Annotated in this window: 100 protein-coding genes, 1 tRNA gene and 1 pseudogene; 43 read left to right on the top strand and 59 right to left on the bottom strand. The window is 64.0% G+C overall.

Annotated elements, in window-relative coordinates:
• Nucleotides 1-124 precede the first annotated feature (124 nt).
• Genes ABB27_RS12010 through ABB27_RS11995 form a run of 4 tightly spaced genes read right to left on the bottom strand, consistent with a single transcriptional unit; the run spans nt 125 to nt 4,485 of the window.
• Entirely contained in the window at nt 125-649 is a 525-nt protein-coding gene (locus tag ABB27_RS12010; protein WP_057628941.1) for a Slp family lipoprotein, read from the bottom strand.
• Nucleotides 646-2,598, bottom strand: a complete 1,953-nt coding sequence (locus tag ABB27_RS12005) for a transglutaminase TgpA family protein (RefSeq protein ID WP_057628949.1) — start codon at nt 2,596-2,598, stop codon at nt 646-648. Before ABB27_RS12005 ends, ABB27_RS12010 begins: the two co-directional genes overlap by 4 nt.
• 2 nt (nt 2,599-2,600) lie before the next feature.
• On the bottom strand, nt 2,601-3,557 hold the full coding sequence (locus ABB27_RS12000) for a DUF58 domain-containing protein (protein ID WP_057628940.1): 957 nt from the start codon (nt 3,555-3,557) through the stop codon (nt 2,601-2,603).
• A 1-nt stretch (nt 3,558) separates the two neighbouring features.
• Nucleotides 3,559-4,485, bottom strand: a complete 927-nt coding sequence (locus ABB27_RS11995; RefSeq protein WP_057628948.1) for an AAA family ATPase — start codon at nt 4,483-4,485, stop codon at nt 3,559-3,561.
• A 61-nt stretch (nt 4,486-4,546) separates the two neighbouring features.
• Between ABB27_RS11995 and ABB27_RS11990 the strand changes: the two genes are divergently transcribed.
• Nucleotides 4,547-6,388 carry a glycosyltransferase family 39 protein gene (locus ABB27_RS11990; protein WP_057628947.1) on the top strand — a complete coding sequence of 614 codons (1,842 nt, stop codon included), beginning with the start codon at nt 4,547-4,549 and terminating at the stop codon, nt 6,386-6,388.
• Between the two features lie 191 nt (nt 6,389-6,579).
• Here the strand turns inward: ABB27_RS11990 and ABB27_RS11985 are convergent, their stop codons facing one another.
• On the bottom strand, nt 6,580-7,152 hold the full coding sequence (locus ABB27_RS11985) for a Maf family protein (RefSeq protein ID WP_057628939.1): 573 nt from the start codon (nt 7,150-7,152) through the stop codon (nt 6,580-6,582).
• Nucleotides 7,153-7,267: 115 nt separating this feature from the next.
• Here ABB27_RS11985 and ABB27_RS11980 point away from each other — a divergent pair, with 115 nt between their 5' ends.
• From ABB27_RS11980 to ABB27_RS19380, 15 genes are all read left to right on the top strand, one after another.
• On the top strand, nt 7,268-7,774 hold the full coding sequence (locus ABB27_RS11980; protein WP_057628938.1) for a YceD family protein: 507 nt from the start codon (nt 7,268-7,270) through the stop codon (nt 7,772-7,774).
• A gap of 108 nt (nt 7,775-7,882) precedes the next feature.
• Entirely contained in the window at nt 7,883-8,080 is a 198-nt protein-coding gene (gene rpmF / locus ABB27_RS11975) for a 50S ribosomal protein L32 (RefSeq protein WP_057628937.1), read from the top strand.
• Between the two features lie 91 nt (nt 8,081-8,171).
• Nucleotides 8,172-9,137, top strand: a complete 966-nt coding sequence (locus ABB27_RS11970) for a beta-ketoacyl-ACP synthase III (protein WP_057628936.1) — start codon at nt 8,172-8,174, stop codon at nt 9,135-9,137.
• A 639-nt stretch (nt 9,138-9,776) separates the two neighbouring features.
• Entirely contained in the window at nt 9,777-10,721 is a 945-nt protein-coding gene (gene fabD, locus ABB27_RS11965) for an ACP S-malonyltransferase (protein WP_057628935.1), read from the top strand.
• Between the two features lie 85 nt (nt 10,722-10,806).
• Nucleotides 10,807-11,550, top strand: a complete 744-nt coding sequence (gene fabG / locus ABB27_RS11960) for a 3-oxoacyl-ACP reductase FabG (protein WP_057628934.1) — start codon at nt 10,807-10,809, stop codon at nt 11,548-11,550.
• Between the two features lie 150 nt (nt 11,551-11,700).
• The gene (gene acpP / locus ABB27_RS11955; protein ID WP_054659808.1) at nt 11,701-11,940 is read left to right on the top strand and encodes an acyl carrier protein; all 240 of its coding nucleotides are present in this window, start codon (nt 11,701-11,703) and stop codon (nt 11,938-11,940) included.
• Between the two features lie 123 nt (nt 11,941-12,063).
• Nucleotides 12,064-13,326, top strand: a complete 1,263-nt coding sequence (gene fabF, locus ABB27_RS11950; protein ID WP_057628933.1) for a beta-ketoacyl-ACP synthase II — start codon at nt 12,064-12,066, stop codon at nt 13,324-13,326.
• A gap of 181 nt (nt 13,327-13,507) precedes the next feature.
• A complete protein-coding gene (locus tag ABB27_RS11945) occupies nt 13,508-14,860 on the top strand; it encodes an aminodeoxychorismate synthase component I (RefSeq protein ID WP_057628932.1) in 1,353 nt (450 codons plus the stop codon).
• Nucleotides 14,861-14,932: 72 nt separating this feature from the next.
• The gene (gene mltG, locus ABB27_RS11940) at nt 14,933-15,991 is read left to right on the top strand and encodes an endolytic transglycosylase MltG (protein WP_057628931.1); all 1,059 of its coding nucleotides are present in this window, start codon (nt 14,933-14,935) and stop codon (nt 15,989-15,991) included.
• Nucleotides 15,992-16,025: 34 nt separating this feature from the next.
• Entirely contained in the window at nt 16,026-16,985 is a 960-nt protein-coding gene (locus ABB27_RS11935; protein ID WP_057628930.1) for a DNA polymerase III subunit delta', read from the top strand.
• On the top strand, nt 16,982-17,335 hold the full coding sequence (locus ABB27_RS11930; RefSeq protein ID WP_057628929.1) for a PilZ domain-containing protein: 354 nt from the start codon (nt 16,982-16,984) through the stop codon (nt 17,333-17,335). Before ABB27_RS11935 ends, ABB27_RS11930 begins: the two co-directional genes overlap by 4 nt.
• A 63-nt stretch (nt 17,336-17,398) precedes the next feature.
• Nucleotides 17,399-17,473 (top strand) — tRNA-Val (locus tag ABB27_RS11925).
• Between the two features lie 137 nt (nt 17,474-17,610).
• The gene (locus tag ABB27_RS19740) at nt 17,611-19,020 is read left to right on the top strand and encodes a hypothetical protein (protein ID WP_152984555.1); all 1,410 of its coding nucleotides are present in this window, start codon (nt 17,611-17,613) and stop codon (nt 19,018-19,020) included.
• 13 nt (nt 19,021-19,033) lie between these two features.
• The gene (locus tag ABB27_RS19735; RefSeq protein WP_152984554.1) at nt 19,034-19,930 is read left to right on the top strand and encodes a HipA domain-containing protein; all 897 of its coding nucleotides are present in this window, start codon (nt 19,034-19,036) and stop codon (nt 19,928-19,930) included.
• Nucleotides 19,927-20,649 carry an HIRAN domain-containing protein gene (locus ABB27_RS19380; RefSeq protein ID WP_152984553.1) on the top strand — a complete coding sequence of 241 codons (723 nt, stop codon included), beginning with the start codon at nt 19,927-19,929 and terminating at the stop codon, nt 20,647-20,649. Before ABB27_RS19735 ends, ABB27_RS19380 begins: the two co-directional genes overlap by 4 nt.
• 346 nt (nt 20,650-20,995) lie before the next feature.
• On the opposite strand, the gene ABB27_RS11900 is transcribed toward ABB27_RS19380, so the two are convergent.
• From ABB27_RS11900 to ABB27_RS11885, 4 genes are all read right to left on the bottom strand, one after another.
• Nucleotides 20,996-21,373, bottom strand: coding sequence for a hypothetical protein (locus ABB27_RS11900; protein ID WP_244479222.1), 378 nt, complete (start codon nt 21,371-21,373; stop codon nt 20,996-20,998).
• A gap of 229 nt (nt 21,374-21,602) precedes the next feature.
• Nucleotides 21,603-22,865, bottom strand: a complete 1,263-nt coding sequence (locus ABB27_RS11895) for a phage major capsid protein (protein ID WP_057628923.1) — start codon at nt 22,863-22,865, stop codon at nt 21,603-21,605.
• A 91-nt stretch (nt 22,866-22,956) separates the two neighbouring features.
• Nucleotides 22,957-23,259, bottom strand: coding sequence for a helix-turn-helix transcriptional regulator (locus ABB27_RS11890; RefSeq protein ID WP_152984552.1), 303 nt, complete (start codon nt 23,257-23,259; stop codon nt 22,957-22,959).
• Between the two features lie 405 nt (nt 23,260-23,664).
• Nucleotides 23,665-24,081 carry a hypothetical protein gene (locus ABB27_RS11885; protein ID WP_057628921.1) on the bottom strand — a complete coding sequence of 139 codons (417 nt, stop codon included), beginning with the start codon at nt 24,079-24,081 and terminating at the stop codon, nt 23,665-23,667.
• A gap of 480 nt (nt 24,082-24,561) precedes the next feature.
• Between ABB27_RS11885 and ABB27_RS11880 the strand changes: the two genes are divergently transcribed.
• The gene (locus tag ABB27_RS11880) at nt 24,562-24,966 is read left to right on the top strand and encodes a hypothetical protein (RefSeq protein WP_152984551.1); all 405 of its coding nucleotides are present in this window, start codon (nt 24,562-24,564) and stop codon (nt 24,964-24,966) included.
• Nucleotides 24,963-25,289, top strand: a complete 327-nt coding sequence (locus ABB27_RS20375; RefSeq protein WP_244479221.1) for a hypothetical protein — start codon at nt 24,963-24,965, stop codon at nt 25,287-25,289. Before ABB27_RS11880 ends, ABB27_RS20375 begins: the two co-directional genes overlap by 4 nt.
• Before the next feature lie 420 nt (nt 25,290-25,709).
• On the opposite strand, the gene ABB27_RS11875 is transcribed toward ABB27_RS20375, so the two are convergent.
• The gene (locus tag ABB27_RS11875) at nt 25,710-26,207 is read right to left on the bottom strand and encodes a pyridoxamine 5'-phosphate oxidase family protein (protein ID WP_057628919.1); all 498 of its coding nucleotides are present in this window, start codon (nt 26,205-26,207) and stop codon (nt 25,710-25,712) included.
• 258 nt (nt 26,208-26,465) lie between these two features.
• Between ABB27_RS11875 and ABB27_RS11870 the strand changes: the two genes are divergently transcribed.
• The 3 genes from ABB27_RS11870 (at nt 26,466) to ABB27_RS11860 (ending at nt 30,590) form a co-directional block, all read left to right on the top strand.
• Nucleotides 26,466-26,855, top strand: a complete 390-nt coding sequence (locus ABB27_RS11870; RefSeq protein ID WP_057628918.1) for a nuclear transport factor 2 family protein — start codon at nt 26,466-26,468, stop codon at nt 26,853-26,855.
• A gap of 727 nt (nt 26,856-27,582) precedes the next feature.
• On the top strand, nt 27,583-28,632 hold the full coding sequence (locus ABB27_RS11865; protein WP_425477537.1) for an Lnb N-terminal periplasmic domain-containing protein: 1,050 nt from the start codon (nt 27,583-27,585) through the stop codon (nt 28,630-28,632).
• Entirely contained in the window at nt 28,629-30,590 is a 1,962-nt protein-coding gene (locus ABB27_RS11860) for an esterase/lipase family protein (protein ID WP_057628917.1), read from the top strand. Before ABB27_RS11865 ends, ABB27_RS11860 begins: the two co-directional genes overlap by 4 nt.
• Nucleotides 30,591-30,655: 65 nt before the next feature.
• On the opposite strand, the gene ABB27_RS11855 is transcribed toward ABB27_RS11860, so the two are convergent.
• On the bottom strand, nt 30,656-32,020 hold the full coding sequence (locus tag ABB27_RS11855) for an MFS transporter (RefSeq protein ID WP_057628916.1): 1,365 nt from the start codon (nt 32,018-32,020) through the stop codon (nt 30,656-30,658).
• Between the two features lie 74 nt (nt 32,021-32,094).
• On the opposite strand from ABB27_RS11855, the gene soxR reads away from it, so the two are divergent.
• Entirely contained in the window at nt 32,095-32,529 is a 435-nt protein-coding gene (gene soxR, locus ABB27_RS11850) for a redox-sensitive transcriptional activator SoxR (protein WP_057628945.1), read from the top strand.
• A 77-nt stretch (nt 32,530-32,606) separates the two neighbouring features.
• Here the strand turns inward: soxR and ABB27_RS11845 are convergent, their stop codons facing one another.
• The 5 genes from ABB27_RS11845 to ABB27_RS11825 form a co-directional block, all read right to left on the bottom strand.
• Complete coding sequence (locus ABB27_RS11845; protein WP_057628915.1) at nt 32,607-33,014, bottom strand: hypothetical protein; 408 nt, start codon at nt 33,012-33,014, stop codon at nt 32,607-32,609.
• 83 nt (nt 33,015-33,097) lie between these two features.
• A complete protein-coding gene (locus ABB27_RS11840; RefSeq protein ID WP_083491280.1) occupies nt 33,098-34,498 on the bottom strand; it encodes a phosphatase domain-containing putative toxin in 1,401 nt (466 codons plus the stop codon).
• A gap of 265 nt (nt 34,499-34,763) precedes the next feature.
• Entirely contained in the window at nt 34,764-35,225 is a 462-nt protein-coding gene (locus ABB27_RS11835) for a DUF4426 domain-containing protein (protein ID WP_057628913.1), read from the bottom strand.
• 202 nt (nt 35,226-35,427) lie between these two features.
• Entirely contained in the window at nt 35,428-36,288 is an 861-nt protein-coding gene (proC, locus tag ABB27_RS11830) for a pyrroline-5-carboxylate reductase (protein ID WP_057628912.1), read from the bottom strand.
• 19 nt (nt 36,289-36,307) lie between these two features.
• The gene (locus tag ABB27_RS11825; protein WP_057628911.1) at nt 36,308-36,970 is read right to left on the bottom strand and encodes a YggS family pyridoxal phosphate-dependent enzyme; all 663 of its coding nucleotides are present in this window, start codon (nt 36,968-36,970) and stop codon (nt 36,308-36,310) included.
• A 95-nt stretch (nt 36,971-37,065) separates the two neighbouring features.
• Here ABB27_RS11825 and ABB27_RS11820 point away from each other — a divergent pair, with 95 nt between their 5' ends.
• A complete protein-coding gene (locus ABB27_RS11820) occupies nt 37,066-38,103 on the top strand; it encodes a type IV pilus twitching motility protein PilT (RefSeq protein WP_057628910.1) in 1,038 nt (345 codons plus the stop codon).
• Between the two features lie 119 nt (nt 38,104-38,222).
• Nucleotides 38,223-39,353: a PilT/PilU family type 4a pilus ATPase gene (locus ABB27_RS11815; RefSeq protein ID WP_057628909.1), complete on the top strand. Its 1,131-nt coding sequence runs from the start codon at nt 38,223-38,225 to the stop codon at nt 39,351-39,353.
• A gap of 483 nt (nt 39,354-39,836) precedes the next feature.
• Here the strand turns inward: ABB27_RS11815 and ABB27_RS11810 are convergent, their stop codons facing one another.
• Nucleotides 39,837-40,373, bottom strand: coding sequence for a DNA-3-methyladenine glycosylase I (locus ABB27_RS11810; RefSeq protein ID WP_057628908.1), 537 nt, complete (start codon nt 40,371-40,373; stop codon nt 39,837-39,839).
• A gap of 77 nt (nt 40,374-40,450) precedes the next feature.
• Here ABB27_RS11810 and ABB27_RS11805 point away from each other — a divergent pair, with 77 nt between their 5' ends.
• The 4 genes from ABB27_RS11805 (at nt 40,451) to ABB27_RS11790 (ending at nt 43,952) form a co-directional block, all read left to right on the top strand.
• The gene (locus ABB27_RS11805; protein WP_057628907.1) at nt 40,451-41,017 is read left to right on the top strand and encodes a YqgE/AlgH family protein; all 567 of its coding nucleotides are present in this window, start codon (nt 40,451-40,453) and stop codon (nt 41,015-41,017) included.
• Nucleotides 41,010-41,477, top strand: coding sequence for a Holliday junction resolvase RuvX (ruvX, locus tag ABB27_RS11800; RefSeq protein WP_057628906.1), 468 nt, complete (start codon nt 41,010-41,012; stop codon nt 41,475-41,477). Before ABB27_RS11805 ends, ruvX begins: the two co-directional genes overlap by 8 nt.
• A gap of 17 nt (nt 41,478-41,494) precedes the next feature.
• Nucleotides 41,495-42,445: an aspartate carbamoyltransferase catalytic subunit gene (locus ABB27_RS11795; RefSeq protein WP_057628905.1), complete on the top strand. Its 951-nt coding sequence runs from the start codon at nt 41,495-41,497 to the stop codon at nt 42,443-42,445.
• Between the two features lie 76 nt (nt 42,446-42,521).
• The gene (locus ABB27_RS11790) at nt 42,522-43,952 is read left to right on the top strand and encodes a hypothetical protein (protein WP_152984549.1); all 1,431 of its coding nucleotides are present in this window, start codon (nt 42,522-42,524) and stop codon (nt 43,950-43,952) included.
• A gap of 375 nt (nt 43,953-44,327) precedes the next feature.
• On the opposite strand, the gene ABB27_RS11785 is transcribed toward ABB27_RS11790, so the two are convergent.
• The 16 genes from ABB27_RS11785 to ABB27_RS11715 form a co-directional block, all read right to left on the bottom strand.
• The gene (locus ABB27_RS11785; RefSeq protein ID WP_057628903.1) at nt 44,328-44,591 is read right to left on the bottom strand and encodes a hypothetical protein; all 264 of its coding nucleotides are present in this window, start codon (nt 44,589-44,591) and stop codon (nt 44,328-44,330) included.
• A gap of 121 nt (nt 44,592-44,712) precedes the next feature.
• Nucleotides 44,713-46,074, bottom strand: coding sequence for a magnesium transporter (gene mgtE, locus ABB27_RS11780; RefSeq protein WP_057628902.1), 1,362 nt, complete (start codon nt 46,072-46,074; stop codon nt 44,713-44,715).
• Between the two features lie 131 nt (nt 46,075-46,205).
• Nucleotides 46,206-47,924, bottom strand: a complete 1,719-nt coding sequence (ptsP, locus tag ABB27_RS11775) for a phosphoenolpyruvate--protein phosphotransferase (protein WP_057628901.1) — start codon at nt 47,922-47,924, stop codon at nt 46,206-46,208.
• A gap of 49 nt (nt 47,925-47,973) precedes the next feature.
• Nucleotides 47,974-48,243 carry an HPr family phosphocarrier protein gene (locus ABB27_RS11770; RefSeq protein ID WP_057628900.1) on the bottom strand — a complete coding sequence of 90 codons (270 nt, stop codon included), beginning with the start codon at nt 48,241-48,243 and terminating at the stop codon, nt 47,974-47,976.
• Nucleotides 48,236-48,628: a PTS sugar transporter subunit IIA gene (locus tag ABB27_RS11765; RefSeq protein WP_057628899.1), complete on the bottom strand. Its 393-nt coding sequence runs from the start codon at nt 48,626-48,628 to the stop codon at nt 48,236-48,238. The genes ABB27_RS11770 and ABB27_RS11765 overlap by 8 nt, the downstream gene beginning before the upstream one ends.
• An 87-nt stretch (nt 48,629-48,715) precedes the next feature.
• Complete coding sequence (rapZ, locus tag ABB27_RS11760; protein ID WP_057628898.1) at nt 48,716-49,594, bottom strand: RNase adapter RapZ; 879 nt, start codon at nt 49,592-49,594, stop codon at nt 48,716-48,718.
• On the bottom strand, nt 49,591-50,541 hold the full coding sequence (gene hprK, locus ABB27_RS11755; protein ID WP_057628897.1) for an HPr(Ser) kinase/phosphatase: 951 nt from the start codon (nt 50,539-50,541) through the stop codon (nt 49,591-49,593). The genes rapZ and hprK overlap by 4 nt, the downstream gene beginning before the upstream one ends.
• Nucleotides 50,538-50,990, bottom strand: coding sequence for a PTS sugar transporter subunit IIA (locus ABB27_RS11750; RefSeq protein WP_057628896.1), 453 nt, complete (start codon nt 50,988-50,990; stop codon nt 50,538-50,540). Before ABB27_RS11750 ends, hprK begins: the two co-directional genes overlap by 4 nt.
• Nucleotides 50,991-51,015: 25 nt before the next feature.
• Nucleotides 51,016-51,330: a ribosome hibernation-promoting factor, HPF/YfiA family gene (gene hpf, locus ABB27_RS11745; protein WP_057628895.1), complete on the bottom strand. Its 315-nt coding sequence runs from the start codon at nt 51,328-51,330 to the stop codon at nt 51,016-51,018.
• Nucleotides 51,331-51,389: 59 nt separating this feature from the next.
• Nucleotides 51,390-52,823, bottom strand: coding sequence for an RNA polymerase factor sigma-54 (locus tag ABB27_RS11740; RefSeq protein WP_057628894.1), 1,434 nt, complete (start codon nt 52,821-52,823; stop codon nt 51,390-51,392).
• 41 nt (nt 52,824-52,864) lie between these two features.
• Complete coding sequence (gene lptB, locus ABB27_RS11735) at nt 52,865-53,584, bottom strand: LPS export ABC transporter ATP-binding protein (protein WP_057628893.1); 720 nt, start codon at nt 53,582-53,584, stop codon at nt 52,865-52,867.
• Between the two features lie 116 nt (nt 53,585-53,700).
• The gene (locus ABB27_RS19730) at nt 53,701-53,895 is read right to left on the bottom strand and encodes a hypothetical protein (RefSeq protein ID WP_152984548.1); all 195 of its coding nucleotides are present in this window, start codon (nt 53,893-53,895) and stop codon (nt 53,701-53,703) included.
• 101 nt (nt 53,896-53,996) lie between these two features.
• Nucleotides 53,997-54,512 carry a lipopolysaccharide transport periplasmic protein LptA gene (lptA, locus tag ABB27_RS11730; protein ID WP_083491278.1) on the bottom strand — a complete coding sequence of 172 codons (516 nt, stop codon included), beginning with the start codon at nt 54,510-54,512 and terminating at the stop codon, nt 53,997-53,999.
• Entirely contained in the window at nt 54,490-55,056 is a 567-nt protein-coding gene (gene lptC / locus ABB27_RS11725) for an LPS export ABC transporter periplasmic protein LptC (protein ID WP_057628891.1), read from the bottom strand. Before lptC ends, lptA begins: the two co-directional genes overlap by 23 nt.
• A complete protein-coding gene (locus tag ABB27_RS11720) occupies nt 55,056-55,601 on the bottom strand; it encodes a KdsC family phosphatase (protein ID WP_057628890.1) in 546 nt (181 codons plus the stop codon). Before ABB27_RS11720 ends, lptC begins: the two co-directional genes overlap by 1 nt.
• 62 nt (nt 55,602-55,663) lie before the next feature.
• The gene (locus ABB27_RS11715; RefSeq protein WP_057628889.1) at nt 55,664-56,665 is read right to left on the bottom strand and encodes a KpsF/GutQ family sugar-phosphate isomerase; all 1,002 of its coding nucleotides are present in this window, start codon (nt 56,663-56,665) and stop codon (nt 55,664-55,666) included.
• A 52-nt stretch (nt 56,666-56,717) separates the two neighbouring features.
• Between ABB27_RS11715 and ABB27_RS11710 the strand changes: the two genes are divergently transcribed.
• From ABB27_RS11710 to ABB27_RS11700, 3 genes are read left to right on the top strand one after another with little or no spacing between them, the layout of a single operon-like run.
• Complete coding sequence (locus ABB27_RS11710; protein ID WP_057628888.1) at nt 56,718-56,948, top strand: BolA family protein; 231 nt, start codon at nt 56,718-56,720, stop codon at nt 56,946-56,948.
• Nucleotides 56,949-56,987: 39 nt separating this feature from the next.
• Nucleotides 56,988-58,262, top strand: a complete 1,275-nt coding sequence (gene murA, locus ABB27_RS11705; RefSeq protein ID WP_057628887.1) for a UDP-N-acetylglucosamine 1-carboxyvinyltransferase — start codon at nt 56,988-56,990, stop codon at nt 58,260-58,262.
• The gene (locus ABB27_RS11700; RefSeq protein WP_057628886.1) at nt 58,259-58,567 is read left to right on the top strand and encodes an EF-hand domain-containing protein; all 309 of its coding nucleotides are present in this window, start codon (nt 58,259-58,261) and stop codon (nt 58,565-58,567) included. The genes murA and ABB27_RS11700 overlap by 4 nt, the downstream gene beginning before the upstream one ends.
• Nucleotides 58,568-59,122: 555 nt before the next feature.
• Here the strand turns inward: ABB27_RS11700 and ABB27_RS11695 are convergent.
• The 5 genes from ABB27_RS11695 to purM form a co-directional block, all read right to left on the bottom strand.
• On the bottom strand, nt 59,123-59,806 hold the full coding sequence (locus tag ABB27_RS11695) for a DUF3108 domain-containing protein (RefSeq protein WP_057628885.1): 684 nt from the start codon (nt 59,804-59,806) through the stop codon (nt 59,123-59,125).
• Nucleotides 59,807-59,808: 2 nt separating this feature from the next.
• Nucleotides 59,809-60,567, bottom strand: a complete 759-nt coding sequence (locus ABB27_RS11690) for a DUF3108 domain-containing protein (protein WP_425477536.1) — start codon at nt 60,565-60,567, stop codon at nt 59,809-59,811.
• 87 nt (nt 60,568-60,654) lie between these two features.
• A complete protein-coding gene (gene purN / locus ABB27_RS11685; RefSeq protein WP_057628883.1) occupies nt 60,655-61,314 on the bottom strand; it encodes a phosphoribosylglycinamide formyltransferase in 660 nt (219 codons plus the stop codon).
• On the bottom strand, nt 61,311-61,919 hold the full coding sequence (locus ABB27_RS11680; protein ID WP_057628882.1) for a DUF2238 domain-containing protein: 609 nt from the start codon (nt 61,917-61,919) through the stop codon (nt 61,311-61,313). The genes purN and ABB27_RS11680 overlap by 4 nt, the downstream gene beginning before the upstream one ends.
• A gap of 12 nt (nt 61,920-61,931) precedes the next feature.
• On the bottom strand, nt 61,932-62,990 hold the full coding sequence (purM, locus tag ABB27_RS11675) for a phosphoribosylformylglycinamidine cyclo-ligase (protein WP_057628944.1): 1,059 nt from the start codon (nt 62,988-62,990) through the stop codon (nt 61,932-61,934).
• 97 nt (nt 62,991-63,087) lie between these two features.
• Here purM and ABB27_RS11670 point away from each other — a divergent pair, with 97 nt between their 5' ends.
• From ABB27_RS11670 to hda, 3 genes are read left to right on the top strand one after another with little or no spacing between them, the layout of a single operon-like run.
• Nucleotides 63,088-64,224 (top strand): DUF2066 domain-containing protein, encoded by a 1,137-nt coding sequence (locus tag ABB27_RS11670; RefSeq protein WP_083491277.1) that lies wholly within the window; start codon nt 63,088-63,090, stop codon nt 64,222-64,224.
• Nucleotides 64,221-65,396, top strand: coding sequence for an AI-2E family transporter (locus ABB27_RS11665; protein ID WP_057628880.1), 1,176 nt, complete (start codon nt 64,221-64,223; stop codon nt 65,394-65,396). The genes ABB27_RS11670 and ABB27_RS11665 overlap by 4 nt, the downstream gene beginning before the upstream one ends.
• Nucleotides 65,393-66,094 carry a DnaA regulatory inactivator Hda gene (hda, locus tag ABB27_RS11660; RefSeq protein WP_057628879.1) on the top strand — a complete coding sequence of 234 codons (702 nt, stop codon included), beginning with the start codon at nt 65,393-65,395 and terminating at the stop codon, nt 66,092-66,094. Before ABB27_RS11665 ends, hda begins: the two co-directional genes overlap by 4 nt.
• Before the next feature lie 543 nt (nt 66,095-66,637).
• Here the strand turns inward: hda and murU are convergent.
• From murU to ABB27_RS11640, 4 genes are all read right to left on the bottom strand, one after another.
• Nucleotides 66,638-67,351, bottom strand: coding sequence for an N-acetylmuramate alpha-1-phosphate uridylyltransferase MurU (gene murU, locus ABB27_RS11655; RefSeq protein WP_057628878.1), 714 nt, complete (start codon nt 67,349-67,351; stop codon nt 66,638-66,640).
• Nucleotides 67,348-68,358 (bottom strand): aminoglycoside phosphotransferase family protein, encoded by a 1,011-nt coding sequence (locus tag ABB27_RS11650; protein WP_057628877.1) that lies wholly within the window; start codon nt 68,356-68,358, stop codon nt 67,348-67,350. Before ABB27_RS11650 ends, murU begins: the two co-directional genes overlap by 4 nt.
• Nucleotides 68,359-68,403: 45 nt before the next feature.
• On the bottom strand, nt 68,404-68,679 hold the full coding sequence (locus tag ABB27_RS11645) for a GlsB/YeaQ/YmgE family stress response membrane protein (RefSeq protein ID WP_057628876.1): 276 nt from the start codon (nt 68,677-68,679) through the stop codon (nt 68,404-68,406).
• A 79-nt stretch (nt 68,680-68,758) separates the two neighbouring features.
• On the bottom strand, nt 68,759-70,252 hold the full coding sequence (locus tag ABB27_RS11640) for a M20 family metallopeptidase (protein WP_057628875.1): 1,494 nt from the start codon (nt 70,250-70,252) through the stop codon (nt 68,759-68,761).
• 232 nt (nt 70,253-70,484) lie between these two features.
• Here ABB27_RS11640 and ABB27_RS11635 point away from each other — a divergent pair, with 232 nt between their 5' ends.
• The gene (locus ABB27_RS11635) at nt 70,485-70,817 is read left to right on the top strand and encodes a ComEA family DNA-binding protein (RefSeq protein ID WP_057628874.1); all 333 of its coding nucleotides are present in this window, start codon (nt 70,485-70,487) and stop codon (nt 70,815-70,817) included.
• 643 nt (nt 70,818-71,460) lie between these two features.
• Here ABB27_RS11635 and ABB27_RS11630 read toward each other — a convergent pair.
• Nucleotides 71,461-72,867, bottom strand: a complete 1,407-nt coding sequence (locus ABB27_RS11630; protein WP_057628873.1) for a GntP family permease — start codon at nt 72,865-72,867, stop codon at nt 71,461-71,463.
• Between the two features lie 162 nt (nt 72,868-73,029).
• Between ABB27_RS11630 and ABB27_RS11625 the strand changes: the two genes are divergently transcribed.
• The 3 genes from ABB27_RS11625 to ABB27_RS11615 all read left to right on the top strand — a co-directional run bounded on the left by ABB27_RS11625 (nt 73,030) and on the right by ABB27_RS11615 (nt 79,369).
• A complete protein-coding gene (locus ABB27_RS11625; protein ID WP_057628872.1) occupies nt 73,030-75,270 on the top strand; it encodes a TonB-dependent receptor in 2,241 nt (746 codons plus the stop codon).
• A gap of 72 nt (nt 75,271-75,342) precedes the next feature.
• Nucleotides 75,343-75,525 carry a hypothetical protein gene (locus ABB27_RS19960; protein WP_161809646.1) on the top strand — a complete coding sequence of 61 codons (183 nt, stop codon included), beginning with the start codon at nt 75,343-75,345 and terminating at the stop codon, nt 75,523-75,525.
• A 484-nt stretch (nt 75,526-76,009) separates the two neighbouring features.
• Nucleotides 76,010-79,369, top strand: a complete 3,360-nt coding sequence (locus ABB27_RS11615; protein ID WP_057628871.1) for a hybrid sensor histidine kinase/response regulator — start codon at nt 76,010-76,012, stop codon at nt 79,367-79,369.
• A 125-nt stretch (nt 79,370-79,494) separates the two neighbouring features.
• Here ABB27_RS11615 and ABB27_RS11610 read toward each other — a convergent pair whose 3' ends face one another.
• A complete protein-coding gene (locus ABB27_RS11610) occupies nt 79,495-79,800 on the bottom strand; it encodes an ArsR/SmtB family transcription factor (RefSeq protein WP_244479220.1) in 306 nt (101 codons plus the stop codon).
• Between the two features lie 97 nt (nt 79,801-79,897).
• Here ABB27_RS11610 and ABB27_RS11605 point away from each other — a divergent pair, with 97 nt between their 5' ends.
• From ABB27_RS11605 to ABB27_RS11595, 3 genes and pseudogenes are all read left to right on the top strand, one after another.
• Nucleotides 79,898-80,788: an MBL fold metallo-hydrolase gene (locus ABB27_RS11605; protein ID WP_244479219.1), complete on the top strand. Its 891-nt coding sequence runs from the start codon at nt 79,898-79,900 to the stop codon at nt 80,786-80,788.
• Nucleotides 80,779-81,198: pseudogene (locus tag ABB27_RS11600) on the top strand (YeeE/YedE family protein); the annotation flags it as partial. The gene ABB27_RS11605 and the pseudogene ABB27_RS11600, both read left to right, overlap by 10 nt.
• Complete coding sequence (locus ABB27_RS11595) at nt 81,195-81,632, top strand: DUF6691 family protein (protein WP_057628868.1); 438 nt, start codon at nt 81,195-81,197, stop codon at nt 81,630-81,632. The pseudogene ABB27_RS11600 and the gene ABB27_RS11595, both read left to right, overlap by 4 nt.
• A gap of 154 nt (nt 81,633-81,786) precedes the next feature.
• Here the strand turns inward: ABB27_RS11595 and ABB27_RS11590 are convergent, their stop codons facing one another.
• Nucleotides 81,787-82,449 (bottom strand): response regulator transcription factor, encoded by a 663-nt coding sequence (locus ABB27_RS11590; RefSeq protein ID WP_057628867.1) that lies wholly within the window; start codon nt 82,447-82,449, stop codon nt 81,787-81,789.
• 181 nt (nt 82,450-82,630) lie between these two features.
• Nucleotides 82,631-83,428, bottom strand: a complete 798-nt coding sequence (locus ABB27_RS11585; protein WP_057628866.1) for a 3-hydroxybutyrate dehydrogenase — start codon at nt 83,426-83,428, stop codon at nt 82,631-82,633.
• 210 nt (nt 83,429-83,638) lie between these two features.
• Between ABB27_RS11585 and ABB27_RS11580 the strand changes: the two genes are divergently transcribed.
• Nucleotides 83,639-85,372, top strand: a complete 1,734-nt coding sequence (locus tag ABB27_RS11580; RefSeq protein WP_057628865.1) for a 3-hydroxybutyrate oligomer hydrolase family protein — start codon at nt 83,639-83,641, stop codon at nt 85,370-85,372.
• A gap of 186 nt (nt 85,373-85,558) precedes the next feature.
• A complete protein-coding gene (locus tag ABB27_RS11575; RefSeq protein WP_057628864.1) occupies nt 85,559-86,149 on the top strand; it encodes a HutD/Ves family protein in 591 nt (196 codons plus the stop codon).
• Nucleotides 86,150-86,349: 200 nt separating this feature from the next.
• Here ABB27_RS11575 and ABB27_RS11570 read toward each other — a convergent pair whose 3' ends face one another.
• The 13 genes from ABB27_RS11570 to ABB27_RS11510 all read right to left on the bottom strand — a co-directional run bounded on the left by ABB27_RS11570 (nt 86,350) and on the right by ABB27_RS11510 (nt 100,341).
• Entirely contained in the window at nt 86,350-87,960 is a 1,611-nt protein-coding gene (locus ABB27_RS11570; RefSeq protein ID WP_057628863.1) for a sulfite reductase subunit alpha, read from the bottom strand.
• Complete coding sequence (locus tag ABB27_RS11565; RefSeq protein WP_244479223.1) at nt 87,957-88,937, bottom strand: FAD:protein FMN transferase; 981 nt, start codon at nt 88,935-88,937, stop codon at nt 87,957-87,959. The genes ABB27_RS11570 and ABB27_RS11565 overlap by 4 nt, the downstream gene beginning before the upstream one ends.
• A gap of 176 nt (nt 88,938-89,113) precedes the next feature.
• Complete coding sequence (locus ABB27_RS11560) at nt 89,114-89,920, bottom strand: DUF4198 domain-containing protein (RefSeq protein WP_057628861.1); 807 nt, start codon at nt 89,918-89,920, stop codon at nt 89,114-89,116.
• Nucleotides 89,921-89,945: 25 nt separating this feature from the next.
• On the bottom strand, nt 89,946-90,467 hold the full coding sequence (locus tag ABB27_RS11555; RefSeq protein ID WP_057628860.1) for a DUF2271 domain-containing protein: 522 nt from the start codon (nt 90,465-90,467) through the stop codon (nt 89,946-89,948).
• A 25-nt stretch (nt 90,468-90,492) separates the two neighbouring features.
• Nucleotides 90,493-91,137, bottom strand: a complete 645-nt coding sequence (locus ABB27_RS11550; RefSeq protein ID WP_244479218.1) for a PepSY-associated TM helix domain-containing protein — start codon at nt 91,135-91,137, stop codon at nt 90,493-90,495.
• A 198-nt stretch (nt 91,138-91,335) separates the two neighbouring features.
• Nucleotides 91,336-93,750 carry a TonB-dependent receptor domain-containing protein gene (locus tag ABB27_RS11545; RefSeq protein ID WP_057628858.1) on the bottom strand — a complete coding sequence of 805 codons (2,415 nt, stop codon included), beginning with the start codon at nt 93,748-93,750 and terminating at the stop codon, nt 91,336-91,338.
• Nucleotides 93,751-93,866: 116 nt separating this feature from the next.
• Complete coding sequence (locus ABB27_RS11540; protein WP_057628857.1) at nt 93,867-94,280, bottom strand: hypothetical protein; 414 nt, start codon at nt 94,278-94,280, stop codon at nt 93,867-93,869.
• A 558-nt stretch (nt 94,281-94,838) separates the two neighbouring features.
• A complete protein-coding gene (locus ABB27_RS11535; protein WP_057628856.1) occupies nt 94,839-95,516 on the bottom strand; it encodes a Fe2+-dependent dioxygenase in 678 nt (225 codons plus the stop codon).
• A gap of 21 nt (nt 95,517-95,537) precedes the next feature.
• Nucleotides 95,538-96,245, bottom strand: a complete 708-nt coding sequence (locus ABB27_RS11530; RefSeq protein WP_057628855.1) for a tetratricopeptide repeat protein — start codon at nt 96,243-96,245, stop codon at nt 95,538-95,540.
• 144 nt (nt 96,246-96,389) lie between these two features.
• The gene (locus ABB27_RS11525) at nt 96,390-98,681 is read right to left on the bottom strand and encodes a TonB-dependent receptor (protein WP_057628854.1); all 2,292 of its coding nucleotides are present in this window, start codon (nt 98,679-98,681) and stop codon (nt 96,390-96,392) included.
• A gap of 125 nt (nt 98,682-98,806) precedes the next feature.
• On the bottom strand, nt 98,807-99,247 hold the full coding sequence (locus ABB27_RS11520) for a hypothetical protein (RefSeq protein ID WP_152984546.1): 441 nt from the start codon (nt 99,245-99,247) through the stop codon (nt 98,807-98,809).
• 228 nt (nt 99,248-99,475) lie between these two features.
• Nucleotides 99,476-99,808: a non-heme iron oxygenase ferredoxin subunit gene (locus ABB27_RS11515; protein ID WP_057628852.1), complete on the bottom strand. Its 333-nt coding sequence runs from the start codon at nt 99,806-99,808 to the stop codon at nt 99,476-99,478.
• Nucleotides 99,805-100,341, bottom strand: coding sequence for a GNAT family N-acetyltransferase (locus ABB27_RS11510; protein ID WP_057628942.1), 537 nt, complete (start codon nt 100,339-100,341; stop codon nt 99,805-99,807). Before ABB27_RS11510 ends, ABB27_RS11515 begins: the two co-directional genes overlap by 4 nt.
• Nucleotides 100,342-100,440: the final 99 nt, after the last annotated feature.

Genomic DNA, 100,440 nt, shown 5'->3' with positions numbered 1-100,440 from the left:
GGAGGGGTGAGCTCTGCTGTGTTTGATGGATCTGTAGCTTCGCGGCTTACGCCGCTCCCACAACCATCGTTCCAGGTTTCAATCAAACAAAAACGCCGCCCCTTGGGGCGGCGTTTTCAGTTTGTTACCACCAGCCGCGGTAACCCCAGCCCCAGCCTGGGCCCCAACCCGGGCCCCAGGGGCCGTAAGGGTAGGCGGGTACCACTTCCACTTCGCGCTGCACCGGCCACAGGTACACCACGTCGGCGGCAAGCTTGGGCAGCGGGTAATCGTATTCGCCGATCTTGGTGCTCTGGTAGCCATCGATGCGGCCGATGAAGGTCACGTCGCGGCCGGGCTCGAACACCGCCGGATCATAGAAACCACTGCGGCAGGCCAGGAAGCGGCCGTCGCTGGCATCGCTCGAACTGGTGCTCGGGCGGCCGCTGGTATTGAGCGGGCGGGCGAGCATCTGGAAGCAGGTTTCGCCCTGGCCGGGGACGGTTTCAATGATGCGGCCACCCCAGCGTACCGGCGCGCCAGTCTGCTTCTGCGCCACCGCGTCACGCGGCGAAACGGGGGTGAACTGTCCCTGCAGCGGCTTGGGCGCCGTGGCACAGGCAGCCAGCACCAGGCTGGCAGCGGCAACGAGGAGGATGCGGGTCTTCATGTTCGTACTCCGGGTTTCGGGCGGTGCCTGTGCAGGTCCGCCAATAATGAAACGACATCCGATCGGACGCCAGCGTAACGCGCTTGAGTGAAACGCTGGCTGAGTGCCAACAGGTCGCTGCCGGGGCGGGCGCGGTCCACCCGCGCGGCCCAATCGCTGGCGGTTTCCGACGGTTCACGGCCGAGCCCGAGGCGCTGGTAACGCCGGTCCAGCCGATGCCAGGCGCGCAGCAAGGGGTCACGCTGGCGTTCACCGCGCGCCAGCAGCCAGGCCATCAGGCCCAGCGCCAGCACGGCGAAGCCGGCAAACAAGGCAACCAGCTGCGAGGGGTTCAACTGCTTGATGCCGATGGCGCTGAGCAGGTGTTGCTGACGCTCGGCGTTGAAGGACAGCACGGCGGTGTTCCAGCCGCGGCGCAGATAGTCGCCGTACTGCAGCAGGCTGCTCCAGCGCCCAGCCAGATCCATGCCATCGGCGCCGGTGTCGTTGTCGCCGACGCGATCTTCCAAGGTGTCGTAGATGCGCTCCGGGGCGACGGCGGCGGTGGGGTCCACGCGTACCCAGCCGCGCTGCGGCAGCCAGACTTCGGCCCAGGCATGTGCATCCAGACGCCGCACCACCCAGTAGTTGCCGAAGCGGTTGCGCACGCCGCCGGCGTAGCCGGTGACCACGCGGGCGGGTATGCCGGCGCCGCGCATCAGCACCACGAACGCCGCGCTGAAGTGCTCGCAATAGCCGGCCTTCTGGTCGAACAGGAATTCGTCCACCGAATGGCGGCCGGCCAGCGGCGTGGCCAGGGTGTAGGCGAAATCGCGATGGATCCATTCCAGGCTGCGCTGCACCAGTGCTGCCGGGTCGTTGCCGGCTTCGCTGAGCCATTGCCGGGACAGTGCAAGCGTGCGTGGATTGAAGCCCTCCGGCAGTTGCAGGGCCTGTTGGCGCAGGCGTTGTGGCAGCTCGGCCTGGAAGGCCTCCGCGGCACTTGATTGCATGCGCCAACGGCTCAGCGTGGTCAGCGATTGTGGTGCGCTGAGGCTGTAGTCGGCATCCAGGTAGCTGCCGCTGGGGGCTTGCAGGGGCAGATCGAGGGCGACCAGTTCGCGGCGGTCGGTGGGCTCGTATTCGATCTGGTAATCCCAGCGCTGGGCGGCCGAACGCACGGTCGGCGGTTGCCCGTATTGCTGGCTTTCCAAGCGGGTCCAGCGGCGGCCGTCGAAACGGGTCAATACCGGGCCGCGCCAGTAGCGCTGGTTCTGCGCCGGCACCGGGCCGAAGAACTCCACGCGCAGCGCCGGGCTGTCATCGGCCATCAGGTCGATCCAGCCGCCGGGCTGCATGCTGCCGGACAGCCCCGGGCGTGCGGCGGCGCGCTCCGGCGTGCCCCACAGTGGCGTAGGCAGACGCGGCACCAGCCAGAACGCCGACAACGCCAGCGGCAAGGCAAGCAGCATCAGCCGGCCGACGGTGCGCAGCTGGGCGCGTGCCGGCAGGTGGGCGATGCCGACTTCTTCATCGGCCAGCCGCTGCAGGGCCAGCAGGGCGGCGACCACGGCGGCTGCGGACATCAGCAGGGTGCTTGGGCCCTGGTCAAGCAGGAAGGCGGCGAACGGGGCAAACAGGCCGAAGCCGATCAGGCTGCGTGCGTCACGCAGATTGCGCAGTTCGCTGGATTTGATCGCCAACATTGCAGCGAGCAGGGCGCAGCCGGTATCGCGGCCGGGCCGGATGCCCATCTGCCAGTAAATGCACGCCAGCATGATGCCGACCAGCAGCAGCCGCAGTGGCAGCGGCATGGCATGGCGCCACGACCACAGCGCCACCAGCAGCGTGGTGACGGCGAACACCACCGCCAGCGTGGCGGGCAACTGCAGCAACAACGGCAGCAGGCACAGCACGGTGACCAGATTGATCCAGAGGCGGGTGCCTGCGCTCAGGGCGGGAGAAGAGATCTTCATGCGGCAGGAAGCAGCGCCAGTGCGCGCAGGCAAAGGTGGCGGTGGGCGTCACCGCTGGCCGGCCCCAGCGGCGGCATGCCGGGCAGGCGCAGTTGATAGCTGCGGCCCTCGCGCTCGGCCTCGTCGACCCAGCGGGCCAGTCGCGAGATGCGGCGCTCATGCGGTAGGGCGCGCAACTGCTGCCAGTCCAGCACCAGCTCGGCGCCGTAGGGGCGCTCGTATTCGCGCACCAGCAGTTCGTCGCGGCGCGCCGAATGCTTCCAGGCGATGCTGCGGCGCGAGTCACCGCTGCGGTACGGACGCATCTGCTGCAGTTCCTCGCCCTGCGGATGCACGCGGGTGCGGGTGGATGCGCTGCCTGCGTCCGGCAGTGGCGGCGCGTTGGTTTCGGGGCTGGGATAGACCAGCAAGGCGGTATCCGGCCAGAACCAGGCCCATGCGCGGACCAAGCCCAGTGGCTGGGTGGTGGCCACGCGGATACGCGACAGATCCAGCCAGCCGCGTTGTTGGGTAGGCAACCACAGATCGGCCTCGGCCTGACTGTCCTGCTCCAGGTTGAAGTGGGTGCGGGCCTGCGCGCAATCCAGCTGCAGGGCGCGACGCGGGCGGCGGTCGCTGCGTGCAAGTGCCAGCCGCAGGCGGATGGGATTGCCGGCGGCGACCGGGTCGGCCGACAGGGCCTGCAGGCGCAGGCCGGATAGCTGCAGATGGGCCTGCAGGGTGCTGGCCAGTGCGGTGGCTGCCAGCACCAGCGCCAGCAACAGGGCCGGGTTGTTGTTGTAGTTCAATGCGCCGAGCAGCATCACCGCAAGCAGGGCGGCCAGGAACAGGCCAAAGCCGGTAGGCAGCACGTAGATGCGGCGCCGGTCCAGTTGCACCGGCAGGTCTTCCGGCTGCCGTGGCCGTGCCAGCAACTGCAGTGCCTGCAGGCGCTGCCGCAACGCTGCACGCACCTCAATCCACCTGCACGCTGTGCAGGATGGCGCGTGCCAGGGCCGGCCCCGAAGATGCCTCCGCCTCGCCGACCAGGCGATGCCCGGCCACGGCGATGAACAAGGCCTGCACGTCTTCGGGAATGACATGGCGGCGGCCAAGCAGCAGTGCATGCGCCTTGGCGGCGCGCAGCAAGGCGATGCCGGCGCGCGGTGACAGGCCAACACGCACGCCGGGGTGTTGGCGGCTGCGGGTGATCAAGGCCTGCACGTAATCAATCAGTGCATCGCTGGCATGTACCTGGCCCACCGCTTCGCGCAGGCTGCGCAGGTCCTGCTCGGACAGGCAGGGGGTGACGCGGGCGATGAGGTTGCGACGGTCTTCGCCGGCCAGCAGGGCGCGTTCGGCTTCGGCGTTGGGATAGCCCAGGGTCAGGCGCAGCAGGAAGCGGTCCAGCTGCGAGTCCGGCAGGGGGAAGGTGCCTGACATGTCCACCGGGTTCTGGGTGGCGATCACAAAGAACGGGTCCGGCAAGCTGTGGGTAACGCCATCCAGGGTCACCTGCTGCTCGGCCATCGCTTCAAGCAATGCGCTCTGTGTGCGCGGCGGTGCGCGGTTGATCTCGTCGGCGAGCAGCAGGTTGCAGAACACCGGCCCCGGGTGGAACTGGAAGCTGCGGCTGTGCGCTTCGTAAACCGAGATGCCGAGCACATCGGCGGGCAGCAGATCCGAGGTGAACTGCACGCGCTGGAACTGCAGGCCGAGGCTGGAGGCCATTGCATGGGCCAGGGTGGTCTTGCCCAGGCCGGGCAGGTCTTCGATCAGCAGATGTCCGCTGGACAGCAGCGCGACAAAGGCCATCCGCACTTCCTGCGCCTTGCCCAGCAGTAGGGAATTGACCTGCTGTTGCGCTGCCGATAGGGACTGTAGTGTTACTTCGGTTAGCATTCCGGGCGGCGCCACGGTCATGGTCGTCTCGATATTTGGGCTGAAGGAAGTGTACGTGGCAATCAGGGGTGAACAACGCGCATACGTGACCTTCCTTGTGTTGTGGGTGCTGGTCACTACCGCCAAGGTGCTGCTGGCATCGCAACTTCCGTTGTTTGTGGACGAAGCCTTCTATTGGCAGGAAGGCCAACATCTGGCCATGGCCTATTCGGACCTGCCGGGGCTTACCGCGTGGCTTACGCGGCTGGGCGTGGAGGTTGCCGGCGACCATCGCCTGGGTGTGCGTCTGCCGTTCCTGCTGATGGGTGCCGCCTTGCCGTGGATGGTTGCCAGCATCTGCACGCGCTGGTTCGGCGCACGCATGGGTTGGCGCGCGGGTGCGTTGGCCTTGTTGATGCCGCTGTCGGCAACGCTGGGCATCCTGGCGGTGCCGGACGTGCCGATGGCGATTGCGGCCTTGCTGTGTCTGGATGCCGGCGCGCGTCTGCTGCGCGGTGTAGGGGCTGGTGGTGCGTTGTTGCTGGCCTGCGGCTTGCTGATGGGCGCGTTGAGCCACTACCGCTTCATCGGCGTGATCGCGGTGGGCTTCATCGCGCTGCTGGTGTTGCCCGAAGGCCGCAAGATGCTGCGCGATCCGCGCGTGTGGATCGCCTTGTCCGTCGGTGTCGCGGCCTGGGTACCGTTGCTGGCCTGGAACCTGGACAACCAGGATGCCGGGCTCAAGTTCCAACTGGTCGAGCGGCATCCCTGGGCCTTCCAGTGGCAGGGTGTGTTGTTCCTGGTGATCCAGCCGCTGCTGGTGACGCCGCTGTTGTTTGCGGCGATGGCGGTGGTTGCTGGCAAGGGCCTGCGGCATGCGCAGGGCGGCTTCCATCATCTGCAATGGCGTTACTTCGCGCTGGTTGGTGCCACCTCGACCTTGCTGATCTTCCTGCTCGGCTTCTTCACCGATGTGGAGCGGGTCAGCTTCCATTGGCCGCTGCCGGGCTACCTGGCCTTGCTGGTCTGCGTACCGGCGTTGCTCAGTCACTGGTCGCGTCGCTGGCGGCGCGCGCTGTGGGCGGTGACCTCGCTGGGGCTGCTGCTGGCCATGAGTTATTACCTGTTGGCGGCGTCGCCTGCACTGCGTGAGCACATGGCGGGCAGCAAGTACTACCCGCGGAATTTCGCCGGCTGGCAGCAGCTGGCCGAGGGCGTGCGCGACGAGCTCTCGCAGATGCCGGAAGACACGCAGTTGCTGGCTGGCAGTTTCAAGGTGGGCGCGGAGCTCGGCTTCCGCCTCAATGATCCGAACATCAAGGTGCTGCCGCACGCGCTCAATGACCGGCACGGGCGCACCGCGCAGCTGGCGTTGTGGAGGCTGATCAGCGATGGCAGCCGCTCCACGCCGGTGTTGTTGGTGTTGTCGCCGGGCGATCAGCGTTACCGCGATCTATTGGCGCATTACCACAAGGTCTGCGAGCTGGTGGGGCCGCTGCCGCCGCCACGGGTGGTTTCGCTCGATCATGGATTCCAGCGCTTCCTGCTGTTCCGGCTGCCGGCGGAAAAACAGCCTGGTGTCTGCGTGACGCCGGCCATGGCGTGGGTGGAAACGCCGTTGGCGGGGCAGGCAGTGGACGGTGCGCTGGAAGTCAGCGGCTGGGCCTTCAAGGACGGCGTGGGTTTGTCACGGGTTGAGCTGCTGTTGGACGGCCGCAGCGTAGGTGATGCCAGCTACGGACGCGCCTTCGACGTGCGCCCGTTCTGGAAGATTTCCAACGACCCGCAGCATCCCAATACCGGCTTTGATGCGCGCCTGGATACATCCGCCCTGAAGCCTGGCACCCATTGGCTGGGGCTGCGCCTGCATGGCAATGACGGCAGTGTAGAAACCTGGGCCGAACAGCCGTTCGAGATCAAATAACGCTGGCCCGCGCCTGTGTGTTGATGTGCGGGCATGGATTACCGGCGCAGCCGCAGTGGGCTAGGGCAGTTGATAGCACCGTAGCCCGGGTAAGCGCAGCGCACCCGGGGCTGTTGGCGGCAAACCTGAGTTGACGTTAGATCCTGGCTCCCGGGTGCGCTGCGCTTACCCGGGCTACTGGAAGCCGCAGGCTAGGGCAGCTGATAACCGGCCTGTCGCAGCAGCTGTGAGGTCTTTATCAGCGGCAGGCCGATCAAGGCGGTAGGGTCGCTGTTCTCGATGGCCTCGAACAAGGTGATGCCCAGTCCTTCGCATTTGAAGCTGCCAGCGCAGTCCAGTGGCAGCTCGGCATCGATATAGCGCTCGATCTCGGCCGTCTGCAGGGCCCTGAAGCGCACGCGGGTCAGATCGCTGGCCTGGTGGTGCGTAGTGCCGTCGCTTACGCAGACGGCGGTGTGGAACAGCACTTCGTGGCCGGACATCGCTGCCAACTGCGCGCAAGCGACCTCACGGCTGCCGGGTTTACCCAGCGGCTGCCCGTTCAGCTCGGCAACTTGATCCGAGCCGATGGCCCAGCTGCCGGGGAACTGGCGGGCGACGGTTTCGGCCTTTGCGCCCGCCAAACGCTGTGCCAGCGCGGCTGGCGCCTCGCCGGGCAGGGGCGATTCATCGACGTCCGGGGCTGCCGAACTGAACGAAAGCCTGAGCCGGTTCAGCAATTCAGCGCGATATCGTGACGTGGAGGCGAGAATCAGGGGCTTCATGTGTAAAAATACGCGGCTCGGGACGGCCAGTCTGCTGCGCCGCCGCCGGTCTGACAATGTTTCCGTCGCTTTGGGTTTGACAGCGGCGGGGCTACTCCTTAACATTCTGCAGCTTATGTCCGCGAACGTGCCCGAATTGCTGGATGCTTGGCGGATGGTCGTAGCGCGTAGGCGCTTTGACGGCCAGGTGCCTTTGTCCGAATTGACCCGCCTGCAGGGTCTGGTTGCCGATACCGAAGGCCAGTGCACCTATGCGCTGGAATTCGATCGAGACAACATCTTGCAGGTGGCTTATGTCGATCTGACCATCGATACCGAGTTGCCCCTGATCTGTCAGCGCACCATGCAGCGTTTCCTGCTGCCGGTGTCGATCAGGCAGCGCTTGGGCTTGATCAAGGACGAAGACGAGGAATCCGCGCTTCCAGAGGAATACGAAGCGCTGCTGGTGCCCGAAGACGGCAACCTGCGGCCGCTGGATCTTGTGGAAGACGAGTTGGTGTTGGCGGTGCCGGTGGTAGCGCTGGCGCCAGGAAGCGAGGCAGTCGAACAGGACTTCACCGCGACCGAAGAAGAATTGAGCAAGGCCAATCCCTTTGCGGCATTGGCGGCGCTGAAGAAATAATTGCGGCCGGTAATCGTCGGCGGCTGCGGCGAAAGCGAGTAGTGCTGGACGCTGGCGTCCTGTGCAATTAAACGACGAAGCAAACGAAACCGAGTTTGGAGCAATCCCATGGCTGTGCAGAAATCCCGTGTTACCCCGTCCCGCCGCGGCATGCGTCGTGCCCACGACGCCCTGAGCGCAAAGCAGCTGTCCACCGATCCGACCACCGGTGAAGTGCATCTGCGTCACCACATCACTGCTGACGGTTTCTACCGTGGCAAGAAGGTGATCACGACCAAGTCGACCCTGGTCGCTGAAGAAGATTGATTTGTGACGGCTGCCGCCACCTGAGTGTGGCGGTTGTTGCACCGATTCTTCCGGGGCCGCCTGCGGGCGGCTTCGCGCAATAGGAAACAGCATGAGCAAGCGGATCTACTCGAGAATCGCGGGCACTGGTAGTTATTTGCCCGAGAAAGTGTTGACCAACGATGATCTGACCAAGATTGTCGAGACGACCAACGAGTGGATCGAGTCGCGCACGGGTATCCGTGAGCGGCACATCGCTGCCGAAGGCGAAACCACCAGTGACCTGGGTTACCACGCCGCCGTGCGCGCGCTGGAAGCTGCCGGCATTGAGGCGTCGCAGCTGGACATGATCATCGTGGGTACCACCACGCCGGATCTGATTTTTCCGTCTACCGCTTGCTTGATCCAGGCCCGCCTCGGCGCAGCTGGTTCGGCGGCGTTTGACGTCAATGCGGCATGTTCGGGCTTCCTTTTCGCCCTGAGCGTGGCTGACAAATTCATTCGCAGCGGTGATGCCAAGCACGTCTTGGTGATCGGTGCGGAAACCCTGACCCGTATCGTCGACTGGACTGACCGCACCACCTGCGTGTTGTTCGGTGATGGCGCGGGCGCCGTCGTGCTCAAGGCCGACGAAGACACCGGCATTCTCAGTACCCATCTGCATGCCGACGGCAGCAAGAAGGAGCTGCTGTGGGATCCGGTTGGTGTGTCGGTCGGCTTCGACAAGCCGGGCAACATCATCATGAAGGGCAACGACGTGTTCAAGTACGCCGTCAAGGCGCTGGACTCGGTGGTTGATGAGACCCTGCAGGCCAATGGTCTGGACAAGTCCGACCTGGATTGGCTGATCCCGCACCAGGCCAACCTGCGCATCATCGAAGCCACGGCCAAGCGCCTGGACATGCCGATGGACCGCGTGGTGGTGACGGTGGACAAGCACGGCAACACCTCGTCTGGTTCCGTACCGCTGGCACTGGACGCAGCGATCCGTTCGGGTCGTGTCGAGCGCGGCCAGTTGTTGCTGCTGGAAGCCTTTGGCGGCGGTTTCACCTGGGGCTCGGCGCTGGTGCGCTACTAAGCGCCGCGCTGATTCAGATACAAAAACGGGCAGCCAATGGCTGCCCGTTTTATTTTCGCGCCCCATTAATGTAGTGCCGAGCCATGCTCGGCAGGGGCCTTTCCCAGCTATTTACCGCCTCCCAAATCCTTGTAGGAGCGGCGTAAGCCGCGAAGCCAAAACTGCATGACGCAGCGAAAAGCCAACCCCCCCCAACCCTCCGCTTCGCTACGCGAAAGGGAGGGGGTGTAGTGCCGAGCCATGCTCGGCAGGGGCTTCACCAGCCGCCCATCAGCCCCAAACTCCTAGTAGGAGTGGCGTAAGCCGCGAAGCCACAACTGCATGACGCAGCGAAAAACCAACCCCTCCCCAGCCCTCCCCTTCGCTACGCGAAAGGGGAGGGGGAATATAGTGCCGAGCCATGCTCGGCAGGGGCGTTGCCGGTAAAGCCCCCTGCCGAGCATGGCTCGGCACTACAGGCTCTTTGCGGTAAGGCCCCTTGCCGAGCATGGCTCGGCACTACGGGCTCTCTGCTGTAAAGCCCCTCGCCGAGCATGGCTCGGCACTACCGCTGCGTGCCCCTGCATACGCGCCAGTACAGACGGGCGGGCGCTTTCGCGCTTATTATTCCCCGCTTCGATTGATGCAGCAGAAGACCGCGTGACTGACTCCCGACTCGCTTTCGTATTTCCCGGCCAGGGTTCGCAATCCATTGGGATGTTGGCCGAACTGGCTGAACTGCACCCGCAGGTCCGTGACACCTTTGCCGAGGCCTCCGAAGGCGCGGGCGTCGATCTGTGGGCACTGTCGCAGGGCGGCCCGGAAGAACAGCTCAATCGCACCGAATTCACCCAGCCGGCGCTGCTGGCCGCCAGCATCGCGGTGTGGCGCCTGTGGAATGCACAGGGCGGCGCACAGCCTGCCGTACTGGCCGGGCACAGCCTGGGCGAGTACACCGCGTTGGTTGCTGCCGGCGCGTTGACGCTGCACGACGGTGCGCACCTGGTGCGCCTGCGTGGCCAGCTGATGCAGGACGCAGCCCCGACGGGCGTTGGCGCGATGGCTGCCGTGCTCGGCGCCGAAGACGCGCTGGTGCTGGAAGTCTGCGCCGAGGCTGCAGGCAGCCAGGTGGTGGTGCCGGCCAATTTCAATTCGCCCGGCCAGATCGTGATCGGCGGTGACGCTGCCGCAGTGGACCGCGCCTTGGCGCTGTTGGCTGAAAAGGGCGTGCGCAAGGCGGTGAAGCTGGCCGTCAGCGTGCCGTCGCACACGCCGCTGATGCGCGAAGCCGCCAATCGTCTGGCTGCGGTAATGGAAGGCCTGGCGTGGCAGCAGCCGTCGTTGCCGGTGATCCAGAACGTCGACGCACAGGTGCATGAGGGCGTGGATGCCATCCGTCAGGCACTGGTGCAGCAGCTGTACCAGCCGGTGCAGTGGACCGGTTGCGTGCAGGCATTGGCCGCACGCGGTGTCACCCGCGTGGCCGAATGCGGCCCGGGCAAGGTGCTGACCGGCCTGGTCAAGCGCATCGACAAGAACATCGAAGGGCGTCCGCTCGCCACCCCGGCAGACTTTGCCGGCGCGCTGGAAGAGTGGGCAAACTGAGTAACCGATTGCGGCACGGGCGCAGCCTGCGCCCGGTCATGATGGGCGCTGCGCGTGCGCGGTGCCATGCATACAAGGAACAGGAATGAGCAAGCCATTGCAAGGTGAAATCGCGCTGGTCACCGGCGCCAGCCGGGGTATCGGTGCCGCCATTGCCGATGAACTGGCCGCGCTGGGCGCGACCGTCATCGGTACCGCCACCACCGACAACGGCGCAGCCGCCATCGGTACGCGGCTGGCTGCCCAGGGCGGCCACGGCCGTGCGCTGAACGTGACCGAGCCGGGTGCGGTGGACGCGCTGATCGACGCGGTGAGCAAGGAATTCGGTGCCATCAGCATCCTGGTCAACAACGCCGGCATCACCCGCGACAACCTGCTGATGCGCATGAAGGACGAGGATTGGCAGGCCATCCTCGACACCAACCTGACCAGCGTTTACCGCACCTCGAAGGCGGTGATGCGCGGCATGATGAAGGCGCGCAAGGGCCGCATCATCAATATCGCCTCGGTCATCGGTGTCACCGGCAATGCCGGCCAGGCCAACTATGCCGCCGCCAAGGCTGGCATCATTGCGTTCTCCAAGTCGCTGGCCAAGGAAATCGGCAGCCGTGGCGTGACCGTCAACGTGGTCGCACCGGGCTTCATCGACACGGACATGACCAAGGATCTGCCCGAGGACGCCAAGGCGGCGATGCTCGGCCAGATCGCGCTGGGCCGCCTCGGCGAGCCCGCAGACATCGCCAAGGCGGTGGCGTTCCTGGCCGGTCCGTCGGCCAGTTACATCACCGGCGAAACCCTTCACGTGAACGGCGGTTTGTACATGCCGTAAGCGTGGTGTGCAGGGACTGCACCCAAGTGGTTGATCGTTGTGGCTTTTTTGTTCAGAAACACCGCCGCGACGGTTTCCACTACACTATCCCACGGCCAGCCCTGGGGGCTGGCGTCTTTTGAACCACTACTCCATCTGGAGCGATATCCAATGAGCACCATCGAAGAACGCGTCAAGAAGATTGTTGTTGAGCAGCTTGGCGTCAAGGAAGAAGAAGTCACCACCAGCGCATCGTTTGTCGATGACCTGGGTGCAGACTCGCTTGACACCGTTGAGCTGGTGATGGCGCTGGAAGAAGAGTTCGAGTGCGAAATCCCGGACGAAGAAGCCGAGAAGATCGGTACCGTCCAGGCCGCCATCGACTACGTCAAGGCACACGTCAAGGCCTGATCCAGGTCTGACAAGGCGCGGTCGGCAAGCATGTCAGCCGCGTTGCAAATCCATGGGGCCGCTGATGCGGCCCTGTGCTTTTAAGTTTCAAAACCCCCGCATGCGGGGCCAGGAGAATCCGCAATGAGTCGTCGCGTCGTCGTTACCGGCATGGGCATGGTGTCGCCCCTAGGCAATGATCTGGCCAGCAGCTGGGAAGGCATCATCAATGGCCGCTCGGGCATTGGCCCGCTGACGAATGTCATGGACAGCTACCTGGAGCGTTTCACCACCAAGATTGCAGGTGAGGTCAGGGATTTCGACATCACCGCCGACAACCCCTTGTTCGGCAAGTATCGGGTCAGCGGCAAGGATGCCAAGAAGATGGACCCGTTCATCCATTACGGCCTGGGTGCCGCCTTCATGGCGCTGCACGACTCGGGCCTGGAAATCACCGACGCCAACGCTGAGCGCATTGGCGCCATCGTCGGCGCCGGCATCGGCGGCCTGCTCGGCATCGAAGAGCAGACCATCGAGTTCCACGAAGGCAAGAAGATCTCGCCCTTCTACGTGCCCAAGACCATCATCAACATGCTGCCCGGCCAGCTGAGCATCATCGCCGGGCTGAAGGGCCCGTCGTTCTCGGCGGTGTCGGCCTGTGCCACGTCCAACCATTCCATCGGTACGGCGATGCGCATGATCCAGTACGGCGATGCCGACGTGATGGTTGCCGGTGGCGCCGAGCGTGGTTCCTCGCCGACCGCACTGGGCGGCTTCTGCGCGATGAAGGCCATGTCCACCCGCAACGACGAGCCGACCAAGGCCTCGCGTCCGTGGGACCAGGGCCGTGACGGCTTCGTGCTGGGCGACGGTGCCGGCATCCTGATCCTGGAAGAGTACGAGCACGCCAAGGCGCGCGGCGCCAAGATCTACTGCGAGCTGGCTGGTTTCGGTGCAAGCTCCGACGCGTACCACATGACCGCACCGAGCGAGAACGGCGAAGGCGCCGCCCGCTGCATGGTCGCGGCAATGAAGGACGCCGGCGTCACCCCGGAACAGGTGGGCTACCTCAACGCGCACGGCACCTCCACGCCGCTGGGCGACCTGGGCGAGACCATGGCGATGAAGACGGCCTTCGGCGAGCACGCCTACAAGATGCTGGTCAGCTCGACCAAGTCGATGACCGGCCACCTGTTGGGTGCAGCGGGCGGCGTGGAAGCGATCTTCTCGGTGATGGCGCTGAACACCGGCATCATCCCGCCGACCATCAACCTGGAAAACCCCAGCGAAGGCTGCGACCTGGACTACGTGCCGAACGTGGCCCGCAAGGCTGACGTGGACGTGGTGATGTCGAACGGCTTCGGCTTCGGCGGCACCAACGGCACGCTGGTGTTCAAGCGGATCTAAAGGCTTAAAGCCCCTCTCCCGGCGGGAGAGGGGTTGGGGTGAGGGTAGGGCGGAAGCAGCATCGGCGAACAGCCAGCTGGCCTCCAGCTCCTATCAGCCAACCGCACCCTCATCCGCCCCTACGGGGCACCTTCTCCCGGCGGGAGAAGGGCGCGCTCCCCCAGACTTCTTCGGGCCCACGATGCACATCCTCCCCCTGCACGCCGATATCGACCTGCTGGCGCTGCATCGGCTCGCACCGCATCGCTATCCGGTCCTGCTTGAATCCACTGCCGCCGGCAAGCAAGGCCAGTGGGACATGCTGTTGATCGCCGATGGTGGCCAGCTCCTGCTCAATGCCGACGGCAGCGTGCAGCGCGAAGACGGCAGCCCGGTGGAAGGGACGTTCCTCGCCGCACTCGACCGCGATTGGCAGGCCCTGCAGCAGCCACGTAACCCGATGGAAGCGGACATCCCGTTCCGCGGCGGCTGGGCCTTGCTGCTCGATTACGAGCTTGCCCAGCAGGTTGAACCGATCCTGCAGCTGCCACAGCGCACGGATGGCCTGCCAACCGCCGTCGCATTGCGCTGCCCGGCAGCGGTACTGCGCGAACGCGACAGTGGCCGCTGCATTGCCATCGCCGAAGACGACGCCGCCGACCTGCTCGGCCAGCTCCAGCACGATCAAACACAAGCCGCGCTGCTGCCGCCCTTGCCGCATTGGCATGGCCCAGGCGCCATCAGCGAAGACGCTGGCGAACGCTTCACCGATGGCGTGCACAAGATCATCGACTACCTGCATGCCGGCGACGTGTTCCAGGTGAACCTGTCGCGCCGCTGGCAGGCGCAATTCGATGCGCCGCTGGCAGCGGAAGCGCTGTACGCGCGGCTGCGTACCGCCAACCCCGCGCCGTTCGCCGGCCTGTTCACCGCCGCCGGACGCGCCGTGGTCAGCTCCTCGCCGGAACGGCTGGTTTCCGTCAACGGTGATGTGGTGCAGACCCGCCCGATCGCTGGCACCCGTCCGCGCTTCGAGGGTGACGACGATGCCGCACGCATCCAGGAACTGGTTGGTCATCCCAAGGAGCGCGCCGAGCACGTGATGCTGATCGACCTGGAGCGCAACGACCTGGGCCGCATTGCCGCGCCCGGCAGCGTCGAGGTCGATGAGCTGATGACCGTCGAGAGCTACGCCCACGTGCACCACATCGTCAGCAACGTGCGCGCGCGGCTGCGCGCCGATGTGACCCCGGGCGAAGTGATTGCGGCTACCTTCCCGGGCGGCACCATCACCGGTTGCCCCAAGGTGCGCTGCATGGAAATCATCGCCGAGCTGGAACAGACCGCGCGCGGTGCCTATACCGGCGCCTTCGGCTGGCTGAACCGTGACGGCGACATGGACCTGAACATCCTCATCCGCACCGCTGAAGTGCAGGGTAATACCGCCAGTTTCCGTACGGGAGCCGGCATCGTGGTGGATTCGGTGGCCGACAAGGAGCTGGATGAAACCCGGGCCAAGGCGCGCGGGCTGTTGCGGGCGCTGGACCCGCAATGATGAACACCGCTTTGGCCGGCGTTGCCGCCGGCGCGGTATCCTGCGCATCGGTTCTTTGAAGACGGGGTGACCATGGCGGGTGCCAAGCGCGGATGTCTGCTGGTGCTGGCGGTGTTGGTACTGCTGGTGGCATTGGCTGGCGCAGGTGCGGCCTGGTTGTGGCAGCGGCAGGGCAGTTTTGCCGATACGCCGCTGACGCCGTCTGCGGCAAGCATCACCATCGCTTCGGGTGACTCCCTCACCAGCGTGCTGCGCAAGCTGCGCGCGGCCGGTGTGGATGAAGGCGACGATCTGCAATGGCAGCTGCTGGCGCGCCAGCTTGATGCCGCCGGCAAGCTCAAGGTAGGCGAGTACGCGCTGGAGCCGGCACCCACGCCGCGCCAGCTGCTGCAGAACATGCGCCAGGGCAAGGTGTTGCAATACCGCGTCACCATCGTTGAAGGCTGGAACATCCGCCAACTGCGCGCGGCCCTGGCCCGTGCACAGCCGCTGGAACACGAAACCACCGATCTGGCTGACACCGAGCTGATGGCCAAGCTGGGCTTCCCCGACCAGCACCCGGAAGGTCGCTTCCTGCCGGAAACCTATATCTACCAGCGCGGTGATAGCGACGTGGACTTGCTCAAGCGCGCCCATGCCGCGATGGAAAAGGAACTGGCTGTTGCCTGGGCCGGGCGCAGCGACGACCTGCCGCTGAAGTCGCCCTACGAGCTGCTGATCCTGGCCTCCATCATCGAGAAGGAAACCGGCCTGGCCAGCGAGCGCCCGCAGATTGCCGGCGTGTTCGTCCGTCGCCTGAAAATGGGCATGCGCCTGCAGACCGACCCGACCGTGATCTACGGCATCGGCAGCGCCTACGACGGCAATATCCGCAAGATCCACCTGACCACCGATACGCCGTACAACACCTATACCCGCGCCGGCCTGACGCCGACGCCGATCGCCATGCCAGGCCGCGACGCCCTGCATGCCGCCGCCAATCCGGCGCCAGGCGATGCGCTGTACTTTGTCGCCGTGGGCGATGGCAGTGGCGCGCATGTGTTCTCCGCGTCCTATACCGATCACAACACCGCCGTGGCCGAATACCTGCAGCGGCTGCGTGCCAGGCGCAGCGAGGCCGCAGCGCAATGAGCGGCATGACCCGAATGATGTACAGGATGTCCCGATGAGCGAAGCACTGGCCCCTTGGCAGCAGCGCGCCTATGACCAGACGGTGGCCGCGCTAGACGCCGGCCGGCTCGGCCACGGCCTGCTGCTGTGCGGCCCAGCCGGCATGGGCAAGCGCGCGGTGGCGCTGCGGCTGGCCGCGCACGTACTCAACCACGGCGCGGATGCGGCAGCACGCCAGCGCAACGCCCAGTTGATTGCGGCCGGCACCCACCCGGACCTGCAGTTCACCAGCTTCATCCCCAACAAGACCGGCGACAAGCTGCGCACCGAGATCGTCATCGACCAGGTGCGTGAGATCTCGCAGAAGCTGGCGCTCACCCCGCAGTACGGCGTGGCCCAGGTGGTGATTGTCGATCCGGCCGACGCCATCAACCGCTCGGCCTGCAATGCCTTGCTGAAGACGCTGGAAGAACCGTCGCCCGGTCGTTACCTGTGGCTGCTCAGCGCCGACCCGGCGCGGCTGCCGCAGACCATCCGCAGCCGCTGCCAGCGCCTGGAGTTCCGTATGCCGCCGCGCGAGGAAGCCATGGCCTGGCTGCAGGCACGCGGCTATACCGAGGGCGTGGCGCGTGAAGCGCTGGACGCCGCCCGCGGCCACCCGGCAATGGCCGACCAATGGCTGCAAGGCGAGGGCATGGCCCTGCGCCGGCAGGTGGCCAGCGAGCTGGACCAGCTGCTGGCCGGCAAAGTGGGCAGCGTCGAGCTGGCCCAGCGCTGGACCGGCGACGACAACGCCGACCTGCGCCTGCGCCATGCTGCCGACCTGGCACTGAAGAAAGCAGCCGACGGCTTGACCGATCCGGCCCGATTGAACAAGCTGGCCGCCTGGTTTGATGCCGCCAATCGCACCCGCGATCTGCTGCGCACCACCATCCGTGCCGACCTGGCCGTGGTGGAGCTGCTGCTGGCATGGGGCGCGGCCAACCAAGTGCAATCCAAGGGGACAATTCGATGAGTGCGATGAACGCCCGCCAGGGCATCCTTTCGCTGGCGGTCAAGGACAAGGCGGCGCTGTATGGCGCCTACATGCCGTTCGTGAAGAACGGTGGCGTCTTCGTACCCACGCCCAAGCGTTACTTCCTCGGTGACGAGGTGTTCCTGCTGCTGACCCTGCCAGACTCCAGCGAGCGCCTGCCGGTGGCCGGCAAGGTGGTCTGGGTCACCCCGCTGGGCGCGCAGGGCAACCGCCAGGCCGGCATCGGCGTGCAGCTGGCCGAAGGCACCGACGGCGAGGCCATCCGCAACAAGATCGAGACGCTGCTGGCCGGCACATCGACCTCGGACAAGCCGACCCAGACGATGTAAATCGATGTGAAGAAAGATGTTGACGTGTTCGCTCAGCCCCCTATAATGAGCGGCTCGCAACACGGGCGGTTAGCTCAGCGGTAGAGCATTGCCTTCACACGGCAAGGGTCACAGGTTCGATCCCTGTACCGCCCACCAAAGAAGTTCTTGATTTTTCAAGGAATTTACGAAAACCGGCCTTGAGCCGGTTTTTTCGTAAGTGCTGAATAAGTGCAACGTGGCAGCCTCGCCTGCTCGGTCTCTGACGGCTGTCACCCCAACGGAAGGGTGTCCATATGCTGTCCTTTGCAACTGACTTCCCTGTTCGCACCGGCGCTACCGCTGCGGATTTCGTGTCGATTGTTCAATCTTGGATTCTTGGATCTCCTCATACTGCATTCAATGCCCAAGATGTAGCCGCCATCGAGGAGCTTGGTCGTGTGAGCCTCGACAAGGACAGCGAGAGCATTCTTAGTCTTAGGGTTCTGTATCAGGGAGGAGCTGCCTGCAGTGTTCGTTACCAAAAGGAAGAGCTCGGCCTTCATTGGACAAGTCTCTTCACTTTCTCGGATAACACCGGACTATTTCCTGTAGTAGCGATTAGAGTGTTCTGTGAGGCGACCAATCCTTCCGTAATGGTGCCATTGGCAAAAAAGCCGGTCTTCACTCGACTTATCCTCGAAGGGCTGGGCGGAGGGTGGGATGATGGCTTGGAAGTTGGGGAGGCTCCGCATCTTCTGAAACTAGCGGATCTTGCGGCCGCAACTGGTTTCATTACAGGTAAGGGTGCTAATCGCCTTCCTGTAGTTTATGTTAGTAGCAGATTTAATGGCCGGCCATCTGTCAATGTAAATCAGCTTGCCTGGAGACTTTCAGGTATGGCGCATGTTCTGGTTGAGCCTGATCGTACTTTCTCATTGCTGTTGCGGGAGAAGGTTGCGGGGCAGAATGTTTTTGGCGGATCGGTGGGTATCTACTGGCCTGGGGGAGACGGGAGAAGGACTCAGTTTCGACGAGGTGATCACTATTCCGGTGGTGATTTTGTCGACGCAATTGTGGACGAAGTCCGTATGGCGCTGGTAAATAGGCGGCCACTCGATCGATGCACTTTTGCCTCTGTCCAAGAGGCACTGTCGCGTCAAGAAATTGAGAGTTTTAAAGGTCGAGAAAACCTGGCTATCAATGAATACATTCAAGCGTTCGACGATGAAATGGAGGCTCGCGATCTAAAGTTGGCTGATGCGGAGCGTGAGATTTCCCGTCTTGCGGCTGAGGTAAGAAGGTACGAGGCTCGGTATTCAACTGAGGACGGTGTGACTCTATCCGTTGGTTCGGAATGTGATCTTTACTCGAACGAGATCTCTTCAATGGTGCTTCGGATACTGGCGGAGTACCGTGATTCAAGTAGTGGTGATTCCAGGCGCAGAGATGTTGTAAAGGCAATCATTGAGAGTAATGTCGAAGATCAGTTCGCAGCCCAAGCAAAAAGTAAAATCAAGGAAGTTTTACGAGGTTATGTAAAGATGGACCCTAAGGTAAAAAAGGCATTGGAGGAATTAGGGTTTCAAATTGATAAGCAGGGTAAACATCCTAAGCTCATTTTTCAGGGGGATGAGCGCTATACCTTTACGCTGCCCAGTACTGGGGGGGATAGTCAGCATGGCGGGCTGAATGCCGCTTCTGATTTGGCCAGGCTTCTTTTTTGACGGGGAGAGGTCGATGAAGTTCCCCGTTGTAGAAGTTCTTGAAGAGAGTGCTGATTTGTACGAGGCTTTGGGGACAAAGGCAAAATTTTGGTTTGACCAAGATGCCTTTCTCTTTAAAGAGGGGAGGCCCGGGACTGGGGAGAACTGGGCCGAAGTGGTGGTTGCCAATATCGCGAAAGAACTTGGAATTCCTCACGCTTCATACGACTTGGCTCTATGCGGTGAACGGCGAGGTGTGCGGACTTTGAACTTCGTGCCAGAGGGCGCTCGACTGGTTCATGGCAATGAGATCATCACCGGAGTCTCATCTGGTGAGCGGATGGCGGTGCAGGATCGACGCAGGCTTCATACGGTTCGTCGTATTGCGGCTGCATTTCACAGGATTCGATTGGGGCTTCCACTAGGATGGGTTCCGCCAAGTCCAACGATGACACCGTTGGGCGTTATGTGCAGCTATTTGATGTTGGATGCCTTGATAGGCAATCAAGACAGACACGAGGAGAATTGGGCCATGATTGCTATTCCTGGGAGTACTATGGAGATGCGTCTGGCTTGTACCTTTGATCACGCGTCTAGTTTGGGGCGCAATGAAACAGAGTTTACTTGCAGAAAGCGACTTGGCTCTCAAAACCTTAACGGCGACATGATGGCCTACTGTTCGAGAGCGCGAAGCCAGATCTATGGTCAATCGGGGGGGCGATTGACGACTGTAGAAGCCTTTAGTGAGATGTCTAAGGTCTGTGGGCCTGATGCCCTGATTTGGACTGAACGTCTACATCGGGTCGATAGGGCGTTCTTCGAGGGCGTGCTCGCTGGTGTTCCGGACGATTGGATATCAGAGATATCTCGAGAGTTTGCGGTTGAGATGTTGATGATTAACAAGGTTCGGACCATAGAGAGTATTCAGTGAAGACAATTTTTATTGCAGCCAAGGATGCTGAAAACCAGAAGTGGTACCCGGTAGCACGCGTTCAGTATGACGGTAATTATTTTGCACTCCGTTATACGAAAGGCGCCTTGCTAATTCCTGGGTTTGTTGGCTTTGGGTTGATGAATGAATTGACTGCAGAATATCGCTCCACGACGTTATTCCCACTGTTGAGTAATAGGGTGTTACCTCGGAGTAGACCTGAGTCGAAGACATATCTCGGCTGGATGGGTTTGCATGCTGATTCTGACGCTTTTGATGAGCTGGCAAGGAGCGGCGGACTTCGCGCGACGGATTCCATTGAACTTGTGCCGCTTCCAGTTCCTACGCTCGACGGAAATTATGAGGCCCATTTCTTTATTAGGGGCATTGGTCACCTTCCAGCATCTACGGCTTCCCTTGTGGATTCGCTTGATGAAGGGTCTCGGCTTTTCGTTCTGAGGGATGTTCAGAATGCATATGATCCGGCTGCACTGTTATTGCGCACAGGTCAGCCGGTTAGCCTAGTGGGGTATGTGCCTAGATATTATTCTTCTGATTTTTCTCGGTTGGTTGAAGGGGGGGGGGCCGTTAAGTCGGTGGTTGAGGTATTGCGTGTAAATAGGGGCTCGCCGACTAGCTACCGCGTGCTTTGTCGTTTGAGTGCGCCTTGGCCGGTTGGGTTTGTTCCTTGTCAGGAAACCGAATATGAGCCGATTTGATTCGATTGATGCTTGTAATTTTTTTAGTAGGTTCGGCCATTGCGGCTGACTTGCCTTTGTTTGCGGCTAGGTTTGGTTTGGTGAGAGCTTCGATAACCTTGCGCTGAGCTTGCGCAATAGATATACAGCGGCACGCGTGCGAACACCGGCATGAGGTACTTGGATCTTCGTGGCTGCCGTCCCGCGTTGCCAGTGTTGTTGCGGATACAGCCTGCTGGTCCCTCCTGGCTAATCAGTCGGCTAGCGTGATGATGGGGCTTCGATGGCTTCCCGCACCGCAGGAGGCCGCATGAGCCTCCGAGTCGCCGGTGAGGCTGCGGCGGCGATCTGGCTGACCTAGTGGGGCTTAGTGGAAAAACTTGTCGTCCGGATCTACATCGCCATCCGGGTGGTCAACTTTTGATTCATCCGTGGGCGTGGCTCCCAGTTTGGACAGCATCGCGCTCAGCGCATGCATCGCGGACACACCCACCTCGGGATCGGTTTCCATGCGTGCCGCCAGAATGCTCACCTGACGCAACAGCAGGCGATGGGAGGCGCTGAGCCAGGGCATGTTCTCTGCGCATTCCTTCCAGACCTTTACCTGGGCCGGTGTCATTCCCTTGTAGGGCGCACCGATGGGGCTGGGGTTCGCTGGTTCCTTGCGGCCTTTGAAGCGCGCCGGGTCTTTCAGCGTCGCGCCGGAAACTCTGGCTTTTTTGGTGGGTGTTCTTGGTTTGGCCATGGTTGCTCCAGGACTCCGACGGGGTCGTATTTCCAATTGCGGATGCGCGAAGAAAGGAGGGCGGTCGGTGTAGGGCGCGATCGACCCGAACTTTTCACCCCCCCCCCGGGTCCTGCGCAGGCTGACGAGGAAGGCCCGTTGCCGGGCCTGCTCGGGGCGATCAGCGCGAAGCGTACGAGCCTCGCCCTGCCGGTGTTGATGTGGACACCGCCGGCTGGTCCAGATTCGCTCAGGGCGCAGCAGGACGGACGCCCGTGATGACGGTGAACTGTTGCGGGTAGTTGATGACCACATCGGCGCGCACGTGGCACAGGAAGCCGATCTCGCCGGTCTTGGCGTAGGTCTCGCGTAGCAGCTGGATGGACAGCGACTCACGCATCAGGAAGTACAGGCCCGAGAAGTCGCCGGTGAAGATCTCGCTGGTGTCGCTGGAGGTTCCAATATCGACATCGACGGGCAGCTGGCTGGTAGCCACGAAGTTCATGCCGTCGATCAGTCGCGGGCGCTGCAGCGGCTGACCAGTGGTGTCGGCCAAGCCCTCGAAGTCCAGCAGCGTGCGGCCGGCCATGATGGCAGTGGTCGGCACCGGGGCGTTCTGGTCGATGGTCTTGCCATACGCCCAAAGCAGGGGACGGTAGCTGTCCAGGGCTGCACCGTTCGCACCCATATCCACCACGTTGATGCCGGTGGTGTTGCGCAGGCCGCGCGGCTCCGGCGCTGTGCCAGAGCCCAACAGGCCGACACGGTCCAGCTCCTTGGCAAAGGCCTGGGCGATCACCAAGCGCAGCGCGCGGTCCACGTCCGAACCATCAGCCAGCAGCTCACGCGACACGCGCACAATGCAGGCCAAGCTGCGGGGGACGGCCTGCACGGAACGCAGTGTGGGTTGGCTCTCGCCGATGGTACCCAGCTCATTGCGCCAGCTTGCGGTTGGCATCGTGTCGATAGCTGCGGTGGATACAGACTTGGCGCCGTAGTCCATTGGCACGATACCGGCGCCGGCCTGCAGCAGCGAGGATGCCGGCACCAGTGCGGACAGGATGCCGGGCATCACCACATCGGGAACTGCGTAGCCGCCAGCGCTGTCGGTGCCGATGGCGAGCGAAGCCATTACGGTATCAGTGCTGCTCATGCCGGCCACGCCACGCATGAAGTCGGTCAGGGTGGTGTTGTTGCTGCGCTGCGAGTCATTGTCATCACGGCGGCTTGCGTAATGGGCTTTGAAGTCGGCGGGTGTGCGCAGCACCTTGATGCCAGCTCCATCCAGGTCAGCTGCAGGCTGATCGGTGCCGATACCGTTCATCTGGAAGGCGGCCAACGCCGTGGCGTTTTCGTCGACCTGCTTCCGTACAGCGTCCACCTCTGCGGAGTGCTTTGCCTTGAACTGATCGAAGGCGGCGTTCAGCTGTCCCACGACGGCTGCCACGTCCGCCGATTCGGTCTCTGCTCGCACGGACTGGAGGCCGCGGGCGATCTTGGTTTGCTTGGTCATACTGGGCTCCTGTGTAGGTGCCCAGTTTCTGTTTCAGCGCGCGAGCCCACCATTAGGCAGAGTGGGGTTGCATGGGGTTGCGTTGTTCAACTTACCGCCGGTGTGATTCAAGCCAGCGCGCGGCATCGCTCAGACGATAGGTGATCTTGTGACGGCCACCGCCGAGCGAGAAGCTGTCAGGCGCTGTGCCTTCCCTGCGCTTGTTCGCCAGCGTGCCAGGCGAGATGCCGATCAACTTGGCGAGGTCCGCTTCTCCAATCCTTCCATCGGCGCTAAGCCACATGCCTTGCTGCTCTGCCTGCTGGCGAAGCTGCGCAGCTGTTGCGTCAGCGCGTCCATCCAGCGTTGCCCGCAAGCTGTCCAAGCTGCGGGCCAGTTGGTCACGGGGTTTCAATCGATTACTCCAGGTGAGTGCCGCTCGCTTCCAAACTGTCCCGAAAGCGGAACGGTTCCAATAACGGGTTGGTTGCCGCGTCCCGACCAAGTGCGATTTGAAATCGCAGAAGTGAAAAGGAGGCGGTGCTAGCGGCAAGATCTGGCAGTGCCAGAAAGTGCCAGTGGCAGGTTTGGGCAGTGCCAGCTTCTGCCCTCGGCATGTAAGGGCAGATACGGGGAAATCCCGCATTTGAAAACCTCCCGATGCAGATGCGGTGATGCTTGAAAGCGGCGAAGCAGAGCAACAGCCCAAGCGTCCGCTGCGCTCCCGCTTGGTAGATATATATAAGGGAGCACCCTGAGGGGGCCAAAAAAGGGCCGAAATGGCTGTTTATGGCACCCTGAGGGGGCCAAAATTCGTTTCTCATGCTGCTTTTGGCCCCCTGACGGTGCCACCGTGGCCCCCTGAGGGGACTACTGATTCTGTTTTGCTTTGGCACCCTGAGAGGGGCACAGAATGCGTTTTTCTCCAGTCGTTCCGAGGTGGCCCGGGAAGGATCTCCAAGCCCTTGCCGGTGCAGCTATCGATTCCGTACCAGGTGAGTGCGTAGAGGTTGCAGAGCTTTCTGTTGCCGTGCCGGGTCTGCACGATGAAGCCCGCCGCCTCCAGTTGCGCCAGAAGCTCACCGAGCTTGCTGGTGGTGCACACCCCTGCCTCCTTGACCATGGCCTTCGTCGCGCTCAGGTCGCCGTTGTTGCGGCCGTTGTACTGACTTGCCAGGAACAGCAGCATCTTCATTGCCGCGCCGCTAAGGGCGAAGAACGCTGGCGACTGGATCATCGGGTGACGTGTGCAACCTGATGCCCGGCTATCTCGCAGAGCCATTGCTCGTCGGTGCTGCCGGCCTGATCCGGCCTGATCCGGCCGGTCGCCGGGCAGAGCAGGGGAGATGTGCCCGCCCATGGTTTCCACGGTGAAGGTGGCGCCAGTTCGGATCAGCCGCCCCCCTTGTGGAGCGCCTGCCTTCGCTGACCAACCCATCAGGCAGATCTCTTGCTGTTGGACGTGCTCTGGCCTCCTCCCTGCAGTCGCTTAGCCGGGGCAAGTGCCGCACACCCCGGAGGGATGGATCTGATGATTCATCTGGCTGCGCGCCAACAGCCTCGGGTGCGCTGCGCTGACCCGGGCTACGGGGATTTGCGGTCGTTGGGAAACGGGAGCTGTTGTCAGGCACGAGGTGACAGATGCCTTTGTGTTGATGTCTGATTGCGACTTGTTTCAATTCGGGGTTGTGAAAACGTGAAGACTCCCGGCCAAATGATGGCGATCTCAATCAAGAAGGTTCTGCTGCCTGAGATGCGACGGCTCGGATTCGTTGGCGGCGGCGTCGCAAACTTCGCTCGATCCAGTGGCGATCATCGTGACTTCCTGTCGATCCAGTATTGGACCTATGGCGGCAGCTTCATCCTGGAGTTCAGTCGCATTGCGGCGACTTGGGTTGATCCTGACTCCGGAGAAGTGCCGAAGAGGGTATTCGAAACGGATCCGTTGCTTAGAAAGCGCCTGATCGATGCCGAGCAGCACAAGGATTTCCGTGGTTTCAGCTTCAAGACTTTCGGCGGCGAGCAAAGCAGGTACGACCAGTTGGCTGCTTCGGTTGTGGCGTTGTTGCCGCAGGTTGAGGCTTGGCTGGAGAGCGGAATCAAAGGGCCGAACATTCATTGAAGTTTGATGCCGCCTGGGTACTGCATGGGCTGTCCGTACTTCAAGAATTGTGGGCTGTTGAACGGAATCGGCTTTCCGGAAAATCTATGCTGGGCCGCCTGAATGATCAGGCCAACAAGGAAAGTGGCATGAAGAAGTGGATCAAGCGCATTGCCGCCTGTAGCTTTCTTTCTATGGCTGTCTTTGGTGGTACGGCCTCGGCGTCCTGGTGTGGGACGCCGTGTTTGAATTCATACAATGCCTGTATTGCGCGTGGTACTGCGCCTGATAGGTGTGAGGCGATCTTTGAATCTTGCCTTGAAACGCTTTGCCCTAATGGTTGAATCTTCTCGGTGAATTTGCCACCGAGACCGGGCACAGGGCTCGTTGCGCCCTCTGTGCTCATGTAAAGAAAAGCCGGCCTTGGGCCGGCTTTTTTTGCTTCCGATGCCAACCAGCGTCTGAGTCAGAGCAGCGGCGTAGCCCGGGTAAGTGGAGCGCACCCGGGAGGTTGGGGTCTGGTGATCTTCAAGGCTGTGCGCGGAAGGCCCCGGGTGCGCTGCGCTTACCCGGGCTACGGTGGGTACCCGGCGGCTTGCGGGGCTGGTTTATTTGAATGACTGGCATTGCAGCTCTGGTGGCTTTTCGATGCTTCCCTGTCTGCACGGTCCGCGCTACGCGGCCTTGGCTGCCGGCACCTGTGAACCCTTCCTGCTGCTATGCAGTGGGCGGCAACCAAATCGTGGCGGCCGCCCGCTGCTGGCTCAGAGATTTACCGAGCCAGTGTCGCTGAGTGCTTCGTGATTGCCGGTGGTGGCGACTGTGGCAAAGAACACCAGCTTGGTCAGCAGGTTTCCGGGGCCGTCCCAATAGTCGGCGTGCTGCGCGTCGATACGGATGAGGCAGACGCGCGGGTCGTCCTTGCCGCCCTTGAAGAAGGCGTTCATTGGTGCCGACCATAGGCGTGCAATCTGTGCGCGATCCTGACTCACGCTGCCGCGGCCGGTTACCGAGATGAAGTGATTGTCGCCCTCATGCATGAAGCTCACGTTCGCCTCGGGATTGGTTTGGATATCGTGCACCGCGGCATTGTCGATTTCCGTGGCAAACCAGAAGCCGCCATCGAAGTCGTCACCCAGTGGCGTCATCGGCCGCGAATGCATGCTGCCGTCGGCGCCACGTATGGTCAGCATCGCGGTTCCGAACTTATTGATGAGCTTGACCAGTTTTTCGTGCTGTTCAGCCTGATTCTTGTCGTTCATGCGCTGTCCTCCGTAGTGTGGCGCCAGCCTGTACGCAGCGATGTATCAACGGCGAGAAGGTATGTGCATGCGACGACAACATCTGGCGAGATCAGAATCACGATTCTGTGTTCAATTGATGTCGCCATGAGGGCTGATGCCTGGTCATGGAGCTGAAGCCGGCAGACGGTGATTGTTTTCGCCTGCATATAGCGCTTGGCTCACGGATGGCCAACAAATGGTGTGACAGCCTGAATCCCCCAATCTGCGGAGAGTCACATGACGACCGGTGCTGAGATCATGGAGCTTGAGGTTGCGTTCTGGCAGGCCATGCTGGACCAGCAACCTGCCAAGGCTGCCGCGCTGCTGACCGACAAGGCTACGATGGTTGCCATGTATGGCGTGCATCACTTCAGTCCGGCCGACTATATAAAGATGGCCGAGGAGGGACCTGCGCGGGTGACGGGTTTTTCGTTCTCCGACGAGCAGGTTTTTTTCCCGGTCGACAATGTGGCCATTGCTACCTACAAGGTCAGGCAGAGCTTCGAGGTTGATGGCAAGCCGCAGGAGATGACGTGTTTTGACAGCACCACCTGGGTCAGGCGGGATGGCAAGTGGCTGGCCGCGGCCCATACCGAGACGCCGGAGCAGCAGGGCAAGCCTGCTTAGTTGCAGATGCGGGTGGGGTTGATCGGGTGCCCGGGTCGACGGTTGTTGGCGGTGCCTGTGGGAGCGGCGTCAGCCGCGAAGCTGACATAGCGTGAGATGGCGCAATGGGCAACGGTTTCAGCAACGCCAGCTTCGCGGCTGATGCCGCTCCCACAAACTGCGGGTGTGCTTGGCGCCTAGGTAGACCGGGCAGTGGCGTAGCCCGGGCATTTCGCCCTCAAGCTGGAGGATTCATTGGACTCCCACTTCCCGGGTGCGCTGCGTTTACCCGGGCTACCGGTCGGCTAGTTGCTTGTGGGAGCGGCGTCAGCCGCGAAGCTGATATCGCGTCAGATGGCACAACCGCCAAGGGTTTCAGCAACTTTAGCTTCGCGGCTGACGCCGCTCCTACAAACTGCCGGTGTGCTTATCGCCAAGGTAGACCGGATAGAGGGCCGCGCACCCGGGAGGTTGGGGCAGGTGGTCTTTCAGCTCATTTGCCAACGGCCCCGGGTGCGCTGCGCTTACCCGGGCTACGGTGTTTCCCTCGTTGATCGGGTGGTTGGCCTACCTACAGGTGAACAGGGGGGCGGGTCGGGGAGGTTTTTTGTTGTTTCACTCCGCTTTCCACGTCCGGCAGGCTATCTTTGCCGCGGGTCGCTGGCGACCCATTCATTTTGGACGGCTGATGCCGGCTGGGCGCGGTGCGCGCTACCGGGGCCGTTGGGTCTTTCAGGAGAGTGAAGTGGTGAATGTAGGGAAGCGGCGTCTGTGCAGTGTGGTGCGTGGCGTCGGTCGGGTCCTGTTGGCGTTCTTGTGCCTTTGCATCGGCATCTGGGGCGGGTTTGCGCTGTGGTACCAGTTCCCCGGCAACGTGGTGGCCAAGGTGGTCGCCATCCTGGTGTGGTGCGTGCCCAGCATCTGGGCGATCCGTGCCGGCTTCGGGCCGGTGCGGCGCTGGCATTCGCTGGCGGTGTTCGGCGTGCTGTTCGCGGTGATGCTGATCTGGTGGGCGACGATCACCCCGCAGCAGGACCGGGCCTGGGCCGACGACGTGGCGCAGCCGCTGCATGCTCGCATCGAGGGCGACCGGCTGATCATAGACAACGTGCGCAACTTCCATTGGCGCGGCAAGACCGACTACGACGTGCGTTGGGAAAAGCGCGAGTACGATCTGTCGCAGGTGCAGTCGGTGGATATGATCCTGTCCTACTGGATGGGCCCGGCCATTGCCCACACGCTGGTCTCGTTCGGTTTTGCCGACGGCCGCCAGCTGGTGTTCTCGCTGGAGATCCGCAAGGAGCAGGGCGAATCGTTCTCGGCGCTGGGCGGCTTCTTCCGCAAGTTCGAGGCGGTGCTGGTGGCCTCGGACGAGCGCGACATTGTGCTGACGCGCAGCAATGTGCGTGGCGAGGACGTCTATCTGTACCGCCTGCATGGGCTGAGCCCGGACAAGATGCGCGAGCTGCTGCGCTTCTATGTGGACCGCGCCGAGCAGCTTGAACAGGCGCCGCGTTTTTACAATACGCTGACCAGCAACTGCACCACGGTGGTGTTTGAGCTGATGCGCCGCATCCAGCCCAATCTGCCGCTGGACTACCGGCTGCTGGCCTCGGGCTATCTGGCCGAGTACGCCGAAGATGTGGGTGGTTTGACTCCCGGTGTGCCGCTGGCGCGCCTGCAACAAGCCGGGCGTATTACGCTGCGTGCCCGTGAAGCGGGTGATGTGGCAAATTTCTCTTCCCGTATACGCGCAGGCGTGCCGGGCATTCCCGCCTCAGGAACGACCAGCCAATGAACCCCAACCCGCAGACATGGATACGCCGGCTGCTGCCGGTGGTCGCGGTAATGGCGCTGCTGCTGTCCAGCGGCTGCGCCATGGTGAAGATGAAAGCGGTGAGCAACACCGACTATGTGATGCTCAAGCGCGGCGACATCCTGAGCACCGGCAAGCTCAGTGCCTTGTCGCAGGAATCGCTGTCGGTGATTGGTCTGACCGAGAGCGATTGCAACAAGGACATGCCCAGCTGCCGGCAGACGGTGGCCAGCAATGATGGCCTGCAGTCCGAGCAACGGCTGTCCACGCTGGCCGAGCTGTGGATGCAGCAGGCACTGGCGCTCACCCCCAAGGCCAAGGGCAACGAGCCCATCGAGTTACCGCCCGCCGCCTTGAATGCCTGGCTGGAAACCGCGCGCTATTCCTACCTCTATCTGTTCTTCAGCGGCCGCAGCCCGGCGCAGCGCGCGCTGGAAGACCGGCTTACCCAGGTGCGGGATTACTACAACTACGCCACCGAGCAGGCCGCATCGGTGGTATTCCAACGCACCCGTGCGCGGGCATTGGAGGGCGAGGACATCAACCGGCCGGTGCAGGTGGACGATTGGACCATCCGCACGAAGTTTGACGATCTCAAGCTGCAGGGCGTGCCCAAGCAGCTGGTGGCTGCATCGTCAGTGAGTTTCGCCGGCCTGCGCAGTTCCTACCGTCGCGATGGTTTTGGTGCCGAGCTGGTGGCGATGATGGAAGCGCCAACGCTGGCGCAGGCGATTGAAGTAGAGGAGCGCAAGCAGGATCTGCCCGTCTACAGCGAAATGCCGGCCATCAACGTCACTGCGGTGCTGAACTTCAGTGGCAATACGCTGGAAGAAATCCTGGCCACCCGCGATGTGCAGCTGGAAGCCTATTCGCCGGACCAGTCCAGCATCCAGATACGTGGCCAGGAAGTACCGCTGGCAGCCAACTTCACCGCTGCCTACGGGCTGTGGCTTGCCCAATCGGGTTTCGCCACCGAGTCACTGCGCACTTTGTTTGGCCGTGGCGAAGGTATCCGTGAGCCGCATATCTACCTGATGCAGCCCTACGATCCGAACAAGCGCATCATCTTCATGCTGCACGGCCTGGCCAGCAGCCCGGAAGCCTGGGTGAACCTGGCCAACGAGATCATGGGCGATGAGGAAATGCGCGAGCACTATCAGGTGTGGTCGGTCTATTACCCGACCAACGCGCCGATCGCCTTGAACCGCTACACCATCAGCAAGGCCTTCAACGGCACACTGCGTCACTTCGACCCGAGCGGAACCGCGCCGGCCTCGCATGACATGGTCTTCATCGGCCACAGCATGGGCGGGGTGATCGCACGGCTGATGCTCAGCGACTCGGGCGACGTATTGTGGGAAAACACCCGCCAACGCTACAACCTGCAGGGCGAGCGGTTGGCGCGGGTGGAGGCCAAGCTCGGGCCGGTGTTGCATTTCACCCCGCAGCCAAACGTGGAACGGGCGATCTTCCTGGCCTCGCCGCACAAGGGCACCGATGCCGCCGGCAACCGGCTGGGCCGCTTGATCGGCCGGCTGGTGCGCCTGCCGCTGACCATCCTGGGTGCCTTTGGCGATGCCTTCATGGCCTTGCAGGATCCGGGCGAAACCGATGGCAAGAAGCCCAAGGAACCGGTCATCACCAACAGCATTGAAAACCTCAAGGCCAGTGATCCCTTCATCGAGGCGTCCTCGGCCTTGCCGATCAAGCCGGGCCTGAAGTACCACTCCATCATCGCCAAGCGCAAGGCCGATGTGCCCACTCCCGAGTCCGACGATGGGCTGGTGCCGTACTGGAGCGCGCATCTGGACGGCGCACTCTCGGAGAAGGTGATCGTCTCCGGCCACAGCGTGCAGGAAACGCCGGAAGCGGTGCTGGAAGTACGCCGCATCCTGCGCCAGGACCTGCTGGAAGTGGACGGCGTGGATAGCGCGCACTGAAGCCAATGCCGGGCTGCAATGCGCAGCCCGTGTGCGGTTTGGCGGGATCGCGCGATCCCGCTCACTCAGCCGATGCGGCGGCTGACCTGGGTTGCCAGCGCTGCCAGTAGCAGCGTCACCACGAAGCACAGCAGGTAACCGGTGGTTTCATTGCCACCCACCATCGCGGCGAACAGCGAGCCGGAGATCGCCAGCGTCGAGGCGACTGCGACGCCTTCGCTCAACTGCAGGGCGGAACTGTTGCTGCCCTGTTCGTGCGGTGCCGACAAGGACAGCGTCAACACCGACAGGCTGGGATAGATCAGGCCCATGCCCAGCCCGGTCAGCGACCAACCCGCCAGGGCCAGTGCCAGCGGCACGCTGGGGTAGAGGGTAAGCACGCTGATCAGCAGGCCGGCCAGCATCAGCCAGGTACCGGTCTGCAGCATGCGCAGGCGGCTCCAGCCGAAGTGCTGGTGGCCTTGCAGCCACGAGCCGGAGAACCAGCCCAGTGCGCCCAGGCTGAGTGCTGCGCCGGCCCATAGCGGCGACAGATCGCGCTCGCGCTGCAGCAGCAGCGGCAGGAAGGCTTCGCCGCCGAAGAATGCCGAGGCGGCAATGCCGCGCAGGGCAATGACGCTGGGCAGGCCGGGGCGCAGCTGCAAGGTGCCGCGCGGCAGCAGTTGGCGGCTGCAGAACAACAGCGCCAGCAAGGCCGCTGTCATTGTCAGCAATGCCGGCGCGCCCTGCAGTTGTCCGCCTACATACAGCAGCAACGCGGCCAAGGCGGCGCCGATTGCCCAGCGCACCACCGGCACCTGCGCGACATCACGGCGGATGCTGCTGTGCGTGCTGCGCAGCGCCGGCAACAGCAGCCAGGCAGCAGGCAGGGCCAGGATCGGCACGCTGAGAAAAACCCAGCGCCAGCTGGTGTGCTGCACGATCAGGCCGCTGACGCCGGGGCCAAGCAGCGAGGGCACCACCCAGCCAGCCGAGAATGCGGCAAATACCTTGGGCCGCAATACCTCCGGGTAAGTGCGCGCCACCAGCACATACAACGACACCGAGATGGCGCCGATGCCGACGCCCTGCAACAGGCGGCCGATGATCAGCACATCCATGCGCGGCGCCAGCCCGGCCAGCACCAGCCCGATCAGGAAGCTGCCCATGCCCAGCCACAAGGGTTTTGCCGGGCCTTGCTGGTCGCACAAACGGCCGGCGAGGGTCATGCCGATCACGCTGGTGGCCAGGGCGCCGCCAAACGCCAATGCGTACAGGCGCAGGCCGTCCAACGCCTGCGCCACGCTGGGCATGGCCGCAGCCACGGCCAGGGCTTCGAAGGCGATCAGCGAGATCAAGGCGACCATGCCGATGGTGGTGGCGCGGTACTGCGGGGCGAGGATCGAGGTGGTGGCCTGATCTGCCGATGTATTGCTGCGGGGTGAACTCATGATGCGGGTTTACTGCTTGAGTTGCTGTCGGGGGGCGTGCAGCATCACACCTCAACCATGGTTGAGGTCAAATGATGTCCACGCGGGAACTGAGTGTAGGGGAAGTGGCCCGGCGCAGCGGAATCGCGATATCGGCGCTGCACTTCTACGAGCGCAAGGGGCTGATCCAGAGCCAGCGCACGGCGGGCAACCAGCGTCGTTTCCAGAGTGATGTGCTGCGTCGCTTGGCGGTAATCCAGGCGGCGCAGCGGGTTGGCATGCCCTTGCAGGCGGTGGCGCGGCGGCTGGCCGAACTACCGGAAGGGCGTGCGCCGAGCAAGGCCGAATGGGCCAGGATGTCCGCGCGTTGGCGCAAGGAGCTGGATGCGCACATCAAGGTGCTGCAGTTCATGCGTGACCAGCTCAGCGATTGCATCGGCTGCGGCTGTCTTTCACTCAAACGCTGCGGCCTGCTGAATCCGCAGGATGTGCTGGGTGAGCAAGGCGAAGGCCCACAACGGGTGGGCTAGGCCGGCAAGCTGCTGGGCATCGGGCGGACACACCAGCAGCATTTGCGGCCCGGGCCAGTTTGCCTGGCCCGGATGAATCAGATTTCCGCTTCGATCAGCGGCATGGCCAGGCGCGAGCGGGTCAGTGCCATGCCCAGGTTGGCAGTGCGGCGGCAGACGAAGACCATCACGTAGTCCGGGTAGCGCTTGCCGCGCATGAAGATGTGGATCAGGTTTTCGCTGTTGACGATGATTTCCTGGAAGTAGTGCGCGCCTTCCTGTTCTTCCAGGCCGCGTGCACGGCGGAACATCTGCTCGATGCTGCGGATGTTCGGGCCTTGGTACAGATCGGCGGTGGCAGCGGCCACCAGGTCCAGCACTTCACGCGGGTGCGAATCGATGGTGCGCACCGACAGCAGCATGCCGGAGCTGATGTCGACGTAGCCGGCGGCCACGCATTCGGGAATGGAGGCGACGGATTGTTGCAGGGTGCTGTCCAGGGACATGGGGGAATCCTTGCGGAAGGGGGAGGAAAAAGGAAAAACGATGCCCGCAGGCCGCGTTGCGGCCCGGCATCGCCACAGGTGGGTCAATCGCAGGCGCGGATCAGCAGGTTTTCTTCCAGCGCATGCAGCAGGTCTTCCTGCTCCTGCGACTGCACGAAACCCGGGTCCAGGGTGCGCAGGCGGCGCAGCGCCTCATCGGCGGTCAGCCCTTCGCGGATCAACCAGGCGGCCAGCACCAGGCCGGTGCGGCCCAGCCCGGCCAGGCAATGCACGGCAACCACTTCGCCCTCGCGCAGCATCACTTCGATCTTGGCCAGCAGCAGCTTGGCCCATAGCAGCGGCGGTGCGCCGCGGTCGACGATGCCCAGGTGATAGCTGCGCAGGCCGTAGGGCGCCAGCCGTTCGGCCGGCATCTCGCGCTCGGTCAGGTTGACCAGCACGGTGACGCCCATGCCGCGCAGCAGGGCCAGATCATGCTCGATGGCGAATACCACGCCGGGCATGGGGCAACCGGCGAGCTTGCCCGGCACCAGCCAATGGAAGCCGTTGGGGCCGCGCCGTGACGGCGTGGCGGACAGGCTTACCGGTGCTGGCAGTGGACGCGGTGCAACTGCTTCTGCCGCAGGCACGGCGCGCGCGCCGACGCTATTGGCAATGAGCGCTGCAGGCTTGGGCGCGGGGGCGATGACGCCTTCGGCCAGTTCTTCGGCACGTGCATCCGGCGCCGGTACGTGGCAGCTGCCGGTGCGCAGGAACTGCGCCAGCACCGGGTGCTGCGCGCGGTTGGCAAAGAAGGCATCCACCGGCGCATCGGCCTGCACGCGGCCGCCTGCCAGCAGGATCACCCGCGATGCAAGGCGACGCGCCTGGCCCTGGTGGTGCAGGCTGACCAGGCAGGTGTGCTTGGCCGCCAGGCGCTCGATCAGTATCAGCACCGCCTCGGCGTCGGCCGGTTCCAGTTCACTGGTCGGCTCATCGATCAACAGTAGCGCGCTGCCACTGAAGGCCGCGCGCAGGATGGCCACTTGCCGGGCCAGCCCGCGTGGCAGGTCGATCACCCGCTGCTGCAGATGCGCGGCGATTGCCGTCGCTCCCAATGCATGCAGCCGTGCGTCGATTTCTTCGCGCAGTGCCTGTGGCTTGTTGCCGGCGTGTGGGCGCAGCGCGGCGCTGAGGTTTTCCAGCACGCTGAACCCCAGCTCGCGTGCGTGTTGTTGCACCAGCACCGGTGGCTGCGTTGCCGCATCCAGCGTTTCGCCCTGGAACAGCAACGTGCCCCAGCGCTCGCCGTGGGCGGCGACATGGCCGGACAGTGCCTGCAGCAAGGACGACTTGCCGGTACCGCCCGGGCCCATCAGCACCACGATGCCGGGACCGTTGATGCTCAGATCGATGGAGGCCAGCACCGTGCGATGGCCACGGCTCATGCCCCAGCCTTGCAGCTGCAGCAACGGAGAGGAGGAGTTGTGGACGGGCAAGGACATCACTTTGTCCGACGCAAATCACATTTCTGGGACAGGCGCGGAATTGGAAAGGCCGCCAGTATCGGTTGCATCACTTACATGTCAATTTGACTTTGCGATGTGCGTGGACACAGCACAGCAACACCGCAGGCTGCAATGTGATGTTGGCTGCAGTGTCATATCGAGTTGATTGGGAAAGGAAATGCACGCTTTCCTGCGAGTGTTTCAGGCGGCAAATGCAGCGCTGAAACAACAAACGGGACGATGCTTATTGTTTCAGCGGGATTCAGAAATTCCGCTCGAAACGCACGTTTCCCGCACCTGCGTCTGCACTGACCTGCAGATCCACGCGCAGCTGATCGCGCGGATGTGCATCGAGCACGCCGATCAGATCGGTATACGGACCGGTACGCACCGCACGCAAGTCAATCTGCTGACGCTTGCCGGAAAGATCGGTGACGACGGCTTGTACCTTGCCATCAGCGGGCAGCTCTTCGCCTTGTTCGAGTTGCCGCAATGCGACCACCAGCAGTGCGCGGTTGGCGTCGCGCTGCACCTGGTAGCTGCGCGCTACTGCGTCATTCATCGCCAACGTGGGCAGCAGGCTGTAGTGCACGCGCAGCTTGCCGAGGTCGGCATGGCTGGGCTGTGGTTGTTGGATCACCGCAGCCTGCGGGGCTTGTTGTGCGGAACAGGCGCTGAGGGTGAGTAGCAGGGTGGAGGACAGCGTTAGGGCGAGCCGGTGCATGGTGTTGGTGTCCTTGGGCTGTTTTGGTTGCGGCGTTCCAAGTGCATAAGAGCTGCAAGGCTGCGCCTTGTCCCTCTCCCCAACCCCTCTCCCTTTGCGGGAGAGGGGCTACTAGCTGCCCCTCTCACCCCGCGAGGGGGAGGGGTTATTTAAAGCAGATCTCTACGAGTGCACGCACATGCATTGGTGAAAAAAATGCAGATCAATCGTTCGCAGCGGACAGTTCCTTGCCGCGTTTGGCTGCGGCATCGATGGCGCGCGCGGTCAGCGCTTCAAAGCCACCGGCCTGGAAGGTTTCGATGGCGGCCTGGGTGGTGCCGCCAGGCGAGGTCACGCGGCGGCGCAGTTCGGCCGGCGCTTCGCCGGCTTCGGTCAGCATGCGGGCGGCGCCGAGGATGGTGTCCAGCACCAGCGTGCGTGCCGCATCTGCGGGCAGGCCTTGTTCCAGCGCTGCCGCTTCCATGGCTTCGGCCAGCAGGAATACATAGGCCGGACCGCTGCCGGAGACCGCGGTTACCGCATCCATCTGGGTTTCGCTTTCGATCCACACGGTGCGGCCGGCGCTGGCCAGTACCTGCTCGGTCTGCGCGCGCTGCGCGGCGGACACGCGTGGGTTGGCAAACAGGCCGGTGACGCCGGCACCGAGCAGGGCAGGGGTGTTGGGCATGGCGCGGACGATGGCCTGGTTTCCGCCCAGCCAGCGCTCCAACTGTGCGGCGGTGATGCCGGCAGCGATCGAGGCGACCACTGGTTGCCTGCTGGACGCAATGCTGGCCAGTGCCTCGCAGACGCTCCGCATCACCTGCGGCTTGACCGCCATCAGCCACAGCCCGGCATGGCCGGCGGCGGCTTCGGCCGTGTCATGGGTGTGGACGCCGAAGTCCTGTGCCAGCGCCTGGCGCAGGGAGGCGACCGGCTCGGCCACATGGATGCGGCTGGCGGCCATGCCGCGGCGCAGCAGGCCGGCGATCAGGCTGCGGGCCATGTTGCCGCCGCCGATGAAGGCGACATCAGTGTTGGGAAGCTGGGTGTCGGGGAGATCTGCGTGCTGGGTGCTGGTCATCAATCCAATCTCGGGACGATCAAGGGGAGGGGCGCTGGCCGAACAGCGCGGTGCCGACTCTGACCATGGTCGAGCCAGCGGCGATGGCCTCGGCGAAATCACTGCTCATGCCCATCGAAAGTGTATCGACCTGCGGGTGGTGCGCGGCCAGGCCGGTAAACAGCGCCTGCATCCGCGCGAACGCGGCCTGGCGCTTGGCCGCTTCCGGGAACGGTGCCGGGATCGCCATCAGCCCGCGCAGGCACAGCCGCGGTTCGTTGGCGACGGCCTCGGCCAGCCCGGCAATCTGCTCGGGGGCACAGCCGTGCTTGCTGTCCTCGTCATCGATGTTGACCTGGATCAGCACGTTGAGGGGGGGCAAAGCGGCCGGGCGATAGCGGGCCAAAGCGCCGACCAGCTTGGCCCGGTCCACCGTCTGCACCCAGTCGAAGACCTGTGCGGCCAATTCGGCCTTGTTGGACTGCAGGTGGCCGATCAGATGCCATTGAAGCCCCAATGCGGTCAGTTCGGCGATCTTGGCAGCAGCTTCCTGCACATAGTTTTCACCGAAGGCGCGCTGTCCTTGCCCGGCCAGGGTCGCCACCGCGATGGCCGGCTGCAGCTTGGAAACGGCCAGCAGGCGGACCGGGTGGGAGGGGCCGGAAGCCGCCTCGATCTGCTGCCGGAGGGTGGCCAAAGACACGGTTTGCAAAGCATCAACCTCTTACGTGGGAAGGCTATACTGCCCGCCAGGGGAAACACCTTACAGATACTCGCAACGCAGGGGACAGAGCGCGTATGGATATCGCTGAACTATTGGCGTTCTCGGTCAAGAACAAGGCCTCGGACTTACACCTTTCCGCCGGCCTGCCGCCGATGATCCGCGTGGACGGTGACGTCCGCCGCATCAATATCCCGGCGCTGGACCACAAACAAGTGCATGCGCTGGTGTACGACATCATGTCGGACAAGCAGCGTCGTGACTACGAAGAATTCCTCGAGGTCGATTTCTCGTTCGAGATTCCCTCGCTGGCGCGCTTCCGTGTCAACGCGTTCAACCAGAACCGTGGTGCTGGTGCGGTGTTCCGTACCATTCCCTCGGAAGTGCTGACGCTGGAAGACCTGGCGTGTCCGCCGATCTTCCGTGAGCTGATCGAGCAGCCGCAGGGTCTGATCCTGGTCACCGGCCCGACCGGTTCGGGCAAGTCGACCACGCTGGCGGCGATGATCGACCACATCAACAAGAACGAATACGGTCATATCCTCACCGTCGAGGACCCGATCGAATTCGTGCACACCTCGCAGAAGTGCCTGATCAACCAGCGCGAAGTGCACCGCGATACGCACGGCTTCAACGAAGCACTGCGCTCGGCACTGCGTGAAGACCCGGACATCATCCTGGTCGGCGAATTGCGTGACCTGGAAACCATCCGCCTGGCACTGACCGCGGCCGAAACAGGCCACTTGGTGTTCGGCACGCTGCACACCAGCTCGGCCGCCAAGACCATCGACCGTATCGTCGACGTGTTCCCGGCCGGTGAAAAGCCGATGGTGCGCTCGATGCTGTCCGAGTCGCTGCGCGCGGTCATCTCGCAGGCGCTGCTCAAGCGCGTGGGCGGCGGCCGTATTGCCTCGCACGAAATCATGGTGGCCACCCCGGCCATCCGTAACCTGATCCGCGAAGACAAGGTGGCGCAGATGTACTCGGCCATCCAGACCGGTCAGCAGGTGGGCATGCAGACCCTGGATCAGAATCTGCAGGATCTGGTCAAGCGCAGCCTGATCACGCGCAACCAGGCCAAGGAATACGCCAAGGACAAGCGTCTGTTCGAGTAATGCCGGCACTGCCGGATGGGTTATTCGAGATTGGATATTGGCCAAGGCGGGATATCGGCAGGAACGGCGCGCAAGCCCGTTCCTGAGCCCCGGATCCCGGCTCCTACAGGGAACTTCCCATGAGTACTATCGACTTCACCTCGTTCCTCAAGCTGATGGCGCACCAGAAGGCGTCGGATCTTTTCATCACCGCCGGCATGCCGCCGTCGATGAAGGTCAACGGCAAGCTGTCGCCGATCACCCAGACACCACTGACGGCACAGCAGAGCCGCGATATGGTGCTCAACGTGATGACGCCGGCGCAGCGCGAGGAATTTGAAAAAACCCACGAATGCAACTTCGCCATTGGCGTGTCCGGCGTGGGCCGCTTCCGTGTGAGCTGCTTCTACCAGCGCAACCAGGTGGGCATGGTGCTGCGTCGAATCGAGACGCGCATCCCCACCGTCGAAGAGCTGAGCCTGCCGCCGGTGATCAAGACGCTGGCCATGACCAAGCGCGGCATCATCCTGTTCGTCGGTGCCACCGGTACCGGTAAGTCGACCTCGCTGGCGGCCATGATCGGCTACCGCAACCAGAACTCGACCGGTCACATCATCACCATCGAAGACCCGATCGAATTCGTGCACAAGCACGAGGGCTGCATCGTCACCCAGCGTGAAGTGGGCATCGATACCGACAGCTGGGAAGCTGCGCTGAAGAACACCCTGCGCCAGGCGCCGGACGTGATCATGATCGGCGAAATCCGTACCCGCGAAGGTATGGACCACGCGGTCGCATTCGCTGAAACCGGCCATCTGGTGCTGGCAACGCTGCACGCCAACAACGCCAACCAGGCGATGGACCGCATCATCAACTTCTTCCCGGAAGACCGCCGCAACCAGTTGCTGATGGATCTGTCGTTGAACCTGAAGGGTGTGGTCGCGCAGCAGCTGGTGCCGACCCCGGATGGCAAGAGCCGCCGTGTGGCGATGGAAATCCTGCTGGGCACGCCGCTGGTACAGGACTACATCCGCGACGGCGAGGTGCACAAGCTCAAGGAAGTAATGAAGGACTCGGTGCAGCTGGGCATGAAGACCTTCGACCAGAGCCTGTTCGAGCTGTACCAGGCCGGCGAGATCAGCTACGACGACGCCTTGCGTTACGCCGACTCGCAGAACGAAGTGCGCCTGCGTATCAAGCTCTCGCAGGGCGGCGACGCCAAGACCCTGTCGCAGGGTCTGGACGGCGTGGAGATTGCCGAGGTTCGCTGATTCTGGCGGACGGGCCGGTTTGAAGAGCCGCTCCTTTGGGGCGGCTTTTTTTTTGGGGTTGCGGGGAAGATCAAGATCAACGGTACCCCTCCCGAACCCTCCCCTTCGCTATGCGAAAGGGAGGGGCCAGAGTAGAGCAAAGCCAAAGCCAAAGCCAAAGCCAAAGCCGGAGCCGGAGCCGGAGCCGGAGCAGAAGCAGAAGCAGAAGCGGCAGGAGCTCAAGCCGAAGCCGCTCTTCCCCCTCCCTTTAGCGCAGCGAAGGGGAGGGCCGGGGAGGGGTGCTTTGGCTCTGGCTTTCAATACCGTAGCCCGGGTAAGCGCAGCGCACCCGGGGCTGTTGGCGGCGAACCTGAAAGACCTGCAAGATCCCTGCTACCGGGTGCGCTGCGCTTACCCGGGCTACCGAACTGATGTTGCTGAAGTACCTTGCTGGTCAGGAGGGCTTCTGCTCAAGCTCCTGAGCTTCCAAAAACCCCAAAACCCCTACCGCCCCATCCAAGCCGGCCCAATCGCCGCAATCCGTACCATCACCGGGCAATCCTCCCGATGCGCGCCCGGCAGATAGCCCAGGCTCATCAGGAATTCGCCGGTGATCTCGCCACCGGTGAAACGAAAGGTCTTCTTGAACAACTTCACCCACTCCGCCTTGGTCAGCGGGTGGTGCGCATCCAGCCACTCGGCAAAGCCGCCATGGGATGCACGCAGGCCCTGGATCACCTGCGCGTTGTGGATCGCAGCCAGCACCTTGAGCCGGTTGCGGATGATGCTGGCGTCGGCCATCAGGCGGGCGATATCGGCCTCTCCGTACGCGGCCACCGCATCCACGTCGAAGCCGCTATACGCATTGCGGAAACCTTCGCGCTTGCGCAGGATGGTTTCCCAGCTCAAACCGGCCTGGTTGATCTCCAGCAGCAGGCGCTCGAAGAGCTCGTGTTCATCCCGTTGCGGGAAGCCATACTCGTTCTCATGGTAGGGCCCATGCACGGGGTGGCCCGGGGCGATATCACAGTAGTAGCTCATGGGCATCTCCGCGTTAAGGGAACCCGGATTATCACCGCTGCGAAGCGTCCGGCGGCCGCAGCCGGTAGAATGCGCACATGTCTGCGTTGTCGCCCCCTCTATCCAATCACCTGCTGGTGGCGTTGCCATCGCTGGTCGACCCGCTGTTCGCACGTAGCGTGGCGTTGATCTGCCAGCACGATGACAACGGCGCGATGGGCGTCGTCGTCAACCAGCCTTCCGATTTCACCCTGGGCGACGTGTTCGCGCAGATGGAGATCGACACCGACGATGGCGACCTGCGCGCCGTGCCGGTGCTCAATGGCGGCCCGGTCCACACCGAGCGTGGTTTCGTCATCCATGACGATGCCCGCGCTTGGGATTCCAGCCTGAAAGTGGCCGACGGCCTGTACCTGACCACCTCCCGCGACATTCTCGAAGCCATGGCCCGAGGCGAAGGTCCGCGCAACGCGCTGGTCACCCTCGGCTGTGCCGGCTGGAGCCAGGGGCAGCTGGAACAGGAACTGGCGGAAAACAGCTGGCTGACCGTGCCTGCCGATGCCGCCGTGCTGTTCGAAACCCCCTTGGACGAGCGCTGGCAGCTTGCCGGCTCGCGGATTGGTGTGGATCTGTTCCTGGTCACCGGGTATAGCGGCCGTGCTTGAGCCCAGCGTACTTTCCACCAGCAGCACAGTACTGGGCTTCGACGTTGGCTCGCGCCGCATCGGCGTTGCCATCGGCAGCTCGCTGGGCGTGGGCGCACGCGCCCTTGCGGTGATCGATGTACATGGCAATGGCCCGGACTGGAACGCGCTGGATAAGCTGCACAAGGAATGGCGGCCGCAGGGCATGATCGTCGGCGACCCGCTTACCCTGGAAGGCGAAGACCAGCCCAACCGCAAGCGCGCGCATGCCTTTGCCCGGCAGCTGCAGCAGCGCTACAAGGTGCCGGTCTTGCTGGTGGATGAGCGTTCCAGCTCGGTCGAGGCCGCGCAGCGGTTTGCCGTGGAGCGTGCCGAAGGCCGCAAGCGCCGCCGCGATGCCGCCAATCTTGATGCCGTGGCCGCTGCCGTCATCATCGAGCGCTGGTTGTCCGCGCCGCACGAAGCCACCCCTATTTCCTGACTGTCGAAGACCCCGCCATGACTGCTTCGCAACTTGATGCCCAAGGACGCCTGCGCCACCTGCTGACCCTGGATGGGTTGCCCCGCGAAACCCTGTTGCAGCTGCTCGACCGCGCCGGTCAGATCCGCGATGCCGCCGTTGGCCGCATCAACAACAAGCGCGCGGTGCTGGCGGGCACGGCGGTATGCACGCTGTTCTTCGAACCCTCGACCCGCACCCGCAGCTCGTTCCAGCTGGCGGCGCAGCGGCTGGGCGCCGATGTGCTGAATTTCGATGCCTCCACCTCCTCCGCGCGCAAGGGCGAAACCGCCTGCGACACGCTGAAGAACCTTGAGGCGATGGGCGTGCGTGGTTTCATCGTGCGTCACCCGGACGACGGCGCCGTGACCGAACTGGCCGGCGCCGCTGGCGAGGGTACCGCGCTGATCAATGCCGGCGATGGCCGCAGCGCGCATCCCACCCAGGGCCTGCTCGACATGCTGACCCTGCGTCAGGCCAAGGGCAGCGATTTTTCCAAGCTTAAAGTGGTGATCGTGGGCGACGTGAAGCACTCGCGTGTGGCCCGCACCGATCTGCAGGCGATGCGCACCCTGGGCGTGGGCGAGATCCGCGTATGCGGCCCGCAATCGCTGCTGCCGGACGACGAAACCCTGAAGGGCTGCGTGGTCGGGCAGGATTTCGACGCCATGCTGGAAGGTGTTGATGCGCTGATGATGCTGCGTCTGCAGCGCGAGCGCATGGAGGAAGGGCTGGTGCCGTCGTTGGAGCAGTACCACGCCCAGTACGGCCTCAATGGCGAGCGCCTGCAGCGTGCGGCCAAGGATGCGGCGGTGCTGCACCCGGGCCCGATCAACCGCGGCGTGGAAGTCACCGACGAAGTGGCCGACGGCCCGCAGTCCTGGGTACTGCGCCAGGTCGCCAACGGCGTTGCCGTGCGCATGGCCGTGCTGGAAACCCTGCTGGGTTGAGTTGAGGGTGGATGCCTTGCCGGCTCTTCCGTTGGAGGGCCGTGATGCCTGCGGACAGCATTTGGGAGTAATGCGTATGGATACGAATTCGGCTGCTCGTCCGGTCAGGTCAGATCTACTGGCAATCGTAGTGCTGTTGGGATTTGCCGCCGTGATCTGGGTGCCCGCGCTTTGGACCCCGTACTGGGGCGATGACTACATGTTTCTGCATGCGGCGCGGCTGTCCAATCTGGCGAATCAGCCATGGTCGGAGGTCTTTTGGCCATTGCAGCCAGAAGTGTTCTGGCGGCCGCTGTCGCAGACGGCGTGGTGGCGTGTAGTAGAAGGCACCATGGGCGGCAACGTGCTAACCGCACATGCAGTCATGCTTGTGCTGCATTTGATTGCCGCCTTGGGTGTTGGTGTATTGGGGTGGGCCATGGCGCGTGTCGCCGGCTGGCCTGCCCGTTGGGCGGTTGCCGGCTTGAGCGCAGGCTTGTATGGCGTGCTTGCGGTCAGTCTGCTGACGGTGCATTGGGTTGCTGCAGCGAACAGCCCGTTGCTTGTGCTGTTCACTGCCGTACTGCTTGCATCCTGGTTGGCAGCCTCCACCGCAACAGGTATGGCACGGCTGTTGTTGCTGGCGGTGGTTCCCTGTCTGCTTGTTCTTGCCTTGTTGAGCAAGGAGTCGGCAATTCTGATGCCGCTGCTCATGCTGATGATCAGCCTGTTTGTCGGTGTGCGCCTGCGTCGTGGTGAATGGTTGACCGTTGTAGTCTGCGTGGTCGTTTGCGCCGTGTGGCTTTGGCTGCGCGACAAGGCCACCGTTCCGCCTGTTCAGCAGTACGGGTATGCATTTGGTGGCAACCTGGTCAGGAACGGGGCTTCATTCGGGGCGTGGTTGCTCAATGTGCCGCGCGAGGCGCTGCGCATGATCGCTACCGATGGGTTGTTCAAAGGCGCGCTATGGGCGTTGCTGGCAGCGCTGCCGGTAGTGTTGAGCTGGACGTTGGCGGTATCGAAGGGTGGCTGGCGGCGATTGCAGGGCCGTCAGTGGGTGTTGGTGCTGGCGGTTGCAGTGGTGGCTTACACCCCCTATTTCCCGTTGATCTGGAACAGTTACGAGTACTACGCAGCGATCTCGGCGATCCTGCCGGCCATCGCGCTGGCGCGGCTGCTGCAGGGGCGGCGGGTTGCGGTGGTTGCGGCCGTGCTGATGGGTGTATCGGGCTGGTTGGCGGTGGCGGGGACGCGTTTACTTGACCATCCAGGCCTTATCGGTCGCGCGCGGTGGGCGGAAACCTCGTTGCAGCAGCTTGCCGGGCAACAATTGAAGGCTCCGCTGTGGGTGCGGGTGGCGGACGATCAACGCTTCGCTGCGATGGGCGTGCATGGCCTGGCATGGCGATTGGGCGTGCCGCTGGAGCAGATCCACAACGTGGATGTGTGTCCGCAGAGCGTTGAAACCGGCACCTGTCTGGAGATGGATGCGGAAGGGCAGTGGAGTCACCACCCGGTGGCTCCTTGAGCCAGGTTTGTTCGATGGTGTGCCGGAGTTGAAGGTCCGGTGTCGCGTGCTGCCTTGTGCCGGGGGCGTAGGGCAAGGCTTGGCTTTAGGCTTTCAGGAATGTTGGCTTCGCGGCTTACGCCGCTCCTACATGACGGTTGGTATTTGCTTGTAAAGCCCCTGCCGAGCATGGCTCGGCACTACGCCGTTGCCTGCCTCCCTCCCTTGCGCCGAAGGCGTAGGGGAGGGCTGGGGAGGGGTTGGCTTTTTTTGCGGCTTTCGAGCTGTGCCAGCTTCGCGGCTTACGCCGCTCCTACACGATGGTTGTATTGCAGGTAGAGCCCCTGCCGAGCATGGCTCGGCACTACAGGGCGGGTGCTGCTGTGTGACCTGCAGTTAGTCGCGCGGTGCCATTGCCAGGATGGCCAGCTGCTGCTGGGCTTCTTCGTTGCCGGCCGCGGCAGCGGCCTGCATCTGCGTCAGGTCGGGGTGCTGTACGACCAATAGCGGGTACTCGCATTCGGGGCAGGCGTACTCGGTCTGCTCGTCGTGCAGTTCCATTTCCATCTGCCGGGAGTTGCCCTTCCATTCGCAGGCGGGACAGTTGTGCACGTCCTCGCGCCAGCCGGTCTGGTAGTAGTCGTTGACGGTGATGGTCATGGGGAAGCCTGAAACAAGGGCGTTGAAGTGTAGCCCGGGTAAGCGCAGCGCACCCGGGGCTTTCCGCGAAGAACTCCCGGGTGCGCTGCGCTTACCCGGGCTACGGTTCTACCTGCGGCGATCAGTGCAACAGCACCAGCGTGGCCAGGCCGAGGAAGGTGAAAAAGCCCATCGAGTCGGTTACGGCGGTCAGGAAGATGCCGCTGGCCAGCGCCGGGTCGAAACCCAGCCGCTTCAGCGTCAATGGCACCAATACACCGGCCGATGCGGCAAACAATAGATTGAAGGTCAGCGCGACGCCGATCACCAGCGACAGCCCGGGCATGTGGAACCAGGCCAGCACGATCAGGCCCAGCACCGTGCCCAGCACCACGCCGTTGAGCAGGGCTACGCGTAGCTCTTTCCACAACAAGGTGCGGGCATTGGAGGCGCCCACCTGGCCCAGTGCCAGGCCGCGGATCATCAGTGCCAGCACCTGGGTGCCGGCGTTGCCGCCGAGGCCGGCGACGATCGGCATCAGCACCGCCAGCGCCACCAGCTTGTCGATGGTGCCTTCAAAGTGGCCGACCACGCTGGAGGCGAGGAAAGCCGTGCACAGATTGACCGACAACCACATCAGGCGCCGGCGCATGGCACGCCAGACCGGGCTGAACAGGTCCTCGTCCTCGTCCAGGCCGGCCGCGCCCAAGGCCTGGTGTTCGGCCTGGCCACGGATGATGTCGACCACGTCATCGATGGTGATGCGGCCGATCAGGATGTTGTTGTCATCCACCACCGGTGCCGAGACCCAGTCATGATCGGAGAACTGGCGGGCCACTTCGTCGGCGCTTTCGCCCACGTCGATGGCCGGCTGTTCGTCGTCGATCAGGCGGTTGATCGGGGTGGTGTCTTCGTGGGTGACCAGCGAGGCCAGCGACAGCCGGCCCAGGTACTGGTGACGCCGGCTGACCACGAACAGGTGATCGGTGTGGTCGGGCAGCTCGCCGCGCAGGCGCAGGTAGCGCAGCACCACATCGACATTGACGTCGGCGCGCACGGTGACCACGTCCGGGTTCATCAAGCGGCCGGCGGTGTCTTCCGGGTAGGACAGCACCTGCTCCAGCCGCTCGCGGTTCTCGCGGTCCATCGACTTGAGTACTTCGTCGATGACGGTGTCGGGCAGGTCCTCGACCAGATCGGCGAGATCGTCGATGTCCAGGTCTTCGACCGCGGCGATGATCTCGTCCGCGTCCATGTCCGCCAGCAGGCTTTCGCGCACGTCTTCACCGACATGCACCAGCACCTCGCCGTCGTCCTCGGCATCCACCAGCCCCCACACCACTTCACGCTTGCCCGGCGGCAACGACTCCAGCAGGTTGCCGATCTCGGCCGGCGAGAGCGTGTTGACCAGACGGCGCACCGGCCCCAGACGGCCGCTGTCCAATGCATCGGAAAGCAGGCGCAGCTGGCGTGCGGTCTTGTCGTGGCGTACGGCTTCAGCCATGCGCAGCTCCCGGTATGGTGATGGCCGCAGTCCGTGGCGGGTGAGCGCCATCGGCGGTGTTTAGCCCGCCATTATCACGTGCGGCGCGCGGGCTTGCATATAACCGGCGCTGCCGGATTTTGTTGCCGGACTCAACTACCGGCGGTGGTGGTGATCCAGCGTTCAATGCCGCGGCGGTCGCGTGCAGCCAATAACTGCGGCGCCTGCTGGCGCAGCGCGCCAAGATCCACCTCGCGGATGGCGCGACGGACTTCCAGCAAGGTGGCCGGGTGCAGGCTGAACTCGGTCAGCCCCAAGGCTAGCAGCAAGGCTGTCATGCGCGCGTCACCGGCCATTTCACCGCAGACCGCCACCGGCGTGTCGTGCCGCTGGGCGGTTTCGATCACCTGCCGCAACAGCCACAGCACCGCTGGATGCAGCGGCGAATACAGCTCGGCCACGGCATCGTTGTTGCGGTCGGCGGCCAGCAGGTACTGGACCAGGTCATTGGTGCCGATCGACAGGAAGTCGACCTGGTCGATGAAGGTTTCCAGTGCAATGGCGGCCGCCGGCACCTCGATCATCGCCCCGACCGGAATGTTCTCGGCCACTTCATGGCCATCATTGCGCAGGATCGCGGTCAGCCGTGACAGGCGCCGGCGCACGGCCATGATTTCCTCGCGGGTGGTCAGCATCGGGATCAGGATGCGCAGCGGACCATAGCCGGAGGCACGCAGGATGGCCCGCAACTGGGTATCGGATACCTTGGGCCGGGCCAGCGACAGGCGCACGCCGCGCAGGCCCAGCGCAGGGTTTTCCTCGCTGCTCAGCACCAGCCCGGTGCGGTCGGCCTTGTCCGCGCCCAGGTCCAGGGTACGTATGGTGACCGGGCGCCCGCTCATGCCCAGCACGGTGTCGCGGTAGACGTGGAACTGTTCTTCTTCGTCAGGCAGCTGGTTGCGCTGCATGAACAGGAATTCGGTGCGGTACAGGCCCAGACCGCGGGCACCCAGGGCATGCGCCTGGGCCACGTCGTCATGGGATTCGGCGTTGGCCAGCAGGGTGATCTCCGCGCCATCAAGGGTGCGGGTCGGCTTGGCCCGCAGGCGGCCGAGTTCACGCTGCTCGCGTGCCAGTTCTCGTTGCCGCAGGCGGTATTGGCGCAGGTCGTCGGGGCCGGGATCGACCACGATCTCGCCACTGCCACCGTCCAGTATCAGTACGTCGCCATCGCTGACTTTCTGCAGTACCGCGTTGGCGGCCACCACCAGCGGCATATGCAGGCTGCGCGCGAGGATGGCGCTGTGCGAAAGCACGCTGCCGGCGCTGCTGACGATGCCGACCACGCCTTGCGACTGCAGCTGCGCCAGCTCCGAGGGCGCGACGTTCTCGCAGACCAGGATCTCGCCGGCCAGGCCCTTCATGGTGGTGGTGCGTTTGTGCAGGAAGGACTGGATGCGACCGATCACATGGTCCAGATCGTCCATCCGGCTTTTCAGGTAGGCGTCTTCCATGCCTTCGAACACCTGCGCCAGCCGGTCGCGCTGGATGCGCAGGGCGTGGCTGGCGCTGTAGCGCTTGCTGCGCACCAGCTCATCCAGCGCAGTCAGCAGCTCGGGGTCGTCAAGCAGCATGGCGTGCAGCTCGAGGAATTCGCCCACTTCCGCGGGCAGCGCACCCTGCAGGCGGGTACGCAGCTCGCGCATTTCCTGGCGCGCCGCATCGGTGGCGCGGTGCAGGCGTTCGAGTTCGTGTTCCACCGCATTGGCGGCGACGCGTTTTTCGCCGATATCCTGCACATGTGGCAAGCGCACACGGGCACGGCCCAGCGCCGAGCCACGGGAAGCGGGCAGGCCAAGTAGACGGTTCACCGTTGCCGGCTCCGTATCTTGGCTGCCCCCGCGTGCGCGGCGTTGCGCATCAGTTGTCCTCGTCGAAACGACGCTCGAACAGGGCGGCTACCGCCTCCAGTGCTGCCGCTTCGTCCTCGCCGTCGACCCGCACCGTGACCGGTGTGCCCTGGGCGGCGGCCAGCAGCATCACGCCCATGATGCTTTTGGCGTTGACCTCGCGGCCCTTGGCCACCAGCGTGGCATTGGCGCGGAAGCCGGACAGTACCTGCACCAGCTTGGCGGTGGCACGGGCATGCAGGCCCAGCCGGTTGGAAACCATGAGTTCTTGTTCAAGCATCGTCGGTGATGACTCCATTGCGAGCGCCCGCCGCCGCAGTGGCGGGCAGTTGGTCCAATCCCTGTTCCGGATAGTTCATTACCCGCAGCAACATCGCCAGACTCAAACCCGATACACGCCGCGTGGGAGTACCCAGGCGGGCCAGCTGGCCGGCAAGATTGCTGGGGCTGGCGCCGTACAGATCGGTCAATATCAACACGCCACCATCGCCTTCAACCCGGCGCATCGCCGCCGAAGCGGCGGGCAGCAGGGCATCCAGGTCGGCGTCGAAAGGTACTTCGAACGCTTCGGTTTTCAGCGGCAGGTGCCGCAACAGGGTGGTCGCCACTTCCAGCAGGGAAGTGCCGATACCGGTGTGAGTTACTAGGAGAATGCCGCAGGTCATCCCTGAACGTTAACAGGTCGGAGCAAGTCCGCGATAGCGTCTAAAACTGTCTTCTGTGTGTCATTCAGGGCTGTCCTGCCGCGCCTTTCAATCCTGTTCGCGATGGAAGGTGGCCACGTCCTGCCAGCCGCGCTCGCGCGCATGCCGGGCCAAGCGTTCGGCCAGGTAGACCGAGCGGTGTTTGCCGCCGGTGCAGCCGAAGGCGACGGTGACATAGCTGCGGGTTTCGCTGCCCAGCTTGGGCAGCCAGGTATCGAGCAGATCCTGCAGCTGGGTGACGTAACGCACCACGTCGGGTTGGGCGTCCAGGTACTCGCGGACCTCGCGGTCGCGGCCGGTCAGTGAGCGTAGTTCCGGGTCCCAGTGCGGATTGGGCAATACCCGCGCGTCGAAGACGAAATCCGCCTCGGCCGGCACGCCGCGCTTGTAGGCGAAGGATTCGAACAGCAACGACAGCTTGTTTTCGTGGCTGAGCGCGAAATCGGTGATGACCCGGCGCCGCAGCTGGTGGACGTTGAGGCGGGTGGTGTCGATGACCGCATCGGCCTCGCGGCGCAGCGGCGCGGTCAACTCGCGTTCGCGGGCGATGGCTTCGGGCAGCGACAGGCCCAGGTGGCTGAGCGGGTGGCGGCGGCGGGTATCGGCATAACGCGCCAGCAAGGTGTCATCGTCGGCTTCGAAGAACAGCAGGCGCGCATCGATGCCGTAATCCAGCGCGGTCTTGCGCCAGGTGCCCAATTGGCTGAGGTCGCTGCGGCCGCGTACATCGATGCCGACAACCAGCCGTTTGGGGCTGTTTTCGTCGCGTTCGCCGAGCACCCCGCGCACGAACTCGGGCAGCAGGTTTACCGGGATGTTGTCCGAGCAGTAGTAGTCCAGGTCTTCAAAGGTCTTCAACGCCACCGATTTGCCCGAGCCGGACAAGCCGCTGACGATGATCAGTACCGATGCAGGGTGTGCACTCATGGACTACGTTGCTCCAACAGGTTGCTATGGCGGGCGATGAACATCGCCGCCGGGTCGATGCCCTTGGTGCGCAGGATGTGCAGGCGGGTGGCGGCCTCGGTGAGCACCGCCAGGTTGCGCCCGGGCATCACCGGCAGGGTGATCAGCGGCACGTCCAGGTCCAGCACATGACGCTTGCCCGAATCGCCGGTAAGGCGCTCATAGCCGTAGCTGCTGGGTTCGGTCATGGGCTTGGTCAGGTGCACGATCAGGCGAAGATACTTGTTCTTCTTTACAGAGGTGTCACCAAACATCTGCCGCACATTCAGCACGCCCAGGCCGCGTACTTCCAGCAGGTCCTGCAGCAGCTCCGGGCAGGTGCCGTCGAGCACGTCAGGGGCGATCTGGGTGAACTCGGGGGCGTCATCGGCGACCAGCCGGTGGCCACGCGAGAGCAGCTCCAGGGCCAGTTCGCTCTTGCCCGAGCCGGCTTCGCCGGTGATCAGCACGCCAATGGAGTAGATCTCCATGAATACGCCATGCAGGATGACCCGCGGCGCCAGCGTGCGGGCCAGATGGTAGCTGAGGTGGTTGAGCAGTTCGTGGCCGCGTCGCGGCGAGACCCATAACGGGGTCTGCGATTCGTCGGCGGCCGAGCGCAGGTCTTCCGGGCAGCCATGGCTCTTGGTGATGACCAGCGCCAGTGGCCGTGCCTGGATGATGCGCTCGATCACTTCCCAGCGCTGCCGCGCATCCAGCGAATCGAGCCAGGTCAGCTCCTCGGTGCCGAGGATCTGCACTTTGTTGGGGTAGATGGTGTTGAGGTAGCCGGCCAGCGAGGGCCGCCGCGAGACGGTATTGCCCGCCTCCAGTTCACGTTGCGAGCCGGCATGGCCGGCGACCCAGCGCAGATCGAGCTTTTCGCGCTGCTGGTCGAACAATTCCTGGGCGGTGATGCTGGTATTCATCCGCTGCGCGCCTGTTGCGGGTGGGTGATGATGTGTTTGAGGGCCTGGGCGTCGGGGGCAACGCGCAGCGCCTGGCGGATGTCGGCGTCGGAGAAGATCTCCGCCAGCTCCGACAGCAGCATCAGGTGTTGGTGGGTGTAATGCGCAGGCACGGCCATCGCAAAGACCAGATCCACCGGTTCATCACCGCCGAAATCAACCGGTTCCTGCAGTCGCAGCAGGGCGCCGCGGGGCGCCTGCAAGGTATCCGAGCGCCCATGTGGGATGGCGATGCCGTGGCCTATGGCCGTGCTGCCAACGTTTTCACGCTCGCGCAGGCTGAGGAAGAGGCTGTCTGCGCCGGCCTCGCGGCAGGCAAGCAGGCGGGAGGCAGCAATCAGGGTGCTGTCTCGATCAGCGACCGCGAGTACCTGGGTACTCACGGCCGCCATCAGGTCGGTCAACGGCATGTTGGCTTACGGCTGGGTATAAAGATCAGCCATTGTCGCGCAGAGCATGCGATGCGTGGGGAAGATGCTTTTCCTTGTGCTTTATGACCAGCCGGTCGAGCTTGTCGGCCAATACGTCAATGGCTGCATACATGGTGGTGGCAGCCGCATCGGCGTGCAGGGTGCGCCCGGGTAGATTCACCGTGGCGACGACGAGGTAGTCAGGCTTGCGGGTGGACAACTGGACGCGGACTTCGCAGTGCTGGTCGAAATGCCGACCCAGCCGTTCCAGCTTTGTTTCCACGTATTCCTTCAGAGCAGGCGTGACTTCAACTTGCTGGCCATACGTCTCGATACGCATCGGATTCCTCCTGTGGTTCGGGGTTGCCTAGATGAACCCTGCGCTGCCCAACGAATGCTTCAGACGATGCGGACGCGTTCGTGAGAGGCACAGATGTTCATGGCCTCACGATACTTCGCAACGGTGCGCCGCGCTACCGGTATGCCACTGGTTTTGAGCATTTCAGCCAGCTTGGCGTCAGAAAGCGGTTTGCGCGGGTTTTCCGCATCGATCAGGTTGCGGATCATCGACTGGATCGCCGTGCTGGAGGCCTCACCGCCGCCCTCGGTATCGATGCCCGAGGCGAAGAACGCACGCAGCGGCAGGGTGCCGCGCGGAGTACGCACGTATTTGCGGGCGATGGCGCGCGAAATGGTGGATTCGTGCAGTTCCAGTTCGCCAGCGATTTCACGCAGTGTTAGCGGACGCAGGGCCTGTTCGCCGAATTCCAGAAAACCGGCCTGGTGATGCAGCAGGCTGGTGACCACCCGCAACAGCGTTTCGCCACGGGCCTGCAGGCTCTTCAGTAGCCAACGCGCTTCCTGCAGCTGTGCGCGCAGGTAGCTGGCATCGGCATCGCCGCAGCGGCGGATCAGTTGTTCGTAGCCATGGTTGATGACCACGCGCGGACCGGCGTGCCCGGCCAGTGCGCAGCGCCAGATGCCGCGTTGGCGCCAGACCACGCAGTCGGGCACGACATAGGTGTCCGAGCTCATCTGGCCCAGTTGTTTGCCCGGGCGTGGATCAAGCGAGCGCAGCAGCTGCACCGCTTCTTCCACGTCGGCTACCGGTTGTTTGAGTTCCTGCGCGATACCGTTGATGCCTGCGCGCGGAAGTCGTTCCAGCGGGCCGTCGGCAATGCGCCGGGCCAGCGCCAGTGCGGGCGTGTCGGCGGGCAGTGTGTCCAGTTGCAGCGCAAGGCATTCGCCCAGGTTGCGGGCGCCTACGCCGGCCGGATCGAAGCGCTGGATCTGGCGCAGGACCGCCACGATCTCGTCTTCGTCGGCATGGATCTCGGGCAGCAGGGTCTGGGCGATGGCGGACAAGGGCTCGCGCAGATAGCCGTCTTCGTCCAATGCATCAATCAGCGCCACGCCGATGGCGCGGTCGCAGCGGCCCAGATGGGTCAGGTGCAGTTGCCACAGCAGATGGTCGGCGAGGGTGTCGCCGTCTTCGGCCTGTTCGCGCTCACTGTTGTCGCCATCGTCGTCGAACGAGCCCGAGCGCGCGCTGCTCCAGTCTTCATCGCCGCCATCCCAGTCTTCGCCGTCGGCGTTGATGTCGCCTTGCGCGGGATCGATCGGGGTTTCGTCGCTGGAACTGCTGGATGGGCTGTCGTCGCCATCACTGCCTTCGGTGTTCTCTGCCCATTCCAGCAGTGGATTGGTTTCCACCGCTTCGGTCAGTTCCAACTCCAGCTCGGTACTGGACATCTGCAGCAAGCGGATGGCCTGACGCAACTGCGGCGTCATGACCAAGCTTTGTCCCATCGATGTCTGCAGCCGAGCTTTCATGCCTGATCCGTCCGGGAAGGGGCCCGACGTGGCGCTGCGGCTCAGAGGGTGAAAGCGTCCCCGAGATAAACACGGCGTACGTCGGTATTTGCCAGCAGATCTTCTGGTGCCCCCTGCGCCAGTACGCTGCCCTCAGCGAGGATATACGCCCGGTCGCAGATTCCCAAGGTTTCGCGCACATTATGGTCGGTGATCAATACGCCGATGCCGCGTTGCTTGAGGTGGGTCACGATGCGCTGGATCTCGCCGACCGAGATTGGGTCGACGCCGGCAAACGGCTCGTCGAGCAGGATCAGGCGCGGCCGTGCCGCCAGTGCGCGGGCGATTTCGCAGCGGCGACGTTCACCACCGGACAGGCTTGCGCCGGCCTGGTCGGCAACATGGCTGATCTGCAGTTCTTCCAGCAGCGAGGACAGTTCACGCTCGCGGCTGGCGGTGTCCAGGTCTTCGCGCAGCTCCAGCACCAGCCGGATGTTGTCGGCCACACTGAGCTTGCGGAACACCGACGGCTCCTGCGGCAGGTAGCCGACGCCGAGCTTGGCGCGTTCGTACATGGGCTCATTGGTGAGGTCCTTGCCGTCGAGCATGATGCTACCGGCATCGGCGGCAACCAGGCCGACGATCATGTAGAAACAGGTGGTCTTGCCGGCACCGTTGGGGCCGAGCACGCCTACCACTTCACCGGCATCCAGGGTCAGCCCGAAGTCCTTGACGACTTCGCGGTTCTTGTAGCGCTTGCGGAGGCCTTGGGCAACGAGCATTGTCTGTGGAATTTCCAGTTTTATAGGGATTTGTAACTCAAGACGGTCAGCGAACAGTTCCGCTGACCGCCATTTCAATCGTTCAAGCTGTTTTGACTAGCTCAGTTTGGACCGAATTATTGGCGTTTGGGTAGAAAAACAACGTGAACCCTGCCGCCAGCGCTGTCTGAAACCTTGGTGCCATTGACCACGCAACTATTGTCGCAGGTGGTCGCCACTCCGCCGACAACTACAGTTTCCCTTGCATTGGCTGAAAAGGAAAAGCCGATAGCTATAACTGCAGCTATATAAGTACAGGTGAATTTTCTCACGTTTATCTTCCTTGCATTCGAGGGATTGGTGTGCAAGCGCAGGTTGCTGCTTGCACATTCCTTATTTCACTCGCGATCAATGAAGAGAAGTGCGGAAAAGATCATTTCGTAGATGGCGTCGTGGATTTTGGTTGAATCACGGTGCGTACACGGGTGCCGTCGCCACCGCTCTGCATCGCGCCACTACGGGTGTTGTAGACCATGCGCTGGCCGGCGTTGGTGCCGCGCTCTGATTCAACCTTGTAGTTGCCGATCAAGGTCAGGTTCTCAGCTTTGATGTCGTAGTCGATACGGTCAGCGACAGCGTTCATCCAGGTGCCATCATCCAGCTGCTGCTTCAGCTGGGCCTGCTTGCCAATGAAAACCGCGCGCACAATCTCGCCATCGGTCATGTACAGCTCAGCCTCGGCAGAACGCAGTTCCAGTGTTCCCTGGGTGATGATCACGCCCTGTGAAAGGGTGGTTTTGCCATTTCCATCCAGCGTGCCGGATTGTTGTCCTGCATCTATGTTCATCGGCTGATTGCGGTCCGACGCCTTGGACCACGCAAGGCCGGGAGCGAGCAGGGCGACGAGCAAGGTGATCGACGCGAGCTTAGCGGGCAGCATTGGGTTCATAGCGGGTCTTGGCCTGGGAAAGGAAGGAGTATTGCTTGGTTTTAAGATTGGTCTGGAATCCAACGCCGCTTTGGTTGAGGCCAGGGCGTGTCATGGTGACGCGGCCATCGGTGCGCGCCAGATCCTGCTCGGTCAACACGTCCAATGCGTCGGTGCGGAAGGTGGTGGGCGGGGTCTTGCCGTCCTTCGGGCTGTCGCCGGCGACATTGCCGCGCAAGCGCAGTTCTTCGCCCTTGGGGCTGACCCAGCCGGTATCGGCGCGCAGTTCCCAATGCTGTCCGGCCGCATCGGGTAACAGGAACAGGGGTTTGTCGATGGTCGAGGTCTGGTCGGCACGGCTGCGCGCCATTGACGGTGCGCGCAAGGTGACCGATTCGTGGCCTTCCTTGTCCAGGGTGACGATCTCGAAATCGGTCAGGGTGAAGTCGGTACTGCCTTCCTCCACCGCGGAGGGCGCGGTGTTGGTGCGGTTGCGCCATGCCGACCAACCGCTGAGCACGGCCGCCAGCAGCAGGCCGATACCAAGAATGGAACGCCAACTCATCAGGAGAACCTCGCCAGGACCGCGTCCAGTTTGCCCTGCGCGGCCAGCAATACGTCACATAGCTCGCGCGCTGCGCCACGGCCGCCCTGGGCGCGGGTTTGCCAATGCACGCGTTCGGCAATCCACGGATGGGCATCGCCCGGTGCCACCGCCAGGCCTACCGCACATAGCGGGGCCAGGTCGGGCAGGTCATCGCCCATGAAGGCGACCTGGTCCAGGCCGATGCCGTGCTGCTCGCACAGGGCGCGCACGCTGGCCAGCTTGTCGCCCACTGCAATCTGCGTATCGATGCCCAGATCAGCGCCTCGGCGCTGCGCCGACAAGCTGTTGCGGGCGGTGATCAGTACCGGGTGGATGCCGTGCTGCTGCAGCAGTTTCAGGCCCAGACCGTCCTGCACGTAATAGGCCTTGCTCTCGTTGCCGGCATGGTCATAGAACAGCCGGCCGTCGGTCAGGGTGCCGTCCACGTCAAAGCAGGCCAGGCGGATGGCGCTGGCGGTGGCGTGCAGATTGGCGGGGAAAAGCGCGAGCGGCGAGTAGGGCATTGGTAGGCAGTATCCGTTGCGGCAGGTCGGGCCTTGGCCCGAGACCGTTGATTGTGCGGGGTTTAAACCACTTTTGCCCGCAACAGGTCATGAATGTTCAGGGCACCGACGGGGTGGTTATCGCCATCGACCACGATCAAACCATTGATCTTGTGGGTTTCCAGCAGGCGCGCGGCTTCGGCGGCCAGCTGATCGGCGCCGATGGTACGCGGGTTGCGGGTCATCACCTGGGCAATGCTGGCGGTGCGTACGTCCAGATCGGTGTCCAGGGCGCGGCGCAGATCGCCATCGGTGAACAGGCCCACCAGCTTGCCCTGGGCATCGACCACGGCGGTCATGCCCAGCCGCTTGCGGCTCATTTCCATCAAGGCCGCGCTGAGGCTGGCATCGTCGCTGACGCTGGGCAGATCTTCGCCTGAATGCATCACATCGGTGATGTGCAGCAGCAGGCGCCGGCCAAGGCTGCCGGCCGGGTGCGAGCGGGCAAAATCATCGGCGGTGAAGCCGCGTGCATCCAGCAGGGCCACGGCCAGCGCGTCGCCCATCGCCAACGAGGCGGTGGTGCTGGAGGTCGGGGCCAGTGCCAGAGGGCAGGCTTCATGGTCCACATTCACGTCCAGATGCACGTCGGCAGCCAGTGCCAGGCTCGATTGCGGCCGGCCGGTCATGGAAATCAGCGGGTTGCCCTGGCGCTTGAACACCGGCAGCAGGGTCAGCACCTCGTCCGATTCACCGGAATAGGACAGCGCCAAGACCACGTCATCTTCGGTGATCATGCCCAGATCGCCATGCCCGGCTTCGCCCGGGTGCACATAGAACGACGGCGTGCCGGTGGAGGCCAGGGTTGCGGCGATCTTGCGCGCGATATGCCCGGATTTGCCCATGCCGGTGGTGACCACGCGGCCGCGCGAAGCCAGTACCAGGCGGCAGGCAGCGGCGAATTCGGCGCCGATGCGGCCACCCACCCGGTCCAGCTCGTCGCGCTCGATCTCGAACACACGATGACCACTGGCCACCAGGTCGGCGTCGCGCAATGTATCCAGGGAAAGCGGGGAAGCAGCCATACGGATGCCACTCGGATAGTAGAATGGGGGTTCATTTTATTAGGAAAGCGCTTTGGACGCCGAGACCATCCGAAATCTGATCGAAGCCGGCCTGCCGGGCGCCCGCGCCGACGTGCAGGGCGACGACGGGGTGCACTTCGAGGCCACGGTGGTCTGTGAGGCATTTGCCGGCAAGCTGCCGTTGGCGCGCCACCGCATGGTGTATGCGACGCTGGGCGACTTGATGGGCGGGGCGATCCACGCCTTGGCGCTGAAAACCATTACCCCGGGTGAAGCCGGCTGAGCCGGCGCACTCTCTTTTCCTTATACCGGCCTTAAATCCATGGCGAAAATCGTAGTCACCGGCGGCAATGCGCTGAACGGTGAGGTTCATATCTCCGGCGCCAAGAACGCCGTCCTGCCGATCCTGTGCGCAACCTTGCTGGCCGATGCGCCGGTGGAAATCACCAACGTGCCGCATCTGCACGATGTGATCACCACCGTGAAGCTGCTCGGCGAGCTGGGCGCCAAGGTCACCATCGACCAGGGCACGCTGTCGCGCGGCAGCGCGGTGGTGGTCGACCCGCGTACGGTTGATCAGCATGTCGCGCCGTATGAGCTGGTCAAGACCATGCGCGCCTCGATCCTGGTGCTGGGCCCGTTGCTGGCCAAGTTCGGCAAGGCCGAAGTGTCGCTGCCGGGCGGTTGCGCCATCGGTTCGCGCCCGGTTGACCAGCACATCAAGGGTCTGCAGGCGCTGGGTGCGGAAATCAGCGTCGAGAACGGCTTCATCAAGGCCCACGTCGATGGGCGCCTGAAGGGCGGCCGCTATACCTTCGACATGGTCAGCGTCACCGGCACCGAAAACGTGCTGATGGCTGCAGTGCTGGCTGACGGCACCACGGTGCTGGAAAACGCCGCGATGGAGCCGGAAGTAGCCGATCTGGCGCATTGCCTGATCGCCCTGGGGGCGAAGATCGAAGGCGTTGGCAGTGCACGGCTGGTCATCGAGGGCGTCGAGCGCCTGCACGGTGGCCGCCACGCGGTGCTGCCGGATCGCATCGAAACCGGTACGTTCCTGGTAGCCGCGGCGATGAGCGGCGGCCGCGTCACGGTGCGCAATGCGCGCCCGGACACGATGGATGCGGTGCTGCACAAGCTGACCGAAGCCGGCGCTGAAATCAGCACCACCGAGGACAGCATTACCCTGGACATGCACGGCAAGCGGCCCAAGGCGGTGAACATCACCACCGCGCCGCACCCGGCATTCCCGACCGACATGCAGGCCCAGTTCATGGCAATGAACTGTGTGGCCGATGGTGTGGGCGTGATCAAGGAAACCATCTTTGAGAACCGTTTCATGCACGTCAACGAGCTGCTGCGGCTGGGTGCGGATATCCAGATCGAAGGCCATACCGCGATCATCCGTGGCGTTGAAAAGCTCAGTGGTGCGCCGGTGATGGCGACCGACCTGCGCGCATCGGCCTGTTTGATTCTTGCCGGTTTGGTGGCGGCTGACGAGACCAGCATCGACCGCATTTACCATCTTGATCGTGGCTACGAAAACATTGAGGAAAAGCTCAGTGGGCTCGGTGCCAACGTGCGGCGGATCGCGTGATCCTCAAGGGCCGTTTCACCCCGCGTCGCAAGGCCCTGCTGGGCCTGGTGCTGTTGGCCCTGGCCTGGTTGGGCTGGGGTTGGTACAGCGGCGTGGCCATCACCCAGGGCGTGGAGAAGGAACAGATGGACTGGAATGGCGACGGCCAGGTCAGTCGTGACGAGTTCCTGCAGGCGTTCTATGCGGTGCAGGTGAAAGACAGCGAAGAGGGTGATCGCCAGTGCCGCAGTTTCATCTGGCGCAGCACGGGCGAAGAATTCCGTCGCGATTGCCGCACGGTGTTCAAGAAGCCGGCGGCAGAGTAAGCGTAGCCACTGTAGTGCCGAGCCATGCTCGGCAGAGGCGTTACCGGCAGAGCCCATTGCCGAGCATGGCTCGGCACTACCTGCTCCCTCCCTTTCGCGTAGCGAAGGGGAGGGTTGGGGAGGGGTAGCTCTTCGCGCGCTGACGCAGCTTCAGCTTCGCGGCTTACGCCGCTCCCACAATGCGCGTCTTCTGTAGTGCCGAGCCATGCTCGGCAGAGGCTTTACCGGTAGAGCCCCCTTGCCGAGCATGGCTCGGCACTACCTGCTCCCTCCCTTGCGCGCAGCGAAGGGGAGGGTTGGGGAGGGGGTAAGCTCTTCGCGCGCTGACGCAGCTTCAGCTTCGCGGCTTACGCCGCTCCTACAATGCGCGTCTTCTGTAGTGCCGAGCCATGCTCGGCAGAGGCGTTACCGGTAGAGCCCCATTGCCGAGCATGGCTCGGCACTACCTGCTCCCTCCCTTTCGCGCAGCGAAGGGGAGGGCTGGGGAGGGGGAGCTTCACCGCTTCTGGTTAAGCCCCTTGCCGAGCATGGCTCGGCACTACCTCCACCTCGGGCTTACTGGATCGACTTGATGGTCAGGTCCAGGGCGTCCTGGCCGTTTTCACGCTGCAGCAGGCGTGCCGGTACCGGCATGCCGGGGACGATCCAGGCGATCTGTTCCTTGTTGCCGTCCACGCGCGAAACCTTGGTGGCTTCCTGCTGCTTGCCGGCAATGGTCATGGTTTCCTTGCCGATCACCCGGTAAGTCATCGGCTTGATGCGGCCATCGTCGACCATGCGGTAGTTCAAGGGCTTGCCGTCGCTGACGTCGCGGGCGATCGCCAGGTTGATCAGCAAGGCGTCCATGTCGCCGTTCTGCAGGCGGATCGGGCCGGCGCGCTCGGGTTTCACATCGCCGGTCCAGGTGGCCTGGTTGCTGGTCCAGTCATAACGCGCGTCCACCTGCTTGCGCTTGATCAGCACCACCGAACGATCGTGGCTGCTGAGCGGGCGCAGTTTGCCGCCGTGCTCGTCAAATACGGTTGCCTGGCTCAGATCGGCCATCGGGTTCTTGATCTGCAGGCTGTAACGCCATTGGTTGTTACCGGCCGGAGCGACCGTCATCACGCCGTTGGCCTGCATGCCCATGTAGCTGGCCTGGTAATTGGCGGTGAACGGCTCAATCGCCAACGCCGGCAAGCTGGCCACGGTCAACGCGGCGGCGGCGAGGAAACGCAGGGGGCGACGGGAATGCTTCATGCTCAGGCTCCTTGATATTCGATCAGGCGCAGGTCGATCTCGTCCTGCCCATCTTTGCGTTGCAGGATGCGCACCGGCGTCGGTACGCCGTTGGCAATCCACAGGATGGTTTCATCATTGCCGCCATTGGTGCGGTAGACCCGCAAGGCGTCATAGCTGAGATCACCCACCTGTACGTTTTCGGTGGTGTCGGCGGCGCGATACTCGTACTGACGCACACGGCCGACATCGACATAGCGGTACTGCAGGGCCTGACCCGGGCGCGCATCGCGCATCAGGGACAGGTTCAACAGCAAGGCACTCTGGTCGCCGCGCTGCAACGGAATGGGCCGTTGCCGCTCTTCCTTCAGATCGCCCTGCCACTGCGCGGTACCTGCCTGCCAGTTATAGACGCCGGTGACTTTCTTGCCCATGAACAGGGCTTTTTTGACCGTGCTCTGGCTCAGTGGCGTGTACACGCTGCCTTCATTGTTGAAGACCGTGCTCTGCTCGATGTTCAGCCCGAGGATGCTGGCAAAGCCGCGTCTGCCGCGTACCGCCATGTCCACCCGCCACTGTGCCTCGCTGCTGTGGACCACGCGCAAGGTGGCATCGCCGGCTTCCTTGCCCTTGTACAGGGCCTGGTAGGTGGCGACGAACGGTTCCAATGCGGGCGGGGTCCACTCCAGCGCCGGCAAGGCCGGCGCAACGGCGGCCTGCGCAGGTGCGGGCGCTTCCTGGGCATGGCCCAGGGCCGATACCAGCAGTGCGGTCAAAACCATTGGTTTGAAAAGCGCTATGGCCATGCGGGTATGAGGGCAGAAGAAAGGGAAGATCATGCCAAACCACACATCAGCAGCATGTGCGGATCAGCGCTGGAGGGTTCCGGCGGAATCTAGGCGCAGCGGACTAAACAGGGACTGACCGTCGAATTGAACCACGCCGCCGCGTTCAGCCAGACGCCCGGCGGCCAGCAGCTGAACGCTGGCCAGCAGCAGCGGGTGTTCGACCGCCAGAACGCGCTTGGCCAGTGTTTCGGCACTGTCGTCGGGCAGCACTGGTACACGGGCCTGGGCGATCACCGCGCCGGCATCCAGTTCAGGCACCACGAAATGCACGCTGGCCCCGTGTTCGGCATGGCCGCCGGCAATTGCCTGGGCATGGGTATGCAGGCCTTTGTGCAGCGGCAGCAGGGACGGGTGGATATTGATCAGGCGGCCGTTGAAGCGCTGCACGAAGTGGGCACCGAGGATGCGCATATAGCCGGCGCAGAGGATCCAGTCCGGCTGGCTGGCGGCCAGGGCGTCGGCCAGTGCATCGTCAAAGGCTTCGCGGTCGGCGAAGTCCTTGGGCGAGCGGGCCCAGCGCTGCTCGGGTGCCACCTTGTCCAGGGCGGCAGCCGCGGGTTTGTCGGAGAACACCCCGACAATCCGTGCATCCAGCTGGCCTGCGGCAATCGCATCGAGCAGGCACTGCAGGTTGCTGCCGCGCCCGGAGGCAAGCACGGCGAGGCGGGGCAGCTCACTCATGCGCGGGATTTCCGCAGCAGTGGCCACAGCGCCAGGCTGCCGAGGGTGGCCAGCAGCATGTCGGCATGCGCATCCCAGATGTCGCCCTGCTGGCCGTTGTAGGCCTCGGCCGCTTCCGGCGACAGGGCCAGAGCGATACCCCATTCCAGCCATTCGTAGGCCAAGCTGGTGCACATGATGGTCATCACCGCCAAGGTGAAGGCTTGGCCAACGCGTAGCGCCGGCCAGGTGCGGCGGGCCAGCTGGGTCAAAGCCGGCGTGAAGCAGATGCCGTACAGCAGGTGGATCAGCCGGTCGAAGTGATTGCGTTCCCAGCCGAAGGCGGCGTTCGGCGACCAGCCAAACAGCGCCTGCGCCCATTGGTCATAGGGAATATTGGAGTACAGCCAACGCGCGCCGATGCAATGCAGCAGGATGAAGCCGCAGATGGCGATGAAGGCGCCATTGCCCAGTGGCCAGCGGCGGTCCACCCACCACAGCGCGAGCAGGCCGAGCACGGTCAGCGAGCTGTGCAGGGCCTGTTCCACAGGCCATAGCGGTTTGATCCAGGTAAGCGCGAATACAACAAGCACGCCGATGAAGGCTGCCTTCTTGGCGGCTGTCATGGAGGCGTTGGCTCAGCCGATGTGGACGCGTTCAGCGCCGTTTTCAGCCACCACTTCACCAATCTGCCAATGCGCCAGGCCCAGCGTATCCAACGTGCCGTTGATGGCGGCAACCTGGTCGGCCGGCACCAGCAGCACGAAACCGATGCCGCAGTTGAAGGTGCGCCACATTTCGCTGTTGGCCACATTGCCTTCGCGCTGCAGCCACTGGAACACCGGCGGCAGCGTCCAGCTGCTGGCGTCGATGTTCAGGCCCAGGCCTTCGGGCACCACGCGGATGATGTTTTCGGTCAGGCCGCCGCCGGTGACGTGGGCCATGCCGTGGACGGCCGCGCCGTGGGTCTTGAGCAGCGACAGGATCGGCTTGACGTACAGGCGGGTCGGCGCCATCAGCGCATCGACCAGCTTGACGCCGTCTTCCAGCACCAGCTCGGCCGGGCTGCCGGCGCGCTCATAGATGCGGCGGACCAGCGAATAACCGTTGGAGTGCGGGCCGGAGGAGGCAATGCCGATCAGCACGTCGCCCAGGGCAACGGCCGAGCCGTCCTTCAGTTCGCTCTTTTCAACGCCGGCGACGGTGAAGCCGGCCAGGTCGTATTCGCCCGGGGCGTACATGTCGGGCATTTCAGCGGTTTCGCCGCCGATCAGCGCGCAACCGGCCTCGGTGCAGCCATTGGCGATGCCGCCGACCACGGCCGCAGCGGTGTCGATGTCGAGCTTGCCGGTGGCGAAATAATCCAGGAAGAACAGCGGTTCAGCACCTTGCACCAGCACGTCGTTGACGCACATGGCGACCAGATCGATGCCGATCGTGTCATGCCGGCCCAGCTGTTGTGCCAGCTTCAGCTTGGTGCCGACGCCGTCGGTGCCGGACACCAGGACCGGCTCGCGGTACTTGTTGGAGAGGTCGAACAAGGCGCCGAAGCCGCCGAGTCCGCCCATCACCTCCGGGCGGAAGCTGCGCTTTACCAGCGGCTTGATGCGCTCGACCAGTTCGTTGCCTGCGTCGATGTCGACACCGGCGTCACGGTAGGTCAGGGGGGAGTTGGCAGAGGTCGAGGGGCTGGTCACGGGCGGCTGCACTGGCGGGGTGAACGGGCGATTTTAACAGGCCACGTTGGCGTGAAGGCCCCATTCGGGCAACAATTCCCTCCGGAATCGTCGAGCAATGGAAATTTCAATGCGCCGCAGCCTGGTCACAATCCTGTTTCTGGCGCTCTGTCTGCCCATTTCATTGGTGCAGGCACAGTCGTCCGGCATGCGTACCGAAGGGGACGTAGCCGGCGCCCGTAGTGCCTACGAGGCCGAGGTGCCGGTCAACAGCCAAAGCGAGGCCGATCGCAGCGGCGGGCTGGCGCGTGCGCTGGGCGCGGTGCTGGCCAAGCTGTCGGGCGACCGCAGCGCCTTGGCGCGGCCGGGTGTCGCGCAGGCCCTGCGCAGCGCCAAGGACATGGTCGAGAGCTACGACTACCGCCAGGACCAGAGCGTCAGCGCCAGCGGCGCGCCCAGCTTCCGGACCATGCTGGTGGCGCGTTTCCGCCAGGACGACGTGGATGGGCTGGTCGCCGCGCTGGGCCTGCCGGTGTGGCCGCAGCCGCGTCCAAAGCCGGTGGTGTGGCTGGCCATCGATGATGGCAGCGGCCCGCGCCTGGTCGGGGTGCCACAGTCCAATGCGGCGCGGCCTTTGCTGGATCGGGCGGTCGAGCGCGGCTTCAAGCTGGGCCTGCCGGCCGGCGGCGCCGCCGAGCAGGCCCTGGTTGGCGCGATCTGGCGCCAGGACACCGCAGCGGTGGCGCGGGCCTCGGCCCGTTATTCGCCGCCGATGCAGCTGATGGGCAAGTTGTACCGCGGCAAGGGCGGCGGCTGGGTTGCCGACTGGGTGTTTGTCGACAATGGCCGTGAGCTGTCGCGCTGGACCACCACCGACGGTGATGCGCGGCGGGCGATGGTAGGCGGTGCCGATGGCGCCGCCGATGCGCTGGTCAAGCGCTATGCCAAGGCGCCGGTGGCCGGCGCGGCCGGTGTCTACCGGATCGTGGTCAGCGGCATTCGCAGCGCTGACGACTATCTGCGGCTGGCGGCTACCCTGCAGAGCGTGGCGGTGGTCAAGTCGATCATGCCGATCCAGGCCTCGGGCGACCGGTTGGAACTGGATGTCGAATTGATGAGCGGCCTGCCTGGCTTCAACCGCATGCTCGGCCGCGACGCAGCCCTGCAGCCGGTCGGGGCGGTGGACGAGGACGATACCGATGCAAGCACGGACCAGAACAGCGGCAACCGCCGCGCGGAGTACCGCATTCGATGAGTACTGATACAGCGGAAATGGAAATCGCGCTGTTTCTACGCCGGCTCAAATGGGTCGTGCTGACCGCGTTCGGGCTGTGGGTGACCTGGCTGCTGGCGCCGGTGCTGACCCCGTTCGTGGTCGCCTTGATGCTGGCCTGGCTGGGCGATCCGCTGGTGGATCGGCTGGAAGCCAGCGGGCGTTCGCGCAACACCGCGGTGGTGCTGGTATTCGTGCTGATGATCCTGTTGCTGGCCTTGGCGCTGTTGATCCTGGTGCCCTTGATCCAGCGCCAGATCATCACCCTGGTCGCCGCCCTGCCTCAAGGGCAGGAATGGCTGATGAGTACCGCCATCCCGTGGATCGAGCAGAAAACAGGCCTGGAGATCATGGCGTGGCTGGATCCCGGTCGCCTGTTTGATTGGGTGCGCAGCCATTGGCAGCAGGCCGGCGGCGTTGCCACCACCTTCTTCGGCTACGTGTCGCGCTCGGGTTTTGCGATGGTGGCCTGGGTGATCAACCTGGCGCTTTTGCCGATCCTGGCCTATTACTTCCTGCGCGACTGGGACAAGTTGGTCGAGCGGGTTGCATCCTTGATCCCGCGCAACCATATCGAAGTGGTGTCGCGGCTGGCGCGCGAATCCAACGATGTACTGGGCGCCTTCATCCGCGGCCAGATCGTGGTGATGATCGCGCTGGGCATCGTGTATGCGGCGGGCTTGAGCTTGGTTGGCCTGAACCTGGGCTTGTTGATCGGGCTGGTTGCCGGTTTGATCAGCTTCATCCCGTATCTGGGCGCAACCACCGGTGTGGTGCTGGCGGTGCTGGCGGCCTTGGTGCAGTCGCAGGGCTTTGACCTGCAGTTGCTGATAATGGTGGGTGTTGTGTTCACCGTTGGCCAGCTGCTGGAAAGTTATGTACTGACGCCGCGCATCGTCGGTGACAAAATTGGCCTGCACCCGGTTGCGGTCATTTTTGCCGTGATGGCAGGCGGTCAGTTGTTTGGATTCCTGGGAATGCTGCTGGCGCTGCCAGCGGCGGCGGTGATCAACGTCCTGTTGCGCTATGCGCACCAGCGTTATCGCCAAAGTGAGTTGTACGCCGGCCATGGGCCGACGATCGTCCTGGATCCGCGCAGCATCGACGTGCCGGCGGACCTGAGCATCGTGTCGAAGGATGTAGAAATTAAGTGAGTGTGCCGCAGTTACCGCTGGCCTTGCGTTACCCGCCAGACCAGCGCTTTGAGACGTTCATCGGTGCACCGGAAGGCGCGCTGGCGCAGCTGCGCGCCGTCGCCAATGGCAGCAGCAAGGACTGGATCTATCTGGTCGGCGCCGGTGCCACCGGCAAGACCCATCTGGCCCTGGCCACCTGCGCCGCTGCATTGCAGGCAGGGCGGCGACCGGCCTATTTGCCATTGCAGGCGGCAGGTACGCGCCTGCAGGACGCCCTGGAAGCACTGGAAGGGCACGATGTGCTGGCGCTGGACGGACTGGAATATGTCGCCGGCCGCCGCGAGCAGGAAGTGACCCTGTTCGAGTTCCACAACCGTGCCCGTGCTGCCGATGTGACCGTGATCTATACCTCGCGGCTTCCACCCGATGGCCTGGGGCTGGTATTGCCCGATCTGCGCTCGCGGCTGTCGCAGTGCAGCCGCATCACCCTGGAGCCACTTGATGCCGAAGGCCGTGGCGCGGTGCTGCGTGAACGTTCGGTGCGCCGCGGACTGGTGATGGACGAGGCCACGCTGGACTGGTTGCTGACCCGCACCGGTCGCGACCTGAGCGGGCTGGTGACCTTGCTGGAAAGGCTGGACCGCGAATCGCTGGCAGCCAAACGACGGATCACCGTGCCGTTCCTGAAGCGGGTGCTGGAGAACGGGCCGAGCTGAGGGCCGGATCAGCGGGCGGGATTCTTGTGGTGGCTGTTGTGGGAGCGGCGTCAGCCGCGAATCTGGTGGTGCGACAACCGCCAGGCATACCTGCGATTGCACACAGCGCTGCTTCTGATCCTTCAGTGGCTTCGCGGTTTACACCGCTCCCACAAAGGAATGTGCGCGCTGTTGTAGGAGCGGCGTAAGCCGCGAAGCTGGTGCTGTAACAACAGCCAGGCATGCCTGCGATTGCAGGCAACGCTGTTTCTGATCCTTCAGTGGCTTCACGGTTTACACCGCTCCCACAAAGGAATGTGCGGGCTGTTGTGGGAGCGGCGTCAGCCGCGAAGCTGATGTTGCAACAACAGCCAGACATGCCTGCGATTGCACACAGCGCTGCTTCTGATCCTTCAGTGACTTCGCGGTTTACACCGCTCCCACAAATGGGTGTGCGGGCTGTTGTGGGAGCGGCGTCAGCCGCGAAGCTGGTGGTGCAACGGCAGCCAGGCTTGCCTGCGATTGCAAACAGCGTTGCTTTTGATCCTGCAGCAGCTTCGCGGCTTACGCCGCTCCTACAACAAGCTGCTTGTCCAGCTGCTGCAGGCGCTCTGGGGTGCCTACGTCGGTCCAGCGGCCTTGGTGATGCTGGCCGCTGACTGCAGTGTTGGCCATCGCTGCGCGCAGCAGCGGCGCCAGCTTGAAACGCGGCGGCGTTTCCGCGCTGCCATCCGCATCGCCAATCACCGCCTGCCAATCCTGCAGCAACTGCGGCCGGTACACGCCGATGCCGGCAAAGGTCAGGCGTGGCGCATCACCGTTGTCGTGCAACTGGCCATCAGCGCTCAGGATGAAATCACCGCGCGGGTGGTGGTCGGGGTTGTCGACCATCAGCAGGTGCGCATTGCCCTTCGGTTCCCGCGGCAAGTGGGCGAAATCGAAATCGCTCCAGATATCACCGTTGACCGCCAGGAAGGGCGCATCGCCAAGCAACGGCAAGGCGTTGTGCATGCCGCCGCCGGTTTCCAGCGGTACTGGGCCTTCGTACAGATAATGCAGGCGCAGGCCCCAGCGGTTGCCATCGCCCAGCGTCTGTGGGAACTGCGTGGCCAGCCAACTGGTATTGACCACCACATCGCTGATGCCCAGCGCCGCCAGACGTTGCAGATGCCATTCAATCAGCGGCACACCTGCCACCGATAGCAGCGGTTTTGGGGTGTGCTCGGTGAGTGGACGCATGCGTTCGCCCAGCCCGGCAGCGAAGATCAAGGCTTTCATGCGGCGGCCTTGGCAGCCATCGCCGGCTTGAAACGTCGTTCAAACAATTCCTGCAACGGCGCCAGCTCCGGGTAGCGCGGTAGCACTTCATCCAGGTAGCGGATGAAGCGCGGTGCGTCCTGGAAGTAATGGCCCTTGCCGTCGCGGTCACGCAGCCGCACGAAGATGCCGAGGATCTTCAGATGGCGCTGCACGCCCATCCAGTCGGCATCGCGCAGGAACAGCGGCCATGGCCGCAGCGGCAGGCCCGCGGCGGTGGCCTTGGCGTGGTAGCGGGCAAGCCAGGCGTCGACTTTTTCCAGCGGCCAACTCAGAAAGGCGTCCTTGAACAGACTGGCCGGGTCGTAGGCAATCGGGCCGCTGACCAGGTCCTGGAAATCCAGTACCGCTGGACCGCCGTCGACCGGCATCAGGTTGCGCGGCATGAAATCGCGATGGGTCAGCACCTGCGGTTGGTTCAAGGCGTTGTCCATCAAGCGCCGCTGCACGAGTTGCAGCTGCTCGCTTTCGCCGCAATCCAGCTGCAGGCCGAGGTGACGTTGCACGAACCATTCTTCAAACAGGCCGGCATCGCGCTGCAGCAGCGCTTCACCAAACGAACCCATGCCCTCGGGCACAGGAATCGATTGCAGCCGGATCAGCTGCGCGAAGCTGGCCTCGAACCACGCATCGGCCGTGTCATCGGTGATGAAGCGGGCGAGGGTGGGGCCGCCCAGGTCTTCCAGCAGCAGGAAGCCGTTGTCGACTTCGCGCGCCAATACCTGCGGCACGCGCACGCTGTGGGTTTCGAGCAGGTCGTGCATGCGCAGCCACGGGCGCACATCCTCCAGGCCCGGCGGCGAATCCATCACGATGTGGCTGCCGCGCGTGCTGGTGGTTCGCCAGTAGCTGCGGAAGCCGGCATCGACCGACGCACGTTCCAGGATGGTGGTGGGGTCGCCGAGCGCGGCGGCGGCCCACTGCCGGCGTTGTTCGGTGCGCAGTGGATCGGAAGCGGGATCGTTCATGGACACTACAAAGTTGCGGCGCCCGCAGGCGCCGTTGGATGGAAATCAGCCCTTCTTGCCGCCGCTGATCAAGCGCAGCAACGCCAGCAGCACTATCGCGCCGATGATGGCGCCGACGAAGCCGGCCGGCTGTCCTGCCGAATACCAGCCCATCTCACGGCCGAACCAACCGGCAAATACCGCCCCGGCCACGCCGAGCACGATGGTCAGCAGGCAGCCCATGCGGTTGTTGCCGGGCATGAAGAAGCGCCCCAGCAGGCCGACGAAGAAACCGATCAGGATGATGTACAGCCAGCTGTCGCTGCCAAACAATCCGCTCATGTTCTGCTCCTTGGCAAATAAAAACGCAGCCTAGCAAGGCCAGGCTGCGTTCGTCATCCAACCGTCAAACTGCAGACGATCAGCAGCAGCCGTGGCCGCCGTGACGGGTGCCGCTGTCGGCAGCGACCGGCGAGCCGCTGGTCTCACCGCGCAGGCTGGCCGCGTGGTGGTCGAACAGCACCTTGGACACGCAGGAGGTGACGCGCTTGCCCATCGGGATGTGCAGGAACTCGTTCGGACCATGGGCGTTGGAATGCGGTCCCAGCACGCCGGTGATCATGAACTGCGCACCCGGGAACTTCTCACCCAGCATGCCCATGAACGGGATCGAGCCGCCTTCGCCCATATACATGGCCGGCTTGCCGAAGAAGGCCTGGCTGGCGGCGTCGATGGACTGCTCCAGCCACGAAGCCATGGCCGGTGCGTTCCAGCCGGTGGAAGCCTTTTCCAGGTCCAGGCTGACGTGGGCGCCGTTCGGCGGATCACGCAGCAGGGCTTCCTTCAGCAGCTCGCCGCAGGCCTTGCCATTGGCGGTCGGCGGCAGGCGCAGCGACAGCTTGACCGAGGTTTCCGGGCGCAGCACGTTGCCGGCCGATTCCAGCGGCGGCATGCCGCCGATGCCGGTGACCGACAGGGCCGGGCGCCAGGTGCGGTTGAGTACCAGCTCGGTCAGATCCTCGCTCATCGGCTTGAGGCCGTCGACCAGCGGGAACTTGTCGAAGATGGCGGTATCGACCACGTCAGCGGCGCGCTGCGCCTGTTCCAGGCGCTCGGCCGGGACTTCCACATGCAGGCCGTCGAGCAGGATGCGGCCGGTCTTTTCGTCTTCGATGCGCGACAGCAGCTGGCGCAGCAGGCGGAAGCTGGACGGCACCACACCGGAAGCATCACCGGAGTGCACGCCCTCGTTGAGCACCTTGACGGTGAAGTTGCCACCGGTCAGACCGCGCAGCGAGGTGGTGCACCACAGCTGGTCGTAGTTGGCGCAGCCCGAATCCAGGCAGACCACCAGCGACGGCTGGCCGATGCGGTCGGCCAGATAGTCGACATACGCCGGCAGGTCGTAGGAGCCGGATTCTTCGCAGGCTTCGATCAGGATCACGCAGCGCGCATGCGGCAGGCCTTGTTCCTGCAGCGCCAGTACGGCGGCCAGCGAGCCGAAGATGGCGTAGCCATCGTCCGCACCGCCGCGACCGTACAGCTTGTCACCTCGCAGCACCGGCTTCCACGGGCCCAGATCCTCGTCCCAGCCGGTCATTTCCGGCTGCTTGTCCAGGTGGCCGTACAGCAGCACGGTGTCGTCGCCGGTTTCCGGGCCGGTGGCCGGGATTTCCAGGAACAGCAGCGGGGTGCGGCCTTCCAGGCGAACCACCTCGACCTGCAGGCCGGGGATGCTCTGCGCCTTGGCCCAGCTCTCCATCAGGGTTACGGCCTGTTCCATGTAGCCGTTGGCGACCCAGTTGGCGTCGAACATCGGCGACTTGTTGGGGATGCGGATGTAATCGACCAGTTGCGGGACGATGTCGTTGTCCCACTTGTCGCTGAGAAATTGGCCGATCTTGGCGCTGTCCATCTGGATCTCCGGTAGAAATGTCAGGTGTAACCATTCTACGCCGCTCCCTTGTTTAGCGGGCTTGCGGCGGTTTCATCAGTGAATTTTGTAGGGCTTTTCCTACAAGGACCCGGGTGGTTGGCTGGCTGTCCGTCCGGCGTGCTGCGGATATTCTAGGTTCATGTGGCGCGGGACACTGATTCGGCCGGCGGGATAGCCGCCAATCAGCCAACAAGCCACAAGGAGTACAGCGATGAAGCTTTTTACCGTGACGCTGCAGTCTCTGATTCTCGCATTGTTATTGACGCTTACGGCTCAGGCCAAGGACAAGCTCGATATCAATACCGCCTCTGCGGCGGAGCTGAATCAGGCCCTGGTGAACGTTGGCCCTTCCAAGGCGCAGGCGATCATCGAGCACCGACAGGCCAACGGACCGTTCAAAAGTGTCGAGGAACTGGCACTGGTGAAGGGAATCGGATTGAAGACGGTCGAAAGGAATCGTGACCTGATCGAGGCAAGGGCCGGAGCTGCCCCTGCCAAGAAAGCTACCGGGACGGTAGCTGCGCAGCCGGTTGAGAGGCGCTGAGCGGAAGGAATCGGATAGTGACCCGCCAGGAGGGCGGATCACCGGGAACCCAAGAAGGGCAGGATGCTGGGGGCTGGCAGGATGCCAACAAGGATGTGAGGTCGTCCGGTGTTGCACAGTGACGTGCAGCCGGGCGATTTTTCTGTCTGTGCTCTTTGGAAACGGCAAGGCCCGGGGAAACCCGGGCCTTGCTGGTTTTTGGGCGTTGAGCTGGAAATCAGGATTGGAAATTACGGATCGGTAAAAGCCGTGATTCGGGCTTTTCGGCTCCGCTGCCCGGCTGCTGCCGGGGCTGCGCTTGTTTGTGGGAGCGGCGTCAGCCGCGAAGCTGGTGGTGCTGAGGCGATTGGCAGTTGGGCGATCTGATTTTGTATCTGCTTCGCGGCTGACGCCGCTCCTGCAAATAGTCGCGTAGCCCGGGTAAGCGCAGCGCACCCGGGGCCTTTGCAGGCATCGGTTCGTCAGCAACTCGCGGGCGTGCTTTGTTTGGCCGGGCCGGCTGACAACACCCTCGGCATGGAAGCTCCGCCAGTGAGGTAGCCCGGGTAAGCGCAGCGCACCCGGGGCCCTTGGCAAAGCCCCCGGGTGCGCTGCGCTTACCCGGGCTACCGGGCCTATCACTTGGCCGGGGCGCGAGAACGGATCAGACCAGGCCGGTGGCGTAGTACACGCCAATGATCGCGAACACCGCCAGGGTCTTGATGATGGTGATGGCGAAGATGTCCTTGTAGGACTGGCGATGGGTCAGGCCGGTTACCGCAAGCACGGTGATCACCGCGCCGTTGTGCGGCAGGGTGTCCATGCCGCCGGAGGCCATCGCGGCGACCCGATGCAGCACTTCCATCGGAATCCCCGCCGCCTGTGCATTGGCGATGAAGCTGTCGGCCATGGCCGCCAGCGCGATGCTCATGCCACCGGAGGCCGAGCCGGTGATGCCGGCCATGGCCGTGACCGAAACCGCTTCATTGACCAGCGGGTTCGGAATAGAGCCCAGCGCATTGGCGACCACCAGGAAGCCGGGCAGGGCCGCAATCACGGCGCCGAAGCCATATTCGGACGCGGTGTTCATCGACGCGAGCATGGCGCCGCCGATGGCGGATTTGGTGCCTTCGGCGAACGAGGCCACCACCGGCTTCCAGGCGAAGGCGATGACGCTGAGAATGCCCAGCAGCAAGGCGCCCTGTACGGCCCAGATGGCCGCCATTTTGGATACTTCCTGCACCACCGGTGCCGGGTTGCCGATCACCGCCGGCACAAAGGACTGGGTTTCACCGTAGAAGCCGGGGATCCAGCGGGTCAGCAGGAAGTTGGCCACGCCCACCAGGATCAACGGTGCGATCGCCACCAGCGGGTGCGCCAGGTTCTGGCCCTGGAACGGTTCTGGCTCGTTGCGCAGCTCCTCGTTGGCACCGGCATAGCCTTCGCCATTGCGAATGGCTACGCGGCGGCGCCATTCCAGATAGCTCATGCCCAGGATCAGGATCACCACCGTGCCGATCACACCCAGCCACGGCGCAGCCCAGCTGTTGGTGCCGAAGAACGCTGACGGGATGATGTTCTGGATCTGCGGGGTGCCCGGCAGCGCGTCCATGGTGAAGGTGAAGGCGCCCAAGGCGATGGTGCCTGGAATCAGGCGCTTGGGGATGTTGCTCTGGCGGAACAGCTCGGCGGCGAACGGGTAGACCGCAAACACCACCACGAACAGCGATACGCCGCCGTAAGTGAGCAGGGCGCAGACCAGCACGATCGACAGCATCGCGCGCTTGGCGCCGACCAGTTTGATGGTGGCGCTGACGATGGACTTGGAAAAGCCCGACACCTCGATCAACTTGCCGAACACGGCGCCCAGCACGAAGACCGGGAAGTACAACTTCAGGAAGCCGACCATCTTGTCCATGAACAAGCCGGTGAACATCGGCTGCACCAGGGTGGGGTCGGTCAGCAGCACCGCGCCCAGCGCCGCCACCGGCGCGAACAGGATCACGCTGTAGCCGCGGTAGGCGACAAACATCAGGAAGCACAGGGCCGCCAATACGATCAGAAACGACATTCAGGGCTCCCGGCCAATACACAGTGCCGGCGAGTATCAGCACCGGGGGCGGTCCGGCCCACTGTACGAAGGGACTATACGCGGCAGGCTAACGCTCCTTTAACGTGCGCTCCATGGCGGCACTCGTATGCCGCTACGTCATACCCGGGAGGAGGGAGACCAATGAAGCGTAAGTATCTGAGTATCGCCATCGGTGGCATTCTGTTGGCACCGGCTGCATTCGTGCAGGCGCAGGAGCAGCAGGCCGTGCCGGCAGGCACCCAGGCCACGCAGCTGGACGAAGTAACCGTAACCGCACGCCGCCGCACCGAGTCCATCCAGGACGTGCCGGTGGCGGTCAGTGCCTTCGGCGAGGAGCAGATCAAGGATCTGCAGGCCTCGACCGTGGAAGGCCTGCAGGGCGCCGTGCCCAACATGAACATCGCCCAGGGCCGTGGTTCGGCCAACAGCGTCAACGTCTTCATCCGCGGCATCGGCCAGCCCGACGCGCTGCAGACCTTCGACCCGGGCGTGGGCATGTATGTGGACGATGTCTACTACTCGCGCATCAATGGCGCACTGTTCTCGCTGTTCGACATCCAGCAGCTGGAAGTGCTGCGCGGCCCGCAGGGCACGCTGTACGGCAAGAACTCCACCGGCGGCGCGATCAAGCTGACTACCAAGAACCCCTTCGACAATGAAGGCGGCGCGGTGGAAGTGACTGCCGGTGACTACGGGCGCCTGGAAGGCCGCTTCTATGTTTCGGGCAAGCTCAGCGACACGCTGGCCGGCAGCATTGCCGGTGCCAAGATCACCAATGACGGCTACGTCAAGGATGCGGTCACCGGCAAGCGCTACAACGACGACGACACCGAAGCCCTGCGCATGAAGCTGGCCTACAAGCCGACGGATAATTTCAGTGCGGTGCTGTCGCTGGATACCACCAAGCAGGACGCTGCGCTGACCCTGGGCCGGCCGATGGCGCCGCTGCTGCAGACCAGCCTGGCACCTGCTGGCGTGATCGTGTTGCAGCCGGGTGAAACCGGCAAGTGGAACCGCCGCGCGCAGACCTCGTTCAAGGACGGTGAAGGCCAGTACCTGAAGCATTCCGGCGCCTCGCTGGCGATGGAGTGGGAGATCAACGAGCAGTTCATGCTCAAGAGCATCAGCTCTTACCGCAAGCTCAAGACCAAGTCGTATATCGACATCGACGCTTCCCAATACGAGCTGGGCGATGTGCTGGTGGCGCTGGACCAGAACCAGAAGAGCCAGGAATTCCAGCTGCATTACGACAATGGCTCCAACCTGCACGCGACCTTTGGCGCGTACTACATGAAGGAGAACGTGCCTTCGTACCAGGAAGCCTATGCTGACGACCTGTTCTCGTTCCTGGGCGCGGGTGTGCCGTTCCTGCGCACCATCGGTGACGACCTGACCACTACGTCCGTCGCTGCGTTCGCGCACGTAAACTGGGAGTTCGTGCCGACCTGGACCGTGGCCGCCGGTGTGCGCTGGACCAAGGACAAGAAGGACTACGATCGCACCACCAGCACGTTCTGGGGCGCACCGTTCGCTGGTTTGAACGGCACGGTCGCCTTCGATGCGAAGGCATCGTGGACCGCGGTGACGCCGTCGATCAGCCTGCAGAAGGAGTTCAGCGACAACCTGATGGGCTATGTGTCGGCCAATCGTGGCTTCAAGTCCGGTGGCTTCAACGGCCGTGCCAACACGGTGTACGACACCGAGCACGCCAAGTTCGATCCGGAACACGTGTGGACCTACGAGCTGGGCCTGAAGGGCAGCACCGCCGACCACCGCATGCGCGGTACCGCAACGGCGTTCTACAGCAACTACAGCGATTTCCAAGCACGTGTTTCGCAGGACGTGGGCACCTTCCCGGTGTTGAACGCGGCCAAGCTCAACATCAAGGGCATCGAGCTGGAAGGTAGTGCACTGTTGGGCGAAGCCACCACGCTGAGCGCTCAGCTGGGCTGGATGGACGCCAAGTACGACAGCTTCGAGGACTTCCGCCTCGATCCGTCCTACGCCGGCTACGACCCGAGCGTGAACCACGACCACGTGCCGTTCTCGCCGGATTGGACCGCTCGCGTAGCTCTGCAGCATGTGTTCTCGCTGGGTGACAACGGCAGCCTGACCTTTGGCGGCGACGTGTCCTATCGCGGCGACACCTGGCTGTCGGTGGACAACCGCAAGGTGCTGAGCCAGGACGCTTACACCCTGGTGGGCGCGTACGGCGTGTGGGATTCGTCGCAGCTGACCTGGCAGGTCCGCGCAGGCGTACGCAACCTGACCGACAAGCAGTACAAGACTGAAGGCCAGGAGTTTGCCAGCGTCGGCAACATCCAGACCGCGTACTACGGTCTGCCGCGCAACTGGTATGTGTCGGTGCGTTACAACTTCTGATGAGCCGGCCGGTAACGGCCATCTGACAGCACGCAAGAGGAGCCCTTTCCCGCACAGCGGGGAAGGGCTCTTGTGTTTGCAGCTTTTGTTGCTCTTGCTTTTGCTCTTGCTTTTGCTCTTGTTGTTGTTGCTGTTGTTGCTGTTGTTGCTGTTGTTGCTGTTGTTGCTCTAGCTCTAGCTCTAGCTCCAGCCCTTGCTCTTGATCCTGCTCCTGCTCCTGCTCCTACTTCTGCTGTTGCTGTTGCTGTTTCTTGAAGCCCCTCTCCCTCCGGGAGAGGGGTTGGGGTGAGGGCAGCTCCTGCAGTTGGCTTGTGGGCGCTGGCCTTTGACCCAGGTCAACCGCGAAAGCCGCAGGTCGGGGCGTCTGTGCTGATTTATCGCTGTGCAGTGAAGTCAAACGCAAAACCCGAAGAATCAGATTGCTGGTGGATCGCACCCTCACCCCAACCCCTCTCCCGGAGGGAGAGGGGCTTCAAGCTCGCGACCCTCACCCCAACCCCTCTCCCGGAGGGAGAGGGGCTTCAAGCTCGCGACCCTCACCCCAACCCCTCTCCCGGAGGGAGAGGGGCTTCAAGCCCGCACCCTCACCCCAACCCCTCTCCCGGAGGGAGAGGGGCTTCAAGCTCGCGACCCTCACCCCAACTCCACTTCCGGATGGAGAGAGGCTAAAAGCTTGTTCCGCTTCATCCTCATCCCTTAACTCCGTATCCTGCCAAGCAGCTTCTGGGAAACGCATTCCATGTTGAGTCTGGTGACGGTGGCGCTGGCGGGTCTGGCCTGGCTGGCCCTGATGTTTGGCGTGGCCATCTACGGTGAGCGCCGGCCTACCGCATTCGCGCGGCATTGGCGGCATATCTACACCTTGTCGCTGGCGGTGCACTGCACCTCGTGGACGTTCTATGGCACCGTCACTCAGGCTGCACGCCATGGTTGGCCGCTGCCGCCAACTTTTGTCGGCGCGATTCTTTTCTATGCGCTGGCCATCGGCGTGATGATGCGGCTGGTGCGGCTGGCGCGCGAAACCAATGCCACCTCGCTCGCCGATCTGATTGCCGCGCGGCTGGGACGTGATGCCTGGCTGGCGGCGACGGTGACGCTGGTGACCGTGCTGGGCCTGATTCCGTATATCGCGCTGCAGCTCAAGGCGGTTGCGATGAGCTTCGGCATGATCACCTCGCGCGCGGTGGATGCCGGGCAGAGCGGTTCGATCTGGCATGACAGTGCCTTGTATGTGGCGCTGGCGATGGCCTTGTTCGCGATGCTGTTTGGTGCGCGCCGCGCCGATGCCTCCGAGCACAACCGTGGCCTGGTGCTGGCGATGGCTGCCGAGTCGGTATTCAAGCTGGGGGCGATGCTGGCGCTGGGGGTATTCGTCTGGTTTGGCCTGAAAGGGGTTCCTGCCGCGCCACCGGCGCCGGTCAATACACAGGAAGGCGGCTTCATCCCGCTGGTGATCCTCGGCGGTCTGGCGATGTTCCTGCTGCCGCATCAGTTCCACGTTGGCGTGGTCGAGTGCCGTGACCCGGCCGATGTGCGCACCGCGCGCTGGCTGTTTCCGTTGTACCTGCTGCTGATCGCGCTGCCGATCCTGCCCTTGGCGCGCGCTGGCACGTTGCTGCTTGGCAACAGCGTGCCGTCGGACATGTATACCTTGGCGCTGCCGTTCGCTGCGGGCCATGAAGGCGTGGCCTTGTTCGCTTTCCTCGGTGGCCTCAGCGCGGCCACCGGCATGGTGGTGGTGAGCACGCTGACCTTGAGCCTGATGATCGGCAACCACTGGTTTGCACCGGGACTGTTGCGCAGTGCATGGGCGCGCGCCGGCGGCGGTGATCACCGCCGCGAGCTGGTGTGGCTGCGGCGCGCAGGCATCTGCGTGATCATGTTGATGGCCTGGGGCTATAGCCGGCTGATTGGTGGCGGCAATGTGCTGGCCGATATCGGCGCCGTGTCGTTCTCGGCAATGGCCACGCTGGTGCCGGTGCTGGCCTTTGCCATCTGGCGGCCGCAGACGCCACCGCGCGCGGCCATCGCCGGTGTGCTGGCCGGCTTCGCGACCTGGGCCTGGGTGCTGCTGCTGCCCTCCTTGCTGGAAAGCGGCGGGCGTACACCGGCATGGCTGCTGCAGGGGCCGTTTGGTTGGCAGTGGCTTGCACCGCAGGGCTTGTTTGGCCTGACCGGATGGACGCCGCTGGGGCGTGCGGTAGGTGCCAGCCTGTTTGTCGGCACCGCGGTGACCTTGTTGGCGATGGCCTGGCGGCGCGATACGCCAGACCGTATCAGCCGCAATCTTGATGCCGATACCCTGCGCGACGCCGGCCGTCGGTTCCTGCCCTACGAGCGGGTGCAGCGCTTGCTGGCCGACGCGCCGCGCAGTGGCGCGGTGCCTGCAGCGATCGAGGCCAGTGTTGAGCGTGAGTTGTCGGCGGTGCTTGGTGCCGCTTCCGCGCGCCTGTTGCTGGATGCGGCGCGGCGCGAGGGCAGCGAGTTGGCAACGGTGGCGGCCATCGTCAGCGAAGCGTCGCAGGACCTGCGCTTCAGCCAACAGGTACTGCAGGCAGCACTGCAGAACATGAGCCAGGGCATCAGTGTGATCGACCGTGAACAGCGGCTGGTGGCATGGAACCGGCCGTATGCACGCATGTTTGGATTCCCCGATGAGCTGCTGCAGGTGGGCCGCCCGATCATCGATCTGACCCGCTGGGCATTGCAGGCGATGCCTGCGCGCGGTGGCGACGAGCGGGCGGTGGACCGGCGCCTGGCTTTCATGCGCGCCGGTACGCCGCATTTGACCGAACGCGTATTTCCCGATGGCAGCATCGTCGAGATCCGCGGCAACCCGATGCCGGGCGGTGGCTTTGTGGCCACCTTCACCGATGTCACCGAATTCCGTCGCAGCGAGCGTGAGCTCAAGCGCAGCAACGAAACCCTGGAGCAGCGCGTGGGCGATCGCACGGCCTTGCTGGAGTCGGCCAAGCGCGAGGCGGAGCGGGCCAACGATGCCAAGAGCCGCTTCCTGGCCGCAGTCGGCCACGATCTGTTGCAGCCGCTGCATGCTGCGCACCTGTTCACCGATACGCTGGCGCAGCAGGTGGAATCCAGCCAGCAGCAACAGACCGTGGTGCAGATCCGCGGCGCGCTGGATTCAACCACCGACCTGTTGACGGGGCTGTTTGATATGTCGCGGTTGGAAGCCGGTGGTCTGGTGCCACAGCCGCGCGATCTGCCCTTGGCCGAAGTGCTGGATCCGCTGGTCTCCGAGTTCCGTGCGCTGGCCACTGCGCGCGGCCTGGAGTTCCACTATGTGCCCACCCGCGCCTGGGTCAACAGCGACCCACAGTTGCTGCGCCGGGTGCTGCAGAACTTCCTCGCCAACGCGGTGCGTTATACCCATGCGGGCGGCGTATTGCTCGGCGTGCGCCGCGATGGTCAACGCCTGCGGGTGGAAGTGCATGACACCGGCCCGGGCATCGCCAAGCAGGAACAGCAGCGCATATTCGAGGAGTTCCGGCGTGGCGAGGAGAGCAGCGGGCAAGGACTCGGTCTTGGCCTGGCCATTGCCGACCGCATTGCCGGCCTGCTGCGTACGCCATTGCGCCTGCGTAGCGAGAAAGGGCGCGGCACGGTGTTCTCGGTGTCACTGCAGCTTGCGGCGTCGGCGCAACTGGCGGCGGCGCCACGGCTGCGCAGCGCGGCAACGTCCGGTGGTGTGCCGGTGTTGGTGGTCGACAACGACCCGGCAGCCTTGCAGGGGCTAGCTGGCCTATTGCGTGGCTGGGGCTACAACGTGGCCGAAGCCGCCAACGAAGCACAGGCGGTGGCGGCATTGCAGACCCAGCCGGCAAGCCTGTGGCTGTTCGACTACAACCTGGATGACGGCGATACCGGCACCGCGTTGCAGCTGCGGCTGGGCGAACACTTCGGTGCGCGTCCCACCTTGATCCTCAGTGCCGACGACAGCCTGGCGACGCGCCGTGAAGTGTTGGAGCAGGGACTGACGCTGCTGCACAAGCCAGTGCGTCCGCTGGCGCTGAAGTCGATTCTTGACCGGCTGTTGGCGGCCGATGCGTTGAGACCAGGTGCGGAGCGGCGCGAGTCTTAAGCCCCCGCATTTTCTCCACGTAGCCCGGGTAAGCGCAGCACACCCGGGAGAACTTTGCGATACCCCCCGGGTGCGCTGCGCTTACCCGGGCTACGGGCCCCACGTGCTTTGTCGAAGCCTGAAGCTTAGCGGCTGGCTTTCCCGCAATAAGCCGCATGCAAGGCCTGCATCACGCCCATTGCCGGGCTGTCGGCCAGCGCATAGAAAATGCTCTGTGCTTCACGACGGGTGCTGACCAGCTCGGCTTCGCGCATCACCGCCAGATGCTGTGACAGTGCCGACATCGACAGGCCGACCTGCGCCTGCAGTTCACCTACCGAAGCCTCGCCCTCAACCAACCGGCACAGCACGCGTAGCCGGGCGGGGTGGGCCAGCGACTTGAGCAGCTGCGCGGCCTGTTCAGCGTGCGCCTGCATTTGTTCCATATCCATGTCTGAAGCTGGCATCAGGGGCTTGCGTTCCGGGCTTGTACTTTGCGGATGACTAGTTTAATTTAGAAAAAGCTAAATTAAAAGCAAGGCCCTCTCAATGAGCCAGACGCAGATGTCATCGCCGGTGGTCGAGCCGTTCTACGACAAGGACACCGGTACCTTCAGCTATGTGGTCTATGACCAGGTTGGCGGCATGGCTGTCATCATCGATCCGGTACTGGATTACGAGCCGGCCGGCGCGCGCACCAGTACCGTGTCAGCGGATGCGCTGCTGGCGTTCGTGCGCAGCAAGTTGTTGACGGTGGCATGGATTCTGGAAACCCATGCGCATGCGGATCATCTCAGTGCGGCAGGCTATCTGGCCGATCAGCTGCAGGCGCCAGTGGCCATCGGCCGCGGCATCGTGCAGGTACAGCAGCACTTCAAGACCCTGTTTGGCCTGGGCGATGAGTTCATTGCCGATGGCAGCCAGTTCGACCGCCTGTTCGAGGATGCGGACAGCTTCAACGTGGGTGGATTGACTGCACGGGTGATTGCCACGCCCGGGCATACCGATGACAGTCTGACCTATGTGATCGGTGACGCGGCATTCGTCGGTGACACGGTGTTTGCCGCAGATACCGGCACCGCGCGCTGTGACTTCCCCGGCGGCGACGCGCATCGGCTGTATGCGTCGATCCAGCGCATCCTGGCCTTGCCGGCTGATACCCGCATCTACCTGTGCCATGACTACCCCGGCAGCCGCCGCGAAGCGCAGGCACAGAGCTCCATCGACGAGCAGAAGCAGCACAATCTGCACCTCAGGGACGGCACTGACGAGGCCGCCTTCGTGCAGATGCGCGAGCAACGTGATGCAACGCTGCCGGTACCGAAGCTGATCCTGCCGGCCCTGCAGGTGAATATCCGCGGCGGGCGCTTGCCCGAGCCCGATGGCAACGGCGTGCGCTACCTGCGCTTGCCGCTGGATCAGATCGGGAAACCGCAATGAGCGGCTGGATGCTGGCCTTGGCCGGCGGCGTGTTGATCGGCCTGGCCGCCACGTTGTTGCTGTGGCTGACCGGGCGTATTGCCGGTATCAGCGGCATTGTTGGCGGTGTGCTGATGCCGCGCAGTGGAGAAGTGGCCTGGCGCGGCGCATTCCTGATTGGCCTGATCGGCGCCGGTGCCGCGTATCTGTGGCTGGTGCCGGGCGCTTACACGCCGCGCCAGGGCTTTCCGCCCGTGCTGCTGGTTGCAGCGGGGCTGCTGGTGGGTTTTGGCACGCGCATGGGCAATGGCTGCACCAGCGGCCACGGTGTCTGTGGTTTGGGGCGCTTGTCCGTGCGTTCGTTCGCTGCCGTGTTGACCTTCATGGCGACGGCGGTTCTGACCACTTATATCGTCAGGCATGTGGCATGAGTACCTCGCGTATCACCTTGGCGGCACTGGTTTCCGGCGCGCTGTTTGGGCTTGGCCTGGCGTTGTCGGGCATGACAGATCCGCAGCGCATCCTCGGTTTCCTTGATGTGTTTGGCGATTTCGATCCGGCCCTGTTGTTCGTGCTGGGCGGCGCTGTCGGCACGACGATGCTGCTGTTCCGTTTCGTGCTGCGACGGCCGGCGCCGGTATTGGCTGAGCGTTTCCAGATTTCGGATCTGCGCCATATCGACCGGCCATTGCTGATCGGTGCGGCCTTGTTCGGCATTGGCTGGGGACTGGCCGGTTACTGCCCGGGCCCGGCGCTGGTCGGCCTGGGAGTGTTGTCACCCGAAGCATTGTGGTTTGTACCGGCAATGTTGGCAGGCATGTTGTTGCACAAGCTGGTAACTCGGCGCGGTGCAGGAGCAGTGTAGGGGAGGGGTGTTGTAGGAGCGGCGTCAGCCGCGAAGCTGACAACGGCACCGTCGTAGTGAAGTGCGATCAGGAATGCGTGTGATCGATCTGGCTGCGGCCGGCCGGTCCGTCGGCTTCGCGGCTGACGCCGCTCCTACAAAGCATCGCTTGCGATCACAGCGCCTGGCGTGCCGGATCGCTCAGTTCCAGTTCGCGCAGTACTACGCTGGCCTGGGTGCGGTTGCGCACCCCGAGGCGTTCGAAGATGGCCGATAGATGCGCCTTGACGGTGCGTTCCTGCACATCCAGACGGTCGGCGATCTGCTTGTTTAGCAGGCCTTCGGCAACCAGCGCCAATACCCGGAACTGTTGCGGTGACAGACTGGCCAGGCGTGCGGCCAGTTCGCTGTCGTGGCTGGAGGACTGCGCCCGCGATACCGCCGCGCGCAGCGAGGCCGGCAGCCATTGCTCGCAGGCCATGACGCTGCGGATTGCTTCGCGCAGCTCATTCAAACCCGAACTCTTGGGCAGGTAGCCGGCGGCGCCGTGGTCAAGCGCACGCCGCACCACGCGTGGATCGTCATTGGCCGAAACCACGATCACCGCCACCCCGGGGTGTTGTGCGCGGATAGCGGCCAGCCCTGCCAGCCCGTGATTGCCGGGCATATGCAGGTCGAGCAGGATCAGGTCGGTGTCCGGGGCCGCATCCAGCGCCGCCAGCACGCCTTCCAGCGACTCGGCCTCGCGTACCTGCAGCTCGCTGACGGCCTCGCTGGCCGCCTGCCGCAGGGCAGCGCGGAACAAGGGGTGATCGTCGGCAATCAACAAACTGGGCATGAGGCTGGGAACGACTGGCGGGAAAACAGCCGCCAGTAGAGGCGCACATGAAGCCAAAAGCAACCTCCTGGGGCCGGGAACGAGGGAGTAGCAACCAGGGCGGAGCGGGAAAGCGGCGCTAAGCATCTACTGCATCTGCTTCGACGTTCTGCTTCCTCGCTCCTGATCATTCGTTCCTGACTTACTGCGCAGTCCAGCCGCCGTCCATCGGCATCGCCGCGCCGGTGAGGTTGTGCGACTCGCGGCGGCACAGCCAGACCACCATCGCGCCGATGTCTTCCGGCAGCGACATGCGCAGGCTGGGCTGCTTTTCTTCAAGCAGGGCGCGGACGCCGTCATCGCGGCTGCCGCCGTTGCGGTGGGCCTGGATCTGCGGCTCGATCAAGGGCGTTTCAACCCAACCCGGGCAGACGCAGTTGACGGTGACGCCACCGCTTTCACGGCTGCCGGCAGCGGCGTATTCCAATGCCGCTACCTTGCTCAGGCCAACGATGCCGAACTTGCTGGCCACATACGGGGCCTTGTTCTTCGAGGCGACCAGACCATGCACCGAGGCGATATTGACCACCCGGCCGTAGCCGCGCTCGGCCATACCGGGCAGCGCATGCTGCATGGTGTGGAAGGCGGCGCTGAGGTTGATGGCGATGATGTCGTCCCACTTCTGCGGCGGCTGTTCGGCCAGCGGTGCGGCGTGCTGGATACCGGCGCAGTTGACCAGGATGTCGATGTTGCCCCAGGCCTGCACGGCTTCGAGCATGTGGGCGATCTGGTCGGGTTTGCGCAGATCGGCATCGAAGTGCCGCGCCTGGCTGCCGGTGTCGGTGACGCTGGCTAACGCCGCGTCGATCTGCTCGGGCGTGCCCAGGCCGTTGATGGCCACGCGGGCGCCGGCATTGGCCAAGGCCTGGGCGATGGCCAGGCCGATGCCGGAGGTACTGCCGGTCACCAATGCGGTGCGGCCTTGCAGGAAGCGGTCCATGGGGGACTCCGAAGCTATGGGGGATGGTGGAAACGTAGCAGCCGCCGCGCTAAAAGCGTGTGGTACTTAAGTACGATGAGCCGGCCGTGGTTGCTCTGCTAGGGTGCGTCCATGAGCCAATCCCTATTGCGCGCCGCCTGCGGCCTATTTGTCGGACTGAGCCTGGCCTCCTGTGCCAGCGGCCCAGCGTCCAAGCCCGTGGAGTCTTCCATGTTCAGCAACGAACTCCGCAGCGAACATCGCGGCAGTGATGACCTGCTTACCGCCGGGCTGGGCCTGGCCGGCCTGCGCAGCATGGCGCCACCGGCTTTTGCCGATGCCAGCGCGCCGACCGTGGATGAGCTGCGCCGTCGCGCGATGTGGGGCAGCTGGCGCGGCATTGCCGACCTCGCCCCGGGCGGTGGTTACGGCGAACTGTTCGGCAGCCTGCAGAACGTGCCCGGCCGCGAGTATGCGGCGTTCGCTCGCCTGCCCGGTGCCAGCCAGCCGCATCGTGTGCTGGCGCAGATTCCGGACAACTTTGATACCGCCAAGCGCTGTGTGCTGGTCGCACCGGCATCGGGCTCGCGTGGCATCTACGGCGCGGTGTCGGTCGCCGCTGCCTGGGGCCTGCCCAAGGGCTGTGCGGTGGTCTATACCGACAAGGGCGCCGGCAGCGACTACTACGATCTGAACGCGCAGATGGGTGTGCGTGCCAATGGCACCATCGGTGCCTTGGGTGAAGTCAGCGACCTTGCGTTCGTGCCGGATGCGCCGGTCAATGCAGCAGGTGTCGCCTTCAAGCATGCGCATTCCAAGGACAACCCGGAAGCCGACTGGGGGCGCCACGTAAAACAGGCGGCCGAGTTCGCACTGTTGGCCTTGGCACAGGCCTATCCGCAGGCGGCGCCCTTCACTTTCGAGAACACCCGCATCATTGCCGTGGGCATCTCCAATGGCGGCGGCGCGGTGCTGCGTGCGGCCGAGCTGGAAGGCGACTGGCTGGATGCGGTGGTGGCCGGTGAACCCAGCGTCTATTCCAGCGGTGCCGGTGCACGTGCGCTCTACGATTACAGCACCGAGGCGGCGTTGTTGATGCCGTGCGCGCAGCTGCACATGAGCAACCTGCCGCAGCCGCCGATGACCGCCGCGCTGCAGGCCGGTGCCGCCGTGCGCTGTGCGAGCCTGGCAGCGGAGGGTGTGATCAGTGGCGCGACACCAGCGGCGCAGGCCCGGTCGGCCTACGAGCTGATGCTGAGCAAGGGATGGACCGACCAATCGCTGCGTGCTGGTGCCTTGTCCACCGGCTTTGATCTATGGCGCGCGATCTCGGCGACGTATGCCTCGGCCTATGGCCGCTATGGCGTTGGCGAGCATCCCTGTGGATTCAACTTTGCGGCACAGAATCCGGACTTCTCGCCGCGCGCGGCAACCGCCATTGAGCGTGCTGCGTGGATCTCCGACGGCAGCGGCATTCCGCCGGGTGCCGGCGTTGGCCTGCTCGACAGCAAGGTGGCCTTGCCGGACCTGACCTACGCCGGTCTGAAGTGCCTGCGTGGTCTGTGGGACGGACAGGGTGAAGACGCCAAGCGTGTGCAGGCCGGCATCCAGGCCACCCACGCCGGTTTGCCGCGCAAGGGCCTGCCGGTGATGGTGGTACACGGTGCCGACGATGGCCTGATTCCGCCGGCTTTCAGCAGCGCACCGTATGCGGCGGCAGCCAAGGCGGCCGGGCGCGAAGTGAGCTACTGGAAGGTGCAGCATGTGCAGCACTTCGATGGTTTCCTCGGCCTGCCGGACTATGGCTCGCGTTACCTGCCGCTGCTGCCCTATGTGTATGAGGCCCTGGATCGGGTGCAGGCACGCCTGGACAAGGGCACGGCTTTGCCAGCCGATGCAGTGATCGCCACCACCCCACGTGCGGGCAAGGCGCTGACGGCTGAGAACCTGGCGATGCCGAAGTAAGGGCTTGAGCCCCTCCCTTGCGCGAAGCGCAGGGGAGGCTTGAGCCCCCTCCCTTTGCCGTAGGCAAGGGGAGGGTTGGGGAGGGGTTGGCTTTGCTCGACGCTGTTGGATTTGTGGCTTCGCGGCTTACGCCGCTCCTACACATCTGCCGCTCCTACAGCTCCGCGCTGATGGCATCATTGGCCGATGCATACATTGAACTCTCCTACCCGCGTCATCCCTGCCGCGCTCTACCAGCGCGAGCGCTGGCGCAATGGCCTGGGTTGGACGCGCGAGATCCTGCGTCTGCCGGAGCAGGGCGACTGGCAGCTGCGCCTGTCCATCGCCGAGATCGAACAGGACGCGGCGTTCTCCGCATTCCCCGGTGTCGAACGCGAGCTGGTATTGCTGCAGGGCGAAGGTCTGCGTTTGCGCTTCGCTGATGGGCGTTGCGAAACCCTGCTGCCGCCGTACCAACGCCTGCGTTTTGCCGGCGAAGAAGACATCGTCGGCGAGCTGGTCGACGGTGTGACCCAGGACTTCAATCTGATGTGGCGGCGTGATGCCTTGCAGGCCGAACTGCTGCATCGGCCGCTGGTGGGCAATATGTTGTTCTTCACCGAGCCACAGGCCGCGTGGGCCATCCATCTACTGGCCGGGCAGGCAGTGTTCGAGGGCGGTGTGCTGCCGGCGCTGTCGGCCGGTGATACCGCGTGGCTCGGCGCCGGCGAACGGCAGCGCTATACGCTCAGCGGCGGCGGTGAACTGCTGGCGATACGGCTGATGCCGGTTGTGTAGGAGCGGCGTAAGCCGCGAAGCCAAAGAACCAACAGCGCAAGGCTTCACCTGTAGTGCCGAGCCATGCTCGGCATGGGCATTACCGGGAAAGCTTCTGCCGAGCATGGCTCGGCACTACGGGTGAGGCTGCTTGTAAGGCCTCTGCCGAGCATGTCTCCGCACTACAGGGCTGCTTTGCCGAGCATGGCTCGGCACTACGCTCAGTAGACGTCGCGGCGGTAGCGGCCGGCGATGCGCAGTGCCTGATGTGCATCGGCACCAATCGCATCGATGATGACCTTGTCCACCGCCGGGGCCATGCCCTGCAGGCTGCCGCAGACCAGCAAGGTAGCGCCGTCGTCCAGCCATTGCCGCAGCACTTCGCTGTGCGCAGCCAATGCGTCCTGTACGTAGTGGAAGGCGCCATCGTCGCGGCTGAAAACCGTATCCAATCGCTCGACTCCGCCCTCGCGCTGCCATTGACGCAGCTCGTCACCGAAATGGAAGTCGTGCGCCACATTGCGCTCGCCGAACAGCAACCAGTTGCGGCGCGCGCCTGCATCGATACGGGCGCGCAGATGTGCACGCAGGCCGGCGATGCCGGTGCCGTTACCGATCAGGATCAGCGGTGCATCGTTGCCGGGTGGATGGAAGTTGCTGTTGCTGCGCAGGCGCAGATCAATGCTGTCACCGATGGCGGTGTAGTCGCAGAGCCAGCCGCTGGCCAGACCCGGTGTGCCATCCGGGCGCAGCTGCCGGCGCAGCATCAGCTGCAGGCTGCCTTCCGTTGGCATCGATGCAATCGAGTATTCGCGGTGCGGCAAAGGCTTGAGGCTGGCGGCCAGAGCGTCGGCATCACCGGTGTCACAACTGTCAGGCAGGTGCGAAACAGCCAGGGCATCGCCCAGCAAGCGGCCATCGGCCAGCACGGTGGTGGAAGCGAAGTCGTGCGCCTGCAGCCATTGCGTCACCGCGACAGCAGATTGGCGTGGGCCGATCTCGGCGATGTCGCCGGCCTGCCAGGCTGGCAGCTGGCCATCGGCCGGTTGCAGCTGCAGGTGGAATACCTTGCCGCCGATGCTGCCGGGGTTGAGAACTTCGCGCTTGCGCAGCAGCCAGGATTGATAGGCCGGTGCGCTCCAATCACTTGCCTCCGTGCTTGAGCCGCCGAGCTGGCCCAGCAGCTGCTGCCAATGGCGCAGCGCCTCGGCGTCGGCGTTGTCGACGTCCACGGTGTCAAACAATGGCTGTGCACCGTGCGCGCGCAGCCAGTCATCAAGTTGATGGCCGAACGCGCAGTATTGTTCGTAGGTTTTATCACCCAGTGCCAGCACGGCATATTGCAGTTGCGGCAGCTTCAGCGGCTGCGGCATTACCCGGCTCAGGAAGGCGAGGGCGTGATCGGGTGGATCGCCTTCGCCGGTGGTGCTGACGATGAACAAGGCCTGGCGAGTGCTGTCGAGCAGGGCTGCATCCACCTGGTCGATCGCGCGCAGCCGGGTCTTGTGGCCGGCAGCACGCAGCTGTGCCGCAGTGCGCTGCGCCAGCTGCTGGGCAAAGCCGGTCTGGCTGGCCCACACTACCAGGATGGGCGGCTCCTTGCTGTCACCGACCTCATCGTCGCGTTGGCGGGTGCACCACCACAGGGCGAAACAGGCGGCTGCGTAGATTGCCAGCGCTGCCAGCGCCATCCACCACTGTGGCGCCAGCGGCGGTGCCGGCCACCAGCGCTCGCCCAGGTGCAGGCGCAGCAGTAGCAGGGCGATCAGCAGCAGGCCCAGGCCCACGGCGAGGTTGCCGAACAGGGCACGCGTGGAGCGGTTGCGGTTCATTGCGTGCTGGCGTCCAGGTAACGCTGGAAGGCGGGCGTCATGGTTTCAATCAGGCCGTTGCTGCTGCGGGTGATGAAGCGTGCAGCCAAGTCATGGCTGTTGGCAAAGGCCAGGCCCTGATCAGCGCCCATCACGGTCAAGGCGGTGGCCCAGGCATCGGCAAGCATGGCCTCGCGGGCGATCACGCTGACCGCGGCGGCTGCGCGGCTGACCGGTGCATGGCTGCGCGGATCCAGGGTGTGGCTGTAGGACACGCCATCGCGTTCAAAATGGTGCCAACGATCGCCCGAGGTGGCGATTGCCAGCTCGTCCAATGCGAGTACGCGCGGTGGATAGTCGGCGCCGGCATCTTCTTCCGGAGCGGATTCAACCAGCACGCGCCAAGGCTGGCCGTCGGGTTTCAGACCGTAGCCATGCAGTTCGCCGCCAACTTCGACAAGCGCGGCGGTGATGCCGATACGGCGCAGCCAGCGGCTGACCAGATCCACGCCGTAGCCTTTGGCGATGGCCGACAGATCCAGCTGCAGACCGCCGGGTTGCAGGGCGCTTTGCGTTTGTGGATCCAGCTGCAGTTTGTTCCAGCCGCAGCGTGCAGCCACCTCGGCCAGCAGCGCGGGATCGGGCACGGCCTGTGTGGCGCCATCGGCGCCAAAGCCCCACAAAGCGACCAGCGGCCCGATGCTGGGGTCGAAGGCGCCTGCGCTGCGTTCGGCGATGTCGCGCGCGGCGCTGAGCACGTTCCAGAAATCATCGGGCAGCGCATGCCAAGTGCCAGCGGCGGCGCGGTTGTAGCGACTGATGTCGGAGTCGGCTTCCCAGGTGCTCATCTGCGCGACGACACGGTCGAGCTCGGCCTGGATGCCGGCATGCAGTGGATGCAGATCACGGCTGCGTGCAGCGACCAGCTTGACGCTCCAGCTGGTGCCCATGGTGTGGCCGCCGAGGGCGGCGATGTCGGAGTTGGAGGACATCGGTATAAAAAAGCCAGCTGGGGCAGGTGTTTCTTCTCCCGTTTACGGGAGAAGGTGCCCCGAAGGGGCGGATGAGGGGAAGCTTTGGTTTTTGTGGGTCTGCCGCGGCTTCAGGAGCCCGGCTTCGGCCTTGCCCTCACCCCAACCCCTCTCCCGCGGGCGGGAGAGGGGCTTTTAGAGCTTTACTGCGGCAGCACTTCCAGCGTGGCTACGTAGCTCAGGCGGCGCACGTTGGCCTGCGGGATCGAGGTCTTGTTGTCCTCGGTGCCGGTTTCCAGCCAGTACATGCCAGCCTGCGGCCAGGTCACCGAGAACTCGCCATTGGCGTCGGTGGTTACCTTGATCTCTTCCTGGGCGTTGCGGTAACGGGTGCCGCCGCGGGTGATTTCCACTTCCAGGCCAGCGTGCGGCTTGCCGTCGACCAGCAGCTTGAACTTGGCCTGCTCACCGGCGAACAGATCGTTCGGGTGGCCCACTGCGACCAGTTCCATGCCCTTGCCGGTCGGCTTGAGCGCGGTGTCGTTCGGCTTGCCGTTGGTGACGAAGGTTTCAACGCGACCGGCGGTCTCGGAGACCTTCAGTTCCTTGGCATCCTTCGGGACTTCGGTGGCGAAAGTTGCAGCGTTGCCGCGCCAGCGCTTGGGCTTGCCGTCTTCCTGCCAGTTGGCCATCAGGCCGGCGTTGACGTTGGCCAGGCGGTAGGTGCCCTGCTGGGTCAGTTCAACATCGAACACGCTGCGGTACTTGCCGGTGGCCACGTTCTGCGGCTGCACGGTGCTGCCGTCCGGTGCGGTGATCACCAGGTTGTCCAGGCGCAGCGGCACATGGTTGAAGTAGAACAGGTCGTTGGACACGGCCGCATCCACCGTGATCCACGGGTTGGTACCGGCAATCACGGTCTGCGACGGCTGCAGCCAGGCCTTGTGGGCGGCGGCGGAGAAGGGCAGCGCGGCGGCGATGGTGGCAGCAAGCAGGAGGGAACGCTTCATCGGTTGGCTCCGTTGGTAATGGGGATCAGGGCTTGACGGCGAGGGTGACGGCACCGAGTTCGGTGCTGCCTTGGGCACTGCCGTTCTGGGCGGCACGGGCCGGCCAGCTGAAGGGAATCTTGACCAGCTCGCGGCCGCCGACTTCACGTGCGGCTTCCACTACCAGCGTGTACTGGCCGGCGGGCAGGGCGCGCAGCTGCGGCTGGCGGTCGCTGAAGCTGAGCTGGTGCTTGCCGACCGGACGGGTCGGGCCGGTCACGCCATCCACCGGCACCTGCAGGGTGCGGCCGCTCTTGCGCCACCACTGGCGCAGGTCCGGCAGCCACTTGGTGCCATGGCCTTCGGCGGTGTCCTTGAGCTGGTACCAGACCGACAGATTGGCGGCGACCTGCTGGTCGGCACCTTCGATCCACACCGCGACATACGGGCGGTGGTACTCGGCCACGTTGAGCTTGGGCACTTCGACGTTGACGTCGAGGCTGGCGGCGTAGGCGGCAGGAGCGGTGGCGATCAGGCCGCTCAGGGCGATGGTCAGGGTGACGCGCATGGTGCGACTCCGGGAAGAACGACGGTCAATGGATGAGGAGCAGGGCGATCAGCAGCGGGATCAGCAAACCCAGGCCGACCAGCGGCCAGGTCATGCGCCGCTGCCGCGCATGCAGATGCAACAGGAACAGGCCGGTGATGCAGAACACCAGGCAGGCCACCGCGAACACGTCGAGGAACCAGCCCCAGCCGGGGCCGGCGTTGCGGCCCTTGTGCAGGTCATTGAAGTACGAAACCCAACCGCGACGGGTTTTTTCAAACTCCACCGCACCGGTTTCGCGGTCGATGCTCAGCCAGGCATCACTGCCGGGGCCGGGCATGGACAGATAGATTTCTTCTGGCGACCACTCGGCCTCACGGCTGCCGATGGACACTTCCAGACGATTGGACAACCAGTCGGCCACGCGCGCTGGCAGCGGCGCGTTGCCTTCTTCGCGCTCGCCCAGAGCCTTGAGTACGGGCGCCGGCAATTCCAGCTGCAGGTTCTGCACCTGCGGCTTGGCTTCGATCCTGGACGCGTGGTTCAAGGTGATGCCGGTCAGGGAGAACAGCAGCATGCCGATCAGGCATACCGCCGAGCTGATCCAGTGCCACTGATGCAAGGTGCGCAACCAGAATCCACGACTGGCTTGTTGTTGCACGGTAGTGGCGGCGCTGCGGTCTGCGGACACGGGGATCAGGGGTGTTGAAGGATGACGATTAGAGCACTAATGAGAATGATTCGCAATTTGTGCCGTGCTACGCCCCCTCCCCTTCACTGCGTGAAAGGGAGGGAGCGGTGTTGCCTGTGCTGGAAACGTTTGTGGGGCTGCGGCGTTGACAGGCGGGGTGGGCAAGCGCTCAGCGCTGCCCGTGCCCAGCTACAGCCATCAGAACTTCGCGTTGAGCGACAGCCAGTAGCTGCGGCGCTGTTCCTTCACCGCATAGTCATCGACGCAGCTGTACTCGCTGGGCGAGCTCAGGATGCAGGACTGCGAGACGAAGTCCTTGTCGAACAGGTTGTTGACGCGGGCGTTGACGGTGAGCCAGTCGTTGAGCTTCCAGCTGCCGCCCAGGTGGAAGGTGGTGTAGTCCTCGTAGTAACGGACAGTCGAGCTGCTGACGCCGCCGACATTGGACACCAGCGTGTCGCGGTAACGGTCGTAGCGGCCTTCGCCGATCAGGCTCAGGCTGATGGCGTCGTTGAGCTGCCAATTGAGGCTGGCATTGGCCATGTGCTTGGCCGGGTTGCCGGCGATCGGCTGGCCCTTGGTGGCGCCGCTGGTCTGCTCGCTCTTGGTGTAGGTGTAGTTACCGCGCAGCTGCAGGTTGTCCAACAGGTCCACGTGGCTGGCCAGCTCAACGCCGCGGGTCTCGGCCTTGTCCAGGTTCACGCTCTGGCTGAAAACGCTGTAACCCAGCGCTGCCCAACCCGGGCCCACGTCCACGCAGTAGCCGCTGTTGGCCGGTGCCACTTCGCAGTTGGCGAAGCTGCCGCCGCTGGCGATCTTGTCGTCGAAGCGGTTGAGGAAGGCGGTGGCGTTGAAGCCCCAGCGGCCGCCGTCGTAGTAGGTGGCGATTTCGTAGTTGGTGCTGGTCTCCGGCTTCAGGTTGGGCGAGCCCACCATCGGGATCACACCCTGGCCGCCGAAGCCGGTCACGCCGGGGAACAGCTGGTCCGGACGCGGGGTCTTGTAACCGGTGCTGATGCCGCCCTTGACGGTCCATGCATCGCTGGCATTCCACACCAGGTAGGCGCGCGGGCTGACATGGCTGCCGAAGATGTTGTGGTGGTCATGGCGCAGGCCGAGGGTGGCGGTGAGCGCGTCGGTCAGCGACCAGTTGTCTTCGGCAAACACCGACCAGGTGCGATGCTTCTGCTTGACGTTGTCGCGGTAGCCGTTGCCGTCCATGCCGAACACACCGTCGGTCATGTCGGTGTTGTTGTACTGGCCGCCGACGGTGACCTTGTGTGCGCCGAAACTCATGTCGAGCATGGTGTCCAGCACCATCGCGTCCAGCTCCATGGTGCGCAGAGGGCGCGGCAAGAAGGCCTGCAGGCGAGCGCGTTCGGCATCATTGAGCACCGACAGGTTGCCGCTGGCCATGTTGCAGTTGGCGGACGGGCCGCGACGCGAACAGACGTCATTCCACAGGGTCTGCAGGTCGGCGCGTTCGTCCAGGGTCAGCGGCAGCGAGCGGCCCAGGTTGTTGCTCTGGGTGCGCGACAGGCTGGTCTGCCAGGTGCCGAAGTCGTAGCGGCCCTGGTGGGTCAGCGAGAGCTGGTCCAGCTCGTAACGCTGGTAGGCGGTATAGCCAACGCGGGGCTGCACCACGCGGCGGGTGGTGGTGCCACCGCTGCCATTGGGAATGGTCGCCACGCCGCTGCGCCACAGGCTTTCGGCGCTGTCCAGGGTGCCGGTCTGGCCCTTGCTGTTGTCGTACTTCTGGCGCGAGACGTCGTAGTCCAGCCACAGGTCGTGGTTTTCGCTGGCTTTGAAGTTCAGGCGGATGCCGCTGTTCCAGTTGGTGTTGGCTACGGCCTTGCCGCCGCCGCCAAAGCCGAGCGCACGTTCCCACTGGCTGCCATCGGGCAGCGGCAGCGAATCCCATTCCGGGCGTGATTCGTCGATGTCATACCAGCTGCCGCGCACGGTCATGCCCAGACGGTCCTGGATCAGCGGGCCGCTCAGGTACAGGTCGGTGGTGCGGGCGTCGCCGAAAGCGTCTTCCTGCTGCACGGTGAAACCCTGCGTCACCGAACCGTGCCATTCGTTCTGGTTGCGCCGGGTGATGATGTTGATCACGCCACCCATGGCATCGGCGCCGTACAGGGTCGACATCGGGCCGCGCACTACTTCGATGCGCTCCACTGCATCCAACGGCGGCATGTAGGCGAACTGGCCACCGCCGAAGTTGTTCGGGTACAGATTGCCGACGTTGCTCTGGCGGCGGCCATCGATCAGCACCAAAGTGTATTCCGAGGGCATGCCACGCATGGAGATGGTGGCGCGGCCGTTCTTGTCGGTGGTTTCCATGCCGACGTCGATGCCTTCCACGTCGCGCAGCGCATCGACCAGGCTGGTGTAGGGACGCAGTGCCAGTTCTTCGCGGCTGACCACGCTGATGCTGGCCGGCGCGTCGGTGATCTTCTGCTCGAAGCCGCTGGCGGTGACGACTACCTTGTCCAGCGTGGTCGGCGCGCCGCTGCCGTTGGCATGGGCGCTGGCGCTGAGGGCGCCGAGCACGGCGAGGCTGAGCAGTTGGCGGGAAACGGACACACGGTGACGCTGGCGCAGGGCCATGGGAATACCTCGAACAAGGGAATGCGGGCTGCAGCCGTCAACACCGCAGACGCGGGCGCATGCAGGGACGAGCTGGAAAGAAAGGGGGTGAAGCGCGGGCGCCTAGGCGCGGAGCGTCAGCTCAAGGGCGGCGCTTGCCCACGCTGTTGGCGCGGGCTGGCCAAGGCATGGCCGACGACCGGCTCGGACGCCGGGATGACCACACGGACCGGGCTGGGCCCGCTGGCTGCAAGCAGCAGCTGCGTGGCATGGGGCAGGGGCGGGATGGCGCGTGCCGCACGCAGCTGGCTTGCTGTACGAAGTTTGGCCGGGCTTTCTTCTTCCAGGTGACGCTCGCCACCCTGACGCTCTTCGGCAGGCGCCGAAGCATTGCTGTTTTCCGCAACACCAAGCCGGCCCAGCTGGCTGCCGCTCTGGCAGAGCGATGCCAACAGCGACAACAGCAACAGCAGGCACAAAGCCAACGGACGCAGGCCGACAACGCCGGAAGCGGCGGTGCTGTATGCGTGCTGGCGCTGTGGTTGCTGCATGCGTATCCCCGGATTGCGGACGCGGCCAACAGGGCCGGCGTGCGCGGTGCGGCATTGTAGATACGATTCGTTAACTTTTGCAAATGAGAATTGATAGCAACATGACAATTATCAGTCTGCTGCCGTTGGCTGACCTGCGCGCTGCACCGCCAGTGGCGTTGACTGGTTGTAGCTGTCCGGTACGCGTGGCAAAGGGTGGTCGCCGTTTTTGTAGCCCGGGTAAGCGCAGCGCACCCGGGGGGCAGGGATCGGTCGGGTTCCTGGATTCTCCGTCGAACAGCCCCGGGTGCGCTGCGCTTACCCGGGCTACGGTGCTACGTGACTAATGCGTGCGCCGCGCCAGTGTTGACTCTGTGAGGATCTCAAGCGCGTGGCAAAGAGCGGTCGCCGTTTTTGTAGCCCAGGTAAGCGCAGCGCACCCGGGGGCAGGGATCGGTCGGGTTCCTGGATTCTCCGTCGAACAGCCCCGGGTGCGCTGCGCTTACCCGGGCTACGGGACTACCGGACTCGTGCTACGGGACTACGGAGCTGCTGCGTTGACGATGGGATCGGTAGCGCTCAGGTTTGCGCCCACTGCCGCAGCAGGTTGTGATAGATCCCGGTCAGGCTGACCAGTGAGGGGTGTTGCGGGCAGTCCTGGGTGAGCTGCTGGATGGAGGTGTCCATTTCCCACAGCAGGCGCCGGTGGGCTTCGTCGCGCACCATGCTCTGCACCCAGAAGAACGAGGCCAGGCGCGCGCCGCGGGTCACCGGCTGCACCTTGTGCAGGCTGCTGGAGGGGTAGACCACCAGGTCGCCGGCCGGCAGCTTCACTTCGTGCTCGCCATAGGTGTCGCTGATGATCAGTTCGCCGCCTTCGTATTCGTCCGGCTCGCACAGGAACAGCGTGCACGACACGTCCGAGCGCAGCTGCTCGCCCTGGCCCAGGTTCATCACCGCGCCATCGACGTGGAAGCCGTAGGTGCCGCCGCCGGTATAGCGGTTGAAACGCGGCGGCAGGTACTTCAGTGGCAGTGCGGCGCTGAAGAAGGAAGGGTTGCCGGCCAACGCCAGCAGCACGGTTTCGCCCAGTTCACGGCGCAGCGGCGAGTTTTCCGGCAGCTGCTCGTTGCGCTTGGCGTGGGTGCCGAGGTGGCCAACGGTCTCGCGGCCATCGGTCCAGTCAGCTGCATCCAGTTTCTGGCGGAACAGGGCGACCTGTTCGGGGCTGATTACGTTGGGGATGTGCAACAGCATGGGAGTTCCTCGGGGCCTGGTTCAGGCCACCAGTGCGCGGATCTGCGGATGGGGGGAGGCCGCCAGCTCGGGTACGATATGCGCCATGAACGCCGGGCTGCCGTTGGCCAATGCCAAGCGCAACCACTGCACGGCGGCCTCGATCTGGCCTTGCTGCAGCAGGATGGAGGCGAGGTTTGCCTGGCCGCGGAAATCGCCGGCCTCGGCCGAGCGTTGATACCAGGCCAGGGCAGCTTGCGGATCGCGTTCGATATCCAGCCCGTCTTCCAGGTGGCGGGCCAGCAGGTTCATCGATTTGGCATGGCCCAGCTGCGCGGCCCTTGTATACAGCGCCAAGGCCCTGGGCCGGTCCTGCGCCACGCCGCGTCCGGTAGCGAGCAGGTTGGCATGGTTGTACATGCCCCAGTCCAGGCCGGCTTCGGCGGCATTGCGGTACCAGACCGCGGCCAACGAGGCATCCGGCGTGCAGCCCTGGCCAAGTTCATGGCAGCGGCCGAGCATGTTCATCGCCAGTGCGCTGCCGTTGTTGGCGGCGGTTTCGTACCAGAGCAGGGCGGCCTGCTCGTCGCGGCCCACGCCTTTGCCTTCGATGTACAGCTGGGCCAGCAGCAGCTGTGCATCCAGCTGGCCGCCCAGCGCAGCCTCGCGGACCTGCGCGAAGGTGGCGTGCGGGTCATTCCGCAGTTGCTGCGCCAGTGCATCGACATCGCTTGGAAAGGAGTTGGCCATCGTCTTGCCTGTGTACAGGCTTCCACCAGAATCTGCTGCCGATGGTAGCCATTGCGGGTGATCACCGTCGCCTGCCGCGGCAGGGACGGAAAAAGCACAACGGCGGCAGGCTCGCGCCTGCCGCCGTTGTTGCTCATGCAGGCATCAGAACTTGACGTTCAGTGCCAGCGTGGCCGCGCGACCCGGGGCGATGCTCGCGTAATGCGAGGCATAGGCCTTGGTGAAATAGGTCTTGTCGGTCAGGTTCTGCACGTTCAACTGCAGGCTGATGTTGTCCTGGATGGCGTAGCCGATCATGGCGTCCCAACGGGTATAGCTCGGGACCCACTTGGTGTTGGCGGCGTCGCCGTACTGCTTGTCGACGTAGCTTGCACCACCACCGACGGTCAGGCCGAACGGGAACACATAGGTGGTCCACAGCGTGGCGGCATGCTTGGGCGTGTTCGGGAACATGTTGCCGTTGTTCGGCGAGACGATGTACTGACCCGCCGGGCAGGGCTGGCCACGCGGCACAGTGACACCGCAGACAAAGCCGTTGTCCTTCAGCTCCGAATCCATGTAGGTGTAGCCGCCGGCGACATTCCAGTTGTCGGTGATCTGGCCATTGATGCCGATCTCAACGCCGTTGATCGCCTTCTTGCCTGCGTTCTCGGTGTTGCCGGAGTCGACGGTGACACGTGCATTGCTCATCTCGGTGTGGAAGATGGCGGCGGTCAGGTTCAAGCGCTTGTCGAGCAGGTCCCACTTGGTGCCCAGCTCGTAGTTCTTGGTTTCCTGCGGCTTGAGGTTCTCGATGGCGGCGCTGATCGAGTCGTTGCCTTCACCGCTGTCCATGCCCGGCGGGGTCGAGGAGGTGCCGTAGGACAGGTAGATGCTGCCGTTGGCGGTCGGCTTGAACACCACGCCCGCCTGGTAGTTCAGGAAGCCGTCGCTGTTGTTGAGCACGGTCGGGGCCTTGTTCAGGACCGGGGTGACCTGCTCGGTGTCGTAGTCGTCCCAGCGCAGGCCGAGGTTGACCAGCCACTTTTCGCTCAGCTCGATGGTGTCGAAGGCGTAGACCGACTTGGTCTTGGTGGTCTGGTCGATATCCAGCGCCTTGTCACTGCGGGTGACCGGGTGGGTGGCCGACCACGGATCCTTCGGGTTCGGGTTGTAGAAATCGGTGCAGTTGTAGCCGGTGGCTGCGCCGGTGGTCGGGCAGGTCTGGTTGCCGGTGAGCGGATTGTTGGTGCCGGCGCCGCCGATCACATAGCTGCCCTTGCTGCTCTTTTCTTCGCTGTACTCAACGCCAGCACTGTAGCTGTGCTTCAGGCCACCGGTCTGGAATGCACCGGTCAGGCTCAGCTGGTCGGCGAAGGTCTTGGTGTCGATCGCACGGTTGTTGGTGCGACGCCACAACGTACCGAAGTTGTTCGGGTTGTTCTTGCTGTCGTCCGGCTGGGTCCACAGGTAGTCATTGCTGGTGTTGCCCAAGCGCGCGATGTTGCGCAGCTTGTGCTCGCCGAACGAGTAGCTGGCGTCCAGGGTGCTGATATCGGCACGGGTACGCTGGAAGTCGCGGTCAATCAGGCCGTAATAATTGTTGCGGTTGGGCACGATCGGCGCACCGACGGTGGTCTTGGTAGCCGGGTCGCCGTACGGGAAGCCGCCTGCGTCGGGCAGGTCATCGGTTTCCAGGTGGTAGTGGCTGGCGATCAATTGCAGCGGGCCGTTCAGGCCGAAGGCGATGGACGGTGCGATACCCCAGCGGCTGACGTTGGCGGCATCACGACCGGCGATGTCGGATTCGTGCTTGAGCAGGTTCAGGCGGGCGGCGATGCCGTCGCCCAGCACGTAGTTGGCATCGACGGTGCCGCGCGCATAACTGTCGGTGCCGATACCCATGCTGGCGCTGGTTTCGTTCTTCAGCTTCGGGGTCTTGCTGACCAGGTTGATGCTGCCGCCGCCGGAGTCACGGCCGCCGTAGGCCGAGCTCGGGCCCTTGACCACTTCCAGCTGCTCCAGGTCGAACACTTCGCGGGTCTGGGTGCCAACGTCGCGCAGGCCGTCGACGAACATGTTGCTCTGGCCATCGAAGCCGCGCAGGAACGGACGGTCACCGGTGGAGTTGCCGCCTTCGCCGGCGCCAAAGGTGATGCCCGGCACCATGCGCAGCGCATCGACCAGATTGGTGGCACCGATTTCCTGGATGGTCTTCTCGGTGACCACGGATACCGACTTCGGGGTGTCCAGTAGTTCGGCGGTGAACTTGGGCGAGGACGGCGCGAACCAGCTGCCGCGTACCTGTACCTGATCCAGATCGGTGGCCTTGTTCTTGGCCGAGTCGGCGTCTGCGTCGGCGGCCAGTGCGGTCAGCGGCGAGAAGCCGGCAGCCAGCGTGGCGGTGGCGAGCATGGTGGCGCGCGGTGCGTACTTGCGGGTCTTGATATGGGTCATGGACGGGTATATCCGGGAGAAAAGGACGAGTTGAACCTGACGGGCCGAATGGCGCCGCGGGTGTTTAGGTGGAAAGCGGGGTATCGACGGCGATGCGCTGTTGCGCGCGGATCGCCGGAGGCTGCTTAGATGGCGCGCGCGCGGGGCGGGGCGTGGCCGGGATTGAGCAGCAGATAGGGCGCCAGCGGATAGCGCTGGGCGCGCTCCACCGCATGCTGCAGCAGCGTGTCGCTGGCGGCAGTCATGAACACGCGGTGAGCGGTAAGCGGGGCAGGCGTGACCGGCGACGACAACATCGGTGCCGGGCGCGAGCGGGTGGGGCGGGAGGATTCGCTGCCGGCTTCGCTGATGGCTGCCATCTGCAGCGGCTGCTGCGGGTGGCCCGGTTCAGGCGAAACCAGCAGCTGCGCATGGCCCTCCACTGCCAGCGGGGCGGCAGCAACCGCCTTCACCTGCAGGGCGACGGCCCAGACCAGCAACATGCCGAACAGCAGTGGCAGCCAAAGCAACCGCCGCCGCACGGATGCGACAGTCAGCGGTACAGCCTTGGCGGGCAAGCGGGACATGGAGGTGGTGCGGACCGTTAACATCGCGTTATCGCGATAGATGCGCATCTTATTGAGAATTGTTTGCGTTTGCAATCCCGATATGCGAGGGACAGTGGCGCATCCAAGGGATACAGCACGGTGGCCTATCGCGGACAGGAACCGCCCGCTGGCGTGCGCTCAGGCAGCTGGCCTGCTCGGCTGCGGGTGGGGAGGGGCCAGCCCTCCCGCCGCCGCAGGGCATGACTTTCAGTCGCGGTCGTCGCGCGACCAGATACCGCCGTGTTCGCGCTTGACCGGGAACTTGGGTACGGCTGTGTAGGCCGGGGCGCACAGGGCGCGGCCGTCGCGGACATCGAAACGGGCGCCGTGCAGGATGCACTCGATGCTGCCTTCGTCCGCGTCCAGCTCGCCGGAGGACAGCTCGAACTCCTCATGCGTGCACTGGTCTTCCAGCGCGTACAGCTCGCCGTCCAGGTTGAATACGACGATCGGAGCCCCGGTCACTTCATCGAAGCCGGTCTTCATTTCGCCCGGCAGCAGTTCCTCGTTGCTGCAGATGAAGGTCCAGGTCTCGCTCATGCGGTAGCTCCGAGGGGCTTTTCCAGCACTTCGAACTGCAGGTCGTCACGCTTGGGGATGCCAAAGCGCTCGTCACCATACGGGAACGGCTTCTTGATGCCGGTGCGCACATAGCCACGGCGTTCGTAGAAGGCAATGAGTTCGTCGCGGCAGTCGATCACCGTCATCTGCATGGTCGGCAGCTGCCATTGCTCGGCGACATGCTGTTCCGCGCGCTGCATCAGCTGCTTGCCGATGCCGCCGCCCTGGGCGTTGGGGCTGACCGAGAACATGCCGAAGTAGCCATGGCCATTTTCGTCGGCAACATGGCAGCACGCCTGTAGCTGGCCATCCTGCTCGGCGAGCAGGATCACGCTGCGCGGGCGGTCGAGGTCGCCCTGGATGCCGGCGGCGTCGATGCGCTGGCCGTCGAGGATGTCGGCCTCAGTGGTCCAGCCCACACGCGAGGCGTCGCCGCGATAGGCGGAGGTGACCAGGTCGATCAGGGCCGGGATATCGGCGGCGGTGGCGTTGCGGAAAGTCAGCTCGTTCATGGTCTGCATTCTAGCGCTGGCAGCCGGAACGGACGATGGGACGTGTCTTGGGGAGGGGCACCGCCCCCTCCCTTTCGCGTAGCGAAGGGGAGGGTTGGG

The organism is Stenotrophomonas terrae, from assembly GCF_001431465.1.
Classification (GTDB): domain Bacteria; phylum Pseudomonadota; class Gammaproteobacteria; order Xanthomonadales; family Xanthomonadaceae; genus Stenotrophomonas; species Stenotrophomonas terrae.
Note: the sequence above shows the minus strand (reverse complement) of the source record. Positions and strands in the feature narration are given on the sequence as shown.

What these genes read in the sequence shown, in the direction of transcription:
- ABB27_RS12010 (WP_057628941.1), bottom strand. Translation starts at nt 649, where the DNA reads ATGAAGACCCGCATCCTCCTCGTTGCCGCTGCCAGCCTGGTGCTGGCT.
- ABB27_RS11995 (WP_057628948.1), bottom strand. Translation starts at nt 4,485, where the DNA reads ATGCTAACCGAAGTAACACTACAGTCCCTATCGGCAGCGCAACAGCAG.
- ABB27_RS11985 (WP_057628939.1), bottom strand. Translation starts at nt 7,152, where the DNA reads ATGAAGCCCCTGATTCTCGCCTCCACGTCACGATATCGCGCTGAATTG.
- ABB27_RS11980 (WP_057628938.1), top strand. Translation starts at nt 7,268, where the DNA reads ATGTCCGCGAACGTGCCCGAATTGCTGGATGCTTGGCGGATGGTCGTA.
- rpmF (WP_057628937.1), top strand. Translation starts at nt 7,883, where the DNA reads ATGGCTGTGCAGAAATCCCGTGTTACCCCGTCCCGCCGCGGCATGCGT.
- ABB27_RS11970 (WP_057628936.1), top strand. Translation starts at nt 8,172, where the DNA reads ATGAGCAAGCGGATCTACTCGAGAATCGCGGGCACTGGTAGTTATTTG.
- fabG (WP_057628934.1), top strand. Translation starts at nt 10,807, where the DNA reads ATGAGCAAGCCATTGCAAGGTGAAATCGCGCTGGTCACCGGCGCCAGC.
- acpP (WP_054659808.1), top strand. Translation starts at nt 11,701, where the DNA reads ATGAGCACCATCGAAGAACGCGTCAAGAAGATTGTTGTTGAGCAGCTT.
- fabF (WP_057628933.1), top strand. Translation starts at nt 12,064, where the DNA reads ATGAGTCGTCGCGTCGTCGTTACCGGCATGGGCATGGTGTCGCCCCTA.
- ABB27_RS11945 (WP_057628932.1), top strand. Translation starts at nt 13,508, where the DNA reads ATGCACATCCTCCCCCTGCACGCCGATATCGACCTGCTGGCGCTGCAT.
- mltG (WP_057628931.1), top strand. Translation starts at nt 14,933, where the DNA reads ATGGCGGGTGCCAAGCGCGGATGTCTGCTGGTGCTGGCGGTGTTGGTA.
- ABB27_RS11935 (WP_057628930.1), top strand. Translation starts at nt 16,026, where the DNA reads ATGAGCGAAGCACTGGCCCCTTGGCAGCAGCGCGCCTATGACCAGACG.
- ABB27_RS11930 (WP_057628929.1), top strand. Translation starts at nt 16,982, where the DNA reads ATGAGTGCGATGAACGCCCGCCAGGGCATCCTTTCGCTGGCGGTCAAG.
- ABB27_RS19740 (WP_152984555.1), top strand. Translation starts at nt 17,611, where the DNA reads ATGCTGTCCTTTGCAACTGACTTCCCTGTTCGCACCGGCGCTACCGCT.
- ABB27_RS19735 (WP_152984554.1), top strand. Translation starts at nt 19,034, where the DNA reads ATGAAGTTCCCCGTTGTAGAAGTTCTTGAAGAGAGTGCTGATTTGTAC.
- ABB27_RS11900 (WP_244479222.1), bottom strand. Translation starts at nt 21,373, where the DNA reads ATGGCCAAACCAAGAACACCCACCAAAAAAGCCAGAGTTTCCGGCGCG.
- ABB27_RS11895 (WP_057628923.1), bottom strand. Translation starts at nt 22,865, where the DNA reads ATGACCAAGCAAACCAAGATCGCCCGCGGCCTCCAGTCCGTGCGAGCA.
- ABB27_RS11885 (WP_057628921.1), bottom strand. Translation starts at nt 24,081, where the DNA reads ATGATCCAGTCGCCAGCGTTCTTCGCCCTTAGCGGCGCGGCAATGAAG.
- ABB27_RS11880 (WP_152984551.1), top strand. Translation starts at nt 24,562, where the DNA reads ATGGCGATCTCAATCAAGAAGGTTCTGCTGCCTGAGATGCGACGGCTC.
- ABB27_RS11875 (WP_057628919.1), bottom strand. Translation starts at nt 26,207, where the DNA reads ATGAACGACAAGAATCAGGCTGAACAGCACGAAAAACTGGTCAAGCTC.
- ABB27_RS11870 (WP_057628918.1), top strand. Translation starts at nt 26,466, where the DNA reads ATGACGACCGGTGCTGAGATCATGGAGCTTGAGGTTGCGTTCTGGCAG.
- ABB27_RS11860 (WP_057628917.1), top strand. Translation starts at nt 28,629, where the DNA reads ATGAACCCCAACCCGCAGACATGGATACGCCGGCTGCTGCCGGTGGTC.
- ABB27_RS11855 (WP_057628916.1), bottom strand. Translation starts at nt 32,020, where the DNA reads ATGAGTTCACCCCGCAGCAATACATCGGCAGATCAGGCCACCACCTCG.
- soxR (WP_057628945.1), top strand. Translation starts at nt 32,095, where the DNA reads ATGTCCACGCGGGAACTGAGTGTAGGGGAAGTGGCCCGGCGCAGCGGA.
- ABB27_RS11845 (WP_057628915.1), bottom strand. Translation starts at nt 33,014, where the DNA reads ATGTCCCTGGACAGCACCCTGCAACAATCCGTCGCCTCCATTCCCGAA.
- ABB27_RS11840 (WP_083491280.1), bottom strand. Translation starts at nt 34,498, where the DNA reads ATGTCCTTGCCCGTCCACAACTCCTCCTCTCCGTTGCTGCAGCTGCAA.
- ABB27_RS11835 (WP_057628913.1), bottom strand. Translation starts at nt 35,225, where the DNA reads ATGCACCGGCTCGCCCTAACGCTGTCCTCCACCCTGCTACTCACCCTC.
- proC (WP_057628912.1), bottom strand. Translation starts at nt 36,288, where the DNA reads ATGACCAGCACCCAGCACGCAGATCTCCCCGACACCCAGCTTCCCAAC.
- ABB27_RS11820 (WP_057628910.1), top strand. Translation starts at nt 37,066, where the DNA reads ATGGATATCGCTGAACTATTGGCGTTCTCGGTCAAGAACAAGGCCTCG.
- ABB27_RS11815 (WP_057628909.1), top strand. Translation starts at nt 38,223, where the DNA reads ATGAGTACTATCGACTTCACCTCGTTCCTCAAGCTGATGGCGCACCAG.
- ABB27_RS11810 (WP_057628908.1), bottom strand. Translation starts at nt 40,373, where the DNA reads ATGAGCTACTACTGTGATATCGCCCCGGGCCACCCCGTGCATGGGCCC.
- ABB27_RS11805 (WP_057628907.1), top strand. Translation starts at nt 40,451, where the DNA reads ATGTCTGCGTTGTCGCCCCCTCTATCCAATCACCTGCTGGTGGCGTTG.
- ABB27_RS11795 (WP_057628905.1), top strand. Translation starts at nt 41,495, where the DNA reads ATGACTGCTTCGCAACTTGATGCCCAAGGACGCCTGCGCCACCTGCTG.
- ABB27_RS11790 (WP_152984549.1), top strand. Translation starts at nt 42,522, where the DNA reads ATGGATACGAATTCGGCTGCTCGTCCGGTCAGGTCAGATCTACTGGCA.
- ABB27_RS11785 (WP_057628903.1), bottom strand. Translation starts at nt 44,591, where the DNA reads ATGACCATCACCGTCAACGACTACTACCAGACCGGCTGGCGCGAGGAC.
- mgtE (WP_057628902.1), bottom strand. Translation starts at nt 46,074, where the DNA reads ATGGCTGAAGCCGTACGCCACGACAAGACCGCACGCCAGCTGCGCCTG.
- ABB27_RS11770 (WP_057628900.1), bottom strand. Translation starts at nt 48,243, where the DNA reads ATGCTTGAACAAGAACTCATGGTTTCCAACCGGCTGGGCCTGCATGCC.
- ABB27_RS11765 (WP_057628899.1), bottom strand. Translation starts at nt 48,628, where the DNA reads ATGACCTGCGGCATTCTCCTAGTAACTCACACCGGTATCGGCACTTCC.
- rapZ (WP_057628898.1), bottom strand. Translation starts at nt 49,594, where the DNA reads ATGAGTGCACACCCTGCATCGGTACTGATCATCGTCAGCGGCTTGTCC.
- hprK (WP_057628897.1), bottom strand. Translation starts at nt 50,541, where the DNA reads ATGAATACCAGCATCACCGCCCAGGAATTGTTCGACCAGCAGCGCGAA.
- ABB27_RS11750 (WP_057628896.1), bottom strand. Translation starts at nt 50,990, where the DNA reads ATGCCGTTGACCGACCTGATGGCGGCCGTGAGTACCCAGGTACTCGCG.
- hpf (WP_057628895.1), bottom strand. Translation starts at nt 51,330, where the DNA reads ATGCGTATCGAGACGTATGGCCAGCAAGTTGAAGTCACGCCTGCTCTG.
- ABB27_RS11740 (WP_057628894.1), bottom strand. Translation starts at nt 52,823, where the DNA reads ATGAAAGCTCGGCTGCAGACATCGATGGGACAAAGCTTGGTCATGACG.
- lptB (WP_057628893.1), bottom strand. Translation starts at nt 53,584, where the DNA reads ATGCTCGTTGCCCAAGGCCTCCGCAAGCGCTACAAGAACCGCGAAGTC.
- lptA (WP_083491278.1), bottom strand. Translation starts at nt 54,512, where the DNA reads ATGAACCCAATGCTGCCCGCTAAGCTCGCGTCGATCACCTTGCTCGTC.
- lptC (WP_057628891.1), bottom strand. Translation starts at nt 55,056, where the DNA reads ATGAGTTGGCGTTCCATTCTTGGTATCGGCCTGCTGCTGGCGGCCGTG.
- ABB27_RS11720 (WP_057628890.1), bottom strand. Translation starts at nt 55,601, where the DNA reads ATGCCCTACTCGCCGCTCGCGCTTTTCCCCGCCAATCTGCACGCCACC.
- ABB27_RS11715 (WP_057628889.1), bottom strand. Translation starts at nt 56,665, where the DNA reads ATGGCTGCTTCCCCGCTTTCCCTGGATACATTGCGCGACGCCGACCTG.
- murA (WP_057628887.1), top strand. Translation starts at nt 56,988, where the DNA reads ATGGCGAAAATCGTAGTCACCGGCGGCAATGCGCTGAACGGTGAGGTT.
- ABB27_RS11695 (WP_057628885.1), bottom strand. Translation starts at nt 59,806, where the DNA reads ATGAAGCATTCCCGTCGCCCCCTGCGTTTCCTCGCCGCCGCCGCGTTG.
- ABB27_RS11690 (WP_425477536.1), bottom strand. Translation starts at nt 60,567, where the DNA reads ATGGTTTTGACCGCACTGCTGGTATCGGCCCTGGGCCATGCCCAGGAA.
- purN (WP_057628883.1), bottom strand. Translation starts at nt 61,314, where the DNA reads ATGAGTGAGCTGCCCCGCCTCGCCGTGCTTGCCTCCGGGCGCGGCAGC.
- ABB27_RS11680 (WP_057628882.1), bottom strand. Translation starts at nt 61,919, where the DNA reads ATGACAGCCGCCAAGAAGGCAGCCTTCATCGGCGTGCTTGTTGTATTC.
- ABB27_RS11670 (WP_083491277.1), top strand. Translation starts at nt 63,088, where the DNA reads ATGGAAATTTCAATGCGCCGCAGCCTGGTCACAATCCTGTTTCTGGCG.
- ABB27_RS11665 (WP_057628880.1), top strand. Translation starts at nt 64,221, where the DNA reads ATGAGTACTGATACAGCGGAAATGGAAATCGCGCTGTTTCTACGCCGG.
- murU (WP_057628878.1), bottom strand. Translation starts at nt 67,351, where the DNA reads ATGAAAGCCTTGATCTTCGCTGCCGGGCTGGGCGAACGCATGCGTCCA.
- ABB27_RS11650 (WP_057628877.1), bottom strand. Translation starts at nt 68,358, where the DNA reads ATGAACGATCCCGCTTCCGATCCACTGCGCACCGAACAACGCCGGCAG.
- ABB27_RS11645 (WP_057628876.1), bottom strand. Translation starts at nt 68,679, where the DNA reads ATGAGCGGATTGTTTGGCAGCGACAGCTGGCTGTACATCATCCTGATC.
- ABB27_RS11640 (WP_057628875.1), bottom strand. Translation starts at nt 70,252, where the DNA reads ATGGACAGCGCCAAGATCGGCCAATTTCTCAGCGACAAGTGGGACAAC.
- ABB27_RS11635 (WP_057628874.1), top strand. Translation starts at nt 70,485, where the DNA reads ATGAAGCTTTTTACCGTGACGCTGCAGTCTCTGATTCTCGCATTGTTA.
- ABB27_RS11630 (WP_057628873.1), bottom strand. Translation starts at nt 72,867, where the DNA reads ATGTCGTTTCTGATCGTATTGGCGGCCCTGTGCTTCCTGATGTTTGTC.
- ABB27_RS11625 (WP_057628872.1), top strand. Translation starts at nt 73,030, where the DNA reads ATGAAGCGTAAGTATCTGAGTATCGCCATCGGTGGCATTCTGTTGGCA.
- ABB27_RS11615 (WP_057628871.1), top strand. Translation starts at nt 76,010, where the DNA reads ATGTTGAGTCTGGTGACGGTGGCGCTGGCGGGTCTGGCCTGGCTGGCC.
- ABB27_RS11610 (WP_244479220.1), bottom strand. Translation starts at nt 79,800, where the DNA reads ATGGATATGGAACAAATGCAGGCGCACGCTGAACAGGCCGCGCAGCTG.
- ABB27_RS11605 (WP_244479219.1), top strand. Translation starts at nt 79,898, where the DNA reads ATGAGCCAGACGCAGATGTCATCGCCGGTGGTCGAGCCGTTCTACGAC.
- ABB27_RS11595 (WP_057628868.1), top strand. Translation starts at nt 81,195, where the DNA reads ATGAGTACCTCGCGTATCACCTTGGCGGCACTGGTTTCCGGCGCGCTG.
- ABB27_RS11590 (WP_057628867.1), bottom strand. Translation starts at nt 82,449, where the DNA reads ATGCCCAGTTTGTTGATTGCCGACGATCACCCCTTGTTCCGCGCTGCC.
- ABB27_RS11585 (WP_057628866.1), bottom strand. Translation starts at nt 83,428, where the DNA reads ATGGACCGCTTCCTGCAAGGCCGCACCGCATTGGTGACCGGCAGTACC.
- ABB27_RS11580 (WP_057628865.1), top strand. Translation starts at nt 83,639, where the DNA reads ATGTTCAGCAACGAACTCCGCAGCGAACATCGCGGCAGTGATGACCTG.
- ABB27_RS11575 (WP_057628864.1), top strand. Translation starts at nt 85,559, where the DNA reads ATGCATACATTGAACTCTCCTACCCGCGTCATCCCTGCCGCGCTCTAC.
- ABB27_RS11570 (WP_057628863.1), bottom strand. Translation starts at nt 87,960, where the DNA reads ATGAACCGCAACCGCTCCACGCGTGCCCTGTTCGGCAACCTCGCCGTG.
- ABB27_RS11560 (WP_057628861.1), bottom strand. Translation starts at nt 89,920, where the DNA reads ATGAAGCGTTCCCTCCTGCTTGCTGCCACCATCGCCGCCGCGCTGCCC.
- ABB27_RS11555 (WP_057628860.1), bottom strand. Translation starts at nt 90,467, where the DNA reads ATGCGCGTCACCCTGACCATCGCCCTGAGCGGCCTGATCGCCACCGCT.
- ABB27_RS11545 (WP_057628858.1), bottom strand. Translation starts at nt 93,750, where the DNA reads ATGGCCCTGCGCCAGCGTCACCGTGTGTCCGTTTCCCGCCAACTGCTC.
- ABB27_RS11540 (WP_057628857.1), bottom strand. Translation starts at nt 94,280, where the DNA reads ATGCAGCAACCACAGCGCCAGCACGCATACAGCACCGCCGCTTCCGGC.
- ABB27_RS11535 (WP_057628856.1), bottom strand. Translation starts at nt 95,516, where the DNA reads ATGCTGTTGCACATCCCCAACGTAATCAGCCCCGAACAGGTCGCCCTG.
- ABB27_RS11530 (WP_057628855.1), bottom strand. Translation starts at nt 96,245, where the DNA reads ATGGCCAACTCCTTTCCAAGCGATGTCGATGCACTGGCGCAGCAACTG.
- ABB27_RS11525 (WP_057628854.1), bottom strand. Translation starts at nt 98,681, where the DNA reads ATGACCCATATCAAGACCCGCAAGTACGCACCGCGCGCCACCATGCTC.
- ABB27_RS11520 (WP_152984546.1), bottom strand. Translation starts at nt 99,247, where the DNA reads ATGTCCCGCTTGCCCGCCAAGGCTGTACCGCTGACTGTCGCATCCGTG.
- ABB27_RS11515 (WP_057628852.1), bottom strand. Translation starts at nt 99,808, where the DNA reads ATGAGCGAGACCTGGACCTTCATCTGCAGCAACGAGGAACTGCTGCCG.
- ABB27_RS11510 (WP_057628942.1), bottom strand. Translation starts at nt 100,341, where the DNA reads ATGAACGAGCTGACTTTCCGCAACGCCACCGCCGCCGATATCCCGGCC.